This window comes from Marinicella meishanensis, from assembly GCF_019931145.1.
Classification (GTDB): Bacteria; Pseudomonadota; Gammaproteobacteria; order Xanthomonadales; family Marinicellaceae; genus Marinicella; species Marinicella meishanensis.
The window spans coordinates 173,014-274,541 of record NZ_JAIOUV010000007.1; the positions used below are offsets into that span (position 1 = coordinate 173,014).

General features: G+C 50.8%; 94 protein-coding genes and 2 tRNA genes (1 of these 96 running past the window's edge). 37 read left to right on the forward strand and 59 right to left on the reverse strand.

Features of this window, described 5'->3' with window-relative positions; genetic code table 11:
- From K7G70_RS13065 to K7G70_RS13140, 16 genes are all read right to left on the reverse strand, one after another.
- On the reverse strand, positions 1-1,440 hold the 5' portion of the coding sequence (locus tag K7G70_RS13065; RefSeq protein ID WP_223789100.1) for a DNA repair ATPase. It extends 3,891 nt beyond the left edge of the window; 1,440 of the gene's 5,331 nt are visible here — the first part of the coding sequence; its start codon is at positions 1,438-1,440; its stop codon lies beyond the left edge, outside the window.
- Positions 1,441-1,527: 87 nt separating this feature from the next.
- Positions 1,528-3,531, reverse strand: coding sequence for a hypothetical protein (locus K7G70_RS13070; RefSeq protein ID WP_223789101.1), 2,004 nt, complete (start codon positions 3,529-3,531; stop codon positions 1,528-1,530).
- Between the two features lie 177 nt (positions 3,532-3,708).
- Positions 3,709-4,407, reverse strand: coding sequence for an OB-fold-containig protein (locus tag K7G70_RS13075; protein ID WP_223789102.1), 699 nt, complete (start codon positions 4,405-4,407; stop codon positions 3,709-3,711).
- 2 nt (positions 4,408-4,409) lie between these two features.
- The gene (locus K7G70_RS13080) at positions 4,410-4,748 is read right to left on the reverse strand and encodes a hypothetical protein (RefSeq protein ID WP_223789103.1); all 339 of its coding nucleotides are present in this window, start codon (positions 4,746-4,748) and stop codon (positions 4,410-4,412) included.
- Between the two features lie 258 nt (positions 4,749-5,006).
- Positions 5,007-5,756, reverse strand: coding sequence for a PspA/IM30 family protein (locus tag K7G70_RS13085; protein WP_223789104.1), 750 nt, complete (start codon positions 5,754-5,756; stop codon positions 5,007-5,009).
- Positions 5,753-6,160 carry a YjfI family protein gene (locus K7G70_RS13090; protein WP_223789105.1) on the reverse strand — a complete coding sequence of 136 codons (408 nt, stop codon included), beginning with the start codon at positions 6,158-6,160 and terminating at the stop codon, positions 5,753-5,755. Before K7G70_RS13090 ends, K7G70_RS13085 begins: the two co-directional genes overlap by 4 nt.
- A 192-nt stretch (positions 6,161-6,352) precedes the next feature.
- A complete protein-coding gene (locus K7G70_RS13095; protein WP_223789106.1) occupies positions 6,353-6,988 on the reverse strand; it encodes an ExbD/TolR family protein in 636 nt (211 codons plus the stop codon).
- 74 nt (positions 6,989-7,062) lie between these two features.
- Positions 7,063-8,046 carry a toxic anion resistance protein gene (locus K7G70_RS13100; RefSeq protein WP_223789107.1) on the reverse strand — a complete coding sequence of 328 codons (984 nt, stop codon included), beginning with the start codon at positions 8,044-8,046 and terminating at the stop codon, positions 7,063-7,065.
- 78 nt (positions 8,047-8,124) lie between these two features.
- A complete protein-coding gene (locus tag K7G70_RS13105) occupies positions 8,125-8,811 on the reverse strand; it encodes an alpha/beta fold hydrolase (RefSeq protein WP_223789108.1) in 687 nt (228 codons plus the stop codon).
- A 27-nt stretch (positions 8,812-8,838) separates the two neighbouring features.
- Positions 8,839-9,303 (reverse strand): macro domain-containing protein, encoded by a 465-nt coding sequence (locus K7G70_RS13110; protein ID WP_223789109.1) that lies wholly within the window; start codon positions 9,301-9,303, stop codon positions 8,839-8,841.
- A gap of 5 nt (positions 9,304-9,308) precedes the next feature.
- Entirely contained in the window at positions 9,309-10,235 is a 927-nt protein-coding gene (locus K7G70_RS13115) for an ADP-ribosylglycohydrolase family protein (RefSeq protein ID WP_223789110.1), read from the reverse strand.
- On the reverse strand, positions 10,228-10,740 hold the full coding sequence (locus K7G70_RS13120; RefSeq protein WP_223789194.1) for an O-acetyl-ADP-ribose deacetylase: 513 nt from the start codon (positions 10,738-10,740) through the stop codon (positions 10,228-10,230). Before K7G70_RS13120 ends, K7G70_RS13115 begins: the two co-directional genes overlap by 8 nt.
- 10 nt (positions 10,741-10,750) lie before the next feature.
- The gene (locus tag K7G70_RS13125; RefSeq protein WP_223789111.1) at positions 10,751-11,296 is read right to left on the reverse strand and encodes an RNA 2'-phosphotransferase; all 546 of its coding nucleotides are present in this window, start codon (positions 11,294-11,296) and stop codon (positions 10,751-10,753) included.
- Positions 11,293-11,682, reverse strand: a complete 390-nt coding sequence (locus tag K7G70_RS13130) for a hypothetical protein (protein WP_223789112.1) — start codon at positions 11,680-11,682, stop codon at positions 11,293-11,295. Before K7G70_RS13130 ends, K7G70_RS13125 begins: the two co-directional genes overlap by 4 nt.
- Positions 11,679-12,320, reverse strand: coding sequence for a DUF4291 domain-containing protein (locus K7G70_RS13135; RefSeq protein WP_223789113.1), 642 nt, complete (start codon positions 12,318-12,320; stop codon positions 11,679-11,681). Before K7G70_RS13135 ends, K7G70_RS13130 begins: the two co-directional genes overlap by 4 nt.
- A gap of 14 nt (positions 12,321-12,334) precedes the next feature.
- Positions 12,335-13,048, reverse strand: coding sequence for an NUDIX hydrolase (locus K7G70_RS13140; protein ID WP_223789114.1), 714 nt, complete (start codon positions 13,046-13,048; stop codon positions 12,335-12,337).
- A gap of 85 nt (positions 13,049-13,133) precedes the next feature.
- Here K7G70_RS13140 and K7G70_RS13145 point away from each other — a divergent pair, with 85 nt between their 5' ends.
- The 3 genes from K7G70_RS13145 to ybiA all read left to right on the forward strand — a co-directional run bounded on the left by K7G70_RS13145 (position 13,134) and on the right by ybiA (position 16,281).
- Positions 13,134-14,204, forward strand: a complete 1,071-nt coding sequence (locus K7G70_RS13145; protein WP_223789115.1) for a bifunctional nicotinamide-nucleotide adenylyltransferase/Nudix hydroxylase — start codon at positions 13,134-13,136, stop codon at positions 14,202-14,204.
- 114 nt (positions 14,205-14,318) lie between these two features.
- Complete coding sequence (locus tag K7G70_RS13150) at positions 14,319-15,719, forward strand: nicotinate phosphoribosyltransferase (RefSeq protein ID WP_488801384.1); 1,401 nt, start codon at positions 14,319-14,321, stop codon at positions 15,717-15,719.
- Positions 15,720-15,729: 10 nt separating this feature from the next.
- Positions 15,730-16,281 (forward strand): riboflavin biosynthesis intermediates N-glycosidase, encoded by a 552-nt coding sequence (gene ybiA / locus K7G70_RS13155; RefSeq protein WP_223789117.1) that lies wholly within the window; start codon positions 15,730-15,732, stop codon positions 16,279-16,281.
- 590 nt (positions 16,282-16,871) lie between these two features.
- Here the strand turns inward: ybiA and K7G70_RS13160 are convergent.
- From K7G70_RS13160 to K7G70_RS13175, 4 genes are all read right to left on the reverse strand, one after another.
- The gene (locus K7G70_RS13160; RefSeq protein WP_223789118.1) at positions 16,872-17,441 is read right to left on the reverse strand and encodes a hypothetical protein; all 570 of its coding nucleotides are present in this window, start codon (positions 17,439-17,441) and stop codon (positions 16,872-16,874) included.
- 1 nt (position 17,442) lies between these two features.
- Entirely contained in the window at positions 17,443-18,204 is a 762-nt protein-coding gene (locus K7G70_RS13165; protein WP_223789119.1) for a tRNA(His) guanylyltransferase Thg1 family protein, read from the reverse strand.
- Complete coding sequence (locus K7G70_RS13170; RefSeq protein ID WP_223789120.1) at positions 18,194-18,640, reverse strand: ATP-binding protein; 447 nt, start codon at positions 18,638-18,640, stop codon at positions 18,194-18,196. The genes K7G70_RS13165 and K7G70_RS13170 overlap by 11 nt, the downstream gene beginning before the upstream one ends.
- 84 nt (positions 18,641-18,724) lie before the next feature.
- Positions 18,725-19,282, reverse strand: a complete 558-nt coding sequence (locus K7G70_RS13175; RefSeq protein WP_223789121.1) for a cyclic-phosphate processing receiver domain-containing protein — start codon at positions 19,280-19,282, stop codon at positions 18,725-18,727.
- Between the two features lie 46 nt (positions 19,283-19,328).
- Between K7G70_RS13175 and K7G70_RS13180 the strand changes: the two genes are divergently transcribed.
- The 3 genes from K7G70_RS13180 to K7G70_RS13190 all read left to right on the forward strand — a co-directional run bounded on the left by K7G70_RS13180 (position 19,329) and on the right by K7G70_RS13190 (position 21,334).
- Positions 19,329-19,712 carry a secondary thiamine-phosphate synthase enzyme YjbQ gene (locus K7G70_RS13180; RefSeq protein WP_223789122.1) on the forward strand — a complete coding sequence of 128 codons (384 nt, stop codon included), beginning with the start codon at positions 19,329-19,331 and terminating at the stop codon, positions 19,710-19,712.
- Positions 19,713-19,773: 61 nt separating this feature from the next.
- Positions 19,774-20,436: a DUF11 domain-containing protein gene (locus K7G70_RS13185; RefSeq protein WP_223789123.1), complete on the forward strand. Its 663-nt coding sequence runs from the start codon at positions 19,774-19,776 to the stop codon at positions 20,434-20,436.
- A gap of 37 nt (positions 20,437-20,473) precedes the next feature.
- Positions 20,474-21,334 carry a class I SAM-dependent methyltransferase gene (locus tag K7G70_RS13190; RefSeq protein WP_223789124.1) on the forward strand — a complete coding sequence of 287 codons (861 nt, stop codon included), beginning with the start codon at positions 20,474-20,476 and terminating at the stop codon, positions 21,332-21,334.
- 2 nt (positions 21,335-21,336) lie between these two features.
- Here the strand turns inward: K7G70_RS13190 and K7G70_RS13195 are convergent, their stop codons facing one another.
- Positions 21,337-25,923, reverse strand: a complete 4,587-nt coding sequence (locus K7G70_RS13195) for a glycosyltransferase (RefSeq protein WP_223789125.1) — start codon at positions 25,921-25,923, stop codon at positions 21,337-21,339.
- 343 nt (positions 25,924-26,266) lie between these two features.
- Between K7G70_RS13195 and K7G70_RS13200 the strand changes: the two genes are divergently transcribed.
- The 3 genes from K7G70_RS13200 to K7G70_RS13210 all read left to right on the forward strand — a co-directional run bounded on the left by K7G70_RS13200 (position 26,267) and on the right by K7G70_RS13210 (position 32,099).
- Positions 26,267-30,418, forward strand: coding sequence for a carboxypeptidase-like regulatory domain-containing protein (locus K7G70_RS13200; protein ID WP_223789126.1), 4,152 nt, complete (start codon positions 26,267-26,269; stop codon positions 30,416-30,418).
- Between the two features lie 155 nt (positions 30,419-30,573).
- Positions 30,574-30,987: a secondary thiamine-phosphate synthase enzyme YjbQ gene (locus K7G70_RS13205; protein WP_223789127.1), complete on the forward strand. Its 414-nt coding sequence runs from the start codon at positions 30,574-30,576 to the stop codon at positions 30,985-30,987.
- Positions 30,988-31,145: 158 nt separating this feature from the next.
- Positions 31,146-32,099: a GGDEF domain-containing protein gene (locus K7G70_RS13210; RefSeq protein WP_223789128.1), complete on the forward strand. Its 954-nt coding sequence runs from the start codon at positions 31,146-31,148 to the stop codon at positions 32,097-32,099.
- Positions 32,100-32,130: 31 nt separating this feature from the next.
- Here K7G70_RS13210 and K7G70_RS13215 read toward each other — a convergent pair whose 3' ends face one another.
- Positions 32,131-32,574, reverse strand: coding sequence for a hypothetical protein (locus tag K7G70_RS13215; RefSeq protein ID WP_223789129.1), 444 nt, complete (start codon positions 32,572-32,574; stop codon positions 32,131-32,133).
- Between the two features lie 65 nt (positions 32,575-32,639).
- Between K7G70_RS13215 and K7G70_RS13220 the strand changes: the two genes are divergently transcribed.
- Both K7G70_RS13220 and K7G70_RS13225 read left to right on the forward strand, forming a co-directional pair.
- Positions 32,640-33,602, forward strand: a complete 963-nt coding sequence (locus K7G70_RS13220) for a patatin-like phospholipase family protein (protein ID WP_223789130.1) — start codon at positions 32,640-32,642, stop codon at positions 33,600-33,602.
- Between the two features lie 21 nt (positions 33,603-33,623).
- Complete coding sequence (locus K7G70_RS13225; RefSeq protein ID WP_223789131.1) at positions 33,624-34,877, forward strand: pepsin-like aspartyl protease; 1,254 nt, start codon at positions 33,624-33,626, stop codon at positions 34,875-34,877.
- A gap of 30 nt (positions 34,878-34,907) precedes the next feature.
- Here K7G70_RS13225 and K7G70_RS13230 read toward each other — a convergent pair whose 3' ends face one another.
- From K7G70_RS13230 to K7G70_RS13255, 6 genes are all read right to left on the reverse strand, one after another.
- Positions 34,908-35,666 (reverse strand): DUF3667 domain-containing protein, encoded by a 759-nt coding sequence (locus K7G70_RS13230; protein ID WP_223789132.1) that lies wholly within the window; start codon positions 35,664-35,666, stop codon positions 34,908-34,910.
- 117 nt (positions 35,667-35,783) lie between these two features.
- A complete protein-coding gene (locus tag K7G70_RS13235; RefSeq protein ID WP_223789133.1) occupies positions 35,784-37,697 on the reverse strand; it encodes a DUF885 domain-containing protein in 1,914 nt (637 codons plus the stop codon).
- A gap of 86 nt (positions 37,698-37,783) precedes the next feature.
- Complete coding sequence (locus tag K7G70_RS13240) at positions 37,784-39,076, reverse strand: NCS2 family permease (protein WP_223789134.1); 1,293 nt, start codon at positions 39,074-39,076, stop codon at positions 37,784-37,786.
- A complete protein-coding gene (locus tag K7G70_RS13245; protein WP_223789135.1) occupies positions 39,076-39,480 on the reverse strand; it encodes a hypothetical protein in 405 nt (134 codons plus the stop codon). The genes K7G70_RS13240 and K7G70_RS13245 overlap by 1 nt, the downstream gene beginning before the upstream one ends.
- On the reverse strand, positions 39,477-40,850 hold the full coding sequence (locus K7G70_RS13250; protein ID WP_223789136.1) for an MATE family efflux transporter: 1,374 nt from the start codon (positions 40,848-40,850) through the stop codon (positions 39,477-39,479). Before K7G70_RS13250 ends, K7G70_RS13245 begins: the two co-directional genes overlap by 4 nt.
- A gap of 77 nt (positions 40,851-40,927) precedes the next feature.
- The gene (locus tag K7G70_RS13255) at positions 40,928-41,488 is read right to left on the reverse strand and encodes a hypothetical protein (RefSeq protein WP_223789137.1); all 561 of its coding nucleotides are present in this window, start codon (positions 41,486-41,488) and stop codon (positions 40,928-40,930) included.
- Between the two features lie 103 nt (positions 41,489-41,591).
- On the opposite strand from K7G70_RS13255, the gene K7G70_RS13260 reads away from it, so the two are divergent.
- Positions 41,592-43,088, forward strand: a complete 1,497-nt coding sequence (locus K7G70_RS13260; protein WP_223789138.1) for a CSLREA domain-containing protein — start codon at positions 41,592-41,594, stop codon at positions 43,086-43,088.
- Positions 43,089-43,114: 26 nt separating this feature from the next.
- Positions 43,115-45,172, forward strand: coding sequence for an InlB B-repeat-containing protein (locus tag K7G70_RS13265; RefSeq protein WP_223789139.1), 2,058 nt, complete (start codon positions 43,115-43,117; stop codon positions 45,170-45,172).
- A gap of 17 nt (positions 45,173-45,189) precedes the next feature.
- Here the strand turns inward: K7G70_RS13265 and K7G70_RS13270 are convergent, their stop codons facing one another.
- Both K7G70_RS13270 and K7G70_RS13275 read right to left on the reverse strand, forming a co-directional pair.
- Entirely contained in the window at positions 45,190-45,756 is a 567-nt protein-coding gene (locus tag K7G70_RS13270; protein ID WP_223789140.1) for an ECF-type sigma factor, read from the reverse strand.
- Positions 45,749-48,634: a serine/threonine-protein kinase gene (locus tag K7G70_RS13275; protein WP_223789141.1), complete on the reverse strand. Its 2,886-nt coding sequence runs from the start codon at positions 48,632-48,634 to the stop codon at positions 45,749-45,751. The genes K7G70_RS13270 and K7G70_RS13275 overlap by 8 nt, the downstream gene beginning before the upstream one ends.
- Positions 48,635-48,885: 251 nt before the next feature.
- Between K7G70_RS13275 and K7G70_RS13280 the strand changes: the two genes are divergently transcribed.
- The gene (locus K7G70_RS13280; protein ID WP_223789142.1) at positions 48,886-50,790 is read left to right on the forward strand and encodes a trypsin-like serine protease; all 1,905 of its coding nucleotides are present in this window, start codon (positions 48,886-48,888) and stop codon (positions 50,788-50,790) included.
- A 411-nt stretch (positions 50,791-51,201) separates the two neighbouring features.
- Here K7G70_RS13280 and K7G70_RS13285 read toward each other — a convergent pair whose 3' ends face one another.
- From K7G70_RS13285 to K7G70_RS18070, 5 genes are all read right to left on the reverse strand, one after another.
- Positions 51,202-52,335, reverse strand: a complete 1,134-nt coding sequence (locus K7G70_RS13285) for a slipin family protein (RefSeq protein WP_223789143.1) — start codon at positions 52,333-52,335, stop codon at positions 51,202-51,204.
- Positions 52,336-53,692: 1,357 nt separating this feature from the next.
- A tRNA-Lys gene (locus tag K7G70_RS13290) sits at positions 53,693-53,768 on the reverse strand.
- 1,208 nt (positions 53,769-54,976) lie between these two features.
- Positions 54,977-55,894, reverse strand: a complete 918-nt coding sequence (locus K7G70_RS13295) for a retropepsin-like aspartic protease (RefSeq protein ID WP_223789144.1) — start codon at positions 55,892-55,894, stop codon at positions 54,977-54,979.
- Positions 55,891-56,739, reverse strand: a complete 849-nt coding sequence (locus tag K7G70_RS13300) for a hypothetical protein (protein ID WP_223789145.1) — start codon at positions 56,737-56,739, stop codon at positions 55,891-55,893. Before K7G70_RS13300 ends, K7G70_RS13295 begins: the two co-directional genes overlap by 4 nt.
- 106 nt (positions 56,740-56,845) lie before the next feature.
- Positions 56,846-57,670, reverse strand: coding sequence for a LytTR family DNA-binding domain-containing protein (locus K7G70_RS18070; protein WP_223789146.1), 825 nt, complete (start codon positions 57,668-57,670; stop codon positions 56,846-56,848).
- A 180-nt stretch (positions 57,671-57,850) separates the two neighbouring features.
- Here K7G70_RS18070 and K7G70_RS13310 point away from each other — a divergent pair, with 180 nt between their 5' ends.
- Genes K7G70_RS13310 through K7G70_RS13320 form a run of 3 tightly spaced genes read left to right on the forward strand, consistent with a single transcriptional unit; the run spans position 57,851 to position 60,531 of the window.
- Positions 57,851-58,732: an alpha/beta fold hydrolase gene (locus K7G70_RS13310; protein ID WP_223789147.1), complete on the forward strand. Its 882-nt coding sequence runs from the start codon at positions 57,851-57,853 to the stop codon at positions 58,730-58,732.
- Positions 58,733-58,736: 4 nt separating this feature from the next.
- Positions 58,737-59,807 (forward strand): sensor histidine kinase, encoded by a 1,071-nt coding sequence (locus K7G70_RS13315; protein ID WP_223789148.1) that lies wholly within the window; start codon positions 58,737-58,739, stop codon positions 59,805-59,807.
- Positions 59,800-60,531, forward strand: coding sequence for a LytR/AlgR family response regulator transcription factor (locus K7G70_RS13320; protein ID WP_223789149.1), 732 nt, complete (start codon positions 59,800-59,802; stop codon positions 60,529-60,531). Before K7G70_RS13315 ends, K7G70_RS13320 begins: the two co-directional genes overlap by 8 nt.
- Here K7G70_RS13320 and K7G70_RS13325 read toward each other — a convergent pair.
- From K7G70_RS13325 to K7G70_RS13335, 3 genes are read right to left on the reverse strand one after another with little or no spacing between them, the layout of a single operon-like run.
- Positions 60,509-61,000 carry a GNAT family N-acetyltransferase gene (locus K7G70_RS13325; protein ID WP_223789150.1) on the reverse strand — a complete coding sequence of 164 codons (492 nt, stop codon included), beginning with the start codon at positions 60,998-61,000 and terminating at the stop codon, positions 60,509-60,511. The two genes, K7G70_RS13320 and K7G70_RS13325, sit on opposite strands and share 23 nt — an antisense overlap.
- On the reverse strand, positions 60,993-61,739 hold the full coding sequence (locus K7G70_RS13330; RefSeq protein ID WP_223789151.1) for a TerC family protein: 747 nt from the start codon (positions 61,737-61,739) through the stop codon (positions 60,993-60,995). The genes K7G70_RS13325 and K7G70_RS13330 overlap by 8 nt, the downstream gene beginning before the upstream one ends.
- A gap of 57 nt (positions 61,740-61,796) precedes the next feature.
- Complete coding sequence (locus K7G70_RS13335) at positions 61,797-63,236, reverse strand: right-handed parallel beta-helix repeat-containing protein (RefSeq protein ID WP_223789152.1); 1,440 nt, start codon at positions 63,234-63,236, stop codon at positions 61,797-61,799.
- Positions 63,237-63,597: 361 nt separating this feature from the next.
- On the opposite strand from K7G70_RS13335, the gene K7G70_RS13340 reads away from it, so the two are divergent.
- Together K7G70_RS13340 and K7G70_RS13345 are read left to right on the forward strand one after the other, a co-directional pair.
- A complete protein-coding gene (locus K7G70_RS13340; protein WP_223789153.1) occupies positions 63,598-64,068 on the forward strand; it encodes an SET domain-containing protein-lysine N-methyltransferase in 471 nt (156 codons plus the stop codon).
- Positions 64,069-64,168: 100 nt separating this feature from the next.
- Positions 64,169-64,540 (forward strand): cupin domain-containing protein, encoded by a 372-nt coding sequence (locus tag K7G70_RS13345; protein ID WP_223789154.1) that lies wholly within the window; start codon positions 64,169-64,171, stop codon positions 64,538-64,540.
- Positions 64,541-64,585: 45 nt separating this feature from the next.
- Here K7G70_RS13345 and K7G70_RS13350 read toward each other — a convergent pair whose 3' ends face one another.
- From K7G70_RS13350 to K7G70_RS13365, 4 genes are all read right to left on the reverse strand, one after another.
- Positions 64,586-64,783 (reverse strand): hypothetical protein, encoded by a 198-nt coding sequence (locus tag K7G70_RS13350; protein WP_223789155.1) that lies wholly within the window; start codon positions 64,781-64,783, stop codon positions 64,586-64,588.
- A complete protein-coding gene (locus K7G70_RS13355) occupies positions 64,780-65,691 on the reverse strand; it encodes a right-handed parallel beta-helix repeat-containing protein (protein WP_223789156.1) in 912 nt (303 codons plus the stop codon). Before K7G70_RS13355 ends, K7G70_RS13350 begins: the two co-directional genes overlap by 4 nt.
- A 27-nt stretch (positions 65,692-65,718) precedes the next feature.
- Positions 65,719-65,898 carry a hypothetical protein gene (locus K7G70_RS13360; protein WP_223789157.1) on the reverse strand — a complete coding sequence of 60 codons (180 nt, stop codon included), beginning with the start codon at positions 65,896-65,898 and terminating at the stop codon, positions 65,719-65,721.
- Between the two features lie 93 nt (positions 65,899-65,991).
- On the reverse strand, positions 65,992-66,564 hold the full coding sequence (locus K7G70_RS13365; protein WP_223789158.1) for a PhnA domain-containing protein: 573 nt from the start codon (positions 66,562-66,564) through the stop codon (positions 65,992-65,994).
- A 117-nt stretch (positions 66,565-66,681) separates the two neighbouring features.
- Between K7G70_RS13365 and K7G70_RS13370 the strand changes: the two genes are divergently transcribed.
- The 3 genes from K7G70_RS13370 (at position 66,682) to K7G70_RS13380 (ending at position 72,115) form a co-directional block, all read left to right on the forward strand.
- Entirely contained in the window at positions 66,682-69,099 is a 2,418-nt protein-coding gene (locus K7G70_RS13370) for a zinc-dependent metalloprotease (protein WP_223789159.1), read from the forward strand.
- 150 nt (positions 69,100-69,249) lie between these two features.
- Positions 69,250-70,668 (forward strand): hypothetical protein, encoded by a 1,419-nt coding sequence (locus K7G70_RS13375; RefSeq protein WP_223789160.1) that lies wholly within the window; start codon positions 69,250-69,252, stop codon positions 70,666-70,668.
- Positions 70,658-72,115, forward strand: coding sequence for a hypothetical protein (locus tag K7G70_RS13380; RefSeq protein ID WP_223789161.1), 1,458 nt, complete (start codon positions 70,658-70,660; stop codon positions 72,113-72,115). The genes K7G70_RS13375 and K7G70_RS13380 overlap by 11 nt, the downstream gene beginning before the upstream one ends.
- 39 nt (positions 72,116-72,154) lie before the next feature.
- On the opposite strand, the gene K7G70_RS13385 is transcribed toward K7G70_RS13380, so the two are convergent.
- Both K7G70_RS13385 and K7G70_RS13390 read right to left on the reverse strand, forming a co-directional pair.
- Positions 72,155-72,637, reverse strand: a complete 483-nt coding sequence (locus tag K7G70_RS13385; RefSeq protein ID WP_223789162.1) for a glutathione peroxidase — start codon at positions 72,635-72,637, stop codon at positions 72,155-72,157.
- Between the two features lie 119 nt (positions 72,638-72,756).
- On the reverse strand, positions 72,757-74,979 hold the full coding sequence (locus tag K7G70_RS13390) for a hypothetical protein (protein ID WP_223789163.1): 2,223 nt from the start codon (positions 74,977-74,979) through the stop codon (positions 72,757-72,759).
- Between the two features lie 248 nt (positions 74,980-75,227).
- Between K7G70_RS13390 and K7G70_RS13395 the strand changes: the two genes are divergently transcribed.
- From K7G70_RS13395 to msrA, 7 genes are all read left to right on the forward strand, one after another.
- Positions 75,228-75,818: a carboxymuconolactone decarboxylase family protein gene (locus K7G70_RS13395; RefSeq protein WP_223789164.1), complete on the forward strand. Its 591-nt coding sequence runs from the start codon at positions 75,228-75,230 to the stop codon at positions 75,816-75,818.
- 6 nt (positions 75,819-75,824) lie between these two features.
- Positions 75,825-76,763: a cation diffusion facilitator family transporter gene (locus K7G70_RS13400; RefSeq protein ID WP_223789165.1), complete on the forward strand. Its 939-nt coding sequence runs from the start codon at positions 75,825-75,827 to the stop codon at positions 76,761-76,763.
- 8 nt (positions 76,764-76,771) lie between these two features.
- The gene (locus tag K7G70_RS13405; protein WP_223789166.1) at positions 76,772-77,338 is read left to right on the forward strand and encodes a GNAT family N-acetyltransferase; all 567 of its coding nucleotides are present in this window, start codon (positions 76,772-76,774) and stop codon (positions 77,336-77,338) included.
- 48 nt (positions 77,339-77,386) lie between these two features.
- On the forward strand, positions 77,387-78,499 hold the full coding sequence (locus K7G70_RS13410) for an S-(hydroxymethyl)glutathione dehydrogenase/class III alcohol dehydrogenase (RefSeq protein ID WP_223789167.1): 1,113 nt from the start codon (positions 77,387-77,389) through the stop codon (positions 78,497-78,499).
- 29 nt (positions 78,500-78,528) lie between these two features.
- The gene (locus tag K7G70_RS13415; RefSeq protein WP_223789168.1) at positions 78,529-79,032 is read left to right on the forward strand and encodes a GrpB family protein; all 504 of its coding nucleotides are present in this window, start codon (positions 78,529-78,531) and stop codon (positions 79,030-79,032) included.
- Positions 79,007-79,858: an S-formylglutathione hydrolase gene (gene fghA, locus K7G70_RS13420; RefSeq protein ID WP_223789169.1), complete on the forward strand. Its 852-nt coding sequence runs from the start codon at positions 79,007-79,009 to the stop codon at positions 79,856-79,858. The genes K7G70_RS13415 and fghA overlap by 26 nt, the downstream gene beginning before the upstream one ends.
- Before the next feature lie 146 nt (positions 79,859-80,004).
- The gene (gene msrA / locus K7G70_RS13425; protein WP_223789170.1) at positions 80,005-80,502 is read left to right on the forward strand and encodes a peptide-methionine (S)-S-oxide reductase MsrA; all 498 of its coding nucleotides are present in this window, start codon (positions 80,005-80,007) and stop codon (positions 80,500-80,502) included.
- A gap of 64 nt (positions 80,503-80,566) precedes the next feature.
- Here the strand turns inward: msrA and K7G70_RS13430 are convergent, their stop codons facing one another.
- Positions 80,567-81,022, reverse strand: a complete 456-nt coding sequence (locus K7G70_RS13430) for an Lrp/AsnC family transcriptional regulator (RefSeq protein ID WP_223789171.1) — start codon at positions 81,020-81,022, stop codon at positions 80,567-80,569.
- A gap of 116 nt (positions 81,023-81,138) precedes the next feature.
- Between K7G70_RS13430 and K7G70_RS13435 the strand changes: the two genes are divergently transcribed.
- Positions 81,139-81,819 (forward strand): glutathione S-transferase family protein, encoded by a 681-nt coding sequence (locus tag K7G70_RS13435; RefSeq protein WP_223789172.1) that lies wholly within the window; start codon positions 81,139-81,141, stop codon positions 81,817-81,819.
- 675 nt (positions 81,820-82,494) lie between these two features.
- Here K7G70_RS13435 and pruA read toward each other — a convergent pair.
- Both pruA and K7G70_RS13445 read right to left on the reverse strand, forming a co-directional pair.
- A complete protein-coding gene (gene pruA / locus K7G70_RS13440) occupies positions 82,495-84,123 on the reverse strand; it encodes an L-glutamate gamma-semialdehyde dehydrogenase (protein ID WP_223789173.1) in 1,629 nt (542 codons plus the stop codon).
- A 131-nt stretch (positions 84,124-84,254) separates the two neighbouring features.
- Positions 84,255-85,229 carry a malate dehydrogenase gene (locus K7G70_RS13445; protein ID WP_223789174.1) on the reverse strand — a complete coding sequence of 325 codons (975 nt, stop codon included), beginning with the start codon at positions 85,227-85,229 and terminating at the stop codon, positions 84,255-84,257.
- Positions 85,230-85,501: 272 nt separating this feature from the next.
- On the opposite strand from K7G70_RS13445, the gene K7G70_RS13450 reads away from it, so the two are divergent.
- Both K7G70_RS13450 and K7G70_RS13455 read left to right on the forward strand, forming a co-directional pair.
- Positions 85,502-85,861, forward strand: a complete 360-nt coding sequence (locus K7G70_RS13450; RefSeq protein ID WP_223789175.1) for a DoxX family protein — start codon at positions 85,502-85,504, stop codon at positions 85,859-85,861.
- A gap of 155 nt (positions 85,862-86,016) precedes the next feature.
- Positions 86,017-86,172 (forward strand): hypothetical protein, encoded by a 156-nt coding sequence (locus K7G70_RS13455; protein ID WP_223789176.1) that lies wholly within the window; start codon positions 86,017-86,019, stop codon positions 86,170-86,172.
- A 53-nt stretch (positions 86,173-86,225) separates the two neighbouring features.
- Here K7G70_RS13455 and K7G70_RS13460 read toward each other — a convergent pair.
- The 10 genes from K7G70_RS13460 to K7G70_RS13505 form a co-directional block, all read right to left on the reverse strand.
- Positions 86,226-86,302: transfer RNA gene (locus K7G70_RS13460), tRNA-Pro, on the reverse strand.
- Between the two features lie 72 nt (positions 86,303-86,374).
- Positions 86,375-86,728, reverse strand: coding sequence for a MerR family transcriptional regulator (locus tag K7G70_RS13465; RefSeq protein ID WP_223789177.1), 354 nt, complete (start codon positions 86,726-86,728; stop codon positions 86,375-86,377).
- Positions 86,706-87,014 (reverse strand): integration host factor subunit alpha, encoded by a 309-nt coding sequence (locus tag K7G70_RS13470; RefSeq protein ID WP_223789178.1) that lies wholly within the window; start codon positions 87,012-87,014, stop codon positions 86,706-86,708. The genes K7G70_RS13465 and K7G70_RS13470 overlap by 23 nt, the downstream gene beginning before the upstream one ends.
- On the reverse strand, positions 87,011-89,401 hold the full coding sequence (gene pheT, locus K7G70_RS13475; RefSeq protein ID WP_223789179.1) for a phenylalanine--tRNA ligase subunit beta: 2,391 nt from the start codon (positions 89,399-89,401) through the stop codon (positions 87,011-87,013). Before pheT ends, K7G70_RS13470 begins: the two co-directional genes overlap by 4 nt.
- Positions 89,398-90,411 (reverse strand): phenylalanine--tRNA ligase subunit alpha, encoded by a 1,014-nt coding sequence (gene pheS, locus K7G70_RS13480; protein ID WP_223789180.1) that lies wholly within the window; start codon positions 90,409-90,411, stop codon positions 89,398-89,400. The genes pheT and pheS overlap by 4 nt, the downstream gene beginning before the upstream one ends.
- A gap of 117 nt (positions 90,412-90,528) precedes the next feature.
- Positions 90,529-90,885: a 50S ribosomal protein L20 gene (gene rplT / locus K7G70_RS13485; RefSeq protein WP_223789181.1), complete on the reverse strand. Its 357-nt coding sequence runs from the start codon at positions 90,883-90,885 to the stop codon at positions 90,529-90,531.
- Positions 90,886-90,901: 16 nt separating this feature from the next.
- Positions 90,902-91,096, reverse strand: coding sequence for a 50S ribosomal protein L35 (rpmI, locus tag K7G70_RS13490; RefSeq protein ID WP_223789182.1), 195 nt, complete (start codon positions 91,094-91,096; stop codon positions 90,902-90,904).
- Positions 91,097-91,227: 131 nt separating this feature from the next.
- The gene (gene infC, locus K7G70_RS13495; protein WP_255590162.1) at positions 91,228-91,755 is read right to left on the reverse strand and encodes a translation initiation factor IF-3; all 528 of its coding nucleotides are present in this window, start codon (positions 91,753-91,755) and stop codon (positions 91,228-91,230) included.
- Between the two features lie 16 nt (positions 91,756-91,771).
- Positions 91,772-93,679: a threonine--tRNA ligase gene (gene thrS / locus K7G70_RS13500; protein ID WP_223789183.1), complete on the reverse strand. Its 1,908-nt coding sequence runs from the start codon at positions 93,677-93,679 to the stop codon at positions 91,772-91,774.
- 100 nt (positions 93,680-93,779) lie between these two features.
- Positions 93,780-94,505, reverse strand: a complete 726-nt coding sequence (locus K7G70_RS13505; RefSeq protein WP_223789184.1) for a pyridoxine 5'-phosphate synthase — start codon at positions 94,503-94,505, stop codon at positions 93,780-93,782.
- 370 nt (positions 94,506-94,875) lie between these two features.
- On the opposite strand from K7G70_RS13505, the gene K7G70_RS13510 reads away from it, so the two are divergent.
- Positions 94,876-95,631: a hypothetical protein gene (locus K7G70_RS13510; protein WP_223789185.1), complete on the forward strand. Its 756-nt coding sequence runs from the start codon at positions 94,876-94,878 to the stop codon at positions 95,629-95,631.
- A 9-nt stretch (positions 95,632-95,640) separates the two neighbouring features.
- On the opposite strand, the gene K7G70_RS13515 is transcribed toward K7G70_RS13510, so the two are convergent.
- The gene (locus K7G70_RS13515; RefSeq protein ID WP_223789186.1) at positions 95,641-96,306 is read right to left on the reverse strand and encodes an LON peptidase substrate-binding domain-containing protein; all 666 of its coding nucleotides are present in this window, start codon (positions 96,304-96,306) and stop codon (positions 95,641-95,643) included.
- 73 nt (positions 96,307-96,379) lie between these two features.
- Positions 96,380-97,228 carry a tryptophan 2,3-dioxygenase gene (locus K7G70_RS13520; RefSeq protein ID WP_223789187.1) on the reverse strand — a complete coding sequence of 283 codons (849 nt, stop codon included), beginning with the start codon at positions 97,226-97,228 and terminating at the stop codon, positions 96,380-96,382.
- A 331-nt stretch (positions 97,229-97,559) separates the two neighbouring features.
- Between K7G70_RS13520 and pdhA the strand changes: the two genes are divergently transcribed.
- The 4 genes from pdhA to K7G70_RS18110 all read left to right on the forward strand — a co-directional run.
- Positions 97,560-98,642 (forward strand): pyruvate dehydrogenase (acetyl-transferring) E1 component subunit alpha, encoded by a 1,083-nt coding sequence (gene pdhA / locus K7G70_RS13525; protein WP_223789188.1) that lies wholly within the window; start codon positions 97,560-97,562, stop codon positions 98,640-98,642.
- Complete coding sequence (locus K7G70_RS13530; protein WP_223789189.1) at positions 98,635-99,615, forward strand: alpha-ketoacid dehydrogenase subunit beta; 981 nt, start codon at positions 98,635-98,637, stop codon at positions 99,613-99,615. The genes pdhA and K7G70_RS13530 overlap by 8 nt, the downstream gene beginning before the upstream one ends.
- Positions 99,612-100,925 (forward strand): dihydrolipoamide acetyltransferase family protein, encoded by a 1,314-nt coding sequence (locus K7G70_RS18020; protein ID WP_305067296.1) that lies wholly within the window; start codon positions 99,612-99,614, stop codon positions 100,923-100,925. The genes K7G70_RS13530 and K7G70_RS18020 overlap by 4 nt, the downstream gene beginning before the upstream one ends.
- Positions 100,926-101,221: 296 nt before the next feature.
- On the forward strand, positions 101,222-101,528 hold a 307-nt coding region (locus K7G70_RS18110; protein ID WP_431310027.1), incomplete at its 3' end, for an HvfA family oxazolone/thioamide-modified RiPP metallophore.

The window sequence follows — 101,528 nt, forward strand, 5'->3', positions numbered from 1 at the left end:
GTCCAGCCAATAGTAACCATCCAACACCCGCTGGATGTTTTTGATCAACTCTTCATACACCACCACACTGGCGCTTTGCTCACTGATCAATTTGGCGATGCTGTACAGTTCAGAAATGCCCTGCACCAACTCGGCATTGCCGATGGTGGCCAGTACCGATTCATCCACCGGCTGGGCGGCACTGAATTCTTCGCTGGTGTATGGGGTTTGCCACACCTGCATCGGGTGGATGCGGGTCGGCTCTTTGGATTCCGAACGGAAAATGATCATGCGGCCGTTGTCATACAAGGAATAACCGTGGCCAAAAATGGGGCTTTGCAGTTCCTTGCGAATCATGTTGTAGGAATACAAGGCAAACTTGCCTTCGTGTCGCTCATAAAACACATACAACACGTCCTCACCATTGGGTGAATTCCAGCGGCGCTTGAAGCGCAAGCCACTGATGTCTTCGGCAAACACCTTGAATTCACCGCTCTGCAGGTAATAGCCACCGGGAAAGATGATGCCGTGATCATTGGGCAGCTGCACACAGGCATGGCCAATGGCATCGATGCGTTGCACGTCGTTGTTGCGGGTGTTGAACACAAAATGGCGCCACACCTCTTCCTTGTACGGCCGAATTTTCAACAAAATCAATGATTCAACCTGGGCGTAATAGATATCGGCGTCTTCCAGTGATTGGTGCGGCTCATCGACCGCTTCCTCGTAGATGCCCTCACCGTCTTCGGTGTTGTTTTCCACTTTGATGGTCAGATCCCCACCGACGGTTTCAACAAACACCTGATCCAAGATCGACACGTGGGGGTGACGGCCTTCGACAAAATGTTCGCGGGTGGCTTGGTGCCACTCGAAATCATATGGTGGCGGCAATTCGATATCGCGCTCACCGCGGTCGTCGATGTATTTGACTTCGCCATTGCTGCCGATGCCCCATCGAAACACACGGATGTCTCCGATGTTCTCGCCGATTTTGAACGCCGCCATCAGTTTTTGGTTGACCACCCGCAGTTGGATCAATTCGGACTTTTTGTAGTAACTGTACAGCTCCAGAAACTGTTTGACGAACAGTGGATCGTCCAAAAAGGTGCCTTTGAGCGATTCGGCTTTGACCTCAAACTTGCCGTCTGTTTCGGTCAAGCTGTACAGGGCAAACACATCCGAGACCTGGGTTTCCTTTTTCAGGCCGATGAACACGTTGTAACCAAACAACAGTTGGCCGTTGATGCGAACGATGTCTCTGGGGGTGCAATTGTGTTCGGTGCGCACCCGCACGCGATCAATCACTTCCAGAATGGTCTTGCCAAAAGCCTCTTCGCGCATGCGGTTCAAGGCAATGGCCTGGTTTTCCAGTAGCTTGTTTTGTTCTTCCAGCCGTTTGCGGATCACTTCATAGGAGCCACCTTCTGCCACGGCTTGATTGATGGTGTTGTTTTCCGTCATGGATGTCTCTGCTTTGGGTTGTACACAAGTCCTGTGTGGGAGGTCCCATTGGGCCACTGCCCGCCGAGACCCCGATCATGCGGTTGTTTAACTGTCTGCCTGGTCGTCGTCATTGCGTGACAATTTTTGGATCAGTTTGGTCACCGCTTCCTTATCGAATTTGGCCCCACCGCCCAAGCTCATCACTTTGCTGACGGCCGCCTGCAGGATGTCACTTTTGCCAATGGCACCATCCACGGCTTTACCCACGGCCAAGGAGCTCATGAATTTCTCCAGGAAGTCGCCATTGCCACCGACGATGTCAATGTTGGCTTCTTTCAAGGCTTCGGCCAGCACTTTGGCTTGGGTCTCGGCGATACCGATGTTGCCATCAATCGCTTTCATGTTCTCCAAGTGAGCCATGTCTAAGCCCATGCGGAATTCTTCATGCTCACGCACGGTGTCGTCCATGGTCGCCAAGGCGGCAAATTTCTCTTTCAAACCACGGGCTTCTGCGGCATAGCGTTCTTCAATCGCTTGCGCTTCGGCCACTTTGATTTTCACCGCCACCATGGCTTGTTGTTCTTCACCTTTGGCATCGGCTTCTTTCACCCGCACATTGGCCATGCCAATTTCTTCGGCACCGACCGCTTCGGCTTTCAACTTGCGAGTCAGCACTTCGGCTTCGGCCTCACCTTGTTTCTGGTTGGCCGCGGCTTTGGCTTCGGTCACTTGGGCTTCGGCCAAGCCGGCAGCCGCCACTTCTTCGCGAATCCCTTCGGCCAAACGAATCTTGGCATCGGCTTCTTTGGAGGCCGCTTCACGCTCGGCTTCGGCCAAGATGATGCGTTCGCTGGCGCGGTGTCTGGCGGTTGTTTCTTGGGCTTCAGCGGCTTTGATCTCTTTGATCAAAGCTTCTTCGGCCACCGCTTCGGCAGCAATCACTTGCGCCTGCTTGTTGCGTTTGGCCTCTTCCACCACGCGCAGTTCATTGATGTGCTCTTCTTGCTCGGCCACGGTTTTTTCCACCGCAATGCGTTCGCGGATCACATCGGCGATGTTTTTCTTTTCAACTTCCAGCTCTTTCTCTTTGTTGATTTCTTCCAACGCCACTTCGCGTTCGCGGCCCACCACTTCCAATTGCCGTACTTTGGTGACCTTTTCTTCTTCGATGGCCACGGCGCGCATGCGGTTGTTGGCCGCCACTTCGACTTCGCGCTGTTTGTTTTCTTCCATCACCATGATCTCTTGATCCGCGGCAATACGCGCCGCTTCTGATTTCAGGCGTTCTTCATTTTCGATTTTCTCTCTCTCGGCTTTTTCGCGGGCCTGCACTGAGGCAATTTCCCGCTGTTGCCGGGCTGTGGCATCGGCTTCGATGCGCTCCAATTCCAATATGCGCTCCCTGGCTTCCACATCGCGCTTTTTGATCTTGGTTTCTTCTTCGCGCTCAAACTCATTGGTCAGGATGTGTTGGGCAGCGGTCAATTCGGTGATCTTGCGAATACCCTGGGCGTCCAGGATGTTGTTTTCATCCAAAGACGTGATTGGGGTTTGTTCCAGGTAGTCAATTGCGGCGTCTTCCAACACATAACCGTTCAAGTCTTTACCAATCACCTGGATGATTTCATCGCGGAAACGGTCACGCTCCTCATACAATTCTTCGAATTCCAGTTTTTTACCCACGGTTTTCAAAGCTTCAGAAAACTTGGCGCTGAACAATTCTTCGATCGTGGCTTGCTTGGAGGCCCGCTCACAACCAATGGCCTGGGCCACTTTCAACACGTCTTCTTTGGTCTTGTTGACCCGCACGAAGAAGGTCACTTTGATGTCGGCCCGGATGTTGTCCTTACAAATCAAGCCGTCATGCCCCCGCCGATCAATCTCTATGGTTTTTAGAGAAATAATCATGAATTCTTTTTTATGAATCACCGGCCACACGGTGCGACCCGTGAAAGTCACTTCCGGGGTTTCCTTCAAGGTGTTCACAATCATGGCCTGTCCTTGTTCCACTTTCTGGTAGAACTTCATCACAATCAGCGCCAGGCCAATGATGGCCAGCACCACAACGCCTGCCCACATGGCTATGGCGATTAATAAATCACTGTTCATTGTTTTTATTCTCCTTAAAACGAAGTCTTTTAATATCAACAACCTGGGTTGTTATGCTTGTGTTGATTCTGTGTTGCGTCCAGGTTGTGCCCCATGCAACACACAATCAAATTCAGAGCCCTTGGCAGCGGCTTGCCTGCCGCTGTTTGGCCGGTTCCTTGGGGTTAATCAAAAGGGTCAATCAAAATCACTTGTTTTGATCACCCAGTAACTGCCGTCATCCTCATCATACGACTTCAGGATCACGTGGTCACCCTTTTTGATGCCGTCTTCCGGGTTGGCCCGAACATCAAACAACATACCGGCCCCGCCGTCTTCATATTCCGCTTGGCCAAAGGTCTCATTGACCGAGCCGGTCTTCACCACACATTCGGCGCCAATAAACGAGGCTTTGTTCCTCGCACTGTGGGAGACAAAGGCGCTTTTCAGCGGTTTGATCAATTGGGCCGTGACGGGAATGGCCAGACCAAAACTGACCACCAACAAGGCCGCCCCCACCAACCATTGCAGCAGCGCCAAAGGCACCAAAGGCAACAGCATGGAAGCCGCGATGTAGCATATCAACCAGGAAGACGCCACCAGAATCGACACCACCACGGTGACCGGCACGCCAGTCAAGCCCCATTTCAGCATGAAGCCGGTGACCCCACTCAAACCTTCCGAATCCAAATCAGGATCCACGGTGGCACCCACATCCATGTCCGGTTCGATGTCCACATCAACATCAACGTCCACATCCAAGTCCAAATCGGCATCGAACATTTCGATGTCCACCGCACCCAGCATGGCCAACAGCCAATAGACCATGATGATGGCCAGCAAGAAGGTGAACACCACCACCGGAAAACTGATTATGTTGTTGATAAATACGTCCATCTTCACTCCTCATCTGCTTGGCGCACGTGCTCGATCAATTTCTCCGCGGCACGTCGCTTGACCTCAACCGGGTCTTGGCTGTCTAGTTTATAGGCTTTGGCCAAAAATGCCATGTCTTCATCCGACAATGATATGGATAAACGCAATCGCTTCGGTTTGCGTGACACGTTCAAGCCCAAAATTTGTCGGATGCGGTCCGAGGGGTTGATGCTGCGATCCAAAGCTTCTTTGCGAATCACATACTGGATCTTTTCACCGACATCAAACGCCACCTGGGTCGCTTTCACGGCCTTTTTTTCGGTCGCCCATTTGTTCAATATTTTTTGTTTTTTATCAGTCATGCGGCCGATCGATCCCTGTCAAATATCCATCTCAACACATCAGCTGCATGGTCCTTTGCCTGATAAAAACATGGTTTCACTGGTTTCATTTTGTTCGCTGACTGCTGTTGGGCAGTCTTCATTCAAATCGGTTGCAGCAGACTATCCTTGTCAACCATCCTGTCAACACACCTGCTGCCTCATCCATGACCCGAGTCTTTGTTGTTACTTGGGGACCGTGGTTTGAACCACAGGTCCGCTTAATCAAGTGGCAGCCGATCAATCCTTGTCAATGATCCTTTTCAACACATCGGCTGCACCGTCCTTTGCCTGGTCAGCAATCGACTTCTTCGATGCTGGTAATTCTTTGGGTTCTTCCCACCCTTCGTCAACCTCGTACTGCTGGTCTATTTGTTGTTGCTTGCGGCGAATCCGTTCCAGGGACCGCTTGGCTGACAACATCTTGGCATCGGCCTTGGCAAAACTTTGAGTGATCACATCGGTCGCCTTTTGGATGTCCGCTGTGGTTTGTACCATCGCCAGTTGCCGTTCCAATTCCATCAAAGTTCGCTCAGTTTGTTCCATTTGTCGCGTCAAATGCCCCAAATGCAACTCATGTGAGCGCAGGATCGCGGCTTCCGTGTCTCGGTCCTGCTCCAACTCCACCATTTCCGTGGCCAGTTCAAACGCCAAAGCCTCGTCATCCTGACTCAGGGCATCGATGATGCGCTGTTCCTGCTGGTCCACGCGCTCATTGATGATCTTCAACTTCCTTGAACTCTGTAACTCCTTGGCCAACTCATCCGTGATGGCCCGTTTGGCCTGCTTAATGCTGTCCTTGGCCACCTCGATCTGCCGCTCATGAATTCGGGTTCCTCTCGAATCCATCACCGCTTCACTCAAGGCCCGTGAATCTTCCCTGATCACGTTCATTATTTTCTCCAATATGTTTTTCCCGACGCCGGCTTTGTTGTCAGACTTACCTTCCGACTTGTTGTCTTTATTCGGGTCTTGCTTGTCGTCACTCATACCAAAAAATCCTCCATGGCCGACACCACATCGACGGCGTTTTCGTTCAGCATCACCACTTCTTCCACCACCTTTTCCAAATCAGACCTCACTGACAACGCCCCAAACAGCACATAGCGGTCGCCTACCCTGGCATAGGAGGACAAAGGGATCGATATGCTGGTGTCCAACATCATCTCCAACATCTCCGTGCGTCTGTCTGTTTTGATTTCATCTTCAGTCCACAAATAAACAATACAAATGATTTGAAATTGAGTCTGTGTGATGAATACCGGAAAACCATCAAAACCATTCATCTCAACCTGCAACACTTCCACTTCGCCGCTGATCCTTTGACAATCAAAGGTGAACCCTTCCGCGGTTCGATGTTGAGATAATTTAATGGCTAAATCCTCTGTATTCATGTTGTTATGCTCTCCTTCAACTGCTCAATGCATGATGACATAATATGTCACTATGACATAATATGTCAATGTGACTGAAGTCATGTTGCGGTGAATAATTCACGACTGAATTTAATGATTGGTCTATCAAAGATCATCCATGTCGTTGAATTGTTTGATTTTTTTATTCAGTTCTTCTGATTCAAGAAAACATTATTTGTTTTGATATTGATCTAACTTTTCTTTTCTGGCAATGTTCACTTGATCAAAACCAAGCTGCTTGAGGTCGTCCATGGCCGACACAAACAGCCCCGTGTCGGTCTCATCGCTGACAATCAAAACCACCGATTTGAATGACTCAGTTAATCGCTTGGCCCTGATGCGATTTTTCAGTTGATTGGCTTGGATCAATTCACCATTGACTTGCAACTGGCCATCCAGTTCGATAACCTGCAGAACTTTGGGGTTACCCACAAAATCATAATTGACGCTGACTGAGGCTCCTGGCAGCGGCTCAATGGCGGTTTCTTTGACTGGAATCAATTGATTCACCCGCTGGTTATACGACTGGTCCATGGCTTCAATGATGCAGACCATGAACTGCGCTTCAGCCTTGGCCTGTTGCGCTGAGTTGATGGCCGTGTCATCTGTGGAGACTGGAAGGTGGTGTTGGCACGCTTTGGCTTGTTGCTCAACTTTTGCCAAGCACGGGACTCTGTTGTCACAAAACAGTTTCAATGCATTGACTTGAGCTTGGATCTCGTCATCGGCGGTGAGGTCAGACTGTTGGCAAGCCATCAACAGCAACATCAACAACATCACAAACAGTGGTTTGGTGATTTTTCTCATGATTCCTTTCATCCGTTATCTTGGATTCTCATCATACATCAGTCACCCACAGCCGGGTGATCTCTGTTGCGCTTTTATCGCTTATTTTGTCCACTTTGATTCAATTCATTCATCGCAGTTGCTGAGTTTTGTCGCAAATCTGACAGGTGCTCTCTGGCAGCTTGAATGGTGGCAGCGGCTTGTTGCCACTGTTGGGGGTCGATGCGGCTCTGTTGCCGCTTGGGGGCTTGTTGTTGCTGGTGCTTGGCCGTGGCGACAGCGGCGGCCACATCCAGCGCCGCCGTGGTGGTCATCACGGTTTGATCGATGTCGCGGATCAGGCTTTGGTTCTGCTGGATGATCAACTCCAAGGTCATCACGCCTTGCCGGGCGATCAGCAATTGCTGCTGCAATTCGATCAGCCGTTGTTGCACCGGCGGCAGCCATTCGTCCTGAATCAAAGCTCGCAGTGAGGCCATGGATTGACCGCTCAGGCTTTGTTTGAGTTGGGCTTCCAGAGCGGCCACAAAATCAAACACCCCAGACAAGGCCGCCAAACCTTGGTTGAGTGCCACCAAATCGTCCTGCAGGATGTGGTTGTCACGGCGCAGTTGCTTTTGCTCCGCTTGCAGTCGATCCATCAAGCCCGATAAGGCCTGTTGGTTTTCTGCAAACCGATCCAACCACATCTGAAAGGCTGTTTGGCGCCAGGAAAACAACAACAAAAACCGTTCTTTCCAGTTCAGCCGCTGTTTGGGTGGTTGCATGTCCGCCACCTGCTGTTGCAATTGGCGCAACAAAGAAGACACCCGCCCCCCGGCCTCGGTGTCGGCCATCAACTGCTGCAAGGGCTGCACCAGGCGGTGGTTCAATTGCCAATAGGCTTGCTGCTCATGGCGGCCCAATTCAGCCAAGGCGTCGTGCACTTGGGTCACCAAGCGGTGATTATCAGGGTCCACAGACGCCACCCAAGACACCAACTCTTGTGATTTTTGCTGCAGATACGCATCGGCATTCGCTGCCATTAGGTCAGGTTCCAGTGCCGTCAGTTGCTTGAATGTCGCCAAGTCAGTTGTCATGCCAGTCGTCATGTCAGGGGTCAAGATCCATTTTCTGATGACATCATTATACCCATGATCTCCAGCCAAATGCTGCTGTCATTGATCATCCTGAGCGACATGATGCAGAAAGTCTTCGATCAGGGCTGCAGCCTGATTGGGTTTGCTTTGCAAAATAAAATGAGGGCCAGCAATGGCTTGGATTTGGATGGCTGGAAAGTGCTGTTTGAATGCAATGGCTTTGGACTTGGGCACCAAACGGTCATGAGCCGGTTGTAAATAAATGGCTGGCTTATTCACCCGCGCAAGTTTTGGATCAAGTTTTTGCATGGCAACCATTCTGTTTTTCAAGGTCTGATCATCAACCTGCTCGACCACAGTTTTGAATTGCTTCAGGAATGGGCCACTGGCCTCGCGTCCCAACATCAGCACCCTCAAGACCCCATTGGCTCCTGGCATACGCATCATGCCGCTGATCGGCAGCCAACGAGCCAAAGACAGTAGCAGGCGGGACGGGGCTGAGAGGAAAGTGGCCACGAAGATCACGGCTTGGACCTGCGGCAACGCAGACAGCTGCGCGGCAATGGGACCGGCAAAAGACTCACCCATCAACACACAGGGCTCAGTCGGCAATTCCGCATGGATTTTTTGCACCAAGGTGGCGTAATCCTGCGGACCAGTTGCCGGCAGAGGCAACACCAGGCAATCCTGGTCAGGCAACGCAGCCAGCAGCGGGCCAAACAGCTCGCCCGTGCCATCCATACCGGGAATCAACACCAGTTTCATATCACAAAGGCCTCAAACATAGAATACTCACACTTCATACCTAACCACTTTCACCAAAGAATCGAATGTCATTTGTTCCAATGTGTTGATGATGACTTTTTGTGAAAAGTCAGCACTCCTTTGACCAGAACCCGCCCCAATCAGTGGCAATGCGACACTGCAGTATCCATTTTCATTGACCAAGTTCATGGCATTGATCACTGACTGGGCGATTGAGTTTTTTGTGGCCAACCAAAACAGATTGATGCCAGCCACATGGATGATCGATTTGAAATTCAGCCGCCCTGCTCCGGTTTCTCTGGCGGCTCCCAACGGGATAGGGCCCATTTTGGCCAATTCTTTGAATGGAGCGGTACCCGCTTGTTTTTTGATTGCACCCGACACCCCCTGAGGGATTAACAACCACCAAGGAATGATGTTGCGGTTCCAACTGTTGACAATGACATCCACTGGTTGTGCCAATAAATCACCAGTCACCAGTTCTATATTCACAGCCCTCATATGACTGCGTGCCTGTTGATAAAAACTTGATCCGCCAACTCAATCATCAACTGTCCCGCTTCAATGGTGTTGACCGCATCAACTTGCATGGCCTGATAACCATGATACGCGCCCCAGATTGCTCCAGCCATGGCGGCGATGGTATCGGCATCACCGCCCATCTGACCAATGAAAGCAGTCATTTCGGTATAGGGCCGCGGCAAAAATTGCAGGGCCGTCGCCAATGCTGTGACGCACGATTGGGGGGCTGACATGCCATTACCATACTGCTGCACCATGGATTTGGGGTTGTGGACCAGCTGTGCCTCAATTTGCTGTTGCAGCCGCAACAGCTTTTGCTGTAATGCATCCTGCTTGACCAGTTTGAGCATGATTTCTGCCATCACAACTGGACTTTGTTGTTGCATCGCCATCAGCGCCCCCATCGCCAATAACTGAGCACCCTCAATGCCCAGTGGATGGGCATGGGTGATCATGGCTGCTTGCTCAGCGGCTGCCAACAACTCAGCCTCAGACTGAAAAAACAGGGCCAACACCGGCGCTCGCATGGCAGCCCCATTGCCATAAGAACCGTTTTTGAAGTGCCGATTGTTGGCTGTGCGCCAATCCACACCGCGCTTGATACTTTTCAGTAATTTGGCCGATCCAGGACCATAGCCCCTGGACCATCGGTAGCTGCGGGCGAACTGACCGGCCAAGTGGTCCTGATCGAGTTCACCGCAGTGATTGATGGAATGGATGATGTCCAGCGCCATCTGGGTGTCATCGGTGAACCGCAATTGTCCGCCCGTCTTGCCAATCAGTCGCCACAATGCCCGTTCCAAAATACCGCCTTCATAGCTGGCACACAAAGCATCCCCACAGGCCAGTCCCAATAAACAGCCACGGAATTGGTCTTTGGAGAATGAATCTGGATTATCCATATAACTCTTTGAAAACAGCGACAAATTGTTGATGCGTTTTGTCCTCGAAATTGATCAGCAACACCTGCAGGTCGCGGTCGTTTTGTTGCAACCAGGCTTGGGTGGTTTGGATGGCGATGTGGGCAGCCTGAGCAATTGGGTAGCGGTATGAACCGCAACTGATGGCGGGAAAAGCAATGTGTCGGAGGCGGTGCTCATGCGCCAGTTGCAGTGACTGTTGGTAACAAGAAGTCAACATGGCGGCTTCGTGGTTGCCGCCGCCATACCAAACCGGACCCACCGTGTGGATGATGTATTTGGCCGGTAAATTAAAGCCTGGGGTGATTTTGGCTTGCCCCGTTTGGCAGCCACCCAGGGTGCGACACAAGGCCAGCAGTTCGGGTCCCGCGGCGCGATGAATCGCACCATCGACCCCACCACCGCCACACATGGCGTTGTTGGCGGCATTGACGATGGCGTCTACTTTGAGTTGGGTGATGTCCCCTTGAATCAACTCGATGCCCATCATTCAGCTCCTATGCACTGTGGCCAATGTACTCCGGCGGGATGTGATCGGCCAACCAGATGTTTTCATTGCCGGCATAAAAGGCCACCCCAGCGGCATGGGCCCGCTGGGCATCCACCTGCAGAATCACATATTCGGTGTGCCAACGCTTGGCCACGATTTCTGCGGTCTGACGATCGGTGGACAGGTGCACATTTTGTCGGTTCATGGCTTTCATGCCTTGGGCTTTGATTAACTCAGCTGTTGCTTTTGGTGTACCGTGATACAGCACATCAGGCGGTGTGACTGCGTTCCGTTCTATGCGGGCTTTGATCGAGTGTCCATAATAAGCCCGGATGCGGTTGTGCTTGATTTCAAACCGTTGCTTACCACTCTGGCGGGCAATCTGCTCAAAAGTTTCGATGTTGACATCGGTATAGACTGGGTGTTTTTCGACCATGTGCTTGATCAGCACGGGCAAATCGACCCAACCTTCGGCATCCAAGGTGATGTCATAATCCTCCGGTTTATGTCGCAGGATGTATGACACCAGTTTACTTAATTTAATCACATTCATGATGATGTTCCTGATATCTTGTCATTGGCATCGGCGGCCCTGACTTCCTTGGCAATCACTTCAATGTGGCCGACGATGTTGTTGTTCAATTGTTCTAAATCAGCCGCAGGAATCCACCATTCGGTGTGTTGCTGGCCTCCAACCACTTCCACTTTGTATTGTTCCACGAATGAGCGCTGCACCGCAAAACGGGTCACATAACCCACACCAAGCTCTCGCACGTTCCAGGCATTCACCTCATGGGCATAGGCCTCATTGGTGACCGGATAAAAAATGTCTTGCCCAGGCAAGCGTGGCGGCCACTGGGTATAGCCACTGGCTTTGACCAAGTCCATTTCGGCCTGTCCACATGGTCGGTACATGGTGATGGTGTCTGTTTTATTCATACTCGATCCTGCCTGATGTTGTTGATGGCGGCTTCACAGTCAGGAACATATACCGTTTCTGCGGGCATCATCAGTTCATTCAACGGCCTTTTTTCCAATGTTTGCCTTTGTTCAGCCACAAACGGACTGATGTCTTTAATTTCAATGATGCCCTCACCCTTGAGTGGCTCCAGCTTGGTTCCCCGGATGCCCAGTTGGATGGCTTTTCGGGCCTGTTTGGCACCAAAGGGGTCATGGTCTGGATCCCATTGCAAGCGCACATCAGAATCGGCCACCGCTTGCTGCCAAGCCGCATGATCATTGAATGCCGACTGCCCAAAAGAAGAGGCCACGGCATGAGTTAAAAAGTCATCAAATACGTGCTTTTTTAACTTGATGGCCAGAATGACTTCTTGACCGGGCTTGGTGCCCCAACCCGAACGGTACATCATCCACAGAAAGTTGTGTTTGATCCAAGTCATGCGTTGGTAACTGAATTCACCACCAAAGCACTGGTGGTCTACGGCATAGCGACCAATTGATTCGCGATAAGCCTGGTACACCACAATGGCTTCATCATCGTATTGAGCCATGATGTGTTTGCCTTCAGCTGGCCATTGTTTCACCTGACTCAGGTATTTTTCTGTCCTTAAATTCATGTTCCTTGCCTGTTTTATAAACTCCGGGTAAAAAAATGCGGTTGTTTGGATTTGGCCGCATACAAAGCAGCCGGCCGGCCCCGCTCGGCGCTGACTTCATCCAATTCCTTGACCAAATCAGCCGACAACATGCGTCGCCGGAACGATTTCTTTTCCAATTTGTGGTCCAGCAAGATTTCAAAAGCCTGTTGCAACTGCGTCAAAGTGAATTTTTCAGGCAGCACATGAAAACCAATGTCCGTGTAGCTGACTTTGTTGGCCAGCCGTTCCCGCGCCAGTTTGATCAACTCTTTGTGGTCGAAAGCCATGGAACTGATGGCCACATCTTCCATCGACAACCACTGCACTGCATCGCCGACTTCATTGGCCCCAATCACATCCTCGTAAGGAATCAGGGCAAAATACAAAGTGGTCACCGACCAGCCCCGGGGATCCCGGCTTTTGTTGCCAATGGTCGCCACTTGTTCCAGGTAGGGGCTTTTGACCCCGGTTTTGTTCAACAGTTTACGCAGCGCGGTTTCTTCGATGGTCGAATCGGTGGCCAAGTCAATGAAGCCACCGGGCAGTGCCAGCTTGCCTTTCTCTGGAAACTGCGACCGCTTCACCATCAAGATCTTCAAATCATTTTCAATCAAGGTGAAGATGCACAAGTCCACTGTCACCAATGGCGCATCGAAGGCTTTGGGGTCGTAATGGATTAAAAATTCTTTTTCGGTTTGATAACTCATCGCTTGACTTTTATGTGGCTTTGCGCCACTATATCAGTTGTCAGACAGACTGACAAGACAAAAATTCAATTTAAGGGGATTCCTTATGCCAAAACAATTCGACTTCCTGGTCTTCATTGGCCGTTTTCAACCGTTCCACTCGGGCCACCTCAAAGTGGTACAAAAAGCCCTGACCCAAGCCGACAAATTGATTGTGTTGATTGGCTCGGCCCACCAACCCAGGTCCTTGCGCAACCCCTGGCAATTCGATGAACGCGATGCCATGATGCGGGCCTGTCTGAGCACTGCAGAAAACCAGCAATTGATCACCGCACCGTTGATGGATGTGACCTACAACGATGAACTGTGGGTGAAAAACGTGCAATCCACCATCCAAGGCTTGGTCACCGCCCACTTCACCACCCCACACAAACACCCGCGCATCGGCCTGATTGGACACAGCAAAGACCACTCCTCTTATTATTTGAATCTGTTCCCACAATGGGGTTCGGTGGCAGTTGATGATTATTTGAACATCAATGCCACCCCAATCAGGAACGCCCTGTTGGCCGAAAAAGAAACGGTGCAGTCAACCATTCAGCAGTTACAGACACTAGACCACCTACCTCCAGCCGTGGCTGACTACCTGGTAGACTTCTCGCAAAATGGTCACCGCGACGTATTCCATCATTTGTGCGATGAATTCAGTTTCATTCAACGTTACAAGCAAGGCTGGGAAGTGGCCCCATACCAACCCACTTTTGTCACGGTGGATGCCGTGGTGGTGCAATCCGGGCACATTTTGCTGGTGGAGCGAAAAGCCAGCCCGGGCAAAGGACTGCTGGCCCTGCCCGGTGGTTTTGTCGACGGCCACGAAACCCTCAAAGACGCCTGCATCAGGGAACTCAAGGAAGAAACCAAGCTCAAGGTGCCGGTGCCCGTGCTGTATGGTTCCATCCGGCACAATGACGTGTTTGATGACCCTTATCGTTCGATGCGTGGACGCACCATCACCCATGCCTTTTATATTGAGCTCAAACCCAATCAAGCGCTGCCCAAGGTCAAAGGCGGTGATGACGCCAAACAAGCCTTTTGGCTGCCACTGTCAGAATTGGATCCTGCCCACTTGTTTGAGGACCATTACTTCATCATTCAAAAGATGATTGGGCAGTATTGACATGGGGTTTGAATAGCTCTTGACTTTTTAGTGGCCATGTGCCACTATATGAGTGTGGCATGAAAGCCACAGCGGCCCATAGACAGACTTTGGCTGATCAACCAATAACGGAGGATTTCCGTCATGAATAATTTAATCTTGAATACCGACTCTTACAAAACTTCACATTACCTTCAATACCCACCTGGCACTCAATACGTCTCCAGTTACATTGAGTCCAGGGGTGGGGAATTTACTGCCAGTTTGTTTTTTGGTTTGCAAATGTTCATCAAGCAATACTTGACCCATGCCATTACCCGCGAAGACATCGATGAAGCCGCGGCCCTTTATGAATTGCATGGCGTGCCTTTCAACCAGGCTGGTTGGGAACACATTTTACAGGCGCATCAAGGGCTGCTGCCAATCAAAATTGAAGCCATCAAGGAAGGCACGGTGTTGCCTACGAGGAATGTGATGGTGCAAATCATCAACACCGATCCAGCCTGTGCCTGGTTGACCTGTTTCGTGGAAACCGCTTTGTTGCGTGCGATTTGGTACCCCACCACCGTGGCCACCGTCTCGCATGCATGCAAGCAAGTGATTGCAAAATACATGCGTGAAACCGCCGGGCACACCGAGGGATTGGCCTTCAAGTTGCATGATTTTGGGGCGCGCGGCGTCAGTTCATTGGAGTCTGCGGCCATTGGAGGTTTGGCGCATTTGGTGAACTTCCAAGGCACCGACACCGTTTCGGCCTTGGTCCAAGGCCGTCAATTTTATGGTGAGGCCATGGCGGGTTTCTCAATCCCGGCCTCAGAACACAGCACCATGACCAGCTGGGGACAATCACGTGAGACGGAAGCCTATCAAAACATGCTGGAGCAATATGGTGGTCCAGGCAAAACCGTGGCGGTGGTCAGTGACTCCTACGACATCTGGCATGCCATTGACCACATTTGGGGCAGAGAATTGAGGCAACAAGTGATCAATCACGGCGGTACCTTGGTGGTCAGGCCCGACAGCGGCGACCCAGTCAGCATGGTGTCAGATGTGATTGAGCGACTGATGAAACAATTTGGTCACCGTTACAATGCGGTCGGATTCAAAGTGTTGCCCGACTTCTTGCGGGTGATTCAAGGCGATGGGGTGTCATTGACCACCATCGAACAGATCTTGGTTGAAATGAAACGCCGCCAACTCAGTGTCGAAAACATCGCTTTTGGCATGGGGGCGGAACTGTTGCAAAAAGTGAACCGCGACACCTTGAAGTTCGCCATGAAAGCCTCAGCCGTTGGCATCAACGGTGAATGGATCGATGTCTACAAAGACCCAATCACCGACCCTGGCAAGAAATCCAAAGCCGGACGTCTGGCTTTGATCCAACAAAATGGCCAATACCAAACCATCCGCGCCAGTGAGTTGAGTGGTCGCCAAAACTTACTTAAACCGGTGTTCCTCAATGGACGCTTGCTCAAAGAATGCACTTTGAAGGAAGTGCGTGCACAACAACAACTGACTGGTCAAAAAGCCGCATAGGAGTTTTAACATGGAGATCCGCAACAACGAACAGTTGATTGAATGCATCAACCAAGGCAAACGGCTGAAGTACGTGTTTTTCTGGGGTCATCGGCAAACCACCGATGGCACCATCAGCAAAAGTTGCTTCAGCCAATGGTACCCGGCCCCCTTCACCATCGAGGGGGCCGACTACCCCACTGCTGAGCATTACATGATGGCCGAAAAAGCCCGGCTGTTCGGCGATCAGGCCATGGTCAAAAAAATCTGCCAAGCCAAATCGCCCGGTGCGGCCAAAAATTTCGGCCGCCAGGTCCAAGGCTTCAATGAAGACACCTGGAATGAGCACCGCTTTGACATTGTGTGCCGGGCCAACCTGGCCAAATTCAGCCAACACCCCGAACTCAAACAGTTTCTGCTCAACACCGGCACCAAAGTCTTGATCGAAGCGTCCCCTTTCGACCGCATCTGGGGCATCGGCATGGCCGCCGATCATGCCAACAGCCACAACCCCCGATTGTGGAAAGGCCTCAATTTATTAGGTTATGCCTTAATGACGGTGCGAACACAATTGGTTGAATAAGATTTTAGTGATTGTAAATAAAAAGCTGAGTAGCTGAAATGACTTTTTTTAATGTCATTTCTTAATATGAAAATGAATCCAAATAATTCAACACATCCTCAATGACGTTAAAGACCTCGTGTTTGCTCAGACTGATTGCATTGATCACATTGATGTTTTCGGGTTCATGATGGTCTGCCCGCCAAAATGACCATGTGACGTTCAGACAACTGTCCCAATCAACCAGAAATGCGGTGACATTGTCAGTGATTGCATCCCAACCCATGAATTGGTGAGCCGGGTAAACTGAGTCATCGAATATGTTATGGTTTACTGAATGCTCATCACGGGTGCTGTAAATGAACTGATGGACTTCTTTAGGTGTCTTGTCATCAAAAAGGTGGGTGAATTGTGAGAAGTCACTGATCCGTTTTAAATCATGTCTGAGGTCAACTTTGAAAGTACCCAAATAGGCTGTGTTGTCATCACAAGTGATCAATTGACCACCCAACCAAATATCCACTCGGACATACTGCTGGTTTTCAAGATGTTGAATCTCAAATCCCAACTTCTTTGAACTTCCAAACTGCAGTTTTTCACCAGCCATCGGATCAGTCATCTTGTGAACTCACTTGGCTTTGAATGAATCGATACCATTGATCCTCATCTGATTGGATCAATTCATAGGCTCTGCTTTGATACAAGTGCTCATCCAGCAACAAATAATTCTGGCCCAATTCAAAACAAGTGGTGTGCACATGCGGTTCTAGGAAATGACCCAACACCGCACGGCCCGCAGAGCCCTGCCAAAACTCAGGCTGTAGGTGACCATCGTAATCATGGGTGAGATCGCAGGGATAAGTCAATTCACGTTCTTCGATACTCACAATCAGGGTGTCACCGACATCCCACTGCCCCCTCAACATTTCCTTGATTTCAAACAGGGAGTGGGTGGCGGTGGGTGCAGCGGCTTCAACTGCGATGGATCGCAACAAGCCATTCAAGTCCATATCATTTGGGCTTGTTTTGGCATCGAGCAAAGCAGTCTCACTGCGATAGACGCGAATGGCTTCGGCCAATACGATGCGCTCGGTACCCGGCAGCAAGACCTCAGCCACATGGGATTCAAACTCATGGTGGGGAGAAATGCCAGCAAGCAACAGAAAATTCAAAAGTCCCATGTCACTTCTCTGCCGCGAATTGCTTGATGAAGGCACTGTACTGGTCTTTCATGGGTAAATCCATGTCCACTTTCAATCGCTTTCTGATGGCCACCACCGATTCACTGGTTTTGGGATTCAATGCCGGTTTCTCATACTCTGCCCAGTACACCCCTATCCCGCGTTTTTGCCAACTGGGCAAATCATTGAAATTGATGCCATTTTGATACAGAAATTCATTCTTTTCAGCGGTTGATTTGCCGGCGTGCCTGGCGGTGGCTTCGCCTGCATCCAGCCCCTGTTTTCTGGAAGCCCAGTAACAATGGGCATTCAAAGCATTGCGGTGGGCATCTTCATGGCGCCAGCGAAAATAATCCACCACCCGTTTGGCCGATGGCAATTGACAGATGCGACAGTCAAAAGCAGCCACATCACCCAAGGCCAAACTGAATTTGGCACTGGCTTCGCCGGCCAGGATGGAGTTGAGCTTGCGTTCTTTGCGTTCAAAAGTGCTGTCTTCCAATGCCAATAACAAAGAAATTTCATCACTCTGCGTGTAGCCATAATTGATTTTGAAGCCGCATTGCATCAAATGTTGAACGGTCGCCACCATCATGTCCTTGAAACGCACATCATAAGGGGCATCAAATTGATGCTTGTCTTTGGTTAAGGTGGTGAAACAGCGACCATCGATGCGTGCCACCACATAAACACCTGGCAACACACAATGGTCATGGGCGGTTTCATACACCCGCATTTGTTGATCTAATTCGTTAAATTTCATCGTTCCATGCCTCAATCACAAATTCATCGTTGATGATTTCCAGATAATACAATTCATCAAAGCCTTCTGCTTTGGTGGGCAACTGCAACTTGCCATAAGTTCCCCGGATGCCGGCCTCAGGGATGCAGGCTTTGCCTGTACGTTGTTCGTTGCGCTGCAGGCAAGCGGCCAATTCAGACTTGAAATAATAGCCTGTGACACTGAATTGATGCGTTTTGAAGCCTTCAATGTACTTGGCGCGATCGGCAACCGTTGGATTGGTGTTGTCAATCACCACCGGTTGTTTGGCTTGTAAGCACGCTTGAAACAAAAGCCGCTCCCGATGGCGGGTTTTTAACATGTCCATGCTCAAACACAAATGCGTGTCTTGCAATTGCTGTTTGAAAAAAGTGGACTTGCCACTGCCTTGTATGCCAATAAAGATGACGCCTTTCATGAGCTATTTAATGCCTGCTGTTTTGTGTTTTGACCTGAGCCAAGGCAACCATTGTTTTATTCTCAATCAAAATTTCTGCACATTTCAAAAACCACGATTCAGTTTATGGCTTGACACAAGCACCTCCTCTGAAACAAACCCTTTTTCACAGTGTTCACAGTAAAAACCATCCATCACTTGTTCTAAAGGCGCATCAGGCCTATTTTCAACTTTGACATCATCAACCCTTAAATCGGTGAAGTACTTCAACCTGGGATCGATCGAAGGTGAGTCCTTCCAAATGGGGTCAATCAAAATCATTTTTCGCCTGACCATTTGGTAATCACCACAAGTAGGACAAGTTTCATGTTGACTATTTATTATTTTTTCAATCTGCCTGATCCCCCTTTCCATCTTCTCGCGGGCTGAACTGTTGGCGGAGTGGACTTTGATTTGGGGTGGTTTGAAGCCTTGGGTGAATACGGCTTCTTCGAGCCACAGCACCACGTCGTAGCCGGTGCCGCGCTCGTCATCGCCCAAATCATGATCGAGGCTGAGTTCAGTGACTTGGCCAGTTTGCAACAATTCGATGGCTTCATCGGGCCAGTAGACCCGCTGCCAGCCTGGCGGAGTTGGGCGTTCGTCATCCAAATAGACTTTCATGGTGCTTCCTGTTCCTTGGTTGAAGTTGTTATCATATGATTTTTCTTTGACCCAAACAACCAAGAAACCATTCAACCTGACCATCCAAACACCCGGGCGCGGGTATTATTTGATCACCGATCGGATTGAGCAGGCTGTGGCGGAGGCACTGCCAGGGGTTGAGGCGGGTTTGTTGCATGTGTTTTTGCGGCATTCTTCGGTGGGCTTGACCATCAATGAAAATGCCGATCCGACGGTGCGGGAAGATTTCAAGCGCTTTGAGGAGCATTTGGTGCCGCGGGATTTTCCATTTCATCTTAATTATGAAGGGGATGATGACATGCCGGCCAACATCAAATCATCGCTGCTGGGTTGTCAATTGACCATCCTGGTCAGTGAGGGCCGCCTGGCTTTGGGAATAATTCTGCGTCCAATTGCTGATCAGGTCTGAGGTTGAGATTATTAAATAAATCATATATCATCACTGAACCTGTCTAAAAAGGATTGTTTTCATGAAAAAAATTGTGACTGCCGTCAGTGCTATGACACTTACATTGCAAGCAAATGACGCGTTAAGTAAGCAACTGGACGATGAAATATTAAATATTGAATTTTCAAAAGAATCAATTTCAGCAGGAGGTGCAGAGCTACTCTTACTTAAATCGGTGGATTTGACTAATGACGCCGATAACTCATCAAGTGTCACATTTGGGGACACCTTAACTTACTCCATAGATATTGTTAACACAGAAACATTTAATGCAAGTGGAGTATTCCTATCGGATACCCTAAGTTCGAGGACTGTTTTGGATAATGATTCTATAACAACAAGCCAGGGAGTCGTTACAACAGGATCATCCCCTGGAGACAGATCGCTGGTAATTGATGTGGGCACTATTCAAGACAGATCCCTGGTTGAAATTAGATTCGATACAGTTGTCAATAGTACCGCCTATGGGCCAATAACAAACCAAGCAGTTTTGATATCAACTAATTTTCCTTCTCAACTTTCTGATAATCCAGATACTCCAGCACCTGATGATCCTACAGAAATTTTGCTGATGGGCGAACCTGTGGATGTACCCGTATTGAATAAACCAGTGGGGATTCTGGCCTTGATTTTATCCATGTTACTGGCTGTTAAATCAAAACTGTTCCCAAGAAGAGAACAGTAAAATCGCAAAATGACGCAATAAGCCATTCAAGTAACCAATGGAAAGATATGTTCCTCAAAAACAAACCCGTTATCACAGCTGGTATGAACATTGGCACAGGTATTATTTTATTGCTGAAATTGTTAAAGACAGAAGGGTTTGTGATGTTGCCTGTGGAGAAGGATATGGGAGTGCGTTGTTAGCAAAAAGAGCAAGTGAAGTGGTTGGAGTCGACGTTGACAAAGCCACAATTCAACATGCCAATGAAACTTATGGGGACATAGAAAATGTCGAGTTTATAGTTGCTAATGCAACCGAAACTCAATTTATAGAAAACTCATTTGATGTCATTGTATCTTTTGAAACATTAGAGCATTTATCTGAGCATCAACAACTTATCAGAGAGTTTAAACGGATTTTGAAAAAAGATGGCTTATTGATTATTTCCACACCAGATAAGTTGGTTTACTCTGGGGACAAAGAACACAATGAGTATCACGTGAAAGAGTTAACGAAGTTGGAATTTGAGGATTTAATGAAATCAGAATTCAAATACAACATGATGTATGGCCAAAAACTTCAACTGTTTTCAGTGATTGAGCAATTTAAATTGGATAAACATGACCCAGATAAACTGTCTTGTGTTGTTGAAGAAACCGATGATGAACCAGTTAAGAATGGTCCCAACTCGCTGGCAAAGTACTTAATAATGATCGGTTCTGATAACCCCGATACCATTGATAACCTTGACTTGTCGACTGTGCACAGTTTTTCTGACAAAGAAAATCAGTTATTAAACCACTATGATATGCAAATTCAACGCTTGATAGAAATTGATAAGCAGAATCATGAATTGTTAAAAACAATTGATCAACAGAAATATCTTATTGGCCAACTCATGTCCAGAATTGGCCTGTGAGATTAATCCAAAAACAAAGCACTTGACCAAGAATCCATATGGTCTTCAAGGTAATAATTTTTTTGCACCCAATTTTGCATATTTTGTGCCAACATCATACGGGTTGCTGAGTCTGTTGCTAAATGGATGATATGATCAATCCATAGTTTTGGCTTATTTTCTAGTTTGAGAGCGGGTGAAGAGTGATAGGGAACAATGTCAGAGCAGATAACAGCAGCGCCTATGGCTCCATATTCAAGTAACTTTAAATTACTTTTGGCGAAGTTAAAATCATTGCTCACCAATGGTGCAATGGCAATGTCCAGTTGCAAAGAAGACAAATAACTGTGATATTCTCCCAACGAAGTTTGTGAATGGAATTCGATAAAATTTGGATCAACAGCTTTGGGTTTATCACCATAAAACACCCAGTCCACGTATTGACTGGTTCCGTTGATCACCTCAGTGAGCCAATCAATGTCGGCAGAATGTTGTTCTGCACCGGCCCACCCAATTCGAACTTTTTGATTTTTTAATTGATTTCTCATAGGCCATAAATACCTGGAAATCATGTTTTTAACAACGATGATGTCGTCATGTAAATCTTTATACTGTTGAGCAAGAAAATCAGTAGAAACAATCAGTCGATCAACGTGCTTCAATGCAAACTTCAATCGTTCAAACATGTTTTTGGGGTTGGATTTTCTCAGTTGATTGTATTCTGGCAAATCAGTAACCAAGTCATCAATGCTGAATATAATAGGAATGTCCATCATTTGACGGTATGTTTTGAGAGCGGACAATTGGACATCGCTGAAAAAATTATGTAACAAAAGAACATTGGGTTGTTGTTTGGCCAATTCACAAACTGTGGGTGTTTTGTGCTCCCTTTGTTCTGGCAAAAAATGTGAACTTATTTGATTGGTGGCAACCAATGCGGAAAGGGGTGATTTAACTCGATAGTAGCCACTGGCCCTACTGTCATTTGCATAAGCCAATATCCGAGGCAATTGTTTTGGCGTTTTGAATGTGCCAAAGTTTGGGTCTAATTCCAAAGTATCCTGACTGTTGAGTGATCTAGAAACATACACTGGGCGCTTTAAAAGGCTTGCAAAATTGGCAAAAAGCGCGTCACGCTCTTTTGCTAAGTCACCTTTTTTCATCAATGAATAATGCGTAGGCAATCCTTTTTTTGAGAAACCATGGGTCGGCATAAGGGCAATTTTAAACCCCAGTTGCGCGATTTTAATGCTCATCATTTCTGATTGATGAAATTGAATTTCATCATCACACAAGCCACCTAATTTTTGCCAACATGAACTTGAAATCATCCAACAATCTTCATCTAAAAATTCATTCATTATTGGATAATTTTTGGCATCAAATCGTTGGTCCCACAAGGGTCCATAGCCAAACACATAGTTGCCTTTGCCAGCTTTGTTTCCAAATAATGAATGTGGGGCACTGCTCACAGGAAAAGAGGGAGAAATTCCGCCCACTTCAAACCAGCCTAAATATTGAATAAGTTGAAACAAGGCATCTTCATGGACAATGCCCACATTGTCGTGAGTAAAAAAGAGAACGTCAGCCGACTGTTTGTTCATGACTTGAGTGATGGCACTGGATGAACAACTGTGATCAATGGGATGAGAAAAAACTTTTTCAGTATCACTGATGGTATTTGTTTGGTCAATAAAGACATGAATGCTTAAAACATCCACATGTTTTTGATTCAGCAAGGTATTGATTAAATGAGATAACTCAGTGTTTTTTCCTGTACTAACAATGGCAATGGAAATCGATTGGGTGCAGTACGATGGCTTGATGCATGGTGAGTTTTTATTGTTTTTCCAGTCTCTGGCCCATAACTGATCATGATGGTAATAACTGAGGTGAGGGAAATACTGAATGCCATCCAGACCATCCTTAAGAATGGTGTCTGATAAAAAATTTGATGTTGTTTTTTGCCCTCCAAGCAAAGCTTCAAGATCAGATTCCTCCGTCAGAAGTTTCATTTTTGGCTTCATTAATAAGCAACCTATCAGATGGCTTCTTCTGAGCAATCTGAATGGATCAAATTTTCCAATAAATTGAGGCGCATATTGTTTTAAATTTTGGTTATGCAGTGCATAATCTGCCAAGCCAATTGAATATTTTGACTCCATGAATGTATGGACCCAGTTGCCAAAATTGTCGTTGAATAAATGGCCTGCATTGATCAAGCAAATCGCATTCTCATTAATTAACCTCTTGATCTCAGAGTCAGAGGGGTTAATTATGGTTTCGCATGAGGCTGCAAAGGATTCAATACTTCGCCGAGTCAGTTGAATTAATTCTGGGTCCTTGCCAAGAATAACGATCACTGTTTCAATTGGTTCTTTCCAATCGCTCAATCCTTCCAAGGTCATGGGAGCACTCAGCCAATCACTCATCAAGTCAGCCCCTGAGGGAGAAGGTTTATCAAGTGAGTGCTTGAATGCATTGACGCTGCGTTCAGGCTTGAGCATGCCAGGTTCAATACTTTCTTGATGATAGATTGTCTTGAATACTGCATGTGGTTCATGTATTTCTGGCTTTTTATTGGATAGAAATTTCCTGATTTTTGCCGATGTTTCTGGTTCATCAAACAATGCCAGCTTGATGGTTTTGGCTAAGCTGCTTGAGTCATTTGAGTCGAATATTAAGCCATTTTCTTTGTGCACGACTCGATCATTGATTGCACCAAGGTTTGGAGCGATGACCAGACAGTGATGGTTCCATGCTTCGGTTAATGTGATGCTGTAAGTTTCTGGAAAAACAGATGCCAAAACAATGACATCAACCGCATTGAAATGACCTTCTAACTCATCTCGAGAATAACTTCCTGTGACTTCAATATCCAGTGGTTTTACCAGATTGGTAAGAACGGCATCAACACCACCAATGATCTTCCATTGAATGTCGTAATGACTGAGCTGTTGATGTGCTTGCAGGAATGTTTTGGCGCCTTTTGGTATGCTGAAATTACCTAAAAAGGCGACTGTGGGCGGCTTGTGATTGTTTGTATGAGCGGTGGATTTGGGTTTGAGTGTAAAAACAGGTTCAACCACATGAGTTTTACTTTTTAACCCTTTGAATCTTTTGGATAACAATTCCTTCAGGTATTGACTGGGGGTGAAAACGGATTTTGCATGACTAAAAATTTGATCCCAGTACTGATTTCTTGTGGCAATGAATTGTTCTGTAGATACGCTGGTGAACCTTGAGCTGCCTTGAAGACAGTTAATGCAATCCTTGTCTGAGGGAAGGCATTGTTGTTTTTGACAATACGCCAAACTGGTTCCAAATCCAGTTGTTAGCTCATAATTATGGCAAATTCCAAAATGATCATGACATGACAACAAATAGGGAATTTTTAATTCAGCACAAATCAGAGGCCACATCACTGTCCCCAAACCGACCATTGAGTGAAAATGCACCAAATCTGGCTGATTATACAGTGCAATTTGCATGAATAACTGATCCAGTTTTTCGTTATTGAGATCCGCTGAAAGTTTACCAATTTGACTGTTGCTGGAATGGGCAAGAAATTGAAAGTAACACACCCTGACATGATCAGACTTGATTTCATGTCGAACTGTTTGATTCGGCATTGTCGTTGCTGCAGGCACCCAAATTACATGGTTAAATTGACTGCTTAATTCATCAATCAGTTGTTTTGTAAAAAGCTCTACTCCGCCTTTGAAATCAATCCCATGTATGACATGAAGAACTGTTTTTAGATTTTTCTTCTGTTGTGAGAATAGATATTCTTCAATCAAGTGTATGGGATTGTTTTCAGCAAATGATTTCACTTCTGATGAATATTTTGGCCATCTGATATCCAGCAAATGTTGGTGACTCTCTTTCAGGGACAATGAGCTGTCTTCAAAACTGGCAGAACCTTTATGAAATACATAAGCAGCACAAGCACAGGCGATATCAAATCCATTCTTTCTTAAAGTGAAAGAGTAATCACATTCTTCACCATAACCAGGATCAAAATAAGGGTCAAAACCACCAAATTGGTCAATAATCACCCTTTTAATTAGCATACAAGAGCCAACTGCTGTTGGGATTGGGTACCAATGGCCTGTGAAAAATTTTAAATGAGGATGATCATCACATACATGTTCATGTAAGCTTAAAATGGTGGCATTGTCAGATAATGGGCAAACGATCCCTACAGTAGGTTCGTTGGCAATAATAACCATTTCAGTTAACCAGTTTTTGGTTACAACCGCATCTGAATTCAGAACAACAACATCCTTGTGGGTGTCTTTTAAGGCCAGGTTGACGTTTTTTAAATAACCCAGGTTTGATTCATTGAAGTGTAGTTTGATGTGTTTGTGTTGTTGACCCATGTCAATCAGCCACGGTTTGATTTTTGGATCGGTGCTGGCATCGTCATAAATATGAATGGCATTGGATTTTGGTGTGTGCTCAAGAATCGACTCCAGGCATTCCTTGACCGCCTCAAGTCCATTGAAGACGGGTATTATGATGTCGTATGTTTGATCAGAATTGAGATCACTCACATGATTTAAATGCACTTTTGATTCAATTTTTCTTATGTACTTTTCTATTTCCATGTTAGTTTTTTACTGATAACAAACTGGCAAGGCCTGAGAATAACAGACACATTTTAGGGTAAAAATAATGGCATAACCACTAGAGGAAACCCACTGGGTGAAGACATCGGTTGATCACTACTTGAGGTTGTTACGAAGTTTATTTCTTACCTCAAAGAATGACAAAATTTGAGCGTGCGTTGGTTGCAACTTATTATTTAAATCATTTTATATGTCATCTGATCGTTATTTGTGAATATCCCTCTTTAACTCTTAAGAAATTCTGCATTTTTTGATTGTTCTTTTGATAGGTCATTGTTTATTAATTATAATAGAGTGACCAATTGACAAGGATGAAATCCAAATGAGCAGAGTCTTCATATTTTTCTTACTGTTATTTTTACTAACAAACATAGCCAACGCTGATGATTTTGATGTCGATAAAGTGGCTTACCTGGTTGCGACGGGTGCCAAAATTATTGAAAACAGCGAATCAAATAACCTTTCTGCCCATTTCATTGAAAAGTTAAAGCAGTACGATGTCCGCCTGATGCAAATGAGGGCAAATGAAGACCATAAAACCAACCCGGAAAATGCTCAGTTAGATGCCCTCCATGTCGATTTAAGGGCATTATTATCTTTGGTTGATGAAAGTACCAAACCTTTGACACTGGTTACGGACAATATCAATTTTAACAATACGGGAATCATCAGAGGACGGGTATCTGGTGGCCCTATAAATAACAGTAACTATCTCCTTTGGTTATATAGATCAGATGGTTCATATCACTCCATTACTTTCAGTAATTATTTGGGTGAGTATGAATTTGATGACTTGAGTCCTGGCAGTTATTTTGTCTACCTTGATAGCGAATATGATTATATAGCACAGTTCAATGGCGGCATCATTTGTCAAGGGGGCCTGGGAATTGGTTGCAACTTGAATCAACTTATTCCGATAGAGATTGACGCCACCAACGGTATCGAAACAGTAGACTTTAACGTCATAGAAAAAGCCAAGATCACAGGTAAAGTAAAAAATACCATTGGTAACTATTTGGGATATGGAACAGCCAAGTTATACAACCAAGATCAAAACCTTGTTGACTCATCTTATGTTTCTGGTTTGGGGGAGTATACTTTGGTGGTACCTGATCCAGGCAGATATTATGTGACGCTTTCCGTTTTTGATTACATTGATGAGGTATACAACAATCAACATTGTGATACTCAGGGCTGCCCTTTCGACACGGCTCAGCTGATCAATGTGGGATTGGTAGGCACAACTGTTTTGTCTGATTTTGAGATGGAACCACATCAGGATTTTTCGGGGACCGTACTTGACCATCAAACACTTGATAACATTGATGAAACCACAGTAATCGAAATTTATGATGCTGAGAATTATGCTTTTGTTGATTCTGAATATTACAATGCTGGTCTGCCTGCAGGAACTGTCTACAATTTCTCAAGAATTCCACCCGGGCAATATCATGTTAAAACCAGAGCAGACAGCTATTTGGCGCAAATTTTTTCATTAAAAAACTGCCTGAACAGCAGCATCTTTAGTTGTGATTTTGCACAAAGCAATGCCACAGTGATCAACCATGGTTCAGAAGTTGCAACCAACAACATCAATTTCAGGTTATTCGAAAGTGCGAAAATCAGCGGGTCTATCCAAGATGAATCTGGACTATTGGTTGAGGGTACTGCAGTCTTTCTGTACAACCAAACTGGAGTGAATATTTCTTCTTATTATTCGCCTGATGGTCATTATGAGTTCGATGGATTGGGTAATGGAATTTACTATATCAGTGCCTATAAAAGGGGGTATTTAAACACTTTATACCCTCAAATGGCCTGCTCGGACTACTCAAGTTCGCAATGTTTTGTTGCCAATGAAGGTGAACAAATTTTGATTTCAGGGTTGGAAAATAGAGAAAATGTGAATGTGACCCTGCAGTCTGGGTATTCATTAAATGGCACCATTTCAGATACGACAGGTCAAGGCATAGAGGGTGCCGCTGTTTATATATATAAAGCTGATGATTCATCATACAGTTCATTCTCCTATGCTTATACAGACGCTCAAGGCAATTATGTTTTGACCGGTATTCCAGCCGGACAATATCACTTAATAGCCAATGCTTACGAATATCAGCCAGAAGTATATAACAACATCCCGTGCCCATCGATTTATAGTTGCCCAACACAGAATGGCGATGTCATCAATGTGAATGAGCAAAGCCATAACGACAGCTACCATTTTTCGCTTAATCAGAATGCCAATTTGACTGTTGATTTAGAGACAGCATTGGAACAGAGTGTTCAGGGATACGTTGTGATATTTGACGATGAAGGCCGCTGGGTTGCCAACCGAAATGTTTATGATTCAAGTGTGACTTTCAATCTACCCAGAGGACACTATTACATCATATTTTACGGTAATAATTCAACGTACTTTTCAAATGTATATGGCAGTGGCAGTTGTGTGTCTCACGCTTGTAGTTTACAGGATGCTGAACCACAATTCTTCGATACAGGTGGTAATTATACCATCAACATGAACATAGACAGGAAGCCTCGTATTCATGGTGAATTTTCTGAAATCAATGATGGTGACCTCAGCTTTGCACCACATAACTTCGTTTTTTATCAAAACAATCAAGAGGTTTTGAGAACACAGGTCAACTACAATCATCTCTCCGGAGGGTTCAGTTTCTATGCCCCCTTGATCGGACCAACGAAAATTGCTGTGGAAAAATCTGGTTACTACCATCATTTTTATGACAACATCAACTGTCTGGGTGATGGCTGTGGTTTGAGTGCATCAAACACAGTCCAACTGAATGCCAATCAAGACATTGAATTAAATTTCATGCTCAAACCCATTGCCAGTATCAACGGGCAAATAACCAACCCCGAAACTGGTGGTTTATACAATATGACAGTCAGTTTATTGAATGAAAATGGAGCCCAGATACAATCCACCAGATCAGATCCAAATGGTTTGTATAGGTTCCATGGATTGGAAGCCGGCTCGTATTATGTATTGGTCAATGGTTCTCGGTTTTATGAGTCCACTTTTAATGGTAACACCCCATGTGGCTTAGAATGCACCCATGAAAACGCTGATCCTATCAACTTAAATACCAACTCACATACAACTGTTGATATCAGTTTGCTGAGAAAAGGTGCTGTCTCAATCAACGAACTCAGGTATACCAATGGGCAAATCGCTAACAATGTAAGGGTTAAAATGATCAGAATTGATAGCGGGCAAGTCACATACTCCGGATATATTCCAGATGATGGAAATGTCCCCCCATTCTATTTATCACCCGGGGAATACATAATAACTGGCACCCCATATAGTTCTGATGCTTTAACCACCTTCTACAAGGGGGTGTTGTGCGATCAAGAGTGGAGTCAATCATGCGTAAACCAAGCACAAATTATCAATGTTGAATACGGTTCAGATATTGATATCAATGATTTTGAAATTTTCTCAAACGGATCCATTGAGGTTAACTTAACAAGTGATGTTACTGGCAATCCATTACACAATCACAGCGTCCAATTTTACAATGAAGATTTTGAATTGCTGGGTATTGCTGAGTCTGATTTTAATGGGTCAGCTCAAATCAATACTTTGCCTCTGGGGAATTATTATATTTATGTTGAGTATGATGGATTCGGTGTCAGTGGTTATCTTTCAGAATTGTACAATGACATCAACTGTCCATTGGGCCTTGGTGTCAGTTGTCAATTAGCTGATGGAGATTTGGTCTCTGTTAATACCAATGAATTAGTCAGCATCGACATGGCTTTAGCAGACAAACCGAAGTTGATTGTTAACGTTCTGGATTCTCTAACTCAGGAGCCATTGGATTCAACCAGAGTGACTGTTTTTGATCAGTCCGGCCAGTACGTCACCAGAAACTATGAAGATGGAACACACCAGTTTGTTCTGGAACCAGGCACTTATTTTGTAACGGCTAAATCAGATTCAAATTTCAATCAGAAGGGTTTCCCTGATGTTCTGTGTAGTGATGATTTTGATATGGTCTGTGATTCACCACTGGCACCGGTCACGTATGACATCGTCAGTGGTGATGTAGAAATCAATATTTCACTTGATTTTGTGCGTGGAATTCAAGGTTTGGTTTTAGATGGTATCAGCAATATACCAGTCGAGGGCGTAATTATTGATTCTTGGAGAGTTGATAATGGTTCATACTTTATCAATGCTCCTGCAGTTTCAAATGCCGACGGAATATTCAGAACGTATCTGGATCATGGCCATCATTATGTGATTGGAACCGATATACCGAATTCCATGAACTACATGAATCAAATCTATGACAAGGTTTATTGTCCTGAAGGTCCTGCCGTTGATGGCTTGTGTGATCTGTCAATGGGTGACCAAGTCAATGTCTCTTACAACAATGATGTGCCCGAAATTGTGGTGTTTGGTTTATTGGAAGATGATATTTTCCAATCCAGTTTCGATTAATTTTAATGGTCTCCAGGATGTGGATGAACACTGGCCCCACTTAAATCTGTCGGGTATTAAAAAAGTTTGATAAACACTGATGGCTATTTATGGCGGTGCAAACCCATTTGAAGTTGTTGTGGCCATGATAGGCAGTTTATAGCTGGGATACAAGCATGAAACAATTCAACCTCACCATCCAAACGCCCGGGCGCGGGTATTATTTGATCACCGATCGGATTGAGCAGGCTGTGGCGGAGGCACTGCCAGGGGTTGAGGTGGGTTTGTTGCATGTGTTTTTGCGGCATTCTTCGGCGGGCTTGACCATCAATGAAAATGCCGATCCGACGGTGCGGGAAGATTTCAAGCGCTTTGAAGAGCATTTGGTGCCGCGGGATTTTCCTTTTCACCATGATTATGAGGGTGATGATGACATGCCGGCCCACATCAAGTCGTCGCTGATGGGTTGTCAGCTGAACATTCCGGTCAGTGATGGCCGCCTGGCACTGGGCACCTGGCAAGGCGTGTTTTTGTGTGAACACCGAGATCGTGCCCACCAGCGTCACTTGGTCCTCACATTACAGGATTGAAGCCACCGCAGCTGATTTTTTCTGGCTGATTGTCGGCCATCTGTGCAAAAAAACACCCTGCTGTCATAAAAAAGTTATACTGAAAGGGTGTGTGATGGAATGTGTGGGTGATGGTCAGGGCTAAAAAACTGCTGCAATACCGAGCAAATGAGTACAGCGTGCTGAACAAATCCGCCATGTGGCTGGGCAATGTGGCGCTGTTTTTCATCACCCCTTTTGCCATCAATAATTTCATCAATGGCCGTCTGGATGTGGCCATCGCTTCATTTTTTATCATGGTCATCTTTGCTCTCAACACCATCACCGTGGTGTTTTGGAAGCGGTATTATTCCTGGGTGTCGCTCTTGGTGTTGAGCCCTGCCATCCTGATGTTTTGTTACTATTCCATCCCCAACCAAGGCATCATTGGGGTGTTGTGGAGTTTTCCGGCCTTGGTTTGTTTGTATTATTTGTTGCCGGAAAAACAAGCCTGGGGCGCCAATGTGGTGATCATCGCGCTGTGCACATACCTGGCATTCAACACCTTTGAGCGGGGCTTGGCCATGCGCATATTTGCCACCTTGTCTTTGATCAGCGCCTTCACCGCTGTCAGCATCCGCCAGATCAACAAACAACAAATCGAGCTACACCGCCTGGCGATCACCGATTCCCTGACCGGTTTGTACAACCGTACCCTGTTGCGTGCGGCTTTGGATGAGGTGATCACCCACCACCACAAGCTGTTGGGTGAATGCCATTTGTTGACCCTGGATGTGGATCATTTCAAACGGATCAATGACCAATTCGGCCATGACCAGGGCGATGAAGCCTTGCGAAACATGGCCCATTGCATCCGCGACCACGTCGGCACTCACGGGGTGGTGTTTCGCCACGGCGGTGAAGAATTCATTGCGGTGTTGGAAGACTTGAGTTGGCAAGCCGCCAAAAAACTGGCCGAAGACATTCGCCTGGCGGTGGCGAGCATCGAAGTGTTGCCCGAATTCAAAACCACCTTGTCCATTGGCTTGGCCAGGCTCAAGCCGCAAATGAATCGGATCGACTGGATCCGTGAATCCGACCGCAATCTGTACCTGGCCAAAAACCAGGGACGCAATCAAACGGTGGCCAGCTGATCCCATCCAATATTTTTTGTCGGGGTTTGATTCAGTTTTCAGGAAATGGGTTCAAATCTGGTTCGACGTAGCGTTGGCGGGCGCGGTCGGAAAACAAGCGCTCGTGGCTGTAGTGTGACAGCAAGATTTCGCGGTTCAACAACACCGGATTCTGCTGCAGGAATTCATCGGCCGATTCGCTGGCTGGACCGTGTTGCATGAAGTGCCAAATGGCCCGCAACCAACCTTCAGTCATGGTGGCGTGAAATTTCTTGGGATCCACCCCATGGTGCTGCAAGAAGCCGCGCAAAGTCGCTGGCATTTGTTGGCAAGCCCCGGCAAGGCCAACCTGCACCAAATAGCCATAAGCCACTTTGATGTGCACCGCATGGTTGAACTCGGCCAGTTGTAACTGACGGTTTTCAACCGCAGCCAACAACATCAAATCCTGGGCTACCAGGCAATGGGTGCGGTGGTTTTCGGTGCGGGTGGTCATGCCCCTATTTTAATGTGTTTTGATTGCGGTTAGAATCATTGACTTTGAAAACGACCGATATGGCAATGAAAAAAGCCAAAATTGGCCTGGCGTTGGGCAGTGGCTCAGCGCGTGGCATGTCCCACATTGGGGTGATCAAAGCCTTGCATGCACTGGGCATCGAACCGGACGTGGTGGCTGGCTGTTCAGTGGGTGCGCTGGTGGGGGCCAGTTACGCCACCGACAATTTGGAAAAACTGGAGGACTGGGCCTTGTCGATGAATGAGTCGAAAATTCGCCAATTCCTCAGCTTCAACATCAATGCCTCAGGCTTTGTCAATGCGGTCAAGTTACAAAAATTATTCGAACACACCATCGGCCTGGAATCGCTGACTTTCAAAGACATGCAAAAACCTTTTGGCGCGGTGGCCACCGATCTGAGTTCGGGCAAGGAAGTGTGGCTGCGAGAAGGCTCGGTGCACGATGCTTTGTGGTCATCCATGGCCTTCCCCGGTTTGTTTCCCAGCGTCTTGTTGGACCAACGGTGGCTGGTTGATGGTGGCTTGGTCAATCCGGTACCGGTGACGCTGTGTCGGGCTTTGGGCGCCGACAAAGTCATTGCCGTGAACCTCAATGCCGACATCATCAACTCCTATGAAGTGATTGAGGAAGATGAAGCCCCTGAACACCCAGCCAACGCCATCCAAGCTGATGACGATGACCCCAGCCTGTGGGAAAAAACCAAATCGGGTTTTAAAAAGGCTTTCAAAATGATCAGTGCCGATGGCTCCACCGTCAAAGAGCCGAAAAGCCTGGATGTGATTTCCAATTCCATCCACATCATGTCTTCGCATTTGACCCGCAGCCGCCTGGCCGGTGAGCCACCGGATGTGTTGTTGCAACCCAGGCTCAGTGACGTTGGCTTGTTGCATCTGCACAAGTCCAAAGCCTGCATCGAGGAAGGTCAAGCCTGTGTCGAACGTTTGGCCGAAGAAATCAAATTCAGAATGGGTGAACCCAATGAATCACAAGAACCGAAAGTGCTTTGAACCAATGAGCGGGGGCTGTCCATGAGTGCCGATGAAACAGCCAAGCAAGGGCTGACCTTGCCGATTAATCTGGCCTTGGGCCTGGGTGCTTACACCACCAAATTGTACTTTGGCAGTGAACAAGTGGCCGTCAACGTCATGTTGGACACCGGCAGCAGCACTTTGGCCATCGACCTGGAAAAATACCAGCCAGAAAACGACCAACACCTGCAAACCACCACTTATGCGCAAGATGTGGTGTATGGTTCTGGTGGCTGGGCGGGACCGGTGTTGCGCAGTCAAATCGAATTGGATCACGAGCAAAACGTCGTTTTGAACGACGCCCCTTTTGCCATCACCGCCGACAGCCAACAAGCCAATTTTCAACAAGCCGACGGCATCTGGGGCTTGGCTTATCACCACCTGAACAAAGCCTATGACGTCAGTACTTATTTGCAGACACAAAACCCGGCGTTGGATTCAACCCATCCTTGGCCATTCAGCGTGGCCGATACGCCCAAAGGGATCAAGGCCTTCAGGACCTACCTGCACCAGTTCCCAGAACACGACATCACCCCCCTGTTCACCGACTTTGAAGACCACGGCATCGTGCCCAATCGGTTCAGTTTGATCACCCACCGCTCCATTGAATATGTGCCCCAAGCCGACATGGATTTGGCGGCCCGCGAACAAGAACCGCTGAATCAAGGCGCATTCATCATTGGTGGCGCATTGCCGGCAAGACCCAAACAAACCCTCCAGGTGGTGCATGATGCCTACTACAACACCGAATTGCTTGGCTGTCAGCTTGCTGGCTTTGATTTTTGTGCCGCACCGCCACTCGATGCACAACATGTGAACAGCTTCTTTTCCAATGCCATCATCGATTCAGGCTGCAGTTTCTTGGTCTTGCAAAAAAACCTGTATGCTTATTTCATGGACTGCCTCGAACAAATCGATGCGCGTTTCAAAGACATGACCCAAGCCGCCACCACGGCATTTCAGCAAGGCCAGGATTACCACCCCAAAGCCTTGGATCCTGCACAGTGGCCTGATTTGACCTTGACCTTCAAAGGCCTGGATGGGGAACCGGTGGCGCTGGTGGTGCCGCCCCATTGTTATTGGCAAAACCACGCCCAACGGCCCAACAATTGGATGTTCATGGTGATGAACCAAATGCCGCAGTGGCCAGATCAAACCCTGTGTGGCTTACCGCTGATCAACAACTACCACTGTGTGTTCGACCGCTCACAACAGGGCTTGGGGGTGATTCATTGTTTGCCCAAGCCAAGCTGAGCTGGCTGGCAGTCGGCAGCAAGCCAGCGATCATAAACTGTAAAAAGTGGTGAAAAACAACACCATGCGGTAGATCAGGAAGATCCAATAAATGGCGACCACAAACAACAAAGCCTTGACCGCGGTGATGAGCGTCGAGAATTGATGCACCTGTTTGGAGGCCAGGTGGTAATAAACCCCAAAGGACAGGAACAATAAAATGGAATAAGAGAACTCAAACCATTGGGACAAAGCCTGTGGGCCGGCCATGGGCAACACCACCACCAGCAAACGCTCAAGCAGCGGCGCCAAAGTCGCTTGCAACACCAACATGAAGGCAAACACATGGGTGGCAAACACCCAATGACCCACGGCGCCAAAACGCACCGACCGATTCAAGCCCAACACCACCAAAGCCAGCATGGGGACCATGATGATGACCAATGATTTGGCCTGGATCTCGACGCGGTCATTGAACCGCGCAGCGAACTCACTGGCTGCCTCGCCGGTGCTGTCTAAGCGGTGCTCAACCATTTGTTGGGCCAAGGGTTGGTGCAGGAAGTTGGTGGCCTGGGTGTGGATTTCCAAGGAGGTGGTGAAGGCCGAATAACCCAACAGGCCCGCAACCAAAAAAAACAGGATGTTGGCAAACACCAAAATCTGAAACGGTGTCAGGCGGTGTTGGCGGACACCGGCCAGGTAATCGGCGGTCAGTTGGCCCGGCCGGAACAGCAACAAAGTAAACGATTTCAGGAACTTACCGTCCATTTCTGTCACCGACTCCCAGGCCTGAGAGCCCAAGGTGCGCATGGACAGATCTTCTGGGTTCAGCTGTTTTTCACCGCATTGGTGACAATATGGCCCCAGCAAATCGGCCTGACAGCTGGGGCAAGTTGGCTGCTTTTCTGCCGACACCATCTCAGGGGGTTACTGCACCTGTTGCGCAGCAACCCAGGTATCCACCTTTTCTTCCAACACTGCCATCGGCACCGCACCGCCCAACAACACCAAATCATGGAAGGCTTTGATGTCAAATTGATCGCCCAAGGCTTCCTGGGCTTGTTGGCGCAATTCGACGATTTTGATCATGCCCAATTTGTAACCCAAGGCTTGGCCTGGCCACACCATGTAGCGTTCGATCTCGGCCACCACATCCGAGTCCACGGTACCGGTGGTTTCGGCCATGTATTTGATGGCCTGTTCACGGCTCCATTTTTTGTGGTGCAATCCGGTATCCACCACCAACCGGACAGCGCGGAACAACTCGGCCTTCAGCCGACCCAGATCACCGTATGGATCCCCTTCATACATGCCCATTTCCTTGGCCACCAATTCTGAGTACAAGGCCCAGCCTTCGACATAGGCATTGTATGGTGCAATGCGCCGCACCATGGGCAAGCTGTCTTGTGCCAGATTCAAAGCGATCTGCCAGTGATGGCCGGGATTGGCTTCGTGGTAAGTCAGGGTTTTCAGATCAAACTTGGCATTGGCTTTGATGTCACGCAAGTTGATCCAGTAGATGCCGGGTTGTGAGCCGTCGATTTTTGGTGATGAATACATGCCTCCAGGGGCCGATGCTTGTCGTGCTTTGGGAAACGCCCGCACTTCCACCTCGTAGGGTGGTTTGGTGGCAAACAATTCGGGCATGCGCACATTGATCTCTTCGATGTAGCCATTCAAATCGGCGATCAGCTGGGCGCGGCCGGCTTCCGAGTCCTCATATAAGAACTGGGGGTCGTCATTGATCGCCAACATCCGCTCACCGACGGTGCCCTCGGTGTGACCATTGGCCACCAGGATGGCATCCATTTCGGCCTCGATGCGGGCCACTTCATCCAAGCCCAGTTGGTGGATTTCATCAGGCGACAAGTCGGTGTCACCCAACATCTTCACCGCATCGGCATAATAGGCTGGGCCATTGGGCTGGGCCCAAATGCCCGATTCATCGGTGGCCCGCTCACGCAATTGGCGCAAGGCGTCAATGATCAAACGATAACCGGCATACAAACCACCATTGATGTGTTCAGCGGCTTCTTGCGACATGGCTTCGGCTTGTTCCTTGCCGATGCCTTCAATGGCCAGCACCTGGCTGGTGAAGGTTTTGTACAAAGGATGCTTGGTGGCAGTCGGGGCGATGAAGGCCTCCAAGCCAGCGATGGTCTTGTCAATGATGACTTTGGGCGGTATCCAGCCTTGCTCGGTGTCATGCGACAACTTGGCCATCACGCTTTGTAAAAAGGCATCGTAGCCATCCAATCGTTGCAAATAGTCTTGTGCGTCTTTCAGGCTGTTGATCTTTTGGTTGGACACCATGTAATTGGGCACATCGATCAAGGGCCCGTTGATTTGATTGACCACAAATGGCGACAAGCCCATCCACAAATCGATGTAACCAATGTCAAAGTCTTCATGACCTGAAAAATACCGGTTCAGGTTGATCATCACTTGTTGGTTGTCGCGATCAACTTGGCTGCTCACTTCCATGGCTGCCAACTGGCGGTTGATCTCACGCAGTTTGGCCCGCATTCTGGCCTCGACCACTGGCGCATAATTGTCCAAGCGGTGGTTGTAAGCCCCACCGGCCAAAGATTCATCCACCCCCAACACCGTGGCGTAATGAGGTCTGGCGTGAAACAAGACCGCCGCCGAGCTGTCAAAAATGGCCTGCAGTGGTGGCACCGCCGGCTGTTCTTCGGCGTGATTGGGCAGGCTGGGTTTGGCCAATTCTTGTTTTTCTGTGTCGGCTTGTTTGCTTTCGGCAGGTGGCGTTGCTTGGTCACCACAGGCCACCAGCAGGCCAGCGATGGCGGTTATTAAGACCCCTTGTACAATGGATTTCATGGTTTGATTTATGCGGTTTGAGAAACCCACATCTTAAAGCCACCGGCGTCATTTTTCAAAGATTGCCGGTGGTTCTGGCCAAGTCTTCAGAGCAAAAACACAAAACGCAGGGTGAACAACACGGCAATCACCCACACGCTGATCGGCACTTGCCCAGACTGTCCGGTCAGTGCTTTGATCAAGGCATAGGCAATGAAGCCCACGGCGATGCCATCGGAGATGGAGAAACTGAACGGCATGATCAATGCGGTTAACAACACCGGGATGTATTCACTGGCATCATCCCACGCCACTGAGCGCAATGCAGCCAACATCAACATGGCCACAAACAACAGGGCCGCGGCCGTGGCATACGGCGGGATCATGCCCGCCAATGGAGACAAAAACAAACTGAGCAAAAACAGCAGCGCCACGGTCAAAGCAGTCAGGCCGGTTTGACCACCGGCGGTCACCCCAGCGCCACTTTCGATGTAACTGGTGGTGGTGGACGTGCCGAGCAAGGCCCCGGCCATGGTGGCACCGGAATCGGCCATCATCGCCTGATCGGCCTTGGGCAGGTGGCCGTCTTCATCCAACAACTCGGCTTGTTCGGCCACCGCCACCAAGGTGCCTGAGGTGTCGAACAAGTCGACAAACAGAAAAGCGATGATCACCGGCCACAAGGCCAAGTCCAGGATCACCCCCCACTCCAGTTGCCACCAGGTGGGTGACAGAGACGGTGGCATGGCCACCAAGCCTTGATAGGGCACCAGATCCAACAGCCACGCCAAGGTGGTGACCAGTACAATGCCCATGATGATGGCCGCGTGTTGGCGGTGGTGGTGCAACACCACAATCACCAGAAAGCCGAAAAAAGTTAACAGCACTTCGGCCGATTTGAAATCACCCAAACCCACCAACGTGGCCTCGTTGTTGACGATGATGCCGGCATTTTGTAAGGCAATCATGGCCAGAAACAAACCAATGCCCGCCGCAATCGCGGTTTTCAGCGCCCGGGGCATGGTGTTGATCAACCACTGCCTGAGTTTGAACACACTGAGCAAGAAAAAAATCACCCCCGACCAAAACACACAACCCAAAGCCACTTGCCAGGAATGACCCATGGCCCCCACCACCCCAAAGGTGAAAAACGCATTCAAGCCCATGCCCGGTGCCAGGGCAATTGGGTAATTGGCCAACAAACCCATCAAGGCCGAGCCGATGGCCGCGGCCAGGCAGGTGGCCACGAACACCGCGCCGGCATCCATGCCGGTGGCCGACAGCATGTTGGGGTTGATCACCATGATGTAGGCCATGGCCAAGAAGGTGCTGATCCCGGCCAGGATCTCTTGTTTGACTGAGGTGCGGTGCACGGTCAATTTAAACCAACGATCCAGCATCAGGCCTCCTGCGCCGCGGTCAACAGCTCAACTTGATTCAGGGGCACGCTGACCTGAATGGCGGTGCCGCCGAATTTTCCGGTGAAGAGTAAACGTTCTTGGGCCACCTGCAGGTGGTTGATGGCGGTGGGTGACAGGTTGAATTTCAAGTGTGTTTGGTCCACGGCTTCAATTGGCGGGGTGAATTCGATGGCCGCGACCACTGCTTTGATGCGGGGCTCATGGCCCAGCGCCACTTGCTGCATGTACCCCTGATAAAACCGTTGTTCCAGTTCACTGCCGTGTTGGGCGGCTTGGAGCCCTTGCAAATTCTGCTTTTTCAAAGACCATTGCATCATGCGATTGAACTGGGTGATCACCAGCAAAATCAACAGCAACAGCACCAGTAAAATGTATTCAATCATGGTTCAGCTCCCATCTTCTCCGATGTCTTGGCGTCATCATCCAATAAGATATTAAGGCGTGTTCGGGTGTACCACAAGGCCACCAAAGAACTGGCCAACACAATGCCCACGATGGCCCAAAAAATGGAATACAGGCCATAACCCAGCCCTTCAATCAACACATAAAAGGCACCGATGGGCAAGACCATTTGACGCAGGATGCCAATCACCAAGGGGAACAGCGGTTGTTTGATGGCTTGTAACATGGCATTGGAACAGAACAACAGCATGTAACCATAAAACGCAAAGGCATCGGCCCGGAGGTAATAAACTCCGACATCAATGATGCCCTGGGAGTTGCTGAACTGGGTCATCATCAAGGGTGACAGGAAAATCATGGTGGGAATGAACAACACCGAGACCAAAGCGGCCACTTTCAATGACTTGTGGTAGATTTCTTTGACCCGTTCGAGGTTGCCCGCACCGTAATTCTGGCCCACCAAGGCCATCACCGCGGCGTTCAAACCCAAGGCCGGCATCAACAACAATTGCTCAATGCGGATGCCCACCGAATAACCGGCCACCGGATCGTCGCCAAATTGGGCAATGAAATAGATGGTGATGAACCCGCCAATGATGATGGTCAACATGTTCATGCTGGCCGGCATGATTTGTGCCAGCAGTTGGCGCCAATGATCCAGGTTGAAGGCGGGTTTGGAACCGGTGCCGACCTCATTTTTCAGCACCACCCACAAGTAGGCGGCCGAGCCGGCCTTGATGATCAGGGTGGACCAGGCCAAACCCGCCACGCCCAGATCCAACACAAAAATGAACAAAGGGTTGAGCAACCAGTTGGCGACAAAGCCCACCATCAGCACATTGCGGTAGCTGGTGGTGTTGCCATGGGCAATCAGGGCGCCGGCGAAACAACTGGTGAGGTTGAAAAACACATTACCAATCAGGATGATGAAGGTGTAATCCCAAGCCATGCCGATGATTTGTTCATCGTCACTGAGCTGGTGCAACAAATCCAAGGCAAACAACCACCCCAACAACAAAATCAACAAGGACAAGAACCAAGTGATGCCATGGGAGCAGTTGATCCAGGCAATCACTTGTTGGCGGTTGTTGCTGCCCACATCGGCGGCCACCATCGCCGAGGTGCCGCTTTGCAAACCCATGCCCAAGGCCAAAAACAAGGCAAACACAATGCTGGCAATGGACAAACCCGACAAGGCCACATCGGAAATCTGACCGGCAAACCAGTTGTCGGTGAGGTTGTATAAGGTGTTGAACACCATGCCCAAAGCCGCTGGTAATCCGATGCGCCACATGTGGCGGTAAATGGAACCTTGGGTCAGGTCCCGGTCAGTGGCGTTGGCATGGGTCATGAGGAAGAAATTACTGTTGTGAAAAAACCATTCATTCTAGCAGAAGGTGAACCACTGAAGGCAGCCTCTGCCGCTTCTTACTGTGGCTTTCTATTCCGATACCACTCCATGATCAGATGGGCCGATTGCTGGGCTGAAAACACACCCGTATCAAGCACCAGGTCAGGATCACAAAAGCGTGGGAATTCAAAACAGCCCTCGGCTTTGAGTTGTTGATACAAGTCTGAATCGGTGAGTTTGCCAAATTGTTGGCGGCTGGGAGCACCCATCCGCGCCAACAACGGCCCCTCATCACAACGCAACTCGATGAAATGCACCTGCCCACCCTGCTCGGTGATGCGAGCCACCATGGCAGTCAATAAGGCTGGATCAACGGTGTTCTCTGGATTGAAGGTAAAAATGAATGACCGGTTATGCTCAGCCGCCACCGAGAAGGCCTCCAACCACATTTGCGCCCGCAACTGGATGAATCCTGGGCCACCAAAATCAAACAGTGACTTGACCGCATCCACCACCAAATGGTTGTGAAACAAAGGCCAGCCCATGGCCTCACTGACCTGCTGGCCAATGGTGTACTTGCCGGCCGCTGCCGGACCATAGATGAACAACACTTCCATCGCCACATTGTGGGCGGTCAAACCGTGCCTTGACCAGATATTTTTAAAAAAATTTCACCGCCTCTGTCCGCATTGGCGAATTTTCTTGTTTAGCTGAATGAGCATTCATTTCAGGAGATACATTATGCGCAAGCAAACATTCACATTCATGCTTTTGGGGCTGACCGCCTTGGACCTCTGCCAAGGGGCCATGGCGGCCACCATCCAAGTCAACAGCACCGCCAATGTGCAGGCCGATGACGGCCAGTGCACCCTCAGGGAGGCCATTGTGTCCAGCAACCTGGATCAGGTTTCCGGTGCCATGGCCGGCGAATGTGCTGCCGGTGACTCAGCCGAGGACGTCATTGAGTTTTCAAGCTTACCAACACCGGCTTTGATTGATGTCAGTGCTTTGAACTTACCCGACATCACCGATGGCTTGGAACTGCTGGGACCTGGCAGTGAGTTGTTGACCATACAGGGCGGCAACACCCATCCGGTTTTCGTGTCGCAAAGCCCTTTGGTGGTGGCCAATGTAACCATCACCGCTGGAGGCTTTTTTGGCGCTGGGGTGCGCATGGAAACCGCCCATGACTTGACCTTAAAAAACTGTGAATTTGCCGACCACACCCCATCCAACGGCGGTGGGACGGTGACGATGTTGGGGGGAGAAAATGGACCCAAATTGATGGTTGAGAATTGTCTGTTCACCAACAACATACAAACCAATGGTGGTGGTGCCGCCATCTCACTGCGATCCAATGACTCCAATGCGGGGCTGGAGGCCGAAATCATCAACAGCCAGTTCATCAACAACCAAACCAGTGGGAGGGCTGCGGCGATCAGCCTGTTCACAGGTTTTGAAAACACCATCCATTTGTCCATCACGGACAGTTTATTCATGGGCAATGTGGCTGGCACCGACGGCGGCGCCATATTCAGCAATCAAAACGGTATCGTGCTGTTGGTGAAAAATTCGGCCTTCATCAACAACCAAGCCGGCGAAGATGGCGGAGCCATTCAAGTCACCAATGCCACCACGGTGTTGGTTAACAACACCATTGCCAACAATTCAGCCGGTGGTTTTGGGGGCGGTTTGTATTTGAGCGCCTTCAACCCAGATGTGGCATTGCTGATTAATAACACCATCACCGGTAACAGCGCCAATGAAAACGACAATGGCAGTTTTTCAGGTGGCATCCACGCCTTTGGCTTGGTTCATGTCGGTCATTCCGTGCTGGCTGAAAACACCACGGCATTTGCTGGTGAATCACCGAACTGTTTTGGCGACATCACCTCGTTGGGACACAATTTGGTGGGTGATGTGGCAGACTGCGACTGGATCAGTGACCCCAGCGACTTGTTGGGAGACTCCAGTGGCATGGGTGTGTTGGACCCGCAACTGGAGGCCTTGGCCGACAATGGCGGTCCCACCCCCTCCCGGCTGCCCATGAGTGACAGTCCGCTGGTGGATGCGATTGATCCAGCGGTTTGCCTGGACGAAGAAAACCAACCCCTATTGGTCGATCAGCGGGGGACAGCCAGGCCCCAAGACAGCGATGGTGATGGCACCAGCGCTTGCGACATCGGCGCCGTTGAATTGGTCTTTGATGACCTGATTTTTGCCAGCACATTCGAGTAAACCCATTGACCATTTGCGGAGTTCCCATGAAAAAAAATCCATATGTCATTGCCTTGCTGTGCTTGTTGAGTGCGGCACTTGATGCCGCCCAAATCACCGTTGACACCGATGAGTTCAGTCCCAGTAACAACGGCAACTGTGCGTTCACCGAAGCCATCTTATCGGCCAGTTTTGATTTGGCATTTGATCAATGTGTCGCCGGGGCCGGTGATGATGTCATCAACTTTGTACCGGTTTTGTTTGATAACCCGGTGAATTCGTTGGTGCTCAATGTCACCGAAGCCATTCCGGTGTTTCAAGACAGCCTGGACATTCAGGTGCCGGCCGGTAAATCCTTGTCCTTGTTGGGCACCCAACAAGACCGTCTGCTGGACGTGGCCTTGAATCCTGGCAAGCATTTCACCCTCAACAACACCCTGCTGTCCATGGGCCAAGCCAGCACCCCTGGCGGTGCCATGCAATTCTCAGGCCAAGCCAGTCAGATCAATCTGACCGGGGTGGTGTTCACCAACAACCACTCAGATGCCGACGGTGGCGCCATTGGTTTTGCCCGCAACACCGCGGTCAACACCCAGCTGAACATCACCGCTGCCGACTTCAACCACAACAGCAGTGGAGATCGGGGTGGTGCCATTTTTACCAGCGAACAGGTGACCCTGAATTTGACCGCCAGTCAACTGAGTTTTAACAGCGCTTTGTCCTCAGGTGGCGCCTTGCGTTTATCGCATGATGCCCACATTGATGACGTGTGGTTTGAACAGAACGTGGCCAGTGCCGGCGGTGCGGTGTATTCTGATGAACGTGATCTGAGCCTCACCAACAGTGTTTTGACCCACAACCAGGCCACTGGCGCCGGTGGCGCGGTGTACAAGTCAGCACCGTTCAATGAAACCCAGGACAGTTTAATCATGCACCGCAATTCCGTGTTGCACAACAGCGCCACCGGCACTGCGGGGGTGGTTTTGTTCTACGTCAACCTGGATGCCAGCAACAACCTGATCGCGCACAATGCATCGACCGAGAAAGTCGGCGGGTTGCAGTTGTTTTTACTGAACGCCAATGACGGTGACCACCAGGTCCATCTGGTTGGCAACACCTTTTATCACAACACCAGCGAAGGCGCCGATGCCTCAGCCGCTGGGGATTTGGATGTGTTCTTTTCAGCCGGCCAATCCAGTTTCTATGGCAACGCCGTGATCAGCACTGAGCAGACAAATTTCATTGCTTTATGTGACCTGAACCGCACCAACCAGGTCAACGCCCAACACAACCTCAGCAACCTGTCCACCGGCTGTTTGATTGGTAGTGACAACCAAATCTTGGCGGCGGCCAACACCGAACCACAAGCCACCAGTGCTGGCCTGCACCCAACAGAAATCGTGCCATTGCCTGGCAGCCCCCTGATTGATGCTTGGGCTGGGGCCGATTGTGTGGACCCGAATGGGATGGACATTGACTTGGATTTGACTGGTGACCGGCGGCTGTTTGGGGTGATTTATGACGGTGATGCCGATGGTCAGCGCGACTGTGACATCGGTGCGACCGAAGTCTATGAAGCGGCTTTGATCGACGTGACGGTGATCGGATCTGGTGCCGTCAGCAGCCAGCCGGCTGGCCTCAGTTGTACCGACCAATGTTCACAAGCCTTTGCCATTGGCACCGAATTGACCCTCACCGCGGCGCCCAGTTTGGGCCAGGTTTTTGTGGGTTGGGGTGGCGATGAATGCAGTGGCACCGATCCGTGTAGTTTCACCGTGTCTGAGACCAGTTCAGTGGTCGCCGAGTTTCAAGCCGAACCCACCCATGTCGTCACTGTGGAAAAAACCGGCGCTGGTCAGGCCACGGTGACCAGCTCACCATCGGCCATCGATTGTGGCAACCTTTGCGCAGGCAATTTCCCGTCTTTTTCGGCCGTGACCCTCACCGCCAATCCTGCACCCGGGCATGTACTGGTCGGTTGGACCGGCTGCATGGGTAATGGCAACCAATGTGTGATTCCGGTGCTCACTGAAGACACCACCGTCACTTTGGAAATTGATGACCCCGATGTCATCTTCATAAGCAATTTTGAAGATGACCCATGATCACCCCGTTGATTGGGTCAGGTCAAATGCATGGCCAACATGAGTTTGGCCTTGACCCAATCCCTTCTGACGGTGCGGTCGCTGATCGCCAACAGTTCTGCCACCTGCGCCTCAGTCAATCCGGCGAAATAAATCAACACGAACACCTGCTCCAAGCGCGGTTCGTGCGCCTTCAAAGATTGTAAACCCTGATCCAACTGCAACAGCCATTCAACTGAGGGCGTTGGGCCATGCCCTGACCCATGTATGGCACTGTCATAGGTGTTGACTCCTTCATGTTGGCGCTTTTGGGCTTGCTTCTTTTTGGCCTCATTGATCAGCAAATGCCGCATGGCCAAGGCTGCCACGGCCATGAAGTGGTTTTTGTTGTTGAATTGCATGCCACCTTGGTGCATTTTTTCCCAGGCTTCATGCACCAGACCGGTGGTGTTGATGGTGTGAGACATGATTTTTTGGCGCTGACCACGCGCCAGCTTTTTCAGGTCCAAATAAACCATTTGCACCAACTGGTCCAAAGCGGCTTGATTGCCGTCTTGTGCTTGCACCAACAAGGCCGTGATGTCCGCCGTTGGCTGCTCAGTCATGACCATCCTCCGCCACAACCGGTTGGGCGTTGTTGAGCACTTGGAGCAAGCATGCATCGATCGATGCGGGCGCTTGGGGCGCCACAAAAAATCGCACCAATTCGGCAAAATCTTGTGGCACTTCACTGTGCGCGGTGTACAGTTCGCAGGCGCGGGTTATGGCCGCCAAACCTTCGGTCTGCCAGGGGCCTGAATCAATGTCAAGTTGTTGGTTGATGGTCATCAATTCTGTCAGATTTTCCGCCCGAATGCGCCAGCCGGCGGCAAAATCAGGCGACTGCTGCACCGTGGTGGTGTATTCCTGATTGGCCAATTCAAATGCCTGTTGGGCCGCTGCCAGGCGCCCATGGTGGCGGTGGTGACGGGCCCAAGTTCGGTGACAATGCGCGGTCATGTAGTGCCAAGCATAACTGGGCAACAGGGCATTGGCTTGTTGATAAGCATCAATGGCCACCTCGACCCATTGGCTGATGTCCGGCTGGGTCAGTCCGCGATCAGCCAAGGTGTAAGAAATGTCGCCCAAATTGGCCCAATTATAAGCATCATTCGGATCCAGGCTCACCGATTGTTCGGCATAGGCCTGCGCCTCAGCCAACAGTGCTTGTTTGGCTTCATCACTGAGCGCTTGATTGGATTCACCGGTGATTTTGATCAAGCCCACCACCAACAGAGACAAGACATCCAAGTGCTCGGGTTTAAGCGCATGGGCGGCTCTGGCATGATCGACCATCTGCATGGAGTGCTCGATGGATGGCAGGCCCAAATCACTTTGCCAACTGCTCCAATGACCATGAACCTCGGCCAAGGAAACCAATACATTCAGTTGGCCGGGTAACAAGGCATTGGCCTGTTCACACGCCGCCTTGGCTTGCTTGAGCTTGTCCTCATAACTGGTCTCGGCATTGTCAATGCTGACGTGTAGCTGGGTATTCAACAGTTCACAATACAAGGCGTGGTTTTGTAAGTCACTGCGGCCAATCTCCAAGGCCTGCTGTAGCAAGCCTTGGGCCTGTCGGTAGGCAGCCAATGCCGCTTTGAACTGACCATCAATGGTCAAGATTTTGCCTTGCGTGAGGTGTGCCTCAGCCCCCAGGCGCAAGGCTTCATAGAGACCGGGATTCTCAGCAAATGCCTGCTGGGCCAAGGTAATTGCTTGCGCATGATCCTCTTGCAAAAAGGCCAGATAAGCTTTCAAATAAGTGGCTTGTTGGGCTTCATCGATGTTGACAGACAGTTTGACTTGGGCCGGCTGCAAAAATTGTTGGCGCCAGCGCTCGACGGTTGCCTCGCGGGCGGCGGCATCCCTGATTAAGTGGGCTTCACTGCGCTTCAGCTCCCAGTTCATGGCCAAGGCCAGTCCATATTGAATTTCAGTGGTGGGGTTGCTGAAGCCAGATTCAGCGGCTTGGGCAAAGGCCACAACGGCCTTGGCCGGTTGGTTCAACAGCCAATGGGCTTGGCCCATGGCCGCATACACCGGGCCATTCATGGCACCGTCTTCGATGGTCGCTGACAAATTGCTTAGCTGTTGTTTGATCTGGCTGTACTTCGGCGCCAGGCTGTGATGCGGTAACAAGTGCTCTTCTCGCACCGATTGTTCCATTTGTTTGCTGACCAGGGCATATTCTTGCACCACTTGAGCGAATTGTTGCGAGCGCCAACGTTCGGTCACCAACAACCAGGCCCCGCCCACCAGCAACACCAACACGCTGGCACCCAAAGCACTGACCAAGGGATGTTTCTTGATTTTTTTTTGCATCCTTTGCCACCCATTGAGGCGTCGGGCACGCACCGGATCACCGGCCAAATAGGCCTTCAAATCCGCCACCAAGTGCGGCACCGAAGGGTATCGATCGGCCGGGTCTTTGGCCAAACATTGCTCAATGATGGCCACCAAATCGGCCCGCAGTTGCGAACCGGGAATCGTCGGTGGGGCTTCTTTCAGCACCTTGTAATTGGTTTCGGTGATTGAATCGGCCGCAAACGGATGCCGACGGGTCATTAATTGATACAAAATGACCCCCAATGCAAACACATCACTGCGACCATCCAGGCGCGGTGATTCAGCTGCTTCACCAGCCCCATCTGGGCAACCCAAGATTTGTTCTGGTGACATGTAACCCGGCGTGCCTATGATTTGGCCAGTGCCGGTCATGGGGCTGGCGTCCAACTGCGGCAGCTGGATGGTGGCGATGCCAAAATCCAACACCTTCGGCTGGCCCAAATGTTCCGCGGTGTCAATCCAAATGTTGGCCGGTTTCAAATCCCGATGAATGATGCCCTTGCTGTGGGCATATGCGATGGCTTCGCACACCATAATGAACAAGGACAAACAGGCCTCAACCGAACAGTTTTGTTGTTCGCAATGGGTGTTGATGTTGACCCCTGAAACAAACTCCATGGCAAACCATGGCCGGTTGTTGTCAGTCATGCCGGCATCATACAAGGTGGCGATGTGGGGATGCGACAGTTGGGCGAGAATTTGACGTTCCCGCTTGAATCGCTGCACCATGGACTCGGTGATCAAGCCTTCGGATAATATCTTTAAGGCCACCTGCTTATCAAATTGGCCATCGGCCCGTTCGGCCAAATACACTTCCCCCATGCCGCCATCGGCCAGCCGTTCCAACACCCGGTAGTGGCCCACTTGTGATCCGGCAGGTAGGGCACCCAAAGGTGCCACTGAGTCGGCCAACAAGCCAGTCAAACCGCCCGGGTCACTTACGAGCTGAAGCTGCTGCCGGACGGCCGCGGCTTCGGCTGCGGACATTCCCTCAAGAAACTGCTCAACCAAGGTCTCCAAGTCGGCATCCGGATCCGCGGCACAGGCGGCATCAATCAACGCTTCCAGTTGTTGCCAATTTGACCGTTCAGCCATGTGCCCTCCTGATCGCAGCGGTGTGGCATGGGTTGACTTGTGACACGGCGGTGAACATTGGATTCATTTGATTCAGCGGTTGCTGGCTTGGCTCGAAGGCAAAACCCTAATTTACCACGTTGAGCGACCAACTCAACAGCCACCAAGGTCGTCGATGTTCAATTATGTGACTTATTTTGTGTTGTTAGGGCGTGCATCGGCATTGATAACCCCAAGAACCGCCATTTTGAACCCAGATTGAGGAGATGAAGATGAAGATATTACCACTGATGATGTTTTTGGTTTGGCAACAAGCCGTTGCCAATGACGTCCCATTCTCTGCGGCTGACATCCGATACCTGACGCCAGAATTGCAAGCGGACACGCACAGTGACGACGAGAGCAACCACCCCGAGCAAAGGCGAGTCATGCTGTTTGATCTGAACCACCAAACCGATCAAAGCTGGCCTGCCAGCCCACCGCCCAAGCGGCTGCCTGATGACGCACCGATCACGGGTTTGCAGGTGACCGATTCAATGATTGATCACCTTTCAACACATCCGGCCATGGGCCAGCCGACACCACCCACCCAAGCTTTGGGCACCACGGCTTATCCACTCAGTTCCATTGTCAAAATCATTGCCCGCTACCGGGTTAATGGAGATGATTTTTGGGGCGGCTGCAGCGGCTTCATGGCGAGCAACTTTCACGTGGTCACCGCTGGCCACTGCATATACAGCTTTGATCCCAATGGTGATGGCGACACCAGCGATCGCAGATCAGCGGACGAAGTGTGGGTTTATCCCGGGCAGACCGATTGGGTGCTGCCCGAGCAATGCGGCATCAGCTTGTGTGCCGACTGGCCTTTTGGTTTGGCCAAAGCGGTGGCTTTGCGCTCTTACAGTGGCTGGACCGAGGACCAAAACTACGACCATGATTGGGGCGTGATCACATTGGACCGGATTGTGGGGCATTACACCGGTGCCATGGGGCGCAGCAGCGATGTGCCAGATTCGGTGAATTACAGCGGTTATCCGAGTGAAGAACCCTATGTACCGGCCGGTGTGAATGTGCAATACAAGGGCTACGATGAAGACAACGTAACCAACCACAATGGCCACATCATGGCCCTGTTCGCGGCGATTTATGGGGGTCACAGCGGCGGCCCTGTGTGGCGCTATGCCAACAACCAACGTCATGTGGTCGGCATCATCTCCAACGGCAATCGCGTCGACAACACCCATGTAGTCAGACTGACCGCGGGCAAAAGAAGTGACTTGAACAGTTGGATTGCACAGGATGTGACCCTGTACCCGCCACAGGCGGCTGGTGAATTAATCGAGTACCTGTATGATCGCGACCCACACAAAAGCATTGATAAAAACACCGTCGGCAAAAACGAGGTGTTGACCTTTGATTACAGCATCCAAAACATGGGCTTTGCCGACATCACCCGCAACATCCAAATCGCCTTTTACGCCACCGACGACCCGATCACCTGGGACGCCATCACCGACCAAGACAACCCATTGAATCCATTTGAATTCCTGCTGGACGAAGTGGTGACTGGGGTGGATTTCACCCCCGGTTACATCCGCCATCTCAGCACCAGCATCTTCATTCCTGACACCCTGCCCGCTGGTGATTACAACCTGGCCATCACCTATCAAACCATCGGCGAATACCCAGCTGATCTGAATTGTTACGGCTCCGAATGCAGCAACAAAATCCTGCTACCGGGGTTCCCACTGACCGTTGCCGAGTGCACCTCCGACATCTGGGAAGACGACAACACCCTGGCCACCGCCACGGTCACCCCTGATGGCAACAGCCGCCTGCGTTCCATTTGCACCGTCGGTGATGTCGATCATGTCGGTGTCGACCTCAGCGACGACGAATACATGACCGTCACCTTTGAAACCACCGGTCCAACCGGCGACACCTTGTTAACCTTGCTGGATAACGAGGGGGCAGTGATCGCCGTGGATGACGACAATGGGGTGAATCAATTCTCCAAAATCACCCGCCAATGCTTACCCGCCGGCACCTATTTCCTGCGGGTCGAAGAACACGGCAACGACGCCATCATTGACCGCTACGACCTGAACGGCACAGTCGGTGAATGCGAAAACCTGATTTTCAAAAACACCTTTGAAGCACCGATCGTGAACCCGTGAGGTCTTGGCAATTACAGATACACAAATAAACCTCAAATCACCCACTGGAGCACCGACTTCAGCCGGTGACATGGTCAGGAGCCAAGCCGCAGCCATTATCTTTGTTGCCGATCAGTGGTTGCTCACCCTGTCTCATTTTCATGCTTTGATAGCAACCCATCGCCGACTGAAGTCGGCGCTCCAAGGAAGGGAAGTACCAAACATATAAAAATATCATCCCGACCGAATGCAATGGGTGGTGGGATCTCTGAAGCGAATTGAGATCCCTGGCCTACATGGATGTAGGTCTGCCGCGTGAGCAGGACGCGGAAGCGGCCAGCTGCGCTCCGGATGACAGGTTTTTCTGTTGCTGAAAAACGCACAAAAAAACCCACAACACCAAAGGTGCTGTGGGTCACAGGTGGACTAACACTAAACGTTGAGTTTAATGTTGTCTTTGGTCAAGCCTTCCAAACCACCGAATACGGTGATGTTGTTGACTTTGTCGGCCACTTTTTCCAAAGTTTCCAACTCTTTCAAGCGGCGCAAGGTGTCGCTTTGATCCATCAACTTTGCGGTGTTCAACAAAGAGCGGGTCGCAGCGGTTTCTTCGCGGCGTTTGATGATGTTGGCTTTGGCGGCTTTTTCGGCCTCAACCACTTGATTCAAAATGGTTTTCATCTCGCCAGGCAAGATGATGTCTTTGACCCCCACTTCGATCAAGGTCAAGCCGAAATCAGCCACTTTTTTGGCCACAAAACCACGCACAAAGGTGTCGATGGCTTCTTTGTCAGCCAACAAAGCGTCCAAAACTTGGGTACCAATGGCTTTGCGCAAGGCCAACTGCAAGGCGTTGTACAAGAAGTCATTGTGGTTCGCCAACTCAGTCACGGCAGTCACCGCGTCGGTGACTTTGAAGGTGGCAGACAAGTTCACCCGCAAGCTCACTTTGTCTTTGGTCAAGATTTCCTGACCGGCCACTTCCATGGTTTGGGCCCGGGTTTCGACCACGGCCACATCCACGGACTGGTTGAAGTTCCAAAAACCGTATTTACCGGCTTTCAACACCCGTTGCAATTGACCGTCGATGAACAACAGGCCCACTTGTTGGTTGACCACTTCTTTGATCACCAAACCTTTGCTCAAGACAGAAGCCTTGGCGGCTTTGGCCAACACATTCATGTCTTTGACAGACACTTCGACTTGTTCAGTGACATTGATGCGTTTCACCTCCACTTTCGCAGCGGTGTTCCAAAACCATTTTTCACTTTGGGGTTTGATCAAATCAGTGAACTGACCATCCACGTGAATCAAAGCCACCTCATTCTCGTCGGTGCTGATCACGGTGTAATGTTCTTTGCACAAGCTGGCTTTGTTTCGCAACAAAACTTTGACATCTTTCTGGGTGATTTCAGTGGCGGTGATGTCGAACAAGCGCACTTTCAAGCGATTGCCGAAATCCCAAAACTGGTGTACACCCGCAGTCAACACGGCTTCCAATTGGCGGTCTCGAAACAACAAAGCCCGTTCGTTGTCTGCCACCACGATTCTTTTTCTAAAAATCATTTCCTTATCCTGTGCAAATAAAGTCTGCACACACTAGTTAAACTCAGTCATTCAATTCAAACCTCGTCTGTTAAAAAATGCCCTTATGGGCTCATGTCAATTGGATTCATCGAATCCGATGCCGATGCCAGGACCCCCTGACACCGGCCAAGCTTCCTTTCTCTCGCCTACCGACCACTGTCACCAAGCCTTCTTGGCCACAGCATTCCTTCGCTCTCTTACCTACCGCACCACCGCAGGCCTTCCTGCGCTGGCTGTTCAGGTCATGTGGAATTGAATCCACCCATCACCTGAAACACCACAGTTCACTGAGTTCATCGAAGTGACCATCCCAGATCACCACCAGCCATTCTCTGGCTGCGACAGGCTCAGCCACCTGATCCTAAAGGTCACTGAGCGCATCGAAGTGATCATCACTGATCACCACCAGCCATTCCCTGGCTGCGACAGGCTCAGCCACCTGATCCTAAAGGTCACTGAGCGCATCGAAGTGATCATCACTGATCACCACAAACCATTCCCTGGCTGCAACAGGCTCAGCCACCTGTTACTTAAGGTCACTGAGCTCGTCGAAGTGATCATCATTGATCACCACCAACCATTCCCTGGCTGCGACAGGCTCAGCCACCTGTTACTTAAGGTCACTGAACTCATCGAAGTGATCATCATTGATCACCACCAACCATTCCCTGGCTGCGACAGGCTCAGCCACCTTGTATTCAGATCACTGAGCTTGTCGAAGTGCACAGTGATCTGATCAGCCTCTGCATGGGTCTGGGTCTTTGACATAAAGTGTTGAGTGGCTGAAGGTCAAGGCAGTGAACGTGATTAATAGCACCGCCATTGATTCAGTTCACTAACGCCGAAATTCAGCACCGAGATTCAGCAAATTCAACTTTTTGTCATGATCCACGACCCATAAAGAGGCCGATAAAATATAGAAAGTCAATCTCACGACGGTACAGTGGCCATGGGTGGGTTGTGCCGCTTCCACCGAGTCAGGTCACCACTCCATTCCCTGTGTGTTCGATACGTCCTAAAAGGCCTGAGCCCTGGTTGTATCGTGGTGACCGTCACCGGTTTCTCGATTCATGTCTTGTGGACTGAACCGCGACCCAATGCACCCATGGCGTGTCAGGGGTTTACCTCCTTGTTTTTGAGTTGCCTCAAACCAGGTTGGGATGAACACCCCAACCCAGGACCACTGACCTGCGCCGTCGCTGTTGGTTAACGACCTTGTTATGACCGCGTGTTGTGCAGCCACGGGCTTCTCGCCCACCCAACTGAGACTGACCTGAGACATTTAAAGACCTTCTCATGTCTTGCGTTAAAGGGGCTTTCGCCCTTGCCTTTCGGCTGGTTTTTTGAGCAGGAGTCGAACCTGCGACCCGCAAATCAAAATTTTGCTGCTCTACCAACTGAGCTATCAAAAGTTAGAGTGGGATTCGAACCCACGTATATAAAATAAACAGTTTTCAAGACTGTCGCCTTTGACCACTTGGCTATCTAACGCATCCAATCACCAAGTGCAGTGTATTCAATATATCTGTGCTGTGAGTGAGCCATAAAACTGTCAGCTGTTAGGCGTGCTTATACAGGAATGGTTTATCCCCTTCCAAGAAAACACAACAACACAGATGGCTGTTTTATGGTTCACCCGAAGGGAATCATCCTCGTGCCTTGATCCTGCGTTATCATTTTCACTAAGGACTAAGGCCATTAGCTTCAAACGATGCCTTGCCTCAAGGCACGAGATTAATTCTCACAATACAGATATATTGAATACACTGCACTGACATACACACCAACACAGTTGGCAGCACCGGCCTGCCATGCAGAGACAGGTCCATGAGGTGAATCGAATTCTTTTTAAAGGTCACTGAGCTTGTCGAAGTGATCATCACTGGTCACCACCAGCCATTCCCTGGCTGCGACAGGCTCAGCCACCTGTTCTTTTTAAAATGTATGTGGCAGTTGTTTGGGGCAAAAAAAAACCCGCTGGCATGGCCAATCGGGTTTTCAACGTAGATTCCTGAAAGGCCGTCAATGCCTTTCAAGTTGTTTGAAAGGCATCAAATCAACTGCATACCGCGCAGCACGAACGAGTCTTCACTCGGACATGTCGCTGGTTTGTTTATGTTGAAATAATGTAAATTCATGTTTATTCTTTTCCGTTCATGGCGCCCAAATTTTTGGGCCCGTTTTCAATAATGGGATCGCATTCTACGTCTGTGAAATTCAGAGTCAAGAAAAAATTAACATTTTTTTAACGAACTCCGTCGGAGGACGGGGTCCAGATACGAAAATCAGCCGGGAGCCAGTTAAAATAAGACGGGGTCCAATTGCTTTCTCTAAACACCATACAACCCCATAAAATACCGCACAAGAAACATGGTATTAATCATTGAATTAATGGGCTTATATTTGGCATGAATTTCAATGAAACTTCCTCATAAATGACGCTGGATGCCGGCCGCCGCCGGCAAGTCGACTGCTTGGAGGTGACCGCTTGTTGTGGATGCCGGCCCCTGTTCTGGCTTGGTGCCAGCTCTTCGCCGTCTTGTCGACTGTTTGAGGATACCGGCCCCCGTTCTGACCGGAAGCCGGCATTGCGCCATCATGATGGACATTGGAGGGACCGCTAAGGCAACTTCAAAACCAACTTTTCCTCACCCACATCAATCACCGCACCATACTTTTGCAGAAAATCTTGGCCGATGACTCCGTCGATTCGAGTTCCGGTGTGTGATTGGGTGAATGCAACCACGGCGGACAGGTCGCTGCTGTACACCCGATCCATGGCCAATGGCCGCTGCATGATGGTGAAGGCGTCCAAAGGAATGCTTTGCAAGGCGAAGCCACCACCGGCTCCGTTGCTGTACTCGGCTTGGCCGGTTGCCTCATGCGCCAGACCCAAAGCCGCCAAGGCGGCGTGGTCAATGAGGGTGCGACTGGCACCTGAGTCGACCAAGAGCCAGCCTTGGTGTTGTTGCCATTCATACGACAAAACCAAAAAAGTAAAACCCAAGGCATCGAATGACAAAGCCCGCAATGGCACGGTCAGTGATTGGTTGCCGTCAGCTGTTGATGCCGCTGTGGGTGGATTGAAAGTCAAGGTGTTCTTGAGCACATCCAAACGCGACTGCATGGCCATCAACACATCGATACCGATCAAGCCATCTATCATGCGGCCCGTGGCATTGAACAAACCCATGGTGACCGCATTCAAATCGGTGCTGCCCACTTGCTTAATGGGCACGTCAACACCGCCGATGCTCATCGTTTCAATGCGGTAAAAATCAATCTGAATGGGCCCGCCCGCGCCGGCCGCTTGTTGGCTGCTGAGTTTTTGTTGTATCTTGAATTTTTGCAAGCCGCGAGCATTTACCGCCGTGATCGCGCCCGTATCGACGACAAACAAGCCATCCACCCCATTGATCTGAGCTGCAATAATATCATGCCCGGTGGCCAGTTTTGACAGCGTCAATGTGGTGGCGGAGGCTGGATTGGCCAACAACAGCCAACCCAGCATAAAAACCTGCAATATCCATGACCTCATCGGTTGGCCTCCGGATCCACTTTCGCCCCAGCAGGTTGGATCAACTTGCTGGGATCCAACGGCGTGCGCACATCCACATGGGTGATGATGTGGTTGCCGACAATCCGTTCATCCGCTTCTGGCATGGTGCGAAAAGCCGCCGGAAACACCAGGCCATCAACCGTTTGGTGCTTGGTGATCAAGCGCCACAAGGGGCCGAATAATTCGCGTTCGGGTGGCTGACCCAGGGATTTCAACAAGGCTTTGTTGCCCACCGCATATTGATAGCCGGCCAGTAAGTGGGTGGCCGGATCGATGTACAGCACAAAGTAATCCAAGTCACTTTTGCCGATGGTCGGCTTGGTTTTGAAGGTCATTTTCACTTCGTGGTAGGTTTTGCCCCCATGCCCAGGCCAGGCAAACTCATTCACGGCTGACAGCACCACCCCATCTTCTTGGGTTAACCAGGGCAAATTCACGAAGTAGTAGAAAAAATACAGCATGGCGGTGGGCGGGTTGGCTTTTTGCCAGTTGCGAGACCACACCGTGGTGCCATCAAAGGCGATTTCGGCATCGTTCATATACCAATCCTGATGCACCTGTTTGGTCTGCTGATCGAACGTTTCACGGGCCACCCACCAAGCCAATTCGTTTTTGCCGTGGTAATTGTTGTGCATGATGGCGTCAAAGCTGATGGCCGGTGCCGCCCGCCATTTTTCCAGTCCACCATGGGCCGTCACCATGGCTTCTATGACCTGTTTGGTTTGGTCATTGGCGTAGTCAGGTGCCGCCAATGATGTGGCCGAATAAGTCGCCGAAAAAACCGCCAATAAGAAGCCCGTTCTCAGATAAATAATTGCTTTCAAAGTCAAATCCTCGCTGATAATAATTCAAAGATCCATTTTATTTTTCATGCCGAAAGCCAGGATTCAAGCGGCTTGGGGGATTCGGTTGGGTTTCAGGGAGATTCGGTCAATTGACCACTTGGGCTTTGATGTGTTTGACGTTTTTGCGCGAGATCGCCACATCAAAATCCAAGTAGGCCATTTCCAAAAAATGGTTGTTCTGGACCTTTTTCAAGCCTTGGATGTAGGACAAGTTGACCAAGTAAGATTGATGCGGCCGGTAAAACATTTCGGTATTCAGGTTCTGCTCCATTTTTTTCATGCTGGAGCGAATCATGCGGTTTTGTAACTCGGCTTGGTCATTCAGGTAATACACTTCCAAGTAGTTGTCGCTGGTTTTCAGGCAGACCAAATTCGCTGGTTTGACTTTAAAACCATCGGCCTGGTTGTCAGAAGGCAGCAGCATCAGCACTGACGCAAAACGGTCCACAGTGGCTGCTTGCTTTGACCACAAGTGAATGAACACGCCACTGACCAAGCCCCACAAGGCGTAAATGGCCAAAAACTGCGGCATCAGTTCAATGAAAGACCGCACCGGTACATACATATGACGCCAGCCGCTGATGGTGTGGTGCAAGCCCTGGCTGTAAATCCAGTTGCTGCAACTGACCCAAAACACCAACAACAACACCCACCCGACCAACAACCACGGTTGACTGGCCACCTGGGCCATGGACCAGCGGGCAGGCAGCAGGCGCAACCACAGCCAGACCGCCACCGCCGAAATCAGGCCATAGCTGCCCAACATCAGGTGATAAATGGGCCGAAAACCCTGCAAAGTGATGCCAAAAGGCTCCAACAAATTCAACACCAGGGCGATGTACGCCCCCGCAGAAATGATGAGCCAGCGGTGGCTGGTGATGGTTTGGTTGGTGCTGGAAGTGACCGACACAGTTAAAGCTGTTTGAATGATGTGGACATGATAACAAAAACCCCTTCACTCAGACCATCCCCCATTGGTATGGATGGTGGCAACCACTCACCGGCCCCAGCTACCACTCATCCAATAATCCATCCCCAACAGTCCGATTGTCCATACACTGAGCACCACACCAACAACACAGGAAACACCATGAAACGCCAACACCTTTTTTATGCCTTATTGATGCTGTTCACGGCCTTGAGCACCCATGCCAAAGAAGCAGCAGCTGACTTTGCGTTCAAAGTCACAGTTCATGGTCAAGGTCAGCCCATGCTGCTGATCCCAGGGTTGAGTAATGACATGACTGTATGGGATTCAACAGTGATCAAGTTCCAAGACCGGTATGAAATGCACACCGTGACTTTGCCTGGTTTTGCAGGTCAACCGGCCATGAGCGAAGAAGGCCCTTTTTTGACTCGGGTCCGAGACCAACTGCAAGCTTACGTGCAACAGCAAGGCTGGCAAAAACCCGTATTGGTCGGTCATTCATTGGGCGGTTACATGGCCCTGTTGTTGGCCATCGAACAACCTGATTTCTATGACAAAATCATCATCGTCGATTCAGTGCCATTCATGCCGGCATTGACCATGCCCATGGCCACCGAAGAAAGTGCCAAACTGATTGCTGAGAACATGAAAAAGCAAATGGATGCCCAAACCAAAGACATGCAATCGACTTCACTGGACATGATTTTGGCCACCATGATCACCGATCCGGAGCACATCAAATTGGCCAAGCAGTGGGGCATGGATTCCGATTCGGCCACGGTCAGCCAAGCCATGTATGAACTGATGACCCAGGACATCCGCCAAGAAATCGCGGTGATCCAATCGCCCACTTTGGTCATGGCCTCCTATGTGGCTTACAAGCCGTTTGGCGTCACCCGTGAATTGTTGGCCCAAAACTACGGTGCCCAGTATGAACAACTGCAAGGCCATCAATTGGCGATCACCGACACCGGCAAGCATTTCATCATGTGGGATGATCCAGAGTTTTACTTTGCCAAAATGGGTGCATTCTTGGCACAATGATGGCATGAATTCCAACACCCTCTTCTGGATTGTTAACGCAGCAGGCTGGATCACCTACCTGCTGCTGGCCAGTTTATTTTTTGGCTACTTCACCGGCGGCATTTCCAGCACCATGTGGTACATCAACCTGGCCTCTTTCGCCTACTACGTGCCGATCACTGGGTGCTTGCGTTGGCTCATCAAGAAAATGGGCTGGTTTGAGAACCAACAGCTGATCAAACTGATTTTGGTGCTGGTAGGGATCAATTACCTGATCGCCTTGGTGGGCCAGTTTCTGGTGTCATTGGTCATGATGTATGGCTTGGGCATGATGGACTGGAGCAGCTATTCGGTCAACATGCTGATGATCACTTCTGGCCAACAATGGTTTGTTTTGGGCTTGTGGTCGTTGCTGTACCTGGTGATCAAACAACTGCGCCGCAGCCGCCAACAGCAAATGACCCAATTGCAGCTGGAATCGGCCCTGCAGGCCAATGAACTGCGGGCCTTGAAAGCCCAGCTCAACCCCCATTTCATTTTCAATTGTTTGAACAACATGCGGGCCTTGGCCATCGATGACAGCCAAACCACCCGCCAAATGATCACCCATTTGTCAGAAATCCTGAAATATTCGTTTCAATACGGTGAGCAAACCACCGTCAGCGTGGAACGGGAAATCCAGCATGTGAACAACTACCTGGCCTTGGAAAGCATCCAGTTCGAGCAGCGTTTGACCTACGACACGCAAGTGGATGCCGCCACACAACAGGCTTTGATACCCACATTGGCCATTCAGCTGTTGGTGGAAAATGCCATCAAACACGGCATCATGAAATTACCGAACGGTGGCCACATTCAAATCAATGTCACCGGCGTCGGTGCGCAGTTGATCATCACCGTGACCAACACCGGAACTTTACCAACCGAGCCCAACCCAGCCCACAACGACCGCAACCACACCAGGGTGGGCTTGTCGAACCTCAAACAACGGTTGCACCTGATGTATGGTGACCGGGCCGAGCTGTCAATCCAGGCCTTGAGCGATGAACGCGTGGCGGTGCAAATCAAACTACCCTTGGAAATGAACCATGACTGAATCCACCCAAGCCTTGATTGTCGATGACTCCAGGTTGGCGCGCAAAGAATTGCGTCATTTGCTGCAAGAACACCCCCACATCACGGTGGCCGGAGAAGCCGAGTCCGGCCAACAAGCGATCGACTGGTTGGCACAGAACCATGCCGATGTGTTGTTTCTTGACATTCAAATGCCGGGCATGGATGGTTTTGAGTTGTTGCAACAATTGGACCACATCCCCCAAGTGATCTTCGTCACCGCCTATGATCAATACGCCATTCAAGCGTTTGAACACAACGCCTTGGATTACCTGCAAAAGCCCATCGAACCACAAGCCTTGCAACGCGCCATTGCACGCATCCAACCGCAGCCTGCAGCCACATCCAGCACCACCAACCATGGCGACCGCTTGTTGACCCAAGGTGATCAGGTGTTTGTCAAAGACGGTGAACAATGTTGGTTTGTTGATGTGGCCGACATCCGCTTGTTTGCCGTGGATGGCAACTACACCACTGTACACTTTGCTGAGCACCAGCCGATGATCCCGAAAACCCTCAATCACTTGGCCTCGCGGTTGGATCCAGGCTTGTTCTTTCGCGCCAACCGCAATGAATTGATCAATTTGAAGCACATCCAATCGGTGGAACCCTGGGTTCAAGGCATCCGCATTCACCTGTCAGGCGGGGAAAAAATCGAGGTGTCGCGGCGGCAAACGCAAAAATTCAAGGAGATGATGAGTTTGTGAGGCGCAACTGCATGAACACGCTGTTGGGGTCGTGTTGGTAATGACCAAACGGCCCACAATCAACAAACCCGTGCATGCGATACAAACGCCTGGCGGGTTCAAAATAAGCCATGGAACCGGTTTCTAATTTAAGTTCTTGGTAGCCCCGCTCATGGGCCGTTTGCAAGATGTGTTGCATCAGGCGCCGACCCACGCCTTTGCCCGTGTGTTGTGGCGCGGTTTTCATGGACTTGATCTCGCCGACCTGATCGTCCCAATGCTTGAGTGCCACACAACCCAACAACACCGCCTCATCCCACAAGGACCAGAACGTGATGGCTGGCTGTTTCAAGCCGTCCACATCCAACACATGGCGACTTTCGGGGGGCGAATGGTCGGCCATGCGGTCTTGGTGTTCTTGCAACAACGCCCTCACTTGCGGATGGTCCAAGCCATCCAATTGGAACCGCCACGACACCACTTCAGTCATGATCACCAGCCTGGGCACGGGCCCGCCGCGCCAACAAATTCAAGGCCTCGATGAACACCGAGAAAGCCATTGCGGCGTAGATGTATTTCTTCGGAAAGTGAACACCAAAGCCTTCGGCGATCAACACCGTGCCAATGACCAACAAAAAGCCCAATGCCAGCATCAATACACTGGGATTGCGATCAATGAAGCGGGCCAAGGGTTCGGCCGACAACAGCATCACCAGCACCGCCACCACCACCGCAATCACCATGATTGGCAAGTGGTTGGTCATGCCCACCGCGGTGATGATGCTGTCGATGGAAAAGACCACGTCGATCAAGATGATTTGGCCGATCACTGCACCAAAAGTCAAACTCAGGCCGGCATAGGTCTTGGTCTTCTTGATGGCATCGGGGTCGACCATCTGGTGGATTTCGGCAATGGCTTTGTACACCAGAAACAAGCCACCGGCCAACATGATCAAATCACGCCAAGAAAAGGCTTGTCCCCAAACGGTGAACAGCGGTGTGGTCAAGCCCACAATGAACGCCATGGTTCCCAGCAAAGCCAAGCGCAACACCAGGGCCAGTGCGATGCCAATGCGGCGCGCGGTGGTTTGTTGGTGGGCCGGTAAACGGTTGGTCAAAATGGATATGAAAATCAGGTTATCAATGCCCAGCACCACTTCCATCAGAATCAAAGTCAACAAGGCCAGCCAGGTACTCGGTTGGGCAAACAATTCAATCAGGGCTTCCATATCAGTTCTTCAATCAATTTGGTTTTGAGATTAATCCAGCAGCGCTTGTCACCACACTCATTCAAAATCATCGGCAAATATCAGGTCACAACTGAGGTCGCCACAGTATTCATAGGCACCGATGTCCAGATCCCCACTGACCACACGGCTGCGGATGCTTTGGTGTTTGACGTATTCTCCCACCAGTGCATGGTCTGGCAACAATCCCGGCAAAATGGCCATGCCTTGATCGATCAAATCGCCTCCGGACTGCATGGTGAAATCCTGACCGGCCAGATTCACAAAACCCGGTTCGGTGTCGGTCAGGTTGTTACCCAAATCATTGACGAAGCCACTGGGGGTGCAATGACAATCGCTGTAGCCGCTTTTCAGCCAGTTGTGTTGGTAATTCATCACCCCGTTGCCATCAACCAAAGCCTGGCTGGAGCCATTGGCGGTGCCGTAGTAAACGTTGTTGAACACATGCGCCGTTTCGTCATTGGTCGACAGGCGCATCAAAGTGGTGTTGCCGCTGCGGGTGCTGATGATGGTGTTGTTGTAAAAGTACAGGTTGCCTTTGCGGTAATCACTGATGGTGCCACTGTCACCACCGTAATGCACAATCTGTGAGTTGCCCTGCCCTTCCGATTCAATCAACACATTGCCATAAACGTGGGTGGTCTGATAACTCGGGTGGTTGACCAACACACTGGAGTCTTCGGCATCCACCAAATCCAACTGGCGATTGCCGTCTTCAATCCAGTTGTAGCGCACCACCAGACCCGCTGAGCGGTCTTTCAAGTTGTTGCCCAGGGCATTGGTGCGCAAAGGCCCAAAGCGGTTGCCTTCATAGATGATACCGATCGCTGCGGTGTAGGTGTTGTGCTCAAAAAATCGCCCCTCGATGCCATTGTCATAAATGTGGTTGTTTTGGATCAAAATGTCTTGGGTTTGGCCGCCATTGGCGCCGACAAATATGCCATTGCCGGAATCACGGATGGTGTTGTTGCGGATGGTGATGTGCTGACCAATTTCCACATACACGCTGGCGGCGTTGTTGGAATACGTTTCGGTGCCGCCACCGTCGTTGGTGAACTGGAAAGGTGGTCTGGCTGAACGCAGATCCAGGTTCTCGATGATGATGTGTTGCGGGATGTCGTTGTCTGGGGTGTTGGAACCGCCAATCTTAATCAAGCCCCGGGGTTCATTCCAGAAGTTGACCCCAGGCACGGTGGTGGCGCCATTGCCACTGATCACTGGTTGTTGGCCTTGTGGGCCATTGACCCCAATCACCTGGATTGGGTTTTGTTCCGTGCCCACCGCATTGATCACCCACTTTTCCAGGTAAGGCGCCGCCCGCCAATGGATGTAGACCCGATCACCGGCTTGCAAACCGGCCCAAGGCACGTCGCCAATGTTTTGAATGGGTGGGTTGGCATCCACGTGGTAATCGGTGGCCAACAATGAGCCGGCCCAAAGCAAACCAAAGGCGCACAAGCACTGAACACATGATTTCATATTCATTCTGATGAATTAAAACAAGTCCCATTGTATAGGCTGCGCGTTTTGAGAACTGTTAATTCGGTTGGATTTTTGCCATCGATCTGTCTCTGATGTACTCCCGCTTGACCCGGCGGCATCCAGTCAAGCGGCATCATCTGGATGCAGCTGGATCTCATGGCGGTTGTGAACTTCTTGTTGGTCCGCCAAACAGTGCGTTGATTATCATGGCTGTGATGGGAATCATGGAACGGTGATTTTCTCCAAAAAAAGCATTGTGCAACGGCGCATTTGTGGGTATAAATAAGCCCAGAAGCGCACCACAGATGCGACCTGTACCATCCACCAACAGTACGACCAACAAAAGAGGAAAACATTGATGTTGTACCCCAAAGAATTTGGCAGTGACCCGTTGTTCCCACAAGCCTCGGATTTCAAGTGTGAATTCAAAGACCACTGGTCAGGCCAAGGCATCATGACCTTAAAAGCCTTCAAAAAAGGTGACACCATCGCCAAACTGGCGGGTGAAGTGGTCAATTCAATGCGCGAACACACCTTTCAAATCGGCCACAACAAACACCTCTTGGATGATTATTTTGCCGGCCATTTTTTGCATTCCTGCGATCCCAACGCCAGCATCAACACCAAAGACCGCAAGGTGGTGGCCCTGAAAATCATCCAGGCCGGGGAATTCATTTCCATTGATTACACCCACACAGAAGACTATTTGTTCCGCCAATTCAATTGTCGTTGTGGCAGCAAAAAGTGCCGCAAAGTCATCGCCGGTAAGAAAGAAATCCCCCGCAGCAGCTTGACAGTCAGCGGTTATTACGGCGATGATGATTACTGAACCATCAACTGCAATGACTGTGAATCAATTGACTGGTGCCTGTTAACACCAATGCAGCCTGAACAGTGGTCTTTCAGTTGGTGTTAACAGGCCCTGGAGTATGAGCGTGCCGATCAAAGTCAACAACCCGACCAAAATTGCCAAAAAACTGGATGCCATGGAATTCCATGATTTGGGTCGCTTCGGTGACGGCAGCAGCGGGGTGTTTTGGGGTGAAGCCAGTGACTGGTCACCCTGGGAAATGCACCCTGAATGTGACGAGCTATTGCACGTCCTGGAAGGTGCCATCAAACTGGAGATCTTGCCTGAGATGGGTGAAGACATCACCGTTTTGGAACTGCGCACCGGTGATTTCGTCACCGTACCCAAGGGGCTGTGGCACCGCCAAAAACTGCTGGCCCAAACCAAAGAGTATTACCTCACCCCGGGTCCCACCCTGCATTCACATCACTTGGATCCGCGCAAAGCCTGAATTGAACCCATCCATCCCTGGCCGATTGATTACTGGCGCTGCCTATCATAACTGAGTGCAGAGATTGCCGTCAAAGTCATCGGCATAAATGGTGTCCGATGGGTCTTGTCTGATGTTGGCCGGGGCGGCTAAAAACGCTGAATAATCGATCACCCCCATGGCCCCGCCAATGACGTCATCGAGTGAATCAGACACGCGATTGCCACTGCCACCGGGGTTGTTCACATGGGTGGGGCCGGTCACGTCATGCCACCAGTTGTTGGTGACATCGATGGTGTTGTTGTTGACCCCGGCATGATTGGCGGCAGAGCCTTGATTGCTGAACCCATTGAAGTTGAATGCATACACCCCGAGGCTGCGGCATTGGTGCTGAGGAAAAGACCGTAGTCATTGCCAGTAAACTCAGAACAATTGACCGCTATTGAAGTCAATTCATTACCGATCAAGCTGGTTGGCAACACATCAATTCCGGCCTCACCATTGCCAGTAAAAACCGAGCGGGTGACGTCAAAAGTGCTGGCACTGATCAAGAAAATACCAGGCAGACCATCGATCACACCATTGTTGGTGAAGCGGGCATCGGAAATTTGGGTGTTGATCATGTCAATCACTGCCAAGCCGGGGCCGCGGTTGTTGTCGGCCATGAGATTTTGCACCGTTAAGCCGCCTGCACCATCCACCAATACACCGGCCGAATCGACGCTGTCATCGCCATTCTCCAGCACCACCGAATCGGTGATGAACACCGAAATGTTGTCGGTATCGGTGACAGAGAACACGTCAATGCCCTCACCGATGTTGTTGTTCACGGTGATGTTGTGAACCCAGATTTGGGTGCCTTCAGGACCATCCAGGCTCAAGCCACTGCTGCCGTTGTTGTTGGCCGTGGTTTGGCTGACGCTGATGGTGTGATTGCCTACCGCCGCCTCCACATCGATGCCATCATTGTTGTTGCCTGATGCCGTCACACCCGTGATGGTGATGTCCACATCAACCAAATCCAAGCCAATGCCATCATCGTCGTTGGCCAGCACCACAAATCCATGGATGGCCACATTGCCCAAGAAAAAACTGCCACTGTGAAGCCAGGACGAACCAATGGCTGGGGTCAATTGGGCGGTGCCAATGGCTGGTATGTTGTTGGCATCCACCGCAGTGAATTGGATGCTGCCTTCTGTTTAATTGGTCAAAGCACTGCCCATCTGTGACAACTCAACGGCTTCTGGGTAAGTCCCAGGAAACACCCGAATGTCATCATCGGGTGCGGCCTGATTCAATGCCGCTTTGATGGTGGGGTAACAATCGTTCAAGCCCGCGCAGTTGCCGACATTGTCGACATAATGGGTGGCCGCCAGCACCACCGCGGGTTGGGTGGCAAGTTACAGCAAAATCAGGGCTCGGATTGGGTGTGGGAATGAAAGGCTTGGGTTCATGGGTTCAGTCGGTTGTTCTCAATGCGACTTTTTCACAAAGTCGGTGGTGATCACAATGCGTTGGCTCTCAACTTTACCTTCGATCTGTTTGCGGTTGTCTGGCACCAGGGCAATGTTCCTCACCGCCGTGCCTTGTTTGGCGGTGAAACCGCCGCCTTTGACCTTCAGGTCTTTGATCAGCGTTACGGTGTCGCCAGCCAACAATTCAGACCCATGACAATCGGTGTGCTTGACTTGCTCTTGACCTTCGCCGGTGGCTTGGGCCCATTGCAGCAACTCATCATCCAAATACAGCATGTCCAACAAATCACGCGGCCAACCTTCGGCTGACAAACGCGTCAACAGGCGCCAGGACAACACTTTGATGGCTGGCACTTCACTCCACATGCATTCGTTCAAACAACGCCAATGATTGGGCTCAGTGACGGCTGGATCATCAATTTGTTGTCGACATGTGGTACACAAATAAGCGCAGGTATCCACCTCAGGATGGGTCACGGGTGGCACGGCATAGACTTGCAAGTCTGTGGTGGACTGGCACATTTCACAACAGCCGCCTGAACGGTCTGTCAATGGGGCAGTTAAATTCATCCGCGCATTGTACCCGAAAGCCCGACTCGACCCCAGCTTCGAATGGAATTTATCAGTGACTTTTGGGCCCAAGCTTGGCATACTGAAATCAGTATTGACCTGACCCATGAGAAACCCATGTCCCGATTGTTTTTATTGATTTGTTTGTTTGGCTTGTCCAACCCATCCACCGCAGCCGATCCAGAACTGCCCAGCATCGACCAATTCACCGCGCAGATGACCTTGCATGAAGGTTTTGTTGACTTCTATTGGGCCGACAGCAGCGGCAAAATTTTCCTCAAATTGGAACAGTTTGAAGTTGATTTGCTGTATGTGTATTACCTGCAATCCGGGGTGGGATCGAATGACCTGGCCTTGGACCGGGGTCAAATCGGTGACCAGGCCTTGGTCCACTTCAAACGCTTGGGCAATCAGGTGCTGCTGGTGGAACCCAACCAAACATTTCGGGCCAACACCAACAATGCCTCAGAACGCCAAGCCGTCACCGATGGCTTTGCCCAATCGGTGTTGTGGGGCGGACAAGTTGTGGCACAATCCGGTGAGGCGGTGTTGGTTGACTGGACCGACTTTTTGCTGCGAGACTCGCAAGGGGTGAGCAATCGGTTGGAACAACTGAAACAAGGCCAGTTCGCCGTTGACCCCAAGCGCTCGGCCATTTACCCCGACAACACCAAAAACTTTCAGAACAACACCGAGTTTGAGGCGTTGTTGACTTTTCAAGGCAGCAAACCCGGGGCGCACATCCGCTCGGTGTCGCCCAGAAACGATGTGTTCAGCATCCGCACCCACCATTCCCTGGTCGCATTGCCAGCCATCCCCCACACACCCCGGCCGTATGATGCCCGCTCAGGGGGCATTCCACTGACCTTCTATGATTACGCCGCCCCTTTGGGAGAACCGATGACCCAACAATGGGCGATTCGGCATCGTCTGGAGAAACAAAACCCCGAAGCCGCAGTCAGCGATCCGGTTGAGCCGATAGTCTATTACCTCGATTCCGGCACCCCAGAACCCGTGCGTTCCGCCCTGCTGGATGGCGCCCGGTGGTGGGCGCCAGCATTTGAGGCCGCCGGGTTTTCCAACGCTTTTGAAGTCAAGCTGCTGCCGCCTGATGCCGATCCCTTGGACATCCGCTACAACACCATTCAATGGGTGCACCGTTCCACCCGGGGCTGGTCCTATGGCGCCAGTGTGGTGGACCCCCGCAGCGGCGAAATCCTCAAAGGCCATGTGACTTTGGGTTCTTTGCGGGTCAGACAAGACATGCTGATCGCCCAAAGTCTGCTCTCACCCTATGACGGGGTGAAAGATGCCGCGGCCATGGAACAGGCCGTGCAAGACATGGCCCTGGCGCGCTTGCGCCAATTGTCGGCCCATGAAGTCGGCCACACCCTCGGCTTGATCCACAATTTCAGTGCCAGTGCCAACGATCGGGCTTCGGTGATGGACTACCCCCACCCTTTGATCAAAATCACGGCCTCAGGAGATTTGAGCTTGACAGACGCTTATGACGTTGGGATCGGTGCCTGGGACCAAGTTTCGTTGCGTTACCTGTATCAAGAGTTCGCCGATGAAGCCACGGCCTTACCGCAGTTGTTGCAAGATGCCCGCCGGCAAGGCTTGGATTTCATTGCCGATCGCGATGCCCGTGCCCCTGGTGGCAGTCACCCCAATGCCCATTTGTGGGACAATGGCGCCGATGCCACTCAAGGCTTGTTGGACGTGCTGGCCGTCAGACAAAAAGCCTTGCAACAGTTTGGTTTGAACACCATCAAAACCGGCGAATACGTGGCCAATCTGGAAAAACACCTGGTGCCGGTGTACCTGTTTCATCGCTACCAAACCGAAGCCGCGGTGAAGTTGATCGCCGGGGTGGATTACCGTTACGCGGTCAAAGGTGAAGGCCAAGTGGCGGCCACCATGGTCCCCACAGCCCAACAACTGGCGGCTTTGGATGCGGTGCTGCAAACCATTGACGTGAAGCATTTGGCCTTGCCGGAAGACCTGTTGACTTTGATGTTGCCCCCAGTGGCAGGCAGCCGCCGTGACCGGGAACACTTCCAACACCGCACCGGCTTGAATTTTGATGCTTTGGGGGTGGCTGAAACCGCAGCCAAACACAGCCTCGGCCTGTTGTTGCAAGTGGAGCGGGCCAACCGCCTGGTTGAACACCATGCGCGGCAGGCCGAACAGCCCAGCCTGGAAGCGGTGTTGAACACCATCTGGGACCACACCTGGGACCGGTCGCACAAAAACGAATACCACCAAGCGGTGCAATTGGGCATCAACTGGGTGGCCCTGACAGCCATCATGAATTTGGCCCGTGACCCGCAGGCGGCGCCATTGACCCGGGCCACGGTGTTGAGTTTTCTGGAACGCAAGAAAAAGGTGTTGAAACGGTTTCGCCGCAATGAAGGCTTTGGCTTGATGTCAATCAATGCGGTGAATTTTCTGCTGCAAAACCCTGGTCTTGAACAACCAGCCAGCCCCCAACCCATGCCACCCGGCTCACCGATAGGCATGCTGACTCACTGAGCTTGATCGGGACGCCAATCCCAGCAACCACTGGCGGTGAATGTATCTGAATGTAGCGGATTTGATTCATGTTGTTTCAATCACGCCTGACTAACGATTAATTAACTTTTCAAAAGTATAATTTTTCACAAAAATCGTCGGAGTCATGACATGGGATACCGCATCCGTTTTCATTTGCTTTGGCTGAGCCTGATGGCCTTTCCACAAGCCCTTTGGTCAGCTGTCAGTCTGAGCCAAAATCAACAGGGCCAAGCCTTGGTGGTGCCCTATTACACCGTGGCCAATGGCCTGAACACTTTGGTCTCCATCAACAACCACCAAAACCACCCCAAAGCCCTGAAAATTCACCTCAAAGACGGTCGACTGGGAGCCAACATCCAGTCGTTTAATGTGTATCTGGGGGCCCATGAATCATGGAATTTTGCCATGGCTGAAGACCCCAATGGGCCCTTGATTCTGAGCAGTGACAACTCCTGTGCCTTAAACCTGGACACCGGAGCCAGTGGCCAACCAACCACCAGTGAGCCCAGCTGGGATCGCCTGGTTGGGGTGATTGAAGTCATTGAAATGGGTCAAGTACTCACTGAATCCAATGACTTTTTTGGCAACTTGACTGAGCAAGAAAACTGCCAGCGCTTGGCCGATGCCTGGTATGCCCAGGGGCCCAACAGCTTTTGGCAAGCCGAATCAAGCGCTGAGATGGCGCCTGCCAATGGCGGCTTGTCGGCCGCTGTCAGCGTGATCGATGTGAGCAACGGTTGGGCCATTAACATCCCCACCCTGGCATTCAATGACTTTTTTGCGGCAAACACCATCCACCACCGCAGTCCAGAAGCCGCCGAACCCAATTTGGCCAGTGGCAGCCATGACAGCCTGCTGTTGCATCAAGGCCAAGTCATGCAAACCACCTGGCCCACCGGTCATGAAGCCATCAGTGCTTTGTTGATGACGACAGGGATTGAGAATGCATATGATTTGAGTCTATTTGTGGCCGCTGAAAATGATTTCATTTTGAGTTTCCCCACTTGGTCTTATCACCGGGACCAAGCAGACAGCCAAAAACCGTTCATCACCAACCCTGTTCATGGGTTTTTGTTTGGCACCAGTTACCGGCAACGCAACCCACTTTTTCATTATGATCACACTGGACAACAGGAACGCGGTGGTTACGGTGGCTCGATAGATCCTCACCCTCCAGAGGTGGATTGGATTTTGCCGGGTGTAACCATGACTTTTGCTGTCAATGATTCTTATGACGTGGTGGATTCATTCCTGTCTGGAGAAATCAGAGACAATGTCAGCCCATTGGGGGTTCCCATCTCTGCGGAATACAAAGGTCGTGTGAAATTTGCCTTTGCCGAATACAACAGCCTGGGCAACGATCGAGGGATCGATGCCCACACCGGTACACCACAAACTTATCATGGATTGCCTGTGACAGGTTTTATGGGCATGAAGTTTTACAACGCGGGCGCTGGCCCCGGCTTGTTGGCGACTTATGCGTGGTCCAATGCACACTCATCGGATCGACACATCAATGATTTGACCGGAGAAAATCATGCAGAGTAAACACATGTTTTTGCTGGCCGTTTCTGCTTGCTTGTTGAGTTGGGACACCATGTCAGCAGTGCATCACAGCCAATCCGGCCACGGCCAGTTCAACTTGATCCCTTTTTATTCCGTTGATCAAGGATTGAATACGGTCTTTTCAATCCACAACACGCAAAACCAACCCAAAGCCATTAAAGTGATCATCAAAGATGGCCACCTATCAATGCCACTGTTGTCGTTTAATTTGTATTTGGACAGCAACGATGCTTGGAATACCGTTTTGATCAAACAGGGTGATGAATTGAAAATGATCTACTATGACGAGTCATGTGGCCTCAACCTACCGGAAACCAGTGACTTCGTGGTGCCGTTACCGGCAGAGAACGCAAACAACTTCCGGTGGGAAAATGGGCTGATCGAAGTGATCGAAATGGGCAATGTAGACACCAATTCAGGCACCATAAACAGCGGCGAAAATGGACTGATACCGCTGTCTGAACAATGCGAACAACTGGCAGCTGCTTGGGAAAACAATGGGGTTTGGCAAACAGACCCCAGCCAAGAAATGTTACCGGCCAGTGGCGGTGTGTTGGTTCAAGCCACCTTGATAGACGTGAGCAATGGCTTTGCTTTTGATGTGCCGGTTGAGGTACTTGATGGTTTTCATCCGGAGTCATCCACGGCACATTTTAATCCAGAGGTGGCTGTCCCTGACATTTCAAGTGGCACCCATGAGAGCCTGTTGATCCACGATTCTCAAGTGTGGCACACCACTTGGCCCACTGGCTATGAGGCGGTCAGTGCCTTATTGATGAAAACCACTTTGGCCAATGAATACGACGTGACGGCAGCCATCGCCGGGGTCAATGAGTGGGTGATCAGTTTTCCCACCTTGGCATACCACCAGGCAAACCCCGAATCGTCAACCCCGTTTTGGTTTGAGGGGAGCGATGAATTCAGGTTCCCAGGCACCCCCAGTGACGATTACAAGTTTTTCGACCGTGATGGACAAATCAGCGGTGGCATTTGGGGTTGTATCCCCATCCTGCCGCCGGATGTGTATTGCCCCCCATTGGGCGTTTTGAGCCATGCAGTGAACATCTACGTGGTGCACCCTTGGGGTGAGGAATTGCCCCAATCGATTTTGTCTGAACCGGCTGATGAACAGGTGCGCTCTTTGAATCTGTGGGGTTCAGGCATCAGCAACGCCGAATTCATCACGGGTCAAGCCACCTTATACATCAAACGGCCTGACCATGTGGCTATCGGGGTTTATGACCATTACCTACCCAACACCCGCGGGGTGGATGCCAGCACCGACGATCCGGTGATCTTCCATGGTTTACCAGTCACTGGCTTTGCGGTCCAGGTGTATCAAAACATGAATGCCCAGCCAGGGCTGTTGGCCACCTATGCCACAGCCAAAGCACATCAGGGTGAGCGCTTGATCTCCACCGAGGAATGAATTGGGCCCCAGCTCAGCTGGGGCACGGATGATGGATGATCAAGCCGCGAGGGCTTGTTCGATGTGTTTTTTCAATTCGGCCGGCTTGGTGGTCGGTGCAAATCGCTTGATGGGTTGACCGTCTTTACCAATCAAAAATTTGGTGAAATTCCATTTGATGTTCTTACCCAAGGTTCCGGGTAATGCGTCTTTCAGGTACTTGAACACCGGATGTGCGTCGTCACCATTGACTTTGATCTTGCCAAACATGGGAAAGCTGACACCGTAGTTCAATTCACAAAACTCACTGATTTCAGTCTCAGTGCCGGGTTCTTGTTTGCCAAATTGGTTGCACGGGAAACCCAGGATCACCAAGCCTTGGTCATGAAATTCTTGGTACAGTTCTTGCAGCCCTTGGTATTGTGGGGTCAAGCCACATTGGCTGGCGGTATTGACAACCAGCACCACCTGGCCTTGGTAGGCATCCATGGCTTGTTCCTGGCCGGTTAATGTGGTGGCTTTGAAATCATAAAATGCGGTCATGTTGGTTACCGAAAATTGAAAACTTCATTATGGTGTCATCTGGGTGAAAATCAAAGCAAAGTTGAGCACAAAAAAACCCAGCCGAAGCTGGGTTTTTTTTTCAAACATGGCGAACTCGATCAGTTCGTGCCATCAAAGCCATCCGCGAAAATGATGTCATTCACATTCAAATTCACGGGCACCACTTTGGTGGGCTCATCTGGGTCGTCACTGCGCACGCAGATGTCGCCTGCATAGTCACCAAAGGCCAGACCGGTTGAATCAACCGTGACCCCAACATTGGAAGTCATGGCTGGATCGGTTGAACCTGATGTGGTGGCCAGTGACAACCAGGGGATGTCGGCACCACAAGCCACATCGGTGGCGATGGCGAAGGCCACATACTCACCAATGGCGCCACCCAATTGTCCAACCGAAGTGGAGTTACCCGTACCCAAATCAATGGTGCGTAAGTCACCGCAGTTGCCACCGTCAAAACATGTCGCCCAATACAAGGTGTTGGTACTCAGGTCAAAGTCCATGCCTTGGGCAAAGTTAGAGTCAAAGTTGGTTGGTCCAATTGAGGTGCCCAGTCCAGTGACTTTGTCGATACCAACCAGCTCGTCGGTGCCAATTGCAACCCCATACAGGTTACCGTCAATGTCGGCCGCCACATCAATGACCAAAGGTATGCCGATGGCTCCGATCAAGTTGGTGGCACCGGTATTCACGTCAATGGTGAACAGCGAGGAACCCACTGCGTCGGTTGAGACAGCATACATGTCACCAGTGGTGCGATCCCAAGTCATACCGGACCAGGTTTCGGTGCCAGTCGCTGGTGCTGGACCCACATCAATCGAATCACCAGATACGGTGTCAATGCGGATCAATCGCAAATCAGGATTGGCGGCATTGGACAAGGCATACAAGGTGTTGTAATCATTACCGTAGAAGTCTCCGGCAAAGGTCGATGCATAATCCGTCGAGGCATTGACCACAGCCACACCGGCCGGCGCAGCCAAGTCAATCCGCGTCAAGGAAGGCGGATTGTCTGGGAATGGACGCAAAGCATAAGCAATCGAACCACCACCCAAGAAGGCTTGAACCGCAGGCTTGGTGGGCACTGAGGCACCCATGGCACTGGCTGGCAGGGCCGCTGCTGAAGCATTGGCATCTGGTTTCTTCGGATCAGGCAATGAGGGCATGCGCGAGAATTGACGCGCACCGGCCACTTGCTCTTCCAAATTCCAGTTCAACACAAAGGTACCCAGGTTGTCGATTTCCAGGTTACCACTGTTGTCAACCACATCGGGATTTTGTGAGAAATCCAATGAGCTTTGTGGGGTGTCGATGTCTGGGGCATTGACCACCACCAAAGCACTGTTGCTGGCAGCTTCAGTGGCTGGCGGTCCAGGAGTGAATGAGATGGCCAATGAATCGGAAAGACTGGCGGTGTTGAATGAGTATTCAGCATTGGCTGCATCGCCGCCGATGCCCACTGTGGCCGATGCACCGCTATCGAAAGAAGGGTCGCCAAATGAAACGTCCGAATAATGGAATTCAATCACATTGGTGCCTTCAAACAGCTTGATTTGAAAGGTCACTCCATCAGTACCAATACCAAAATGGGGCACATCATTCCATTGGATGATGGCCACTTGGTTGGGGGCCACACCTTGTACTTCCCAGTAGGTTTCGCCACCAGCACCGTTGTTCAAGTCATCCCAATGCGGCGCGATCAGATTATTTCCGGTATCGGCGGTGACGGATTGATTTCCAGCAAATATTTGGGCTGACAATGTGCCCAATCTGATGGCTCCATTGTCACCAATGGTGATGTCAGCAGAACTGAGCGTGAACAAGGTGAAATTGAATGGCAAAGTCACACCAGCCTCATCATCGTCACCCAAACCCAATGCGGTACCGGTGCCTGAAATGTCGGTGAAGTCGAAGGTCAAGGTGTCATCGACAGTGTATGAAGGCAAGGTGGCCGCGGCATCCCAATCGGCCAACAGCGATGTGGTGCTGCCAATGGTTTGCACGTCATTGAACTGGAATGACTCAGTGGGCCCCAAAGTCTGGGCGACATTGTCCAACAACAAGCCAAAGAAATTGGTGTCCAGTGTGTGTGTCTCAAACGTGTCACCCGAGTTGTTGGTGACGGTGTAACAAAAGTTCACATCGGTGCCTGGATCCACCGTCAAGGTGGTGTCAACACCACAAACGCCAGGCGAGGTGTCGGTACCCACCGTGACTTCCAAAGTCAGTGGATCGCCGGCTTGGGCCAGACCGGCGGCCCCCACCATCGATGCAATCAGTGCAATCTTGCTATTGCGGTAAGAATGTTTGGATAGAATTTTCATTGTTTCCCCTAATATCAGAATGGTTAATGGATTCCCTCTTGACCATTTAAAATACGCCAAAGCCATTTATTTTTCAACTAAATTTTTGCACCACGTCACATTTTTTTGATTTATGAGGTACATTTTTGCATCCGCACTGCAAGGATGAGAACCACCGTAACTTCGGTTGGCAGCAAAGCCTTGATTAATCACTTGTAATTTGTGGTTTGACCCGCTAACTTAAGGCGTTTTGCTGAGGATATAAATTCATGCCTTTGATCACCCCCCTGGACGCGTTTGCCAACCCCGAAGTCGAACGATTGGTCACTTTTTTCAACGAAACCCTGGGCTTCTGTCCAAACAGTGTGCTGACCATGCAACGCCGTCCTGCCATCGCCGAAGCTTTCGTCAACCTCAACATGGCGGTGATGGCCAATGAAGGCCGAGTCACGGCCGAACAAAAACGCTTGGTGGGTTATTTGACCAGTGCCCAAACCGGCTGCCGTTATTGTCAGGCTCACACCATCCTGGCGGCCGAACGCTATGGCGGCTCACAAGCACGCCTGGATGCGATTTGGGAGTTTCGTGACAGTGATTTGTTCAGCGCGGCCGAAAAGGCCATGTTTGAGTTTGCCTTGGCCGCCTCCAGTGTGCCCAATGCCGTTGATGAAGCCATTGAAGCTGAATTGAAAAAACATTGGGATGACGGTGAAGTGGTGGAAATATTGGGCGTCATTGCCTTGTTCGGTTACTTGAATCGGTGGAATGATTCCATGGGCACTTCCTTGGAGTCTGGTGCCGAGGCGGCTGGCATGAAGTATTTCGGCGCCAAAGGCTGGGACAAAGGCAAACACCAATAAGTCAGCATGGGCCACCACCACAGCAAACACCATGACCACGGCGGAAACGATCACCACCATGACCACAGCGTGGCGGTGAATCAGGACAACAAGGCCCGGGTGTTGTGGGCCATGGTCCTGACCTTTGGCTTCATGTTGGCCGAAGTCATCGGTGGTCTGCTGTCAGGATCATTGGCCTTGTTGGCCGATGCCGGTCACATGCTCAGTGACGGCGTGGCTTTGTTATTGTCTTGGCTGGCCTTTAAATTCAGCGAACGCGAGGCGGATCAAACACGCAGTTTCGGCTATCACCGGTTTCAAATCCTGGCGGCTTTTGTCAATGGCCTGACCTTATTAATGATTGCGGCATGGATCGTGTATGAAGCCATTGCACGTTTCTTGCAACCGGTGAGCGTGATGGCCACACCGATGCTGGTGATTGCGGTACTGGGCTTGTTGGTCAATCTGCTGGTGTTCAAAATCCTCAGCGGCGGTGACCATGACAACCTCAACTTAAAATCAGCCATGATTCACGTCATGGGCGATCTGTTGGGTTCGGTGGCGGCGATTCTGGCGGCTTTGCTGATCATGGCGTTTGGCTGGCACTGGGCCGATCCCGTGTTGTCGCTGTTGGTGGCCTTGTTGATCGTCCGCTCGGGTTGGCAGGTGGTGAAAAAATCCGCCCACATTTTGATCGAAGGCGCGCCGGAGTCCATTCCCGAAGCCGCAGTCAAAGATGCCTTGATGCAACGGGTTGAAGCGGTCATCGATGTGCACCATATCCACACCTGGTCGTTGACGGCCGACATCAATTTGATGACCTTACACGTGCAAGTGGATGAATGGCAAACCGAAACCGATGTGTTGAAACAAATCAAATCCGTGTTGCATGAGCAATTTGACATCCACCACACCACCATTCAGGTAGAGCACCTGCCCTGCCCTGATGACGATTGTCACATGTGATGGGACCGATGTCAGCACCGGAGCAACAGCCCATATACACCGCAGCCAAGACCACCGGCGACTTGCAAGGCATCCTGGATTTACAGGCCCAAAACTTGCCCGCACACATCAGCCAAGATGAAGCCCAAGACCAGGGGTTTGTCACCCTGCAGCACGACTTGGCTTTGTTACAAGCCATGAACAGCCCCCACCCCCACAGCATCGCCAAACTGGGTGATCAGGTCATTGGCTATGCCTTGGTCATGGCGCCCCACTGGGAAGCCCGCATCCCGGCATTGACCCCCATGTTCCAACAAATCGAACAAGCCCAATGGCATGGACGGCCCATCAACGCCGATCAATTCGTCATCATGGGGCAAGTCTGTGTGGCCAAAGCCTGGCGCTCGCAAGGCGTGTTTGGGGCCTTGTATGAACACCTTTGTGCCGGATTAAAGGGGCACTTCCCCTTTCTGATCACTGAAATCGCCAGTCACAACACCCGCTCACTGCGGGCCCATGAAAAAGTGGGTTTTGCCCCCTGGGTGGTTTACGCCGATGGCCCCACCCAATGGCACATTGTGCTGCGTCGATTATGAACCGGGGTCTTGTGCTATCATGGTTTTTTTTAACGCGATGACACCACCATGAAAATGCAAGCCGCTGTGGCCTGGGAAGCCGGCCAACCCCTGTCCATTGAAACCATTGACATTGACGGCCCCCAAGCCGGTGAAGTGATGATCAAACTGGTCGCCACCGGTGTCTGCCACACCGACGCCTACACTTTGTCTGGTGCTGACCCAGAAGGTCTGTTTCCATCGGTGCTGGGCCATGAAGGCGGTGCTGTGGTGGTTGAATTGGGTGCCGGGGTGACTTCAGTGGCGGTCGATGATCATGTGATTCCTTTGTACACGCCCGAATGTGGCGAATGCAATTTCTGTTCCTCAGGTAAAACCAACCTGTGCCAGGCGATTCGAGCCACCCAAGGACAAGGCCTGATGCCCGATGGCACTTCGCGCTTGTCACACAATGGGCGCACAATTCACCATTACATGGGCACCTCAACCTTTGCCGAATACGCCATTGTGCCAGAAATTGCCTTGGCCAAGATCAACCGCCAAGCCCCCTTGGACAAAGTCTGTTTGTTGGGATGTGGCATCACCACCGGCGTGGGGGCAGTGCTCAATACCGCCCAAGTCGAGCCCGGAGCCACCGTCGCCGTATTCGGTTTGGGGGGCATTGGCTGTGGCGTGATCCAAGGCGCGGTGATGGCCGGGGCCAGCCGCATCATTGGGGTGGACATCAACCCCGATAAATTTGAATTTGCCAGGCAGATGGGCGCCACCGAATTCGTTAACCCCAAAGACCACGATCGCCCCATTCAAGAAGTGCTGGTGGATTTGACCGATGGTGGGGTCGATTACTCCTTTGAATGTGTGGGCAATGTGGAATTGATGCGCTCAGCCTTGGAATGCTGTCACAAAGGTTGGGGTGAATCGGTCATCATTGGTGTGGCTGGAGCCGGGCAAGAGATCGCCACCCGCCCCTTTCAATTGGTCACCGGTCGGGTGTGGCGCGGCACCGCTTTTGGCGGAGTCAAAGGCCGCAGTCAGTTACCCGGCATGGTTGATCAATACCTGGCTGGGGAACTGAAAGTCGACGAATTCGTTTCCCACACCATGCCGTTGAACGACATCAACCGGGCTTTCGACTTGATGCATGAGGGCAACGGCATCCGCAGCGTGATTACCTTTGATTGAGCAGCTTTGATCAAAGACTCTGGTCTGGCATGTATTTAAGTTCTCCAAAAACCACCTGGTCCTCAGAATGCCAACGTGAAATGTCGGCCATTCGGTCCGCTTGTGGCAACGCTTTGCAGTTGCATCACATCGACTCCACCGCAGTTGCTGGATTGTATGCCAAAGATTGCCTGTACATTCTGGGCGTCACGCCCGATTTGGCAGCGCTCATCGACCAACACCAGCCACTCAAGACACTGGGCTATGAATTTCGCGGTGAATATGGTTTACCCGGCCGGGCTTATTACCACAAAGCCCGGCGCAAGGTGCATTTACACATATACCAAGCAGGACACCCCAGCATCAAGCCACACCTGCGGTTTGTGGCTGCCATGAATCGCGACCCCGCCTTGCGCGCTGAATTGAACCAGCTCAAGCTGGCATTGCACAACCCATACCCCGACGACAAAGCCCAATACCAGGCGGCCAAAGCCCATTTTTATCAACAATTTTCAACCCCCAGTACCCATGATAATAACCCCACCCACCTGTAACAGCCAAACCCGCTTGCACGGCGGCACCTTGACGTTCCACCAACACAATTCAAGGGTCAACCAATGCCCCATGACCTTTGCGGTTTATTTACCGCCCCAAGCCGAGAAACAGCCTGTCCCGGTGCTGTATTTTTTGTCGGGGCTGACCTGCACCGAAGAGAATTTCATGATCAAAGCCGGCGCCCAACGGTTTGCCGCCCAGCATGGCATCGCCCTGGTGAGTATGGACACCAGCCCCAGGAATCTGGGCTTTGCTGGTGAAAATGACAGTTACGACTTTGGTTCAGGTGCCGGATTTTACCTCAATGCCACCGCCGAACCTTGGTCGCAAAATTATCAAATGTATGACTATGTGGTGCATGAATTACCGGTTTTAATCGAACAGCACTTCCCGGTGCAGCCTGACCAACGGTCCATCTTTGGCCATTCCATGGGTGGTCATGGCGCTTTGACCATCGCCCTGAAAAACGCCGACCGCTACCGCTCAGTCAGCGCCTTCTCACCGATCGTGGCACCGATGCAAAATCAATGGGGAGTCAAAGCATTTAGTGGCTACTTGGGCGAAGATCGCGACCAATGGCGGCAGTATGACACGGTGGCACTGATTCAACAAGGCGCCCCCAAAGTCCCTTTGTTCGTGGATCAAGGCACCGACGACGAATTCTTGGATGAATACCTACAACCGCACTTGTTGGAAGCGGTCTGTGCCGAACACGACCACCCATTGGAACTGCGACGACAAGCCGGCTATGACCACAGCTATTACTTCATCGCCAGCTTCATTGAAGACCACATCGCCTACCACGCCCAACATCTCAAGCAGTGAATGGCGCGACGGCTCGGCCTGCTTGCATCAACCAATGACTGACCAGGAGCCATGAGCAATTGTTATGAGGTCATGCCGTATTTTTACTTTTATTTGGTGCAGCCGACCTTATAATTGGATTTTGACCACTGACAAGGGGATTTCCTATGACCACTGAACGCGCGGTGTTGGCCGGGGGCTGCTTTTGGGGCATGCAAGATTTGATTCGCAAAATGGACGGGGTCCAAGACACCCGGGTTGGCTACACCGGAGGTGCGGTTGAAAACGCCACCTACCGCAACCACGACGGCCATGCCGAAGCCATTGAGATCCTGTTTGACCCGGCCGTCATCACATATCGGGACATCCTGGCTTTTTTCTTTCAAATCCATGACCCCACCACGGTTGACCGCCAGGGCAATGACATCGGCGACTCTTACCGTTCGGAAATTTTTTACACCTCTCAAGCGCAAAAAGAGGTGGCCTTGAAAACCATTCAGGACGTCGACGCCTCGGGTTTGTGGCCGGGGAAAGTGGTCACCAAGGTTTCAGCAGCCAGTGATTTCTGGGAGGCCGAACCGGAGCACCAGGATTATTTGGAACGCATCCCCAACGGTTACACCTGCCACTTTGCCCGCCCTGACTGGGTGCTGCCGGAGTCTTGAGACTGAGGCACGTGGCGCTGAAGGCCCCAGAGGGAAACCACCTCACGAATTGAACAGCCGCCGATCAGACGGGTAAGCTCAAGCCAAGTTTGACATTTTCCATCACCACTGTGGAATGGAATTTCTGCACCAGTTCGTCGGCAAAAAACAATTCATAGGTGAGTTTTTCATACGCCAGCATGCTGCTGGCAGTGATGACCAGCACAAAGTCATGTGTGCCGGTCACGTAATAACACTGTTGCACCGCGGGGTGTGAGCGCATGTTTCGTTTGAAGCGGCTCAGGTTGGCAGAACTGCCTTGTTTGATGATGACCTCCACCAGGATGGTCACGAACTGGTCCAGTTGCGCACCATCCAACACCGCCACTTCTTTGGCGATGACCCCAGCTGCCCGCAGTTTTTTCAAGCGCCGTTGACAGGACGTGGCCGACAGGCCGATTTGTTCACCCAATGCTTGGGAGGATTGCCGGCTGTTGACCTGAATGGCCCGCAAAATCTTTTTGTCGATGGCATCCATCATTTTGCTGCATTATTTTGACTATTTTGCAGTTTAGCATACACCTTTGTATTTGTTTTGCAGCGTTTGTTAAGCTTGATGCGGCTATCATGGGCCAAACCATTCATCAGGAGCCCATTATGATCACCACCCATCACCGCGTGCTTTACTCAGGCACCCGCAATGCCTCCAGCTGGGCTTTCAGGGCTTGGTTGGCGCTGCAAGAACAAGCCATCGAATTTGAAGAGGTCATTGTTGACATCAGGCGGCCACAACGCTGGCGCAACTTGGCCGAAATCGGTCGCCTCTCACCGCCAGCAGCGGTGCCGGTGTTGGTCGATGATGGGGTCGTGATCCACGATTCATTGGCGATCATGGAATACGCCAATGAGTTGGGTACAGGTGAGCTGTTACCGACTCGTTTATCAGCCAGGGCCCAGGTGCGGTCATGGGTGGCCTGGCAGCACGCCGGCTTGGGTCAGGTTTGCCCTGCCCTGTCATTTGAAAGTGCTTTTTATCCCCACAAGAAGACCCTTTCAAGCAGTGAAACCCAACAGGCTGAATGGCTCTATGGCTTATGGGAACAGGGCATCCAACAACACCAAGGCTTGTACTTGGTCGGCGCGTATTCATTGGCCGACATCGCGTTATTACCCACCGTGTTGCGCCTCACCAGCCACTTGGCCGTCCCCGATGACTGTCCCCATGTACAAACTTGGGTGCAGGCTTTGCTGGAGCGCCCCCTTGTCAAAAGCTGGCTGGATGAGGCCCATCGATGTGAACCCATTTATTTGCCCGGTTATCAAGCCAAACAGCTTTGAGCAAAAAAAGGCCGCATCAAGCGGCCTTCTTGGTCAGTCCACCGAGGGCAATCAGCCCAAAAATTGATGGCGGTAATCGGTGGGTGGCAACGGCCAAACCTGCCACTTTGCCCACCCTGACTGGGTGTTGCCGGTAATACTTAATTCTGTCATCCTCGGGCTCGGTCGTTTCCGCATCCTGCTCTCACGACACACCTCCATCCATGGAGGCGACCCGGGGATCCAGGCAGGTGATGTTTCGTTATATTGAATTCACACCAATCATTCGATGTATTCAACCTGGATTATCCGGTCAAGCCGGATAATGACGGCAATAAAAAAGGCCGCATTAAGCGGCCTTCTTGCTCAGTCCACCGAGGGCAATCAGCCCAAAAATGGATAGCGGTAATCGGTGGGTGACAACGGCCAAACCTGCCACTTTGCCCACACTGACTGGGTGTTGCCGGTAATACTTAATTCTGTCATCCTTGGGCTCGGTCGTTTCCGCATCCTGCTCTCACGACACACCTCCATCCATGGAGGCGACCCGGGGATCCAGGCAGGTGATGTTTCGTTGTATTGAATTCACACCAATCATTCGATGTATTCAACCTGGATTATCCGGTCAAGCCGGATAATGACGGGAATAAAAAAGGCCGCATCAAGCGGCCTTCTTGGTGAGTCTACCGAGGGCAATCAGCCCAAAAACGGATAACGGTAATCCGTGGGAGGGACAAAGGTCTCCTTAATGGTTCTCGGTGACAACCAACGGTACAGGTTCAAGGCACTGCCGGCTTTGTCGTTGGTGCCCGAGGCGCGGCCACCACCAAAGGGTTGTTGACCGACCACCGCACCGGTGGGCTTGTCATTGATGTAGAAGTTACCGGCGGCATGGCGCAGGCGATCGGTCATGTGACTGATCAGGTAGCGGTCTTGGGCAAAGATGGCGCCGGTCAAAGCGTAAATAGAGCCTTGATCACACAAATCCAACGTGGCTTCAAAAGCGGCCTCGTCATAAACATAAATGGTCAACACCGGGCCAAAAATTTCTTCTTGCATGGTTTTGAATTGCGGGTTGCTGGTGACAATCACGGTGGGTTCAATGAAATAACCCGCTGATTTGTCACAACCACCACCAACGATGATTTCGGCATCGCTGGCTTGGGCGGCAAAATCCACGTAGGACTTAATCTTGTCAAATGAACGCTCGTCAATCACGGCATTGATGAAGTTACTGAAATCACGGGTGCTGCCCATTTTGAAGGATTGGATGTCAGCCACCAGCCGGTCTTTGACCTCACCCCACATCGATGCGGGGATGTAGGCCCTCGAGGCGGCCGAACATTTCTGACCTTGGTACTCAAAAGCACCACGTGACAAGGCCGTGGCCACGGCTTCAGGGTCCGAAGATTCATGGGCAAACACGAAATCTTTGCCGCCGGTTTCGCCCACCAATCGCGGATACGAATGGTAGCGGCCAATGTTGGCACCGACCTCAGCAAAAATGTGCTGGAAGGTGGGGGTGGAGCCGGTGAAATGCACACCGGCCAGTTCAGGTCTTGGCAACAAAGCGGCACCGGCCACGGGACCATCGGCGGCCACCATATTGATCACACCATCAGGCAGACCAGCGGCTTTGAACACTTCCATGATCACCGAGGCGCTCAGCATTTGGGTGCCCGATGGTTTCCACACCACGGTGTTTCCCAACATCGCTGGCGTGGCGGGTAAGTTACCGGCGATGGCAGTGAAATTGAACGGGGTAATGGCCAACACAAAGCCTTCCAAGGGCCGCCAATCCAATTGGTTCCACACGCCGGGTGAAGAAATCGGCTGTTGGCTCATGATTTGCTCATAAAAATAAGCATTGAAACGCAAAAAGTCGATCAATTCACAGGCCGAATCTATTTCGGCTTGGAAGCAGTTTTTCGATTGCCCGTGCATGGTGGCGGCATTGATGATATTGCGGTAGGGTCCGGCAATCAAATCGGCGGCTTTCAAGAACACCGCTGCGCGCGATTGCCAGGGCAAGTTGGCCCACTCGTGTTGGGCGGCGATGGCGGCATCGGCCGCGGCATTCAACTCGTTCGCCCCACCGGCATGGGCTTGGCCCAAGATGTGCTGATGATCGTGTGGCATCACCACCGCTTCGGTCACCCCAGTGCGCACCTCATCACCACCAATATAACAAGGGATGTCGGCCTGTTGGGCGGCCATGTGATCCATCACTTGTTGCAGGGCTTGGGTTTCTTCGGTGCCAGGCCGATAGGCTCTGATCGGCTCGTTGCTGACCGCTGGGGTTTGTGGAATGTTGGCACTGATCATGGGGCAATCCTCGAAAAAAAAGTGAATTATACCGGTTCAGCTGGGGCTTTGCATCAACCGCAAGGCCCAGTTTTGGGCACAAAAAAGCCGCTTCATCAGAAGCGGCTGTTGGTTTCGGTTTGGGCCCCGGTTCAGAACAGGTGTTCCACTGCGGCGCGCTCTTCACGCAACTCGGCTTCCGTGGCATCGATGCGGGCTTGGGAAAACTCACTGACTGGCAGGTCCTGCACAATCTGGTATTCGCCATTGGCACAGGTCACGGGGTAAGAAAAGATCACCCCAGGTGCCACGCCATAGCTGCCATCGGATGGGATGGCCATGGACACCCAGTCACCGTCGTTGGTGCCCAGTGCCCAGTTGCGCATGTGGTCAATGGCCGATGAGGCAGCCGAAGCGGCCGATGAGGCGCCACGGGCTTTGATGATCGCCGCGCCGCGTTGTTGCACGGTTGGAATGAAGTCATTGACGTACCAATCTTGGTCCACTTCCGACAAGGGCGCGCCATTGAGTTTCACTTGCGACACATCAGGATACTGGGTCGATGAGTGGTTGCCCCAAATGGTCATGCTGGTGATGCCATCGGTTTGCACCCCGAATTTGCTGGCCAGTTGGGCCAAAGCCCGGTTGTGATCCAAGCGGGTCATGGCGGTGAACTGAGCGGGGTTGATGTCCGGTGCGTTTTGTTGGGCGATCAAGGCATTGGTGTTGGCTGGATTACCCACCACCAGGACTTTGATGTCTTTGGCGGCATGGTCATTGATGGCCTGACCTTGTACCGAGAAAATTTTGGCGTTGGCTTGCAACAGGTCGCTGCGCTCCATCCCAGGACCTCGTGGCATGGCACCAACCAACAAGGCATAGTCGGCGTCTTTAAAGGCGACATTGGCGTCATCGGTGGCCACCACCCCATGCAGCAGTGGGAAGGCACAGTCTTCCAACTCCATCACCACACCCTGTACGGCATTCATCGCCGGTGGGATTTCCAACAAGTGCAAAATGACGGGTTGGTCTGGACCCAGCATGTTTCCTGCAGCAATTCTGAACAGCAGTTGGTAGCCAATTTGACCGGCAGCGCCAGTCACCACGACTCGGACGGGTGATTTCATTGAAGTCTCCAATTGATTGATTTGTTGCCCAAACAACCCCGTTCAAAAGTCAATGTTCGAACCATGGTTTGCTGGGATGGTCTTTGAGGCGCGATTATAACAATCATGCCAGCCGATTGAAACGATAATCAGAGCAAAGATCGGTCTGATCTGTATCAAACATGCCGCTCCAGGAATTGTCAGGAAACTGTCAGGCTTTTGTCCTGGCGCTTGTGGTCTTTGGGCCGGCATGCTTCAATCTTAATTCCCTGTCATCGAAAGAGGATCATGCCATGAACAAAGAACGTGTGTTGAATGCATCGATTTGGGTCATCTCGGCCCTGGTTGCTGCTTTGTTTTTGCTGTCGGCCATCCCCAAGTTTTTTGATCCTGGTTGGGTCTCAAGATTCGCCCGATGGGGTTATACCGAAGGCTTCTTGTATCTGATTGCTGTGCTCGAAACACTGGGGGCGATCGGTTTGTTGTGGCCCAAATGGTCTGCTTATGCAGCCGTGGGTTTGATCGGCATCATGCTCGGCGCCATGTACACCCACCTGACCCATGACCAAGGCATCGTTTGGAACCTGATGTATGTGGTTTTGCTGCTGCTGATCGCTTGGCATCGATGGCCTCAACGCACCCACAGGCGCTGAAAATGAATGGCGTGCCTTAATGTGAACAAATTCACACACTGTGACATGTCCACAAAAAATCCAGGGACAGCCATTGAGCCAGCCTCCAGGCTGGCCTATGATGGGTTTCTGGGCTGAACACAGCCATTAGTTTATTAATCTACAGGAGCAGCATCATGCCAGGAACAGAAGACAACAAAGACCAAGATCAGCAAAAACAAGCCAACAATCAGGCACCTGCTGACCAGACCGACAACAACACCGACAACGATCCGGGCAATGACCCCAACAACGGTGGTGGCGAAGGCAAAGACGGCAAAGATTACTTTTGAACCCAATGTCTGCCCAAGGACTGGGTGACGGCGGTTCATGGAAAGTCTGAAAATGGTCGGAGCGAGAGGATTCGAACCTCCGACCCCCACAACCCCATTGTGGTGCGCTACCAGGCTGCGCTACGCTCCGAAACAGAAGGCGTATTCTAACACAAAGATCAGAATCACCAAGTGAAAAAGAAAGGAATTTAAAACGTTGGAATTACTTCAGGAGTTCCAGGATTTCTTCCAGTTCTACGCGCGTCTGTTGGATGACTTGATAGGACTTACTGGCTTCTTTTTCTGAGACTTTACCATTGAGTTTTTGGCGGGCACCGGAGATGGTGTAGCCATGATCATACAACAGGCTGCGGATCTGCCGTATCATCATCACGTCATTGCGCTGATAATACCGACGATTGCCCCGACGTTTGACTGGATTCAGGTTGTCAAACTCATTCTCCCAGTAGCGCAACACGTGCTGTTTCACATCGCACAAAGTGGACACTTCACCGATGGTGAAATATCGTTTTGCGGGAATGGGAGGCAGGGACTTATTGTGGCCTTGATCCAGCATAGGTTTCTATCGTATTCCTCAATTTTTGACCGGGCTTGAAAGCCACCACCCTTCTGGCTGAAATAGGAATTTCTTCCAGCGTTTTGGGGTTTCTGCCGGGTCTCGACTTCTTATCTCTCAGTTCAAAGTTTCCAAATCCAGAAAGCTTCACACCATGACCCGCCAGTAACTGGGCTTTGATGGTTTCAAAAAACACACTGATGAACTCGCTTGCTTCGCGTTTGTTCAGGCCCACTTCCATATAAAGAATCTCGGCCAGGTCAGTCTTGGTCACCGTTTGTGTCATGATCTGATTTCTGCGTTTAACTGTTCCGCTAAAAAGGATACCGCTTTTGATACCAGTTTGTCCACTTCTTTATCTTCTAAAGTTCGATTTTTTTCCTGAAAAATCATAGCCATGGCGAGACTTTTGTATCCTTTTTCAATATTGTCACCTTTGTACACATCAAACAAACACAGCTCATTGAGCAGCCCTTGATCGTCACCCAGGCTTGATTTCACGGCATTTGCCACCTCTGACCAACTGATTGCATCGCGGATCACCACCGCCAAATCGCGGCGCACCGATGGAAATTTCGACACCGACTGCCATTGTGGCAAAACCATGTGTTGGATGTCATTCATGGCAAATTCTGCCACATAAACCTCTTGCTTGATCTTCATTTTTTGCACCATTGAGGGGTGTACTTGCCCCACATGCCCAACCACTTGACCATTGAGGTGGACCGCGGCTTGTCGCCCAGGATGTAAATGGGCCAAAGCCGATGGTGTGAAGGTCAATTCACCCGGCACCGCTGCCAACAAGCTCTCGACATCACCTTTGAGGGTGAAAAAGTCGACTTTTTGACCATGAATGCCCCATTGTTCGGGGGCTTGTTGACCGGTTTTCGCCAGCAACAACACATCTTCTTGTTGGATTTCGGTCGACTTGCTGAACACTTTACCCAGTTCGAACAAGGCCAAATCATGGTTTTGGCGGGCCAGATTGGCTTTGATGTTGGCCAATATGCCGGGCAACAAATGCGTGCGCATCACCGCCATGTCTTGATTCAAAGGATTGGCCAAGGCGAACACGTCTTGATCCAAACCCAAGGCAGTCAGTTGTTTCTCACCCACAAATGAATAATTGATCACTTCCTGGTAGGACAAATCACTGAGCTGTTGCTTCAGGTGGCGCCATTGGCGAATGGCTTCAGGAATCACCCGAATGGCATCGGTCGAAGCCAGGCGATGCGCCGGCATCTGATCGTAACCTACCACCCGCACCACTTCTTCGATCAAATCCTCAGCGATGGCCAGGTCAAAACGCCAAGACGGTGAAGTCGCGGTCCAGGTTTGGCCATCGAATTGGTTGTCGATACCCAAAGCAGTCAAGATTTGACTCACTTGTTCGTCAGCCACAGCAAAACCCAGCACTTTGAGCAAGTGATCTCGGGTCAACCGGATGGTTTGTTGTTGGGGAATGTGTGCGGTCTCTTTGGCCACTTTGATCGGTGCCACCTGACCACCACAAATTTCAGTGATCAGCTCAGTGGCCCGGTGCAAGGCACGCTCTTGAAGATCCCAATCCACGCCCCGTTCAAAACGCAAGCCAGATTCGGTGTGGACCCCCAATTTGCGCGATTTACCCATGATGGTGGCGGGATCAAAATAAGCCGCTTCCAGGATGATGTCCTGGGTGGCGGCTGACACCCCGCTGTCCAAGCCACCGATCACCCCGGCCACAGCCAAGGCTTTTTGTTGATCGGCAATGACCAAGAATTCCGGGGTCAAGGTGGCTTCACTTTCATCCAACAACTGCAACTGTTCGCCGTCTTTGGCCATGCGCACCACAATGCCGCCTTCAATCTGATGCAAATCAAAGGCATGCATCGGCTGCCCCAACTCCAACATCACGTAATTGGTCACATCGACCACTGGGTGGATCGAGCGGAGGCCACTGCGGCGCAATTTTTCCTTCATCCACAAAGGCGTAACTTGGGTGTTGTCGATGCCTTTGATGATGCGACTGCCATAGATGGGGCATTGTGCCGGGGCCTGTAAATCAATGTCCATCACCATGTCGGTGGTTTCGGCCACGGCTTGTTCTGCCGGTTCATTCACCGCCAATTGATTCAACGTGGCCACTTCTCGGGCCACCCCGCGCAGACAAAAGCAATCGGCCCGGTTGGGAGTCAAATCCACATCGATGAGCTGGTCAGCCAATTGCATGTAATCACGCAAATCGGCGCCCACCGGCGCATCGGCTGGCAATTCCATGATGCCATCGCTTTCCTGACTGATGCCCAATTCCACTTCTGAACACAGCATGCCATGGGAAACCACACCACGCAATTCAGATTTTTTGATGTTGAACACCTCGCCTGGCGTTTTGCCGGGCAACACCGCACCAATGGTCGATAAGGCGGTTTTCAAACCAACCCGGGCATTGGGCGCACCACAGACAATCTGCAGCTCATCACCACCGGCAGCCACTTGACAGACTTTGAGTTTGTCGGCATTGGGGTGCGGTTCACAGGTTTTGATTTCAGCCACCACCACACCGGTAAATGCACCGGCGGCCGGTTCCACCCCGTCCACTTCCAAGCCCAGCATGGTCAATTGTTCCATCAAGGTCTCGGTGGTGCCGGTGTCAGTCACCCACTCTTGTAACCACTGTTCACTGAATTTCATGGTTTGGCTCCTGCGTCTGAGAATTGTTGTAAAAAGGCCAGGTCGTTTTCAAAGAAGTTGCGCAAGTCCTGCACCCCATAACGCAACATGGCGAATCGCTCAACACCCAAGCCAAACGCGAAGCCGGTGTATTTTTCCGGATCAATGCCACCGGAACGCAGCACATTGGGGTGCACCATGCCACAACCCAACACCTCCAACCAATCAATGCTGCCATCGTCCTTTTTCCATTCCACGTCCACTTCTGCCGACGGTTCAGTGAAAGGGAAGTAAGATGGCCTGAGGCGAATTTGCAAATCGTCTTCAAAAAACGCGTTAACGAATTGATTCAACACCCCTTTCAAGGAAGTGAATGTAACGTCCTCACCAATCACCAAGCCTTCCACCTGATGAAACATCGGGGTATGGGTCTGGTCTGAGTCGCTGCGATACACCTTGCCTGGGGCAATGATTTTGATCGGCGGCTGCATGGTTTTCATGGCCCGAATCTGCACCGGCGAGGTGTGGGTTCGCAACAAGTGGCCGTCGGGAAAATAAAATGTGTCGTGCATGGCCCGGGCCGGATGGTGGGCCGGAAAATTCAAGGCTTCGAAATTGTGGAAATCATCTTCAATTTCTGGCCCGGTCACCACATCAAAACCGACTTGTGAGAACAGGTCGATGATGCGTTGCATGGTGCGGGTCACCGGATGCACACCACCGGCCGCCTGTTGCCGTCCCGGTAAAGTGACGTCGACCGCTTCGGCCATCAGTTTTTGATTCAACTCGGCCTGCATCAGCGTGGTTTTTTTCTCTTGAATGGCGGCAAACAACTGGGTTTTCACTTCATTGATCTGTTGCCCCGCTTGTTTGCGGTCTTCCGGTGGCAGTTGACCCAGTTGTTTCAATTGGGTGGTCACAGTGCCTTTCTGGCCCAGGTAATGGACCCGCACCTCGTCCAGCGCCTGGACGGATTCTGCCTGTTCGATTTGGCCCAAGCCAGCGGCCAAGAGTTGTTTCAAATCACTCACTTTAATTCTCTGTTGATGTCGATTGGGTGTTTTTTGGGTGGTAAAAAAAAGGCAATCAGCGTCACCGCTGATTGCCCTTCAGTGTTGCATTGTCACGGCCTGAAAGGCCAGGTGACATTAAGCCAGTGCTGCTTTGGCTTGTTCCACGACAGCTGCGAAACCTGCTTTGTCGTGAACAGCCATGTCAGCCAGCACTTTGCGATCCAAAGAGATATCAGCTTTTTTCAAGCCGTTGATAAATCGTGAATAGCTCATGCCGTTGTTGCGGGCACCGGCGTTGATGCGGGTGATCCACAAAGCACGAAATGTTCTTTTTCTGGCTTTGCGGTCGCGGTAAGCGTACTGACCGGCTTTGATGACGGCCTGTTTCGCTACGCGGTAAATTTTGCGGCGGGCGTTGTAGTAACCTTTCGCCAGTTTCAGGATTTTTTTGTGTCTTCTGCGTGCTTGGACGCCTCTTTTAACTCTTGCCATGATGTGTCTCCTTTAATTAAGCGTAAGGCAGTAATCTTTTCACTGATGCTTCATCAGCTTCGTGGACCATGCTGGTGCCACGCAGGTTGCGTTTACGTTTGGTACTCATCTTGGTCAAGATGTGACTTCTGAACGCGTGCTTTCTTTTGAAGCCGGACGCGGTCTTACGAAAGCGCTTGGCCGCGCCTTTTTTGGTTTTCATTTTAGGCATGATGCCCTCCTGTATTTATTTATATACTCCAGCAAGTAGCCAATTCAGAGGCAGGCCTCTGCGGCTTTGTTCAACCTTGACTCGCTGGTCAGCTAGTTATTTTTAAGGGATTTAAACCTGTTGTTCCATGCTCACTTGTTGGGCTTGGGCGCCAACAACATGATCATGAATCGACCTTCCATTTTCGCTGGTCGTTGTTCAACAACCACTTCATCCTGTAAATCGTCTTCCAGTCGGTCCAACATGTCCGAACCGATGTCTCTGTGTGCCAATTCACGTCCTCGGAACATGATCGTCACTTTGACCTTGTTTCCTTGGCCAATGAATTTGCGTAAATTTCTGAGCTTGACTTGATAATCCGCTTCTTCGGTGTTGGGTCGAAATTTGACTTCTTTCAACTGCACCTTCTTTTGTTTCTTTTTGGCCAACTGATTTTTCTTGGCCTGTTCAAATTTGAACTTACCATAGTCCATGATTTTACAGACCGGCGGCTGCGCCTTGGGTGAAATTTCCACCAAGTCCAAACCGGCTCCGATGGCCCGATCCATGGCTTCATCTGTTGAAATCACACCAACCTGGTCTCCGTGTTGGTCAATCAGTCTTACTTCAGGAACTCTGATTTGTCGGTTCCTGCGTACTTTGTCATTTTTAGCGATCAGTCAATCCTCCAAACAATTATTTTTTCTCGTCGATTTGTTGCTGCATCAATTGTAGCAGTTCTTCGACGGTCATAGAACCCAGATCTGCACCATCATGTGATCGGACAGTGATGGTGTTGTTTTCCAGCTCTTGATTGCCCACGATGACCAAGTAGTTGGTCTTGTTCAAAGTGTGCTGGCGAATTTTATAGCCGATCTTTTCGTTTCTCAAGTCATAAATCGCTCTAAAACCCTGATTTTTCAACTTTTTGCCCACTTTTTCGGCATATTCCGATTGTTGTCCGGTGATATTCAGCACCGCCACCTGTGTGGGGGCCAACCACAGCGGCATGTTACCGGCATGGTGTTCCAACAAAATACCGATGAATCGTTCAAACGATCCCAGGATGGCGCGGTGCAACATGACTGGGGTCACGCGCTCGCCGTGCTCGTCGATGTAAGTCGCTTCCAGGCGGTTGGGCATGGAGAAATCCACTTGAATGGTGCCACATTGCCACACCCGACCCAGACAGTCTTTCAAGGAAAACTCAATTTTGGGCCCATAAAAAGCGCCTTCACCTGGCAACTCTTCCCACTCAATGCCTTTGGCATCCAGGGCGTCGGCCAAGGCTTTTTCAGATTTGTCCCACACTTCGTCGCTGCCGACGCGTTTTTCAGGCCGGGTGGAAATGCGGTAGATGATGTCGTTAAAGCCAAAATCGGCATACACTTCGTGCAGGAAATCGATGAACTCGGAGACTTCGGCACTGATTTGGTTTTCTTCACAGAAGATGTGCGCGTCGTCTTGCACAAAGCCCCGCACCCGCATCAGGCCATGCAAAGCACCTGAGGGCTCGTTGCGGTGACAAGAACCAAATTCGGCCAGGCGAATGGGCAGATCACGGTAGGATTTGAGGCCTTGGTTGTACACCTGCACGTGGCAGGGACAATTCATCGGCTTCACCGCGAACTGGCGATTCTCGGATTCCACACTGAACATGTCATCGCCAAATTTATCGGCGTGACCGGATTTTTCCCACAGGGTATATTCCACCACCGATGGGGTATTGATTTCCAGGTAATCACGCGCGTTGAGTTTTTTGCGCATGTATTGTTGGATGGATTGATAAATGGACCAACCGCGGTTGTGCCAAAAGACCATGCCCGGGGCTTCTTCCTGGAAATGAAACAGGTCCATTTTCTTGCCCAATTTGCGGTGGTCGCGCTTTTCAGCTTCCTCCAACAAGTGCAGATATTCTTTGAGGTCTTTTTTGTCGTTCCAGGCGGTGCCATAAACCCGCTGCAGCATTTCATTGTTGCTGTCACCCCGCCAGTATGCCCCGGCAATGCTCATCAACTTGAACACTTTGAGTTTGCCGGTGTCTGGCACGTGCGGCCCCCGGCACAGATCGGTGAATTCACCTTGTCGGTACAAAGACAGCACCTCATCTTCGGGGATGTCGCGGATGATCTCGGCCTTGTATTTTTCACCGATGGATTCAAAATAAGCGATGGCCTCGTTGCGCGACATTTCAAAGCGCTCTACTGGCAACTTTTCTTTGACGATTTTTTTCATTTCCGCGGTGATTTTGGCCAAATCATCTTCGTGGAACGGTTCGCGGGTGGCGAAATCATAATAAAAGCCGTTTTCAATCACCGGACCGATGGTAACTTCCACCTTGGGAAACAACCGTTGTACGGCTTGGGCCATGAGGTGGGCGCATGAGTGACGCAGGACTTCCAGGCCGTCTTCCGTATTACCCGTGACGATGGCCAGATCAATGTCTTTGTCCACCAAATAAGACAAATCAACCAACTCGCCATCCACGCGAGCAGCCAGGGCGGCATTGGCCAACCCAGGTCCAATGTCGGCAGCCACATCAGCCACAGACAAAGCCTCTTCGTATTTACGCTGACTGCCGTCAGCCAAAGTCACAGTAATCATGTTCTTTCAGTGGCCCATGTCCAAGCATCTTGTCTTGGCATCGGCCAGCCTCTCGTTTGCGCTAAAAAAGCGCCAAATTATAACATCAAAAACGCCTGCATTAAGCGCATATTTTCAGGTATCTTGCAATCACTTCTGCCACCCCGTATTCCAATGACTCAACGGTCAATGCATGGCCGATGGACACCTCGAGAATGTGGGGAATGGTGAGGAAATCAGCCAGGTTGTGCAAATCCAAATCATGCCCGGCATTCACCCCCAGCCCCAATTCCTGAGCCAACTGGGCGGCGGCCGCGTAACGGGCCAACACCGCCGCATGCTCACCTTGGGCATGGGCCAGGGCGTACGATTCGGTGTACAGTTCAATGCGGTCCACACCGGTGGTGCCAGCCAAGCGGATTTGGTCTTCTTGCGGGTCCAAAAACAGAGAACTGCGCACCCCCAAGGATTTCAGTTCAGCGGCCAACTCGGTGACCCAGGCCAAATGCTGGGTCAAATCCCAACCGTGATCGGAAGTCAATTGGTCCGGCGCATCGGGCACCAAGGTGCATTGGTCGGGGCAGGTTTCGGCGATCAGGGCCATGAATTCAGCCGAGGGGTAACCTTCCACATTGAATTCCACCGCCGGATGCTGCCGACACAATTCGGCCAAATCGCGGGTGTCCTGGCGGGTGGCGTGGCGTTCATCCTGGCGCGGATGCACGGTCAAACCATGCACCTGCAAACCGATCAATTTTTCGGCATAAGCCAGCACATTGGGGTAATCACGGCCCCTGGAATTGCGAAGCAAAGCAATTTTATTCAAATTGACACTGAGCGCGGTCATCGGCGTGTTCCATACAAAACAGCCATTTTACCCGATGCGTCAGGACAAATAAATCACTGTCAAAGACCATCGCAGCCACCACAACACGAAGGAGCAGCAGGCCAAGCCAAGAAAAAGTTCGGGATTTTGCGGGACCAGAATAAAGCAAGGGCAATACAGAGAGAAAACGTCAACCCACAAAACTCTGTATCACCCCGCTGGTGTAGGCAAATAAATAACCCACTATTTGGAGATAAATTTGACCTCCCCCTGTTCGATTCACATATTGCGAAATGAGATAAAACTGATGTGTCAACGGACAGGTTGAGATGAATTTTACAACAATCGGCACACATGATAATATTGCGTACAAATATGCGCGCAAAATTTTATGAACACTGAAAAAAGACACCTGGTGCAGCTGCAAAAAGCCTTGATACCAGTGAGTAAAATGGTGATAAAATTCGGTTTACAGTGCCAAGAATTCAAAGCCAACATCCAAAAAGCCTACATCAAAGCCGCCGAAGAATTGTTGCAGGAGGCCGACCTCAAGCCCACCATCCAGGCCATCGCCGTCAAAACTGGCATTGACCGCCGGGCGATCGCTGAATTCAATCGCGAAAACGGCAGCAGCAATGCGGTGCTGAACAAGATGGACCTGGTGATATTGGCCTTGCAACATGCCAAACAAACCAGCAACCAACTGACCCACGCCAGCCTCACCACCTTGATCGACAACATCTACGGCAACCACATCCGAGCCCGCGCGGTGATCAATGAGCTGCTGAGCAATCAATTGATTGAAAAAAAGGACAATCAATACACCATTGCCCGGTCATTGAATCAACAACTGATCAAACAAGCCAATTTGGCCGAAGAAGTGGACGTCACCACCAAACGGCTGTTCCAAACATTTTATAAGAAGATGTTTGCCACCAGTCAGCAACAACACCTGAATCAGGCCTCGATCTACTCCAGCAAGATACCGCACAGCCGACATGATGAAGTGAACCGCTTGATCGACCGTAAAATGCGGGCTTTTCAGGCGGAAATGAAAACCTTGCTGCAAGAACACGAAACCAAGGTGCCTGAAGGCACTTATGCCAACATTGGCTTTTCACAATTTCAATTTGATTCCACCGAGTAAACGGCGGGTTCACAAGGCGCGGCTGAGGCCCGCTTTGATCATGACCAAGCGTTGGTCCACTTGATCAATCTCCAGCACCGACTGCATGAAATCCGGTTCGAACTTAAAATAGGTGAACACTTGGTAACTGAAGGCCTCGGCACTGAGTTGTTGCCAGGCATCGGCCATCACTATGGCATGCAGTTCGGCATTGGCATGCTCGCTGATGCGGGCCACCATGGACTGACAATCGGCCAGCAAAGCCGCCAGTTCGGTGTCATTCAAAGCCGGCAACTGGTCATTGACTGCTTCACAGCGCACGATTTGGAACGGCACCTGCTGCACGGTTGCCAATTTGCGCAGTCGTTGGGTGAATTGCACCGCCACGTGCAAGCGGCCATCGGCGGTGGTTTCTAACAATTGACAAGGGCCAGCTGAAAACACCTCATGGGATTCATAACTTTGAAGGTTGCTGTTCAGGTCGGCGGTGGACTTGGCCCGTTGTTGGTTGCCAGCCGATCCCTCAATGGCTTTCTTGGTGTGGGAGACGGCCAACAGCAAATCATGTTCCAAACAATGCTTTATCATGGCCCGATAACGGGGCTCAAACACATGCAATGGCGCCAAAGTGCCCGGAAAAGCAACCATACCCGGAATGGGAAACAGGGCGGCTTCAATGGCAGGTTCAGACTTCATAAGCGGTCAACAAGCAAAGCCTTTATCATAGGCACGGTGCCGCCAACATCATGTGAAATCCAGGCGGGTCTGTTCACAACTCCGTGCGCAAACGCAACAACTCGGGGAAAAAAGTCAACTCCAAGGCTTTTTTCAAAAAACTCACGCCAGACGAACCACCGGTGCCGGACTTGAAGCCGATGATGCGTTCCACCGTTTTCATGTGGCGAAAGCGCCATTGTTGGAACGACTGTTCCACATCCACCAACTGTTCGCACAAAGCATACATGGCCCAATGCTGATCGGGTCGTTGGTAAATTTCCACCAACACCGCCATCAACGCCTCATTAAACACATGGGGTTGGCGCAAATCCCGCTGCACCAGATCCTTGGGAACGGCATAGCCTTCGTCATACAAATGCTTGATGAACACGTCGTAGATGCTGGGAGACTGCAACACCTGCTCCAACACTTTTCTGGATTCAGATCCCTCGGGAAACACCTTGATCAATTTTTCATTCTTGTTGCCCAACAGAAATTCCACCTGTCGGTAGTGCACCGATTGAAAACCAGAGGCATTGCCCAACACATGGCGGAACTGCATGTACTCGCTGGGTGTCAGGGTCTCCAACACCGCCCACTGTTCAAATAACTGCTTTTGGATCTGCTTGATGCGGGCGAGGATTTTTGAAGCCCGACCCAAGCGTTTGATTTGCACACAATGAATCGCTTCATTCAATTCATGGATGATCAGCTTCAGCCACAATTCTGAAGTTTGGTGTTGGATGATGAACAGCATTTCATCGTGATGCGGCGGGTCACTGACCGGCTTTTGCGCGGCGAATAAGGTGTCCAAACACAAGTAACCACCATAGTTATTGCGCTCTGACACATCCAGCTTAATCCCCTCTTCCAATTTTCTGATGTTTTTCTTGATACCCATGGGTTCAAAGTTGTTTTTATGGAATGGGGCATTTTACCCGGTTTGGCCCACTGGCAGAAGAAAATAAGCCAAGAATATCGCGCCGTAGATATTTATAAAAATGTCACATTCCTATATAATATCGGCCGCTTAGCCTGTGGATCCAAATCAGGTTAATCACAATCATGGGTGACACTTTGACAGCAGACCACGGTTTCGACCTGATCGACCTGGAACACTTCTGCCGGTCCTCCATCTGCATGCCAACTGGAAAATTTGTCTGAACCACCTTAAACCCGGTTCAACCAGCGCATGCCCGACACCCTTAGCTAACTTTTTTCGGAGAGTGAAATTGACCACAGTTGCATCATTTAATATTGATTACCTGCAATACCTGACTCCCAATGGTGAATTGGTCGGTGATAAAAAACCCGCCATTGCCGCCGATTTTGAACACCTCAAATCCATCTATGAATTGATGGTTTTGACCCGCACCTTCGATGCCAAAGCTGTGGCGTTGCAAAGAACCGGTAAATTGGGTACCTATGCCTCTTGTTTGGGCCACGAAGCGGTCCACATCGGCATCGGGGCGGCGATGCAAGAAGCCGACGTGTTTGCCCCCATGTATCGAGAGTACGGTGCTCAGTTCTACCGCGGTGTTAAATTATCGGAAGTGTTGCTTTACTGGGGTGGTGACGAGCGCGGCAGTGACTTTTCGGGCCCGGCCCATGATTTTCCTTGGTGTGTGCCGATTGCCACCCAATGCACCCATGCGGCAGGTGCCGCCTTGGCTTTCAAACTGCGTGGCGAAAAACGGGCAGCGGTTTCGGTGGTCGGTGACGGTGGCAGCTCCAAAGGTGATTTTCTGGAAGCCATCAATGCAGCCAGTGCGTTCCAATTGCCCATGGTGTTGATGATTGTCAACAACCAATGGGCCATCTCCGTGCCCCGCAAGAAACAAAGCCAGGGCCGCACCCTGGCCCAAAAAGGCTTGGCCGGTGGCCTGCCATCAATCCAAGTCGACGGCAATGATTACATCGCCGTTTACACCGCCGTTAAAGCGGCTTTGAAACGCGCCTATGAAGGCAAGGGCGCCTCGGTGATCGAGGCCATCACCTACCGCTTGAGTGACCACACCACGGCCGATGACGCGTCACGCTATCGCCCAGATGACGAGGTGGAAAATGCCAAACAGTTTGAACCCATCAAACGCATGCGCAAGTACCTGACCAGTCAAGGCCAGTGGAATGAACAACTGGAAAACCAATTGATCAACACCTGTAAAGTGGAAGTCGATGCCGCGGTCGAAGAATACCTCAACGCATCGCAATTATCCGTGGCTGACATGTTTGATCACATGTACGCAGAAATTCCCCACGATTTGGCAGAACAAAAAGCCTATGCGCAGGCAATGGAGGAGAAGTCCAATGGCTAAAGTGACGATGGTAGAAGCGGTGACAATGGCACTGGCCCATGAATTGGAACACGACCAAGACGTGGTGGTGTTGGGTGAAGACGTGGGCATCAACGGCGGGGTGTTCCGCGCCACCAATGGTTTGGCCCAACGATTTGGTGAAGACCGGGTGATCGATACACCGCTGGCCGAAGCGATGATCGCAGGCATGACGGTGGGCATGGCCACCCAAGGCATGAAGCCTGTAGCTGAGGCCCAATTCATGGGGTTCATCTTTCCCATGTTTGAACACATTGTGTGTCATGCGGCCCGCATGCGCAACCGCACCCGCGGCCGCCTGACCTGTCCCCTGGTGATCCGCGCCCCATATGGCGGTGGCATTCACGCCCCCGAACACCACTCAGAAAGCATTGAAGCGATGTTTGCCCACACGCCGGGCATCAAAGTGGTGATCCCTTCTTCGCCTTCGCGGGCTTATGGCCTGCTGTTGGCAGCCATCCGCAGCCCCGACCCGGTGTTGTTCTTTGAACCCAAACGGGTTTACCACTTGAACAAAGAAGAAGTGGAAGACGATGGCGAAGAGTACCCATTGGACATGTGTTTCGTGATTCGCGAAGGCACCGACGTGACCCTGGTCACGTGGGGGGCGATGATGAAAGAAACCATCGAGGCCGCAGATGCGCTGGCCAAACAAGGCATTTCGGCAGAAATCATCGATGTGGCCACCATCAGCCCACTGGACATGGACACCATCCATGAATCGGTGGCCAAAACCGGCCGCTGTGTGATCATCCAGGAAGCAGCCAAGCACTGCTCCTTGTCATCCGAAATCGCCGCCAACCTGGCCGATCAAGGGCTGTATGACCTGCATGCCCCGGTCAAACGGGTGACCGGTTATGATGTGGTTATGCCGCTGTTCAAGTTGGAAAAGAAATACATGCCATCGGTTGATAGAATACTAGACAAAGTTCACCAAGTTTTGGAGGTTTCATGAGTATATTTAATTTGCCTGATTTGGGCGAAGGTTTGCCAGATGCAGAGATTGTCGAATGGCACGTCAAAGTGGGTGACACGGTCGAGGTCGACCAACCCATGGTTTCCATGGAAACCGCCAAAGCCGTGGTTGATGTACCGGTCCCCATGGCCGGGGTGGTGACCAAACTGTATGGTGAGCCAGGCGATGTGATCGACACCGGATCACCGTTGATTGCGTTTGACACCGGTGACGGCAGTGCCGCAGAGCCCGTAGCGGCTAATGACGACGTGGACACGCCGGCCAAATTGCGGGCCGAAGCCGAGCAGGTGTTGATGGAATTGGATCAAGACGGTGACGCACCTGCGGCCAAAGAAGAAGCCATCGGCACCGTGGTTGGCCAAATGGAATCTTCTGATGCAGTGGTCGACAGCATGACCGACTTCGGAGGCAAAAAAGCCGCGCCTGCGGTGCGTGCCTTGGCGAAAAAACTGGGTGTGGACTTGAGCACCGTTGAAGCCACTGGCTCAGGTGGGGTAATCCGTCCCTCAGACGTCAAAGCCGCCGCAGCCAATCCCAAACCAGCGGCCAAGCCCACAGCCAAAGTGGCATCGGCACCAGCCGCCAAGCCCGCACCGGCCACCAATGCGCCGACCAAGCCAGCCGCCCCCGCCCCCTCTCAAGTGGTGGTCGACGACAATTGGCAGCAAATCAAAGGGTCTCGCCGCACCATGGCACGGGTGATGCAAAATTCACATGCCAACGTGGTCCCCACCACCATCATGGACGATGCCGACATCAACAACTGGCAACCCGGCGAAGACATCACCGCCCGCTTGATCCGTTCGCTGGTGGTGGCAGCCCAAGCGGAACCCACTTTGAATGCCTGGTTTGATGGGGAAAAATTGTCGCGTCGTTTGATCAGCCATGTCGATGTGGGCATTGCGGTGGACACCGAAGACGGTTTGTTCGTCCCCACCATGCGCAATTGCGATGCCATGGGCCCTGAGGACGTGCGTCAAGCCATGAACCACATCAAGGACCAAGTCAAATCACGCAGCATACCACCGGAAGACATGAAAGATTACACCATCATGTTGTCCAATTTCGGGGTGTATGCCGGTCGCTACGCCACGCCTGTGATCACCCCACCTTGTGTGGCCATCATCGCCGCGGGCAAATTGCGCCATGATGTGGTTCCGGTGTTGGGCGGTATGGAAGCCCATCGCATCATTCCTTTGTCATTGACCTTCGACCACCGGGCAGTGACCGGCGGTGAAGCAGCCCGATTCTTGGCTGCCATGATCAAAGACCTAAACCGAAGTCGATGAAGGCGTTAAAATTTTATTAACACCGTGTGAAAACGCTCAATATGAAAATATTGGGCGTTTTTTTTGTAATAAATTTTATTGTCGGTGGTCACCTCTGTGTGCTTATAATAATGTCAGAAAATCAGGGGCAGTGAGGCACCTCTCCGGGGTTCCTGGCTCTGTTGTTTTTCTGATTAAGTATGTGTTTTATCTATTAATTCATTCCCTCGGAGGAAATATTTATGAAAAACTTTAAATTAAAACCTGTTAATGCAGCCATCGCAGCGGCCGTAACAGTCGTGGGCGCCGGTGCTTTGATGAGTGGATCAGAGAATCCATTCGGACAAACCGATCTGGCCGACGGTTACCAAAATGCCGATGGACGCATTGCCAAAGCCGATGGGTCTGGAGAAGGCAAATGTGGCGAAGGAAAATGCGGCGGTGACGACAAGAAAGGCGAAGGCAAATGCGGCGAAGGCAAATGCGGCGAAGGCAAATGCGGCGGCGACAAAAAAGCCGAAGGCAAATGCGGTGAAGGCAAATGCGGCGGCGACAAAAAAGCCGAAGGCAAATGCGGTGAAGGCAAATGCGGCGGCGACAAAAAAGCCGAAGGCAAATGCGGTG

Excerpts from the sequence above, each read along its gene's own strand:
- K7G70_RS13285 (WP_223789143.1), bottom strand. The coding sequence starts at position 52,335 with ATGATTTTTAGAAAAAGAATCGTGGTGGCAGACAACGAACGGGCTTTG.
- K7G70_RS13310 (WP_223789147.1), top strand. The coding sequence starts at position 57,851 with ATGAAACGCCAACACCTTTTTTATGCCTTATTGATGCTGTTCACGGCC.
- fghA (WP_223789169.1), top strand. The coding sequence starts at position 79,007 with ATGATAATAACCCCACCCACCTGTAACAGCCAAACCCGCTTGCACGGC.
- pheT (WP_223789179.1), bottom strand. The coding sequence starts at position 89,401 with ATGAAATTCAGTGAACAGTGGTTACAAGAGTGGGTGACTGACACCGGC.
- K7G70_RS13530 (WP_223789189.1), top strand. The coding sequence starts at position 98,635 with ATGGCTAAAGTGACGATGGTAGAAGCGGTGACAATGGCACTGGCCCAT.
- K7G70_RS13250 (WP_223789136.1), bottom strand. The coding sequence starts at position 40,850 with ATGACCCATGCCAACGCCACTGACCGGGACCTGACCCAAGGTTCCATT.
- K7G70_RS13345 (WP_223789154.1), top strand. The coding sequence starts at position 64,169 with ATGAGCGTGCCGATCAAAGTCAACAACCCGACCAAAATTGCCAAAAAA.
- K7G70_RS13365 (WP_223789158.1), bottom strand. The coding sequence starts at position 66,564 with ATGAATTTAACTGCCCCATTGACAGACCGTTCAGGCGGCTGTTGTGAA.
- K7G70_RS13195 (WP_223789125.1), bottom strand. The coding sequence starts at position 25,923 with ATGGAAATAGAAAAGTACATAAGAAAAATTGAATCAAAAGTGCATTTA.
- K7G70_RS13275 (WP_223789141.1), bottom strand. The coding sequence starts at position 48,634 with ATGGCTGAACGGTCAAATTGGCAACAACTGGAAGCGTTGATTGATGCC.
- K7G70_RS13390 (WP_223789163.1), bottom strand. The coding sequence starts at position 74,979 with ATGAAAATTCTATCCAAACATTCTTACCGCAATAGCAAGATTGCACTG.
- K7G70_RS13370 (WP_223789159.1), top strand. The coding sequence starts at position 66,682 with ATGTCCCGATTGTTTTTATTGATTTGTTTGTTTGGCTTGTCCAACCCA.
- K7G70_RS13445 (WP_223789174.1), bottom strand. The coding sequence starts at position 85,229 with ATGAAATCACCCGTCCGAGTCGTGGTGACTGGCGCTGCCGGTCAAATT.
- K7G70_RS13115 (WP_223789110.1), bottom strand. The coding sequence starts at position 10,235 with ATGGATAATCCAGATTCATTCTCCAAAGACCAATTCCGTGGCTGTTTA.
- K7G70_RS13505 (WP_223789184.1), bottom strand. The coding sequence starts at position 94,505 with ATGACCGCGCTCAGTGTCAATTTGAATAAAATTGCTTTGCTTCGCAAT.
- K7G70_RS13220 (WP_223789130.1), top strand. The coding sequence starts at position 32,640 with ATGAAAAAAGCCAAAATTGGCCTGGCGTTGGGCAGTGGCTCAGCGCGT.
- K7G70_RS13375 (WP_223789160.1), top strand. The coding sequence starts at position 69,250 with ATGGGATACCGCATCCGTTTTCATTTGCTTTGGCTGAGCCTGATGGCC.
- K7G70_RS13470 (WP_223789178.1), bottom strand. The coding sequence starts at position 87,014 with ATGACACAAACGGTGACCAAGACTGACCTGGCCGAGATTCTTTATATG.
- K7G70_RS13085 (WP_223789104.1), bottom strand. The coding sequence starts at position 5,756 with ATGAGTGACGACAAGCAAGACCCGAATAAAGACAACAAGTCGGAAGGT.
- K7G70_RS13130 (WP_223789112.1), bottom strand. The coding sequence starts at position 11,682 with ATGAATAAAACAGACACCATCACCATGTACCGACCATGTGGACAGGCC.
- K7G70_RS13380 (WP_223789161.1), top strand. The coding sequence starts at position 70,658 with ATGCAGAGTAAACACATGTTTTTGCTGGCCGTTTCTGCTTGCTTGTTG.
- msrA (WP_223789170.1), top strand. The coding sequence starts at position 80,005 with ATGACCACTGAACGCGCGGTGTTGGCCGGGGGCTGCTTTTGGGGCATG.
- K7G70_RS13185 (WP_223789123.1), top strand. The coding sequence starts at position 19,774 with ATGAAAAAAATTGTGACTGCCGTCAGTGCTATGACACTTACATTGCAA.
- K7G70_RS13170 (WP_223789120.1), bottom strand. The coding sequence starts at position 18,640 with ATGAAAGGCGTCATCTTTATTGGCATACAAGGCAGTGGCAAGTCCACT.
- K7G70_RS13400 (WP_223789165.1), top strand. The coding sequence starts at position 75,825 with ATGGGCCACCACCACAGCAAACACCATGACCACGGCGGAAACGATCAC.
- K7G70_RS13435 (WP_223789172.1), top strand. The coding sequence starts at position 81,139 with ATGATCACCACCCATCACCGCGTGCTTTACTCAGGCACCCGCAATGCC.
- K7G70_RS18020 (WP_305067296.1), top strand. The coding sequence starts at position 99,612 with ATGAGTATATTTAATTTGCCTGATTTGGGCGAAGGTTTGCCAGATGCA.
- K7G70_RS13395 (WP_223789164.1), top strand. The coding sequence starts at position 75,228 with ATGCCTTTGATCACCCCCCTGGACGCGTTTGCCAACCCCGAAGTCGAA.
- K7G70_RS13450 (WP_223789175.1), top strand. The coding sequence starts at position 85,502 with ATGAACAAAGAACGTGTGTTGAATGCATCGATTTGGGTCATCTCGGCC.
- thrS (WP_223789183.1), bottom strand. The coding sequence starts at position 93,679 with ATGATTACTGTGACTTTGGCTGACGGCAGTCAGCGTAAATACGAAGAG.
- K7G70_RS13455 (WP_223789176.1), top strand. The coding sequence starts at position 86,017 with ATGCCAGGAACAGAAGACAACAAAGACCAAGATCAGCAAAAACAAGCC.
- K7G70_RS13080 (WP_223789103.1), bottom strand. The coding sequence starts at position 4,748 with ATGACTGATAAAAAACAAAAAATATTGAACAAATGGGCGACCGAAAAA.
- K7G70_RS13515 (WP_223789186.1), bottom strand. The coding sequence starts at position 96,306 with ATGAAGTCTGAACCTGCCATTGAAGCCGCCCTGTTTCCCATTCCGGGT.
- K7G70_RS13160 (WP_223789118.1), bottom strand. The coding sequence starts at position 17,441 with ATGGGACTTTTGAATTTTCTGTTGCTTGCTGGCATTTCTCCCCACCAT.
- K7G70_RS13430 (WP_223789171.1), bottom strand. The coding sequence starts at position 81,022 with ATGATGGATGCCATCGACAAAAAGATTTTGCGGGCCATTCAGGTCAAC.
- K7G70_RS13265 (WP_223789139.1), top strand. The coding sequence starts at position 43,115 with ATGAAAAAAAATCCATATGTCATTGCCTTGCTGTGCTTGTTGAGTGCG.
- K7G70_RS13240 (WP_223789134.1), bottom strand. The coding sequence starts at position 39,076 with ATGCTGGATCGTTGGTTTAAATTGACCGTGCACCGCACCTCAGTCAAA.
- K7G70_RS13405 (WP_223789166.1), top strand. The coding sequence starts at position 76,772 with ATGTCAGCACCGGAGCAACAGCCCATATACACCGCAGCCAAGACCACC.
- K7G70_RS13510 (WP_223789185.1), top strand. The coding sequence starts at position 94,876 with ATGAACACTGAAAAAAGACACCTGGTGCAGCTGCAAAAAGCCTTGATA.
- K7G70_RS13120 (WP_223789194.1), bottom strand. The coding sequence starts at position 10,740 with ATGGGCATCGAGTTGATTCAAGGGGACATCACCCAACTCAAAGTAGAC.
- K7G70_RS13270 (WP_223789140.1), bottom strand. The coding sequence starts at position 45,756 with ATGACTGAGCAGCCAACGGCGGACATCACGGCCTTGTTGGTGCAAGCA.
- ybiA (WP_223789117.1), top strand. The coding sequence starts at position 15,730 with ATGGAGATCCGCAACAACGAACAGTTGATTGAATGCATCAACCAAGGC.
- K7G70_RS13260 (WP_223789138.1), top strand. The coding sequence starts at position 41,592 with ATGCGCAAGCAAACATTCACATTCATGCTTTTGGGGCTGACCGCCTTG.
- K7G70_RS13075 (WP_223789102.1), bottom strand. The coding sequence starts at position 4,407 with ATGGACGTATTTATCAACAACATAATCAGTTTTCCGGTGGTGGTGTTC.
- K7G70_RS13245 (WP_223789135.1), bottom strand. The coding sequence starts at position 39,480 with ATGATTGAATACATTTTACTGGTGCTGTTGCTGTTGATTTTGCTGGTG.
- K7G70_RS13105 (WP_223789108.1), bottom strand. The coding sequence starts at position 8,811 with ATGAAACTGGTGTTGATTCCCGGTATGGATGGCACGGGCGAGCTGTTT.
- K7G70_RS13410 (WP_223789167.1), top strand. The coding sequence starts at position 77,387 with ATGAAAATGCAAGCCGCTGTGGCCTGGGAAGCCGGCCAACCCCTGTCC.
- K7G70_RS13335 (WP_223789152.1), bottom strand. The coding sequence starts at position 63,236 with ATGAAATCATGTGTTCAGTGCTTGTGCGCCTTTGGTTTGCTTTGGGCC.
- K7G70_RS13385 (WP_223789162.1), bottom strand. The coding sequence starts at position 72,637 with ATGACCGCATTTTATGATTTCAAAGCCACCACATTAACCGGCCAGGAA.
- K7G70_RS13205 (WP_223789127.1), top strand. The coding sequence starts at position 30,574 with ATGAAACAATTCAACCTCACCATCCAAACGCCCGGGCGCGGGTATTAT.
- rplT (WP_223789181.1), bottom strand. The coding sequence starts at position 90,885 with ATGGCAAGAGTTAAAAGAGGCGTCCAAGCACGCAGAAGACACAAAAAA.
- K7G70_RS13165 (WP_223789119.1), bottom strand. The coding sequence starts at position 18,204 with ATGAAATTTAACGAATTAGATCAACAAATGCGGGTGTATGAAACCGCC.
- K7G70_RS13140 (WP_223789114.1), bottom strand. The coding sequence starts at position 13,048 with ATGAGTTATCAAACCGAAAAAGAATTTTTAATCCATTACGACCCCAAA.
- K7G70_RS13145 (WP_223789115.1), top strand. The coding sequence starts at position 13,134 with ATGCCAAAACAATTCGACTTCCTGGTCTTCATTGGCCGTTTTCAACCG.
- K7G70_RS13520 (WP_223789187.1), bottom strand. The coding sequence starts at position 97,228 with ATGGGTATCAAGAAAAACATCAGAAAATTGGAAGAGGGGATTAAGCTG.
- K7G70_RS13340 (WP_223789153.1), top strand. The coding sequence starts at position 63,598 with ATGTTGTACCCCAAAGAATTTGGCAGTGACCCGTTGTTCCCACAAGCC.
- rpmI (WP_223789182.1), bottom strand. The coding sequence starts at position 91,096 with ATGCCTAAAATGAAAACCAAAAAAGGCGCGGCCAAGCGCTTTCGTAAG.
- K7G70_RS13095 (WP_223789106.1), bottom strand. The coding sequence starts at position 6,988 with ATGAGAAAAATCACCAAACCACTGTTTGTGATGTTGTTGATGTTGCTG.
- K7G70_RS13320 (WP_223789149.1), top strand. The coding sequence starts at position 59,800 with ATGACTGAATCCACCCAAGCCTTGATTGTCGATGACTCCAGGTTGGCG.
- K7G70_RS13100 (WP_223789107.1), bottom strand. The coding sequence starts at position 8,046 with ATGACAACTGACTTGGCGACATTCAAGCAACTGACGGCACTGGAACCT.
- K7G70_RS13190 (WP_223789124.1), top strand. The coding sequence starts at position 20,474 with ATGGAAAGATATGTTCCTCAAAAACAAACCCGTTATCACAGCTGGTAT.
- K7G70_RS13090 (WP_223789105.1), bottom strand. The coding sequence starts at position 6,160 with ATGAATACAGAGGATTTAGCCATTAAATTATCTCAACATCGAACCGCG.
- K7G70_RS13135 (WP_223789113.1), bottom strand. The coding sequence starts at position 12,320 with ATGAATTTAAGGACAGAAAAATACCTGAGTCAGGTGAAACAATGGCCA.
- K7G70_RS13415 (WP_223789168.1), top strand. The coding sequence starts at position 78,529 with ATGTATTTAAGTTCTCCAAAAACCACCTGGTCCTCAGAATGCCAACGT.
- K7G70_RS13325 (WP_223789150.1), bottom strand. The coding sequence starts at position 61,000 with ATGACTGAAGTGGTGTCGTGGCGGTTCCAATTGGATGGCTTGGACCAT.
- K7G70_RS13225 (WP_223789131.1), top strand. The coding sequence starts at position 33,624 with ATGAGTGCCGATGAAACAGCCAAGCAAGGGCTGACCTTGCCGATTAAT.
- K7G70_RS13280 (WP_223789142.1), top strand. The coding sequence starts at position 48,886 with ATGAAGATATTACCACTGATGATGTTTTTGGTTTGGCAACAAGCCGTT.
- K7G70_RS13235 (WP_223789133.1), bottom strand. The coding sequence starts at position 37,697 with ATGAAATCCATTGTACAAGGGGTCTTAATAACCGCCATCGCTGGCCTG.
- K7G70_RS13330 (WP_223789151.1), bottom strand. The coding sequence starts at position 61,739 with ATGGAAGCCCTGATTGAATTGTTTGCCCAACCGAGTACCTGGCTGGCC.
- K7G70_RS13215 (WP_223789129.1), bottom strand. The coding sequence starts at position 32,574 with ATGACCACCCGCACCGAAAACCACCGCACCCATTGCCTGGTAGCCCAG.
- K7G70_RS13295 (WP_223789144.1), bottom strand. The coding sequence starts at position 55,894 with ATGAGGTCATGGATATTGCAGGTTTTTATGCTGGGTTGGCTGTTGTTG.
- pruA (WP_223789173.1), bottom strand. The coding sequence starts at position 84,123 with ATGATCAGTGCCAACATTCCACAAACCCCAGCGGTCAGCAACGAGCCG.
- K7G70_RS13125 (WP_223789111.1), bottom strand. The coding sequence starts at position 11,296 with ATGAATGTGATTAAATTAAGTAAACTGGTGTCATACATCCTGCGACAT.
- K7G70_RS13315 (WP_223789148.1), top strand. The coding sequence starts at position 58,737 with ATGAATTCCAACACCCTCTTCTGGATTGTTAACGCAGCAGGCTGGATC.
- K7G70_RS13200 (WP_223789126.1), top strand. The coding sequence starts at position 26,267 with ATGAGCAGAGTCTTCATATTTTTCTTACTGTTATTTTTACTAACAAAC.
- K7G70_RS13465 (WP_223789177.1), bottom strand. The coding sequence starts at position 86,728 with ATGCTGGATCAAGGCCACAATAAGTCCCTGCCTCCCATTCCCGCAAAA.
- K7G70_RS13230 (WP_223789132.1), bottom strand. The coding sequence starts at position 35,666 with ATGCGCACCTTGGGCTCTCAGGCCTGGGAGTCGGTGACAGAAATGGAC.
- K7G70_RS13070 (WP_223789101.1), bottom strand. The coding sequence starts at position 3,531 with ATGAACAGTGATTTATTAATCGCCATAGCCATGTGGGCAGGCGTTGTG.
- K7G70_RS13175 (WP_223789121.1), bottom strand. The coding sequence starts at position 19,282 with ATGAAAGTCTATTTGGATGACGAACGCCCAACTCCGCCAGGCTGGCAG.